At 65.3% G+C, this 82222-nt stretch carries 78 protein-coding genes and 2 tRNA genes; 47 read left to right on the top strand and 33 right to left on the bottom strand.

Features of this window, described 5'->3' with window-relative positions:
• Positions 1-296: 296 nt before the first annotated feature.
• From QRN25_RS24775 to tyrS, 5 genes are all read right to left on the bottom strand, one after another.
• Complete coding sequence (locus tag QRN25_RS24775) at positions 297-1007, bottom strand: dienelactone hydrolase family protein (RefSeq protein WP_285022060.1); 711 nt, start codon at positions 1005-1007, stop codon at positions 297-299.
• A gap of 8 nt (positions 1008-1015) precedes the next feature.
• The gene (gene cysK, locus QRN25_RS24770; protein ID WP_008832783.1) at positions 1016-1933 is read right to left on the bottom strand and encodes a cysteine synthase A; all 918 of its coding nucleotides are present in this window, start codon (positions 1931-1933) and stop codon (positions 1016-1018) included.
• Positions 1930-3216, bottom strand: a complete 1287-nt coding sequence (locus QRN25_RS24765) for an MFS transporter (protein ID WP_285022059.1) — start codon at positions 3214-3216, stop codon at positions 1930-1932. The genes cysK and QRN25_RS24765 overlap by 4 nt, the downstream gene beginning before the upstream one ends.
• Positions 3217-3348: 132 nt before the next feature.
• Positions 3349-3687 carry a PilZ domain-containing protein gene (locus QRN25_RS24760; RefSeq protein WP_285022058.1) on the bottom strand — a complete coding sequence of 113 codons (339 nt, stop codon included), beginning with the start codon at positions 3685-3687 and terminating at the stop codon, positions 3349-3351.
• A 130-nt stretch (positions 3688-3817) separates the two neighbouring features.
• The gene (gene tyrS / locus QRN25_RS24755) at positions 3818-5047 is read right to left on the bottom strand and encodes a tyrosine--tRNA ligase (protein WP_285022056.1); all 1230 of its coding nucleotides are present in this window, start codon (positions 5045-5047) and stop codon (positions 3818-3820) included.
• A gap of 196 nt (positions 5048-5243) precedes the next feature.
• Here tyrS and QRN25_RS24750 point away from each other — a divergent pair, with 196 nt between their 5' ends.
• From QRN25_RS24750 to QRN25_RS24740, 3 genes are all read left to right on the top strand, one after another.
• A complete protein-coding gene (locus QRN25_RS24750) occupies positions 5244-5780 on the top strand; it encodes a DOMON-like domain-containing protein (protein WP_285022055.1) in 537 nt (178 codons plus the stop codon).
• Positions 5777-6979, top strand: coding sequence for an exo-beta-N-acetylmuramidase NamZ family protein (locus QRN25_RS24745; protein WP_271183345.1), 1203 nt, complete (start codon positions 5777-5779; stop codon positions 6977-6979). The genes QRN25_RS24750 and QRN25_RS24745 overlap by 4 nt, the downstream gene beginning before the upstream one ends.
• Positions 6980-7054: 75 nt before the next feature.
• A complete protein-coding gene (locus tag QRN25_RS24740; RefSeq protein WP_271183344.1) occupies positions 7055-7927 on the top strand; it encodes a class I SAM-dependent methyltransferase in 873 nt (290 codons plus the stop codon).
• 4 nt (positions 7928-7931) lie between these two features.
• Here QRN25_RS24740 and QRN25_RS24735 read toward each other — a convergent pair whose 3' ends face one another.
• From QRN25_RS24735 to QRN25_RS24720, 4 genes are all read right to left on the bottom strand, one after another.
• Positions 7932-9113: a vWA domain-containing protein gene (locus tag QRN25_RS24735; protein WP_285022053.1), complete on the bottom strand. Its 1182-nt coding sequence runs from the start codon at positions 9111-9113 to the stop codon at positions 7932-7934.
• Between the two features lie 165 nt (positions 9114-9278).
• A complete protein-coding gene (locus tag QRN25_RS24730) occupies positions 9279-10163 on the bottom strand; it encodes a DUF817 domain-containing protein (protein ID WP_271183342.1) in 885 nt (294 codons plus the stop codon).
• 16 nt (positions 10164-10179) lie between these two features.
• Positions 10180-10614, bottom strand: a complete 435-nt coding sequence (locus QRN25_RS24725; RefSeq protein ID WP_271183341.1) for a GFA family protein — start codon at positions 10612-10614, stop codon at positions 10180-10182.
• Position 10615: 1 nt separating this feature from the next.
• Positions 10616-11461, bottom strand: coding sequence for an AAA family ATPase (locus QRN25_RS24720; protein WP_008833173.1), 846 nt, complete (start codon positions 11459-11461; stop codon positions 10616-10618).
• A gap of 126 nt (positions 11462-11587) precedes the next feature.
• Between QRN25_RS24720 and QRN25_RS24715 the strand changes: the two genes are divergently transcribed.
• A complete protein-coding gene (locus QRN25_RS24715) occupies positions 11588-12787 on the top strand; it encodes a glycosyltransferase family 87 protein (protein WP_285022050.1) in 1200 nt (399 codons plus the stop codon).
• Here QRN25_RS24715 and QRN25_RS24710 read toward each other — a convergent pair.
• The 3 genes from QRN25_RS24710 to QRN25_RS24700 all read right to left on the bottom strand — a co-directional run bounded on the left by QRN25_RS24710 (position 12756) and on the right by QRN25_RS24700 (position 17529).
• Complete coding sequence (locus QRN25_RS24710) at positions 12756-14042, bottom strand: serine hydrolase (RefSeq protein WP_285022048.1); 1287 nt, start codon at positions 14040-14042, stop codon at positions 12756-12758. The two genes, QRN25_RS24715 and QRN25_RS24710, sit on opposite strands and share 32 nt — an antisense overlap.
• An 82-nt stretch (positions 14043-14124) precedes the next feature.
• Positions 14125-16134 (bottom strand): DNA topoisomerase IV subunit B, encoded by a 2010-nt coding sequence (gene parE / locus QRN25_RS24705; protein WP_271183337.1) that lies wholly within the window; start codon positions 16132-16134, stop codon positions 14125-14127.
• A gap of 207 nt (positions 16135-16341) precedes the next feature.
• Entirely contained in the window at positions 16342-17529 is a 1188-nt protein-coding gene (locus QRN25_RS24700; RefSeq protein ID WP_285022046.1) for a penicillin-binding protein activator, read from the bottom strand.
• A gap of 41 nt (positions 17530-17570) precedes the next feature.
• On the opposite strand from QRN25_RS24700, the gene rsmI reads away from it, so the two are divergent.
• From rsmI to QRN25_RS24680, 4 genes are all read left to right on the top strand, one after another.
• Complete coding sequence (gene rsmI / locus QRN25_RS24695) at positions 17571-18398, top strand: 16S rRNA (cytidine(1402)-2'-O)-methyltransferase (RefSeq protein ID WP_285022043.1); 828 nt, start codon at positions 17571-17573, stop codon at positions 18396-18398.
• Between the two features lie 83 nt (positions 18399-18481).
• Positions 18482-18757, top strand: a complete 276-nt coding sequence (locus QRN25_RS24690) for a YraN family protein (protein WP_285022041.1) — start codon at positions 18482-18484, stop codon at positions 18755-18757.
• 100 nt (positions 18758-18857) lie between these two features.
• Entirely contained in the window at positions 18858-19829 is a 972-nt protein-coding gene (gshB, locus tag QRN25_RS24685) for a glutathione synthase (RefSeq protein ID WP_285022039.1), read from the top strand.
• Between the two features lie 150 nt (positions 19830-19979).
• Positions 19980-20582, top strand: coding sequence for a DedA family protein (locus QRN25_RS24680; protein WP_271183525.1), 603 nt, complete (start codon positions 19980-19982; stop codon positions 20580-20582).
• A gap of 1 nt (position 20583) precedes the next feature.
• On the opposite strand, the gene QRN25_RS24675 is transcribed toward QRN25_RS24680, so the two are convergent.
• The 4 genes from QRN25_RS24675 to rph are packed head-to-tail and all read right to left on the bottom strand — an operon-like array spanning position 20584 to position 24019.
• Positions 20584-21483, bottom strand: a complete 900-nt coding sequence (locus QRN25_RS24675; RefSeq protein WP_285022037.1) for a tyrosine recombinase XerC — start codon at positions 21481-21483, stop codon at positions 20584-20586.
• Positions 21483-22634: a radical SAM family heme chaperone HemW gene (gene hemW, locus QRN25_RS24670; RefSeq protein ID WP_285022035.1), complete on the bottom strand. Its 1152-nt coding sequence runs from the start codon at positions 22632-22634 to the stop codon at positions 21483-21485. The genes QRN25_RS24675 and hemW overlap by 1 nt, the downstream gene beginning before the upstream one ends.
• 12 nt (positions 22635-22646) lie before the next feature.
• Positions 22647-23303, bottom strand: a complete 657-nt coding sequence (gene rdgB / locus QRN25_RS24665; protein WP_285022033.1) for an RdgB/HAM1 family non-canonical purine NTP pyrophosphatase — start codon at positions 23301-23303, stop codon at positions 22647-22649.
• Positions 23303-24019, bottom strand: a complete 717-nt coding sequence (rph, locus tag QRN25_RS24660; protein WP_008832746.1) for a ribonuclease PH — start codon at positions 24017-24019, stop codon at positions 23303-23305. Before rph ends, rdgB begins: the two co-directional genes overlap by 1 nt.
• 89 nt (positions 24020-24108) lie before the next feature.
• Between rph and hrcA the strand changes: the two genes are divergently transcribed.
• The 3 genes from hrcA (at position 24109) to QRN25_RS24645 (ending at position 26137) form a co-directional block, all read left to right on the top strand.
• On the top strand, positions 24109-25152 hold the full coding sequence (gene hrcA / locus QRN25_RS24655; protein ID WP_285022065.1) for a heat-inducible transcriptional repressor HrcA: 1044 nt from the start codon (positions 24109-24111) through the stop codon (positions 25150-25152).
• Positions 25153-25169: 17 nt separating this feature from the next.
• Positions 25170-25736, top strand: coding sequence for a nucleotide exchange factor GrpE (locus QRN25_RS24650; protein WP_008832744.1), 567 nt, complete (start codon positions 25170-25172; stop codon positions 25734-25736).
• 140 nt (positions 25737-25876) lie between these two features.
• Positions 25877-26137, top strand: a complete 261-nt coding sequence (locus tag QRN25_RS24645; protein WP_008832743.1) for a YMGG-like glycine zipper-containing protein — start codon at positions 25877-25879, stop codon at positions 26135-26137.
• Positions 26138-26324: 187 nt separating this feature from the next.
• Here QRN25_RS24645 and QRN25_RS24640 read toward each other — a convergent pair whose 3' ends face one another.
• Entirely contained in the window at positions 26325-26810 is a 486-nt protein-coding gene (locus QRN25_RS24640; RefSeq protein ID WP_285022062.1) for a vgr related protein, read from the bottom strand.
• Entirely contained in the window at positions 26810-27370 is a 561-nt protein-coding gene (locus tag QRN25_RS24635) for a copper chaperone PCu(A)C (RefSeq protein WP_285022030.1), read from the bottom strand. The genes QRN25_RS24640 and QRN25_RS24635 overlap by 1 nt, the downstream gene beginning before the upstream one ends.
• Positions 27371-27558: 188 nt before the next feature.
• Here QRN25_RS24635 and dnaK point away from each other — a divergent pair, with 188 nt between their 5' ends.
• Positions 27559-29463 carry a molecular chaperone DnaK gene (gene dnaK, locus QRN25_RS24630; RefSeq protein WP_036523147.1) on the top strand — a complete coding sequence of 635 codons (1905 nt, stop codon included), beginning with the start codon at positions 27559-27561 and terminating at the stop codon, positions 29461-29463.
• Between the two features lie 81 nt (positions 29464-29544).
• The gene (gene dnaJ, locus QRN25_RS24625; protein ID WP_008832738.1) at positions 29545-30669 is read left to right on the top strand and encodes a molecular chaperone DnaJ; all 1125 of its coding nucleotides are present in this window, start codon (positions 29545-29547) and stop codon (positions 30667-30669) included.
• A gap of 137 nt (positions 30670-30806) precedes the next feature.
• Here dnaJ and QRN25_RS24620 read toward each other — a convergent pair whose 3' ends face one another.
• Positions 30807-33131: a patatin-like protein gene (locus tag QRN25_RS24620; RefSeq protein ID WP_285022029.1), complete on the bottom strand. Its 2325-nt coding sequence runs from the start codon at positions 33129-33131 to the stop codon at positions 30807-30809.
• 69 nt (positions 33132-33200) lie between these two features.
• On the opposite strand from QRN25_RS24620, the gene radA reads away from it, so the two are divergent.
• The 9 genes from radA to rnr all read left to right on the top strand — a co-directional run bounded on the left by radA (position 33201) and on the right by rnr (position 42636).
• A complete protein-coding gene (gene radA / locus QRN25_RS24615; protein WP_285022026.1) occupies positions 33201-34568 on the top strand; it encodes a DNA repair protein RadA in 1368 nt (455 codons plus the stop codon).
• Between the two features lie 12 nt (positions 34569-34580).
• Complete coding sequence (locus QRN25_RS24610) at positions 34581-35108, top strand: CvpA family protein (protein WP_285022025.1); 528 nt, start codon at positions 34581-34583, stop codon at positions 35106-35108.
• A gap of 7 nt (positions 35109-35115) precedes the next feature.
• Positions 35116-35535: an iron-sulfur cluster assembly scaffold protein gene (locus tag QRN25_RS24605; protein WP_037521507.1), complete on the top strand. Its 420-nt coding sequence runs from the start codon at positions 35116-35118 to the stop codon at positions 35533-35535.
• Positions 35536-35587: 52 nt separating this feature from the next.
• On the top strand, positions 35588-36637 hold the full coding sequence (alr, locus tag QRN25_RS24600) for an alanine racemase (RefSeq protein ID WP_285022023.1): 1050 nt from the start codon (positions 35588-35590) through the stop codon (positions 36635-36637).
• A 107-nt stretch (positions 36638-36744) separates the two neighbouring features.
• Positions 36745-37305 (top strand): polyhydroxyalkanoate synthesis repressor PhaR, encoded by a 561-nt coding sequence (gene phaR, locus QRN25_RS24595; protein ID WP_008832732.1) that lies wholly within the window; start codon positions 36745-36747, stop codon positions 37303-37305.
• A 35-nt stretch (positions 37306-37340) separates the two neighbouring features.
• The gene (locus QRN25_RS24590; RefSeq protein ID WP_285022021.1) at positions 37341-37778 is read left to right on the top strand and encodes an NUDIX hydrolase; all 438 of its coding nucleotides are present in this window, start codon (positions 37341-37343) and stop codon (positions 37776-37778) included.
• 155 nt (positions 37779-37933) lie between these two features.
• Positions 37934-39481, top strand: a complete 1548-nt coding sequence (proS, locus tag QRN25_RS24585; RefSeq protein ID WP_285022019.1) for a proline--tRNA ligase — start codon at positions 37934-37936, stop codon at positions 39479-39481.
• A 34-nt stretch (positions 39482-39515) separates the two neighbouring features.
• The gene (locus QRN25_RS24580; RefSeq protein ID WP_285022017.1) at positions 39516-40100 is read left to right on the top strand and encodes a DUF805 domain-containing protein; all 585 of its coding nucleotides are present in this window, start codon (positions 39516-39518) and stop codon (positions 40098-40100) included.
• A gap of 205 nt (positions 40101-40305) precedes the next feature.
• Positions 40306-42636: a ribonuclease R gene (gene rnr, locus QRN25_RS24575; protein ID WP_285022016.1), complete on the top strand. Its 2331-nt coding sequence runs from the start codon at positions 40306-40308 to the stop codon at positions 42634-42636.
• A gap of 169 nt (positions 42637-42805) precedes the next feature.
• Here the strand turns inward: rnr and QRN25_RS24570 are convergent, their stop codons facing one another.
• Positions 42806-43261 carry a universal stress protein gene (locus QRN25_RS24570; RefSeq protein WP_008832727.1) on the bottom strand — a complete coding sequence of 152 codons (456 nt, stop codon included), beginning with the start codon at positions 43259-43261 and terminating at the stop codon, positions 42806-42808.
• Between the two features lie 172 nt (positions 43262-43433).
• Here QRN25_RS24570 and QRN25_RS24565 point away from each other — a divergent pair, with 172 nt between their 5' ends.
• From QRN25_RS24565 to lpdA, 4 genes are read left to right on the top strand one after another with little or no spacing between them, the layout of a single operon-like run.
• On the top strand, positions 43434-44753 hold the full coding sequence (locus tag QRN25_RS24565; RefSeq protein ID WP_285022014.1) for a pyruvate dehydrogenase complex dihydrolipoamide acetyltransferase: 1320 nt from the start codon (positions 43434-43436) through the stop codon (positions 44751-44753).
• Between the two features lies 1 nt (position 44754).
• Complete coding sequence (locus tag QRN25_RS24560; protein WP_285022012.1) at positions 44755-45144, top strand: acyl-CoA thioesterase; 390 nt, start codon at positions 44755-44757, stop codon at positions 45142-45144.
• 1 nt (position 45145) lies between these two features.
• Positions 45146-45526 (top strand): acyl-CoA thioesterase, encoded by a 381-nt coding sequence (locus QRN25_RS24555; RefSeq protein ID WP_008832724.1) that lies wholly within the window; start codon positions 45146-45148, stop codon positions 45524-45526.
• A 2-nt stretch (positions 45527-45528) separates the two neighbouring features.
• On the top strand, positions 45529-46944 hold the full coding sequence (lpdA, locus tag QRN25_RS24550; protein WP_285022010.1) for a dihydrolipoyl dehydrogenase: 1416 nt from the start codon (positions 45529-45531) through the stop codon (positions 46942-46944).
• A gap of 60 nt (positions 46945-47004) precedes the next feature.
• Here the strand turns inward: lpdA and QRN25_RS24545 are convergent, their stop codons facing one another.
• Positions 47005-47322, bottom strand: coding sequence for a PilZ domain-containing protein (locus QRN25_RS24545; RefSeq protein ID WP_036523167.1), 318 nt, complete (start codon positions 47320-47322; stop codon positions 47005-47007).
• 85 nt (positions 47323-47407) lie between these two features.
• On the bottom strand, positions 47408-47911 hold the full coding sequence (locus QRN25_RS24540) for a GNAT family N-acetyltransferase (RefSeq protein WP_036523171.1): 504 nt from the start codon (positions 47909-47911) through the stop codon (positions 47408-47410).
• A 216-nt stretch (positions 47912-48127) separates the two neighbouring features.
• Here QRN25_RS24540 and acs point away from each other — a divergent pair, with 216 nt between their 5' ends.
• Entirely contained in the window at positions 48128-50077 is a 1950-nt protein-coding gene (acs, locus tag QRN25_RS24535) for an acetate--CoA ligase (protein ID WP_285022009.1), read from the top strand.
• Positions 50078-50429: 352 nt separating this feature from the next.
• On the opposite strand, the gene QRN25_RS24530 is transcribed toward acs, so the two are convergent.
• Positions 50430-50519 (bottom strand) — tRNA-Ser (locus QRN25_RS24530).
• A 161-nt stretch (positions 50520-50680) separates the two neighbouring features.
• On the opposite strand from QRN25_RS24530, the gene QRN25_RS24525 reads away from it, so the two are divergent.
• The 10 genes from QRN25_RS24525 to mazG all read left to right on the top strand — a co-directional run bounded on the left by QRN25_RS24525 (position 50681) and on the right by mazG (position 59699).
• Positions 50681-51688: a lytic murein transglycosylase gene (locus QRN25_RS24525; protein WP_285022061.1), complete on the top strand. Its 1008-nt coding sequence runs from the start codon at positions 50681-50683 to the stop codon at positions 51686-51688.
• Complete coding sequence (locus QRN25_RS24520) at positions 51672-52673, top strand: SPOR domain-containing protein (protein WP_285022008.1); 1002 nt, start codon at positions 51672-51674, stop codon at positions 52671-52673. Before QRN25_RS24525 ends, QRN25_RS24520 begins: the two co-directional genes overlap by 17 nt.
• A 59-nt stretch (positions 52674-52732) precedes the next feature.
• A complete protein-coding gene (locus QRN25_RS24515; RefSeq protein WP_285022006.1) occupies positions 52733-53890 on the top strand; it encodes a D-alanyl-D-alanine carboxypeptidase family protein in 1158 nt (385 codons plus the stop codon).
• Entirely contained in the window at positions 53887-54528 is a 642-nt protein-coding gene (gene tmk / locus QRN25_RS24510) for a dTMP kinase (protein ID WP_285022005.1), read from the top strand. The genes QRN25_RS24515 and tmk overlap by 4 nt, the downstream gene beginning before the upstream one ends.
• Entirely contained in the window at positions 54525-55499 is a 975-nt protein-coding gene (locus QRN25_RS24505; protein WP_285022003.1) for a DNA polymerase III delta subunit-related protein, read from the top strand. Before tmk ends, QRN25_RS24505 begins: the two co-directional genes overlap by 4 nt.
• 83 nt (positions 55500-55582) lie before the next feature.
• Positions 55583-57142, top strand: coding sequence for a methionine--tRNA ligase (metG, locus tag QRN25_RS24500; protein ID WP_285022002.1), 1560 nt, complete (start codon positions 55583-55585; stop codon positions 57140-57142).
• The gene (locus QRN25_RS24495; protein WP_285022000.1) at positions 57142-57921 is read left to right on the top strand and encodes a TatD family hydrolase; all 780 of its coding nucleotides are present in this window, start codon (positions 57142-57144) and stop codon (positions 57919-57921) included. Before metG ends, QRN25_RS24495 begins: the two co-directional genes overlap by 1 nt.
• The gene (locus QRN25_RS24490; RefSeq protein WP_271183309.1) at positions 57918-58700 is read left to right on the top strand and encodes an MBL fold metallo-hydrolase; all 783 of its coding nucleotides are present in this window, start codon (positions 57918-57920) and stop codon (positions 58698-58700) included. The genes QRN25_RS24495 and QRN25_RS24490 overlap by 4 nt, the downstream gene beginning before the upstream one ends.
• The gene (locus QRN25_RS24485; protein WP_285021998.1) at positions 58697-58882 is read left to right on the top strand and encodes a hypothetical protein; all 186 of its coding nucleotides are present in this window, start codon (positions 58697-58699) and stop codon (positions 58880-58882) included. Before QRN25_RS24490 ends, QRN25_RS24485 begins: the two co-directional genes overlap by 4 nt.
• A gap of 43 nt (positions 58883-58925) precedes the next feature.
• A complete protein-coding gene (gene mazG, locus QRN25_RS24480) occupies positions 58926-59699 on the top strand; it encodes a nucleoside triphosphate pyrophosphohydrolase (protein WP_285021997.1) in 774 nt (257 codons plus the stop codon).
• A 37-nt stretch (positions 59700-59736) separates the two neighbouring features.
• Here mazG and hflX read toward each other — a convergent pair whose 3' ends face one another.
• The 7 genes from hflX to dusB all read right to left on the bottom strand — a co-directional run bounded on the left by hflX (position 59737) and on the right by dusB (position 69200).
• Positions 59737-61131 carry a GTPase HflX gene (gene hflX, locus QRN25_RS24475; protein ID WP_285021996.1) on the bottom strand — a complete coding sequence of 465 codons (1395 nt, stop codon included), beginning with the start codon at positions 61129-61131 and terminating at the stop codon, positions 59737-59739.
• Between the two features lie 16 nt (positions 61132-61147).
• A complete protein-coding gene (hfq, locus tag QRN25_RS24470) occupies positions 61148-61747 on the bottom strand; it encodes an RNA chaperone Hfq (RefSeq protein ID WP_271183305.1) in 600 nt (199 codons plus the stop codon).
• Positions 61748-61894: 147 nt separating this feature from the next.
• Positions 61895-63292: a nitrogen assimilation response regulator NtrX gene (gene ntrX, locus QRN25_RS24465; protein WP_271183304.1), complete on the bottom strand. Its 1398-nt coding sequence runs from the start codon at positions 63290-63292 to the stop codon at positions 61895-61897.
• A gap of 30 nt (positions 63293-63322) precedes the next feature.
• The gene (locus QRN25_RS24460; protein ID WP_271183523.1) at positions 63323-65518 is read right to left on the bottom strand and encodes a sensor histidine kinase; all 2196 of its coding nucleotides are present in this window, start codon (positions 65516-65518) and stop codon (positions 63323-63325) included.
• A gap of 111 nt (positions 65519-65629) precedes the next feature.
• On the bottom strand, positions 65630-67057 hold the full coding sequence (locus QRN25_RS24455; RefSeq protein WP_271183303.1) for a sigma-54-dependent transcriptional regulator: 1428 nt from the start codon (positions 67055-67057) through the stop codon (positions 65630-65632).
• A complete protein-coding gene (locus QRN25_RS24450; RefSeq protein ID WP_008828550.1) occupies positions 67054-68172 on the bottom strand; it encodes a two-component system sensor histidine kinase NtrB in 1119 nt (372 codons plus the stop codon). The genes QRN25_RS24455 and QRN25_RS24450 overlap by 4 nt, the downstream gene beginning before the upstream one ends.
• On the bottom strand, positions 68169-69200 hold the full coding sequence (gene dusB / locus QRN25_RS24445; protein ID WP_271183301.1) for a tRNA dihydrouridine synthase DusB: 1032 nt from the start codon (positions 69198-69200) through the stop codon (positions 68169-68171). The genes QRN25_RS24450 and dusB overlap by 4 nt, the downstream gene beginning before the upstream one ends.
• A gap of 80 nt (positions 69201-69280) precedes the next feature.
• Between dusB and QRN25_RS24440 the strand changes: the two genes are divergently transcribed.
• From QRN25_RS24440 to QRN25_RS24430, 3 genes are read left to right on the top strand one after another with little or no spacing between them, the layout of a single operon-like run.
• A complete protein-coding gene (locus QRN25_RS24440) occupies positions 69281-70459 on the top strand; it encodes a bifunctional 2-C-methyl-D-erythritol 4-phosphate cytidylyltransferase/2-C-methyl-D-erythritol 2,4-cyclodiphosphate synthase (protein ID WP_285021992.1) in 1179 nt (392 codons plus the stop codon).
• A 27-nt stretch (positions 70460-70486) separates the two neighbouring features.
• The gene (locus QRN25_RS24435) at positions 70487-71032 is read left to right on the top strand and encodes a hypothetical protein (RefSeq protein ID WP_285021990.1); all 546 of its coding nucleotides are present in this window, start codon (positions 70487-70489) and stop codon (positions 71030-71032) included.
• Positions 71033-71034: 2 nt separating this feature from the next.
• Positions 71035-71535: a CinA family protein gene (locus QRN25_RS24430; protein WP_008828554.1), complete on the top strand. Its 501-nt coding sequence runs from the start codon at positions 71035-71037 to the stop codon at positions 71533-71535.
• Positions 71536-71644: 109 nt separating this feature from the next.
• On the opposite strand, the gene QRN25_RS24425 is transcribed toward QRN25_RS24430, so the two are convergent.
• Positions 71645-72112, bottom strand: a complete 468-nt coding sequence (locus QRN25_RS24425; RefSeq protein ID WP_285021988.1) for a type II toxin-antitoxin system RatA family toxin — start codon at positions 72110-72112, stop codon at positions 71645-71647.
• A 4-nt stretch (positions 72113-72116) separates the two neighbouring features.
• Positions 72117-73076, bottom strand: coding sequence for a lipoyl synthase (gene lipA, locus QRN25_RS24420; RefSeq protein WP_271183297.1), 960 nt, complete (start codon positions 73074-73076; stop codon positions 72117-72119).
• A 96-nt stretch (positions 73077-73172) separates the two neighbouring features.
• Here lipA and QRN25_RS24415 point away from each other — a divergent pair, with 96 nt between their 5' ends.
• On the top strand, positions 73173-73838 hold the full coding sequence (locus QRN25_RS24415) for a carbonic anhydrase (RefSeq protein ID WP_285021985.1): 666 nt from the start codon (positions 73173-73175) through the stop codon (positions 73836-73838).
• Between the two features lie 253 nt (positions 73839-74091).
• Here the strand turns inward: QRN25_RS24415 and mutL are convergent, their stop codons facing one another.
• Positions 74092-75900, bottom strand: coding sequence for a DNA mismatch repair endonuclease MutL (gene mutL / locus QRN25_RS24410; protein WP_285021983.1), 1809 nt, complete (start codon positions 75898-75900; stop codon positions 74092-74094).
• Between the two features lie 260 nt (positions 75901-76160).
• Here mutL and QRN25_RS24405 point away from each other — a divergent pair, with 260 nt between their 5' ends.
• The 6 genes from QRN25_RS24405 to QRN25_RS24380 all read left to right on the top strand — a co-directional run bounded on the left by QRN25_RS24405 (position 76161) and on the right by QRN25_RS24380 (position 82146).
• A complete protein-coding gene (locus tag QRN25_RS24405; RefSeq protein ID WP_008831879.1) occupies positions 76161-77207 on the top strand; it encodes a rod shape-determining protein in 1047 nt (348 codons plus the stop codon).
• 103 nt (positions 77208-77310) lie between these two features.
• Positions 77311-78195 carry a rod shape-determining protein MreC gene (locus QRN25_RS24400; RefSeq protein ID WP_008831880.1) on the top strand — a complete coding sequence of 295 codons (885 nt, stop codon included), beginning with the start codon at positions 77311-77313 and terminating at the stop codon, positions 78193-78195.
• Positions 78196-78197: 2 nt separating this feature from the next.
• Positions 78198-78746 carry a rod shape-determining protein MreD gene (gene mreD / locus QRN25_RS24395; RefSeq protein WP_231958158.1) on the top strand — a complete coding sequence of 183 codons (549 nt, stop codon included), beginning with the start codon at positions 78198-78200 and terminating at the stop codon, positions 78744-78746.
• A 10-nt stretch (positions 78747-78756) separates the two neighbouring features.
• Positions 78757-80859, top strand: coding sequence for a penicillin-binding protein 2 (gene mrdA, locus QRN25_RS24390; protein ID WP_285021982.1), 2103 nt, complete (start codon positions 78757-78759; stop codon positions 80857-80859).
• Complete coding sequence (gene rodA, locus QRN25_RS24385; protein ID WP_008831883.1) at positions 80856-81968, top strand: rod shape-determining protein RodA; 1113 nt, start codon at positions 80856-80858, stop codon at positions 81966-81968. The genes mrdA and rodA overlap by 4 nt, the downstream gene beginning before the upstream one ends.
• A gap of 102 nt (positions 81969-82070) precedes the next feature.
• Positions 82071-82146 (top strand) — tRNA-Lys (locus tag QRN25_RS24380).
• Positions 82147-82222: the final 76 nt, after the last annotated feature.

The raw sequence follows: 82222 nt of genomic DNA, 5'->3' as shown, positions 1-82222 counted from the left end.
GTGAGGACGCTCCCGACGCCGACCCGATGTTCTCGGTATTCGCGTTGATTTCCCCGGCGTCATGGCCCGCGCTCGCCAGCGGGCGTTTCCGCGTGCGCTGACTGCACGCACTCCCCCGTCATCCCAGCGAAGGCTGGGACCGCTGGCAGCGCAAAACCCTACCCTCGGCTAGGCGTCCTGACGATAGTTGGTCGTAACAGGCCAGCGGTCCCAGCCTTCGCTGGGATGACGATGTTGGGGATGACGGGCTTTGTTTGCAAATTCCTCCCCGAGCAAGCTCAGGGAGGAATGGGAGGTCAGCCCAGTATCTCGTTGAAGAACGACAGCATCGAGGCCCAGGACTGGCGATCGGCGCTGACGTTGTAGTCGAGGAAGGCCATGCCCTTGTCCGGGCTGTGCGGGTCGGTGAAGCCGTGCTTCACGTTGCCGTAGCTGTGGAAGTGCCAGTCAGCGCCGGCCGCGTCCATTTCCTCCCAGAAGGCGACGACATCCGTGCGGGGCACGAGCGGGTCGGCATCGCCGTGGCAGACGAGGATGCGGGGCTTGATGCCGCCGAGCTGGGCCGGAGCCGTGGTCGGCAGGGTGCCGTGGAAGCTGACCACGCCGGCCAGATCCTCACCCGCGCGGGCGGCTTCGAGGACGGCCTGACCACCCATGCAGTGGCCGATGGCGAAGAGCTTGAGGCCATCGGCGAGCCCCCGTAGCGCATCGATCCCGGCGATGATGCGGGCGCGGTAGTAGGCGTTGTCGGCGCGCAGCTTCTCGGCGACGGGGAACGAGGCCTCGAAGCTCTCGATCGGCTCGCCGTAGAAGTCGGTGATCATCACCAGATAGCCCTCTGCGGCGAGCTTGCGGGCGCGCTCCTCCATCAGCGGGATGACGTTGGCGATCGTCGGGAACAGGGCGACGGCCGCGCGGGCCGCGCCTTCGGGGCGGGCGAGCCAGCCGGTGAGGGCGACACCGGCGTGTTCGTAGGAAACGGGCTCAAGGGTGGGGGTAGTCGTCACGATGGATATCACTCCGGCAGGAAGTCGGGCACCGAGAGATAGCGCTCGCCGGTGTCATAGTTGAAGCCGAGGACGCGGCTGCCTGCGGGCAGGTCCTTCAGCTTCTGGGCGATGGCGGCAAGCGTCGCGCCCGAGCTGATGCCCACGAGCATGCCTTCCTCGGTTGCGCAGCGACGCGCCCAGTCCTTGGCGTCGGCGGGATCGACCTGAATGGCCCCGTCGATCGACTGGGTGTGAAGGTTGCCGGGGATGAAACCGGCGCCGATACCCTGGATCGGGTGCGGGCCGGGCTGGCCGCCGGAGATCACCGGCGAGAGCGTCGGCTCGACCGCATAGGCCTTCATCGAAGGCCAGCTGGCCTTCAGCGTCTCGGCGCATCCGGTGAGGTGGCCGCCGGTGCCGACGCCGGTTACGAGCACGTCGATGGGCTCATCGGCGAAGTCCTTGAGGATTTCCTGCGCGGTCGTCTTGACGTGGACGTCGACGTTGGCGGGGTTGTCGAACTGCTGGGGCATCCAGGCGCCCGGGGTCGCCTCGATCAGTTCCTTGGCGCGCTCGATCGCGCCCTTCATGCCCTTTTCGCGCGGAGTGAGGTCGAACTTGGCGCCGTAGGCCAGCATCAGGCGGCGACGCTCGACCGACATCGATTCGGGCATGACGAGGACAAGGGTGTAGCCCTTGACCGCTGCCGCCATGGCGAGGCCGATGCCGGTATTGCCCGAAGTCGGCTCGATGATGGTGCCGCCGGGCTTGAGGCTGCCGTCGGCCTCGGCCGCCTCGATCATGGCAAGGCCGATGCGGTCCTTGATCGAACCGCCGGGATTGGCGCGCTCGGCCTTGACCCAGACCTCATGGTCCGGAAACAGGCGGGAGAGGCGGATGTGCGGGGTATCGCCGATGGTGGCGAGGATGCTGTCGGCCTTCATGATTTCTGCTCCCAACGGGCTTCGAAGGTACGTGCCCGGCGCAGTTCCGGGAAGAACCAGGCCCAGGCAAGGGTGATGACTATGGCAGCGCTGCCGCCGAAGACAACTGCTCCGGTAGCGCCGAGAAGGGCTGCGGCGAAGCCCGACTGGAACTCGCCCAGCTCGTTCGAGGCCGAGACGGCGAGGCCCGAGATCGCGGAGACGCGCCCGCGCACGGCATCGGGCGTGCGCAGCTGGACCAGCGAACTGCGGATGAACACCGAGATCATGTCGGCGGCGCCAAGGCATGCTAGGAAGGCGAGCGACAACAGGAAGTGGCGCGAGAGGCCGAAGCCGATCGTCGCCGCGCCATAGGCGACGACGGCCGCCAGCATCTTGACGCCGACGTTCGAGGCCAGCGGTCGGAACGACAGCCACAGCGCCACGACGGCCGCTCCCGCCGCCGTCGCCGCACGCATCTGGCCCAGGCCCTCGGGGCCGACGTGGAGCAGGTCGCGCGCGAAGACCGGCATCAGCGCGGTCGCGCCGCCCAGCAGCACGGCGAAGAGGTCGAGCGTGATGCAGCCGAACAGGAAGCGCTCGCTCCAGACGAACCGGAAGCCCTCGACGATCTGGCGGATCGGGTGAGCCTTGGCCGGATCGCGCGGGATGGCGGGCAAGTGGCGGATCGCCTGGATGGCGATCGAGGCGCCCAGCGTGAACATCGCCGAGCACCAGTAGGGCAGGGCGTGGTGGGCCGCGAACATGAAACCGTAGGCGGCAGGGCCGATGATCGTGCCCGCCTGCATCGCGATCGAGTTGAAGCCGATCGCGCGCGGGATCAGCTTGGGCGGCACGATGTTGGGCGCGATCGCCGACATGGCCGGGCTGATGAATACGCGGACCATGCCGTGCATCACCGCGAAGGCATAGAGCACCGGCAGGCTGCGGATTTCCAGCGTGGTGACGATGCCGAGGCCCAGCGCGACGCACATGTCTAGCAGGGCGGCTGTTCCGGCGACCTTGCGGCGGTCGAAACGGTCGGCGACGACGCCCGCCACCGGGGTCAGCAGGAACACCGGCAGGAACTGTGCGAAACCGAGCAGGCCCAGCTGGAACGAGGCCTGCGTGATCGACATGGCGTAGTCGGTTCGGGCGACGTCGTAGAGCTGGTAGCCGATGATGACGACCGTACCCGTCGTCGCCAGCACCGCGAAGAAGCGGGCCAGCCAGAACTTGCGGTAGTCGGCGATCTGGAGCGGCGAAGTGGGGGCGCCGTCGGGAGAAGGATGGGGGAGACTCACGCGGGCTGCATGGCAGCGTGGCCTCCCCTTGCCAAGACATGCCTATATTGATTTTTCTTCTTTGATTTTCTCAATAGATGGACTTGGCGCAGGGCTCGGGCGGTTTCGTCGAACGGGGATATTGCGAATTGATTATCGGCGAGGGCGCAGGCGGGGATTAGGCTGCAGTGTATCGACCAGTTTCAGAAAGTCATCGACACGGATTATGCGCTCGAACTGGAAACCGGATCGGCCCTCGTGAGTCCAGATCATGTGGGCCTCTATCCGGCCCACTACGGGCAGCCGCATAACAAGGCGTTCACCGCGCTCCAGCGCCATTTCGCCTTGAAGCATGAAGCCTTGGGCGGAGATGTTGACGATGTGCAGATCGAGGTCGCCGAGTTGGCGGTGCTCGGCGATCACGGTGTAATCGACGGGATGACGCGCTGCGCGCCGTTTGTCGGTTACAGTGAGCTGCGCTCCTGCACTCATGGTTTCATGCCTTTTGATCTTTGCCGTCGAAGAACTCTAGGCTCAAATGGCAAACAAGCAGTTAATTCCGCCGACCCTGCCCGGAAGGACAGCCCGAAGGAGCCCGGGCAGGAGTCGGCGGACTGAGTTGTCAGATACCCTTGATGACGCCGTGCTTTTTCTTGCCGACACTGAGCTTGCGGCTTTCCCCGCTGGCCAACCTGATGAGCAGGGTGGGATCGTCCATCGCCACGTCGTCGAGACGCACGGCGCCTTCGGCGATCTTGCGCTTGGCCTCGCCATTGGAGGCGACGAAGCCGAGTTCCACGCAGGCCGCGCCGAGGCGGATGCCGTCGGCGCCGACTTCGATGGTCGGCAGGTCGCCGCCCATGCCGCCGCCCGCGAAGGTCGCCTGCGCGGTGGCTTCGGCGGACTTCGCGGCTTCTTCACCGCGGCACAGCTTCGTCGCTTCGTTGGCGAGAACGATCTTGGCGGCGTTGATTTCGTTGCCTTCAAGGGCTTCGAGGCGCTCGATCTCGTCCAGTGGCAGGTCGGTGAACAGGCGCAGGCGCTTGCCGACGTCGCGGTCGTCGGTGTTGCGCCAGAACTGCCAGTAGTCGAAGTGCGAAAGCTGGTCCTCGTTCAGCCACACCGCTCCGCCGACCGTCTTGCCCATCTTGGTGCCGTCGGCATTGGTGAGCAGCGGCGTCGTCAGGCCGTAGACCTGCGTGCCGTCGACGCGGCGCGAGAGTTCGACGCCGTTGACGATGTTGCCCCACTGGTCCGAGCCGCCCATCTGCAGGCGGCACCCCGCCTTGCGCGACAGTTCCAGGAAGTCATAGGCCTGCAGGATCATGTAGTTGAATTCGAGGAAGCTGAGAGACTGCTCGCGATCGAGCCGCAGCTTGACCGAGTCGAAGCTGAGCATCCGGTTGATCGAGAAGTGCTGCCCGATGTCGCGCAGGAACGGGATGTATTCCAGCTTGTCGAGCCAGTCGGCGTTGTCGACCATGATCGCGTCGCTGGGGCCGTCGCCGAAGGTCAGGAAGCGCTCGAAGACGCGGCGGATCGAGGCGACGTTCTCCTTGATGAGATCCTCGGTCAGCAGCTTGCGCGCTTCGTCCTTGAAGCTGGGGTCGCCGATCTTGCCGGTGCCGCCGCCCATCAGGACGATCGGCTTGTGACCGGCCCGCTGCAACTGGCGCAGCATCATGATCGAGACGAGGTGCCCGACGTGCAGCGAAGGCGCCGTCGGGTCGAAGCCGATATACCCCGGCACCACCTGCTTCGCGGCGTAGGCGTCAAGGCCCTCGGCATCGGTGAGCTGGTGGATGTAGCCTCGCTCGTCGAGGAGGCGCAGCAGGGTCGAATTGTAGGTCATCGGTTCCGCTTCGTTTTAAGGGAAGCGCGCGCCTAGCACGGGGAGGGGGGGAAATAAATGGATGGTCTGCCGCCGTCGTCCCCGACCTGATCCGGGATTGCCTGAAGACAGCCTCCGGTCCCGGCACACGTCCGGGACGCCGCATATCGCCGGAACCGCATTGCCACACGGCCCCGTCAGCGCATAGCGAGTGGTCATGACCGAACTCGTCTTCCACCCCGCACATCCTCCGCTCGCCGTCCGCAGTTTGGAGGCGCGGATCATCGGTCATGACGCCCAGTGGTTACGCGCGCGCTGGAAGATCATGGGTGCGGCACAACTGGTCGTCCCGCCGTTTGCAGGCAAGGGCAGGGCGGATGGCCTGTGGCAGACAACCTGCTTCGAACTGTTCCTCCAGCACGGAGACGGACCGGGCTACACCGAGATCAATCTTTCTCCCTCCGAGCGCTGGAACGTCTACGACTTCACGGCCCGGCGCGAGGGCATGGTCGAAAGGCCGATGCCACGCGAACCCGACTGCACGATCCGGCAAGGCACCGACATGGCGATCTTCGACGCCGCGATCCCCGCCGCCGGACTGCCCCCCGCTCCGTGGCGCTGCGGCTTCACGGCGGTGATCGAGGAGCACGGCGGCACCAAAAGCTACTGGTCGCTCGCCCACAGCAGCGATGCACCCGACTTCCACGATCCGGCTTGCTTCACGGCAACCATTGCGGCACCGAGCGCACCATGAAATTCGGTATAGACCGCCTGCTGGCGGACCCCGCACTGCGCGCTCCGCTCGAAGGCAAGCGCGTTTCGCTCGTCGCCCATCCGGCCTCGGTGACCGAGGGCCTTGTCCATTCGCTCGACGCGCTGATCGCGGCCGGGGTCAACGTGACCAGCGCCTTCGGCCCGCAGCATGGCCTCAAGGGCGACAAGCAGGACAACATGGTCGAGACGCTCGACGAGACCGATCCGGTTTACGGCATCCCGGTGTTCAGCCTCTACGGCGAAGTGCGTCGTCCGACGGGCCAGATGATGTCCACCGCCGACGTCTTCCTGTTCGACCTGCAGGACCTCGGGTGCCGCATCTATACTTTCGTCACCACGCTGCTCTACCTGCTGGAAGAGGCCGCCGCGCAGGGCAAGAGCGTGTGGGTGCTCGATCGGCCCAACCCCGCTGGTCGCCCGATCGAGGGCACCACGCTGCTGCCGGGGCAGGAGAGCTTCGTCGGCGCCGGGCCGATGCCGATGCGCCACGGCCTGACCCTGGGCGAGATGGGCCACTGGTTCATCCGCCGCTTCGGCCTGAACGTCGATTACCGCGTGATCGCGATGGAAGGCTGGGAGCCCGAGGCCGCGCCCGGCTTCGGCTGGCCGCAGGATCGCATCTGGATCAACCCCAGCCCGAATGCCGCCAATCTCAACATGGCCCGCGCCTATGCCGGGACAGTGATGATCGAGGGCGCCACGGTCTCCGAAGGACGCGGCACCACGCGCCCGCTCGAAGTCCTGTTCGGCGCACCGGACATCGACGCCAAGGCGGTGCTTGCCGAGATGCAGGCCTTCGCGCCCGAATGGCTGGCAGGCTGCGCCATCCGCGAATGCTGGTTCGAGCCGACCTTCCACAAGCATGCCAAAAGCCTGTGCAATGGCCTGATGATCCACGCCGAAGGTGCGTTCTACGATCACCATGCATTCCGTCCCTGGCGGTTGCAGGCGCTGGCCTTCAAGGCGATCCGCCGCCTCTATCCCGACTATCCGCTCTGGCGCGACTTCCCGTACGAGTACGAGTTCGAGCGCCTGGCCATCGACGTCATCAACGGCGGTCCGGCCCTGCGCGAATGGGTGGACGATCCGGCCTCCACGCCCGACGATCTCGAAGCCATCGCCGTCGCCGATGAAGCGGCATGGCGCGCGGAAATCGCGGGCCTGCTGCTCTATCCTTGAGGCTCAGGGCGAGGTTAACCCTCCGTCCACCAATCCGACCTAGGGAATTGCCCGTGGTTCGGATCGGAGGGCAGCATGACCGAATGCAACATGTGCGGCAGTGCGAGCGCGAAGCCATTGTTTCGCGCCAAGGGCTACGACCTCGTGCGCTGCGTTCAATGCGATCTCGCCTACGTTTCCAATCCGCCGGATGAGAATGCGCTGCGCAAGCTCTACTCGGCGGGGGAGAGCGATTACCACTCCGAACTGCATGATCCCGGCAGCACCGCCTCACGCCGGATGGCTACCATCGCGGCGCGGCACCTGAAGTTCACGCGGCGCTTCGTTGCATCAGGCCGACTGGTCGACGTCGGCTGTTCCTCCGGCGAATTCCTGCTGCTTGCCCACGAAGCCGGATTCGACTGCTCCGGCATCGAATTCTCGCGCGAATCCGCCGAGGAGGCACACCGCCGCACCGGCCTCGGGATCGAGCGGGGCACATTGCACGACACCACTCTGGCTCCCGGTTCGTGCGACGTACTCACGCTGTTCGACGTGATCGAGCATGTCCCCGATCCTTCCGCCGATTTGCGCGCTGCCTTTGACCTCCTCGCACCGGGCGGGTGGCTGGTGCTGTCGACGCCCAACATCGACGGGCTGTTTCCACGCCTGTCCTACCCGCTGGCGAACCGGCTGGACTACTGGCCCCATCCCGAGCCGCCGCATCACCTGTTCCAGTTCTCGGAGGCGACGCTGGCCAGGATGGTGGAGTCCGCGGGCTTCCGGGTGGCGGGCACCCGCCATTGCAACATCGACCTCGCCTATACCTTCGGCGCCCCGGCGACGCTGGCGCGCATGCCCAAGCGGCTCGCCTATGCGGCCCTGTTCGCACCCGCCGCCAAGCTCGGGCCGCTCGTGGGCATGGGTGACTGGCTCTATCTGGCCGCGCGCAAGCCGTCTGCGAACTGACTGCTCACCCCTTCTTGCGGGTCAACTCGCGCATGGCCGAGTCCAGCCCGTCGAGCGTCAGCGGGTACATCGCTCCGCCCATGATCTCGCGGATCATGCGAGTCGAACCGGAATAGCCCCACTGCCGTTCGGGGCTGGGGTTCAGCCACACCGTCGCCGGATAGGTCTGCACCACGCGGTTCAACCAGACCGTGCCTGCTTCCTCGTTCATGTGCTCCACCGAGCCGCCGGGATGGCTGATCTCGTAGGGGCTCATCGCGGCGTCGCCGACGAAGATCACCTTGTAGTCGTGACCGAACTTGTGGAGCACGTCCCAAGTCGGCGTGCGCTGCGACCAGCGGCGGCGGTTGTCCTTCCATACGCCTTCGTAGAGGCAGTTGTGGAAGTAGAAGAACTCCATGTTCTTGAACTCCGCCGTGGCGGCGCTGAACAGTTCCTCGATCAGCCTGACGAACGGGTCCATCGAGCCGCCGACGTCGAGGAACAGCAAGACCTTCACCGCATTGTGCCGCTCCGGCCGCATGACGACGTCGAGCCAGCCCTGCTTCGCCGTGCCCGAGATCGTGGCGTCGAGATCAAGCTCCTCCGCCGCGCCCTCGCGGGCGAAGCGGCGCAGGCGGCGAAGCGCCACCTTGATGTTGCGGGTGCCGAGTTCGCGGGTGTTGTCGAGGTTGGCGAACTCGCGCTTTTCCCAGACCTTGATCGCGCGGCCCTGCTTGCCTTCCCCGCCGATGCGCACGCCTTCGGGGTTGTAGCCCGAGTGCCCGAACGGCGAAGTGCCGTTGGTGCCGATCCACTTGTTGCCGCCCTGATGCCGCTTTTCCTGCTCCTCCAGTCGCTTCTTCAGCGTTTCCATGATCTCGTCCCAGGAACCGAGCGCCTTCACCGCCTCCATCTCCTCGGCCGAGAAGTAGCGTTCGGCGAGCTTCTTGAGCCAGTCCTCGGGAATCTCGACGGGTTGCTGGCCGTAGTCGCTGAAAATGCCCTCGAACACCTTGCGGAACACCTGGTCGAAGCGGTCCAGCAGGCCCTCGTCCTTCACGAAAGTCGCGCGGCTGAGGTAGTAGAACGCCTCGGGCGTCTGCTCGATCACGTCCTTGTCGAGCGCTTCCAGCAGCACGAGGTGCTCCTTGAGCGAGGCCGGAATGCCCGCGCTGCGCAGTTCGTCGATGAAGTTCAGGAACATGGCGCGCTGCCTCTGCGGGTTGACACGGAACGAGCGGTGAAAATGTGTAACCTTACTCCCGAAACCTCCGGTTTTCCGGGCCTTTTCAAAAGTGCCGTGTGACCTTTCGGTGCACCGTAAGGTGACAGGTTGGAGAGGGGCGGCAGGCAGTTCATGCGGCGCATGCTACCGGTCCTGCGCGGTGTAGGAAAATGCCTCGGCCGTCACGCGTGACTTGGGGCGATGCACGGCCGCGACCAGCACGAAGGAAATATACATCAACAGATACCACGCGCCCAGCTTGCCGAAGTGGACCATCGCCCAGCCGCTGCGCTGGCTCGGGTAGATCCACGCGTGCGAGAACGTCGCGAGGTTCTCCGCGAACCAGATGAACAGCGCGACGAGGAACCAGCCGAGCAGCAGCGGCATCCACCGATCCTCCCGCCAGACACGGAACCAGATGCGGGTGCGGGCGAAACACAGAGCCAGCATGGCGAACAGCGCGAGCCGCAAGTCGGGCAGCCAGTGATGCGCGAAGAAATTGACGTAGATCGCCAAAGCCAGCACCACTGAAAGCCCCTCGCGCGGGTAGCCGGTGAAGCGGAAGTCGAAGATACGCCAGACGCGGGCGATGTAGCTGCCGACGGCCGCATACATGAAGCCCGAGAACAGCGGCACTCCGCCCACCCGCAGCATCGCCGCCTCGGGATATTCCCACGATCCCACAGAGGTCTTGAACAGTTCCATCACGGTGCCGACGACGTGGAAAGCAAGGATGACCTTGGCTTCGTCCAACGTCTCCAGCCGCAGCGCGAGCATCGCCAACTGGATGGCGAGCGCACTGATGGTCAGGAAATCGTATCGGGCGAGCGGCGCATCGTCGGGATAGAACAGGTGCGTGCCAAGGAGCAGCGCGAGCAGCAGCCCGCCAAACAGGCAGGCCCAGCCCTGCTTGAAGCCGAACAGCAGGAACTCGTAGACCCACGCGCGCCAGCCCGGACGCGGCGTGAAGCCCTCGAGCCGCGCGCGGATCACGGCGAAACGCGTGTGCGTGGTCGGCCCTGCGGTCATGACCCGGTGCCGCCGATCAGTCCTGCGGCGTGGGAGCCGGGGCAGGGGGCTGCTGCGGCCAGCGTTCCAGCGCCGGATCGATCACCGCCCAGTCCGGTGCGTCGTCCGTCCAGATCGCCATCGCGGGCTTCACGCCGTGGTCGCCTTCGAGCAGACCGATGCGAATGGTGCGGAACTGCGGGCGCGCGCTCGATCGGCCGAGGACCGGACTGCCGCAGGCCACGCAGAACTCCTGCGTCAGCGTATTGCCGCTGGCCGCGACGTAGACGAACTCGCCGCGATCCCCGGTCAGCGTCACCGCGTCGGTCGGGAACATCGCGTTGTGAGTCGGGCCGCCACCGGCGGCCTTCTGGCACTGGCGGCACCAGCATTGGCGCGTGGCAACCGGCTCCGCGGTGATTTCGACGGTAACGGCACCGCAGTTGCAGCGCCCCGAATACGATGCGGTCATCTCAGCGGTTTCCCCGGGCCATGAAGGCCAGTCGTTCGAACATCATCACGTCCTGCTCGTTCTTGAGCAAGGCCCCGTGCAGCGGCGGGATGGCCTTGGCGGAGTCCCTGTTCTGCAGCACGTCGAGCGGCATGTCCTCGTTCATCAGCAGCTTGAGCCAGTCGAGCAGTTCGCTGGTCGAGGGCTTCTTCTTGAGGCCGGGCACTTCGCGCAGTTCGTAGAAGATCTCCATGGCCTTGCGCACCAGCACCTTCTGGATACCGGGGAAGTGAACGTCGACGATCGCCTCCATCGTCTCGCGGTCCGGGAAGCGGATGTAGTGGAAGAAACAGCGGCGCAGGAAGGCGTCGGGCAGGTCCTTCTCGTTGTTCGAGGTGATGACCACGATGGGGCGCTCGACGGCGGCGACATGCTCGCCGGTCTCGTAGACGTCGAAGGCCATGCGATCGAGTTCGGCGAGGAGATCGTTGGGAAACTCGATGTCGGCCTTGTCGATTTCGTCGATCAGCAGGACCGGCAGGCGCGGCGAGGTGAACGCCTCCCACAATTTGCCCTTGCGGATGTAATTGCCGATGTCGTGCACCCGCGCGTCGCCGAGCTGGCCATCGCGCAGGCGGGCGACCGCGTCGTATTCATACAGGCCCTGATGCGCCTTGGTGGTGGACTTGACGTTCCAGGTGATGAGCGGGGCATCGAGAGCCTCGGCGATCTGTTCGGCCAGCACGGTCTTGCCGGTGCCGGGCTCGCCCTTCACCAGCAGCGGGCGGCGCAGCAGCACGGCGGCATTGACGGCGACCTTGAGGTCCTCGGTGGCGACGTAGTTGCTGGTGCCTTCGAAACGCTGCATCGGCTCATCCTGTGACTTTAACCGTTTGATTAAGCCTTATGGGGTGCGATGCTGCAAGGCAATATCGATCCGGATACGACGGGCAGGCGATGGACTTCCCCGCGCGAGCGTTGCAGAGCAGAGCGCATGGGGCTCGATTTCCTGCGAAAGATGGACTGGCTGGGCGCGGCGCGTTGCGGCGCTTACTTGCGGATTCTCGCGCTGCTCAATGTCGCGATGCTCGCTTGGCTGGTGGCGAGTTCGCATGGCGGTGTCGATCGCAACGGCTTCCTGCTGGGGAGCGATTTCATCAGCTTCTGGACGGTCGGGCACATGCTTCGGGCAGGCGCGGACGTGTACGACGGCGCCGCGCATATCGCCGCGCAAAGGGCCTTCTTTGCATCCGAGGGCGGTTACACCGCCTTCTTCTATCCGCCCTCGTTCCTGCCATTCTGCTGGCCGCTCGGCGGGCTGGGCTATTTCCCGGCGCTCGCCGCGTGGCTGGTGACGACGGGGGCGGTCTATGTCGCGAGCGTGCGGGCGTGGTGGCACCGGTTTTTAGTGCCGGTGCCTTTGTGGCTGCTGCTCCTCGCGTTCCCGGCGGTACCGATCGTGATGACGCATGGCCAGACGGCGTTCCTCGTTGCGGGATTGCTCGGGGCTGGACTGTTGCTCGTGCCCACGCGGCCCGTGCTGGCGGGCGTGTTACTGGGGCTGGCGACGATCAAGCCGCAGTTCGGGCTGCTGCTGCCGATCGTGCTGCTGCTCACCGGTCAATGGCGAACGATCCTCGCAGCCGTCCTCACCGCCGGACTGCTTGCCGCCGCCTCGGCGCTGCTGTTCGGCGGCGAGGTCTGGTCAGGCTGGCTCTCCGCCAGTGCCCGCGCCGAGGAGGCCATGGCGGCAGGCGCGGTCGGCTACGCCAAGATGATGAGCCCCTTCGCGGCGCTCAAGCTGCTGGGCGCCGCGACATCGATTGCCTATACGGTGCAGGCGGTGGTGGCGCTGGTGATAGCGGGCTTGCTGGCGCGGGCAGCATGGCGAAGGGGCTGGTCCGATGGTCTGGCCGCGCTGGCCCTCGCCGGAGCGCCGCTGGTGACGCCCTTCGTGCTCGACTACGACATGGTGCTGCTGGCGTTCCCCCTACTCTGGCTGGTGGGGCAGGGGCTGCGCCACGGCTTCGCCGGGTGGGAGAAGCTGGCGATCCTCCTCGCCTTCGCCGCGCCAGCCTTCGCGCGGCCGCTGGCGATGAACCTTGCCCTGCCGGTGATGCCGCTGGTGCTGGGCCTGTTGTTTGCCGTGCTGTGGCGACGGGTCAGCCGGCCAGCTTCGCCAGTCGCAGCATGAGCACTTCGAAGCGTTTGTTGTCGATCGGCGCCTTCGGATCGTTCCAGCTTCCCGTCACCACCGACCACGCTCCCGACTTGCCCTGCAGCAGCCAGGTCATGCTCATCACGCCGTCTTCCGAGCCGCCCTTGTAGCCCACGTAGGCCCGCGTGCGGGCGGTGGCGCTATCCATCGCCGGGTTGATGGCGAGGATGTCGAACGCCTCGCGGCTGTCGAGGCGGCGCAAGTCGTCCATCACCCCTGCAAGGTCTGCAGGGGAGGAGAACCATTCGATCCGGTCGATCGCCACCGGGCCATGACCGAACACTTCTCCGGGATCGGCCTCGGCGACCCACGAGAGGTCCAGCGCATCGAGCTGGCGCTGGCGTTCCTGCGGCGAGGCGCTGGCATACCGCTCCGTGACCGCATCACCGCCACGCTTGAGGGCGAAGAGCTGCGCGGTCGTCATTATCGGCGCCATCGCCTCGGGCCTTGCGTGCCGGGCGAGGCGGACTTCGCGTGCCAATGCCTCCTGCCCGGCAAGGCGCACCAGCATGTCGGTCGCGGTATTGTCGCTGATGGAGATCATCAGGCTGGCGAGGGTATGCACCGTCACCGGCGCACCGTCGGGGAGGGTGTGCACGGTGCCGCTCGGGAAGGACTTGCCCGATACGGGCACGACGTCGCTCCAGCGCCGCTTGCCTTCCTTCACCTGCCGCGCAAGCGCCGCGAGGACGCAGAGCTTGAACGAGGAGCCCACTGCGAACGGTGTCGTCACCTCGCGGCCCTTCGCGAGCACCGGCGCGTCATCACCGAGGCGATAGACCGCGAACCCGGCCTTTCCCGGCAGGGCTGCGAAATCCGCATCCAGCTTGTCGAGGCTGTCGCCTGCAGGCGTCACCGCGAAGATACGAAAGCCCGCCACCAGGGGCTTGTCGCCCGGTCCCAGTTCGATCCGGGCGGGCGCGGTGGCATTGGCGAGTTTCAGGGTGAAGGTGGCCGAACGCTGCTGTTCGCGCTTGAAGTCCGCATATCCTTCCACCGTCCCGCCCTGCGCCGCGATCTGCGAGGTGAGGGCACGAAGGCGCTCGGCCGGAACTTCGTTCAGGAAGCGGGCGTCGAAAGTCTCTGCGGCATCGCGCTTGCCCTGCATGACCGCGACGACCTCCGCGACACGCTGCTTGAGCAAAGCCTCGGTATCGTCCTGCGCATGTGCCGTGCCGCTACCCAGAACGAGTGCCAGCACGAAACTGAGAAAACCCCGCCATCCGCTCATTGCCTGCCCCCGGCCTGACCATCGCGGGCAGGCTGACGGCAGGCAGGATGAAGGTCAACGGGTGTTCATCGGGCGGTATCCGTCAGGCGTCGATCAGTTCGCGGTCGAGGTCGCCGGCGCGGTTCTGGATGAAGTGGAAGCGATGTTCGGGATTGCGGCCCATCAGGCGGTCGACGAGATCCTTCACGGCGAATCGGCCCTCGCTCTCCTGCGGCAGGGTGATGCGGATCAGGGAGCGGGTGTCCGGGCTCATCGTCGTCTCGCGCAGCTGACCGGGGTTCATCTCGCCAAGGCCCTTGAAGCGGCCGACTTCGACCTTCTTGCCCTTGAACTTCGTCGCTTCCAGCTCCGCCCGGTGCGCATCGTCGCGGGCGTAGGCGGAGGTCGCACCGGAAGTCAGGCGGTAAAGGGGCGGCTGCGCGAGGTAGAGGTGCCCGCGCCGCACGATGTCCGGCATCTCCTGGAAGAAGAACGTCATCAGCAGCGTGGCGATATGCGCGCCGTCGACGTCCGCGTCGGTCATGATGACGATGCGGTCGTAGCGCAAGTTGTCGGCGTTGCAGTCCTTGCGCGTGCCGCAGCCGAGCGCGAGGCCGAGGTCGGCGATTTCCTGGTTGGCGCGGATCTTGTCCGCCGTGGCGCTCGCGACGTTGAGGATCTTGCCGCGGATCGGCAGGATCGCCTGCGTCTTGCGATCGCGCGCCTGCTTGGCAGAGCCGCCTGCCGAATCGCCCTCGACGATGAACAGTTCGGTTTCGCCGTGGCCTTCGCCCGAGCAGTCGGTCAGCTTGCCGGGGAGGCGCAGCTTGCGGGCGTTGGTAGCGGTCTTGCGCTTGACCTCGCGCTCCGCCTTGCGGCGCAGGCGTTCGTCCATGCGCTCCATCACCGAGCCGAGCAGCGCCTTGCCGCGATCGAGGTTGTCGGTGAGGAAGTGGTCGAAGTGGTCGCGCACCGCCGCCTCGACCATGCGTGCGGCCTCGGGCGAGGTCAGGCGGTCCTTGGTCTGGCTCTGGAACTGCGGGTCGCGGATGAAGACCGAGAGCATCACCTCGCTGCCGGTCACCACGTCGTCCGGCGTGATGTCCTTGGCCTTCTTGGCCTGACCGACGAGGTCGGCGAAAGCACGAATGCCCTTGGTCAGCGCGCCGCGCAGGCCCTGCTCATGCGTGCCGCCGTCGGGCGTGGGGATGGTGTTGCAGTACCACGAATACGAGCCGTCGGAGTAGAGCGGCCAGGCGATCGCCCACTCGACGCGGCCCTGTTCGGAGCCGTCCTCGCCCTTGGGAAAGTCCTGCGATCCGGAGAAGAACTGCGTGGTCACGCATTCGCGGGTGCCGATCTGCTCGGCCAGATGGTCGGCAAGGCCGCCGGGGAACTGGAAGGTCGCCTCCGCCGGAACCCCGTCCACCGCGAGTGCAGGCGCGCACTTCCAGCGGATTTCGACGCCTGCGAATAGGTACGCCTTGGAGCGCACCAGCTTGAACAGACGCGCGGGCTTGAACTTCTGGTCGCCGAAGATTTCGGTGTCGGGCGTGAAGGTGACGGCCGTGCCGCGCCGGTTCGGCGCTGCGCCGACACGCTGGATCGGGCCGAGCGTCACGCCGCGAGAGAATTCCTGCGCGTAGAGTTCCTTGTTGCGGGCCACTTCGACGCGGGTCTTCACCGAGAGCGCGTTGACCACCGAGATGCCGACGCCGTGCAGGCCGCCCGAGGTGGCGTAGGCCTTGCCGGAGAACTTGCCGCCCGAGTGCAGGGTGGAGAGAATGACCTCCAGCGCCGACTTGCCCGGGAATTTGGGATGCTCGTCCACCGGGATGCCGCGGCCGTTGTCGGTGATGGTGATGCGGCCGGCGGTGCCGGGCTCCTCTTCCAGCGTCACCTCGATGCGGTTGGCGTGACCGGCGACGGCCTCGTCCATCGCGTTGTCGAGGACTTCGGCCGCAAGGTGGTGCAGCGCGCGCTCATCCGTGCCGCCGATGTACATGCCCGGACGGCGGCGGACGGGTTCGAGCCCCTCCAGCACCTCGATCGCGGAACCGTCATAGGACTCGCCGGTGGCGGCGGGGAGCTTGTCGAAGAGGTCGTCGGACATGACGGCCACTATAGGGCGCGCGGAATCGTGGGGGCAAGCAGGGGTTTGCGCTTTATCCGCAGTGTCTGAGGCGTCGCGTCGGAACCGGCCCACCGCCAGCCCCTCCCGCAAGCGGGAGGGGAGTTCATGTCGTTTTTGCCCGCCCGCTTACGGGAGGGCCGGAAGGCTTGGCAGCTGGCTGCCTAGCCGGACGGGGTGGGCAGAGCCTTACTCCCCGAACTTCACCGGCGCCGGGCTGACGACCTTCATCGTCCCCGCGCCGACCTCGCGCACTTCGAGCGCACGCTCGATCAGCCCGCCCCTGGTGAAGCGGAACGCGCCGTCCACGCCGAGGAAGCCGCCAGGGAACGCCTTGGTGTCGCGCAGGGTATCGACCGGGAAGCGGGTGCCGGGCTTCCAGTCGCGCGCGACGCGAAGGGTCAGGAGCACTGCATCATAGCCGAGCGTGGCGATACGGAACGGTTGGGTGCCGAAGCGCGCGCGGTAGCTCTTGGAGAACTGTGCGAAGCGCTGGTCGGACACGGTCGAATACCAGGCGCCTGCCAGTGCTGCCGAGGCGTTGACGTCGCGCTCGCCGCTCCACAGTTCGGTGCCGAGGATTTTCACGCGGGGCGTTTTCGCGGCGCCCTTGAAGGCCGTGGCGGCACGAACCGAGAGCGATCCGCTGTCGGCGATCAGCAGGGCGTCGAAACCGCCCTTGGCCTTCACGCGCTGCGCGGCCGAGGCGATCGAGACGGCGCTGCGTTCGTAGGGTTCCAGCGCGATCACCGAACCGCCGCTGGCGCGCACCGCCTGCAGCAGCGCCGCGCTGGTGCGGTCGCCGTAGTCGCCGCGCGGGACGAGCGCGCCGAACGTGGAGATGCCCTGCGAACGGGCATACTGCACCGTGCGGGTCACCGACTGCCCGGGCAGGTTGCCCATGATGAGGACATCGCGGTTCGCCGCCTGCTCGTCATTGGAGAACGAGATGACGGGAACCTTGGCCGCCTTGGCGATGCCCGAGACGGCCGGGATGTCGTCGGCGAGCAGCGGGCCGAGGATCAGCTGGTTGCCGTCCGTCACCGCGCGGCGGGCAGCTTCGGCCGGATTGGCGCTGGTGTCGTAGGTCGTCACGCGCAGGTTCTTGGCGGCGGTGTCGAGCAAGGCCATGTTGGCGGCATTGGCGATCGCCTGACCGACGCCCGCATTGGCGCCGGTCATCGGCACCAGCAGCGCGATGCTGTGACGGTCCTTGTCCACCGGCAGTTCGCTCTGCGAGGGAGGAGGCGTGGGCGCGGGCGGCGGGCCGGGCTGCGGCGCCTTGGGCACCACGGTACAACCGGCGACCAGAGCCATGGCGGCCGCGGCGAGAAGACTGCGACGATTGAGGCGCCCGTTCCCTTTAAGGTCGAACATAGCTTGCCGCTCCCTCGGTATCTGGGCCATGAGTCTGGCCGATGGAAAACACACTCTTGCCGGGCCTTTACATAGTCGCAACCCCGATTGGCAACCTGGGGGACATTACCCTCAGGGCAATCGAGACCCTGCGCGGCGTCTCCGCAGTCGCCTGCGAGGACACCCGCGTGACGGGCAAGCTGTTGCATCACCTCGGTTTGAAGAAGAAGCTGGTACGCTACGACGACCATGCCGGAGAGGGCGATCGCGAACGGCTGTTGGCGATGATGGAAGCCGAGCCGGTCGCACTGGTCAGCGATGCGGGGACGCCGCTGATCTCGGACCCGGGCTATCGCCTCGTGCGTACCGCAAGGGAGCGGGGAATCGCGGTAACCAGCCTGCCGGGGCCGAATGCGGCGGTCGTGGCGATGACGCTTTCGGGGCTGCCGAACGACCGCTTCCTGTTCGCCGGTTTCCTGCCGAACAAGGCCAAGGCGCGCGAGGACATGCTTGCTGAACTGGGTAAGGTTCCCGCCACGCTGATCTTCTACGATACGGCGCCGCGCCTTGACGCGTCGCTGGCCGCGATCGCCTCGGTGCTGCCGGGGCGAGAGGTTGCCGTGGGACGGGAACTGACCAAGAAATTCGAGGAATGCCGCAGCGGTTCTCCACAGGAACTGTCGGAATACTACGCCGCGCACCCACCCAAGGGCGAGATCGTGCTGCTGATCGCACCGCCCGGAGAGGAGCCGTTGGGAGAAGTGGACGTCGATGCCCTGCTGCGCGAGGCGCTGGCCACGGCCAAGGCCTCGCAGGCGGCAGCGGCGGTGGCGAAGGCGACTGGGCTCGACCGCAAGACGCTCTATGCCCGGGCACTCGAACTTAAATGAGCGAGCGGCGCAAGCGGGCCGAGCGGCATGGACGGCGCGGGGAGTGGATCGCCGCGCTCTACCTCTGACTCACCGGCTGGCGCGTGGTCGGGCGGCGGGTGAAGACCCGCAAGGGCGAGGTGGATATCGTCGCGCGGCGCGGCTGCACGGTCTGTTTCGTCGAGGTGAAGTGGCGGGCGACGCAGGCGGAACTCGCCATGGCCATCGATGAGCGGCGGCTCAGGCGCGTGGCCGATGCCGCGCAATTGATAGCGAGCCGCTATGCCCGTCCCGGCGACGACCAGCGCATCGACGTGATCCTGATCGCGCCTTGGGTTTGGCCCCGCCGAATCGTCAATGCCTGGCAGCCAGGAGGCTGACGCGGACTTGAAACTCGCGATTGAGGTCGCACCTAGGCGCGAACGCGGCTAGACCGCCGCCGACCAAAGTACCCCCGACTCCGAAAGGCCCGAATCCGCCATGACTTTGCGCGTCGCCGTCCAGATGGACCCGCTCGAAACGATCAAGATCGCGGGCGATTCGAGCTTCGCCCTGATGCTCGCCGCGCAGGTGAGGGGGCACACCCTCTATCACTACGACGTGCGCACGCTCGCCTACGACACCGCGCACGGCGCTGGCGGCCGCCTGACCTGCTGGGGCGCGCCCGTCACCGTCCAGCGCGTCGAGGGCAATCACTTCACGCGCGGCGAGTATCGCCTGATCGACCTCGGCGAAGACATCGACGTGGTGCTGATGCGGCAGGACCCGCCGTTCGATCTTGGCTACATCACCGCGACGCACCTGCTGGAAAGGCTCGCAGGCAAGACGCTGGTGGTCAATGATCCCGCTTCTGTGCGCAATGCGCCGGAGAAGGTCTTCGTGCTCGACTACGCGCGGTTCATGCCGCCGACTTTCATCGCCCGGCGGATCGAGGACGTGAAGGCGTTCAACCTGCGCCATCCCGGCGACCTCGTGATCAAGCCGCTGCACGGCAACGGCGGCAAGGCGGTGTTCCGCGTGCCCGCCGATGGATCAAACCTCGGCGCGCTGATCGAGATGTTCGAGAACGCCTGGGTCGAGCCGTTCATGGTCCAGCCCTTCCTCCCCGACGTGTCGGAAGGCGACAAGCGCATCGTCCTTGTCGACGGCGAGTTCGCGGGCGCCATCAACCGCAAGCCGGGCGAGGGCGAGTTCCGCTCGAACCTCGCGGTGGGCGGCTCGGCCGAGGCCAGCACGCTCACTTCGGCGGAAGAGGAAATCTGCGCGGCGCTTGGGCCGGAACTCAAGGCGCGGGGGCTGGTTTTCGTCGGTATCGACGTGATTGGCGGAAAATGGCTGACGGAAATCAACGTGACTTCGCCCACCGGCATCGTGGCGATCGACCGGTTCAACGGCACAGATACGGCCGCGCGCATTTGGGATGCGATCGAAAGGCGGCATGCCGCGATGTGATCTTTTCTCCTGCCCCTTCAGGGGCGGGATACGCAGGCTTGGCCGCTCAGCGGCCCAGCCGAAGTTGGGTGGGGCTGGTGGTCAAGCTCCGCTTCCAAGCTGCGCTATCCTTCCCCCTGACAGGGCAAGGACAACCGGGTGTCGCTCATCGTGGGTGAATGGATCTACGAAATCATCCGGCAGGGCGGCTATCTCGGCATCATGTTCCTCATGGCGCTGGAGAATATCATCCCGCCGATCCCCTCCGAAGTCATCATGGGCCTCGGAGGGATCGCCGTCGCACGCGGGGACATGCATTTCTGGCCTCTGCTGTTCTGGGGAACTTTAGGCTCGACCCTCGGCAACTACGTGCTGTTCCTGATATCCGACCGCCTCGGCTACGAGCGACTGCGGCCGTTCATCGACCGCTGGGGCCGCTGGCTGACGCTGGAATGGCACGATGTCGAAGTGGCCGGACGCTTCCTGCGCAGGCACGGGCACTGGGTGGTCTTCGTGTTCCGCTTCATGCCGATGTTCCGTTCGGTAATCTCGATCCCGGCCGGGCTGGCCCACATGGGGCACGTGAAGTTCTTCGCCTTCACCTTTTTCGGCGCGGCGATCTGGAATGTCCTGCTGATCATCGGCGGCAAGTGGCTCGGCAACACGCTGGCACAGGCGGAGCAGTGGCTCGGCTGGGCGACGCTGGCGGTCGCGGTGGTGACCGTAGTGTTCTACGTCTGGCGGGTGCTGCGCTGGAAGCCCCGTTCAGAATAGATCAGTCCCGCTCGCGAGGGTGGGCATTGCGATAGACCTCGAGGAGCGTCGCCGAGTCGACCTTGGTATAGATCTGCGTCGATCCCAGCGAGGCATGGCCCAACAGTTCTTGCAGCGAGCGCAAGTCCGCCCCCGCACCGAGCAGGTGCGTGGCGAAGCTGTGCCGCAGCGCATGCGGGGTCGCGCTCGCCGGCAGGCCCAGCCATATCCGCGCGCGCGCCACTGCCTTCTGCACCATCCCCTGCGACAATGGCCCACCCTTGGCGCCCCGGAACAGCGCATGATCGCGTTCCACCGGCCACGGCGACTTGGCGAGATAGTCCATCACGGCATCGCGTACCTTCGGGAGCAAGGGCACGACCCGCTGTTTGCCGCCCTTGCCGGTGACCATCAGCGTCTCGCCCAGCGGCAGCGCCGCGCCGGTCAGCGAAAGTGCCTCGGCGATGCGCAGGCCCGCGCCGTAGAGCAGCAGCAGCACCGCCCGGTCCCGTGCACCGATCCATGGCTCAGAGGCGTCGTCCTGCACCCCTTCCGCAAGCCCCACCGCTTCGTCAGGGGTGACGGGCCGGGGTAGCCCCTTCTTGACGCGCGGCCCCTTCACGCGCGGGGCCGACGCCTGCACTACCCCGGCTTTCTCCCGCGCGAAGACGAGGAACGCCTTGAGCGCCGAAAGCTCGCGCGCGGCCGAGACATTGCCGATCCCGTCCTGCCGCCGCGACGCGAGATGCCCGCGCAGCGCCCCCGCATCGAGGGCGGCCAGCCGGTGCCAGTCGCTTTCTCCAAGACTTTCGAGCAGGCGCCCCGCCGTCGCCACGTAAGCGCGCACAGTGTGCGGGCTGCGCCGCCGTCCTTCGGCCAGATGCCCGCCCCAGGCTTCGAGCAGGTCGGCCTTGTTCGCCATCAGCCTGCGACCAGTTGTTCGGGCACCAGTTCGCTCAGCAGTCCGTCGAGCAGGACCATGCCCTCGCCATTGACGCCGACCCGCGCGCCGTCGCGCCAGACCAGACCCTGTCCTTCGTAGAACCGGGCCTTGGCGGGATCGCACAGTTGATCTCCGGTCAGGCCGAAGCGTACGGCCATTGCGCCGAGATCCACGCCTTCACGCAGGCGCAGCCCCATCAGCATCGCCTCGCTCGCCTGTTCTAGGATGCCAAGGGGGCGTTCCTCGACAATCCCATGCGCGGATTGTGCCATCGCGGCGAGCCAGTTCTCCGGCTTACGGTGGCGCACCGTCGCCACACCGCCGCGCCTGCCATGCGCACCCGGGCCGATGCCGCAATAGTCCTGATAGCGCCAGTAGGTCAGGTTGTGGCGGCTTTCCTCGCCGGGACGGGCGTGGTTGCTGATCTCGTAGGCGGGGAGCCCCGCAGCCACCGTCACTTCACGGGTGAGCGCGAACATATCGGCGCAGGCGTCCTCGTCCAGCGGAGCGAAGTCGCCCTTGCGCACCATCGTCTCGAATCGCGTGCCCGGCTCGATGGTCAACTGGTAAAGCGAGAGGTGTCCGGTGCCGTAGGCCAGCGCGCGGTCCAGTTCGGCGCGCCAGTCGTTCAGCGACTGGCCGGGACGCGCATATATGAGATCGAAACTGACGCGCTGGAAATGCCGCTGCGCCACTTCCAGCGCTTTCAGGCCTTCTGACGCATCGTGCAAGCGGCCGAGGAAGCGCAATGTCGCGTCATCCAGCGCCTGCAGACCCAGCGACACGCGGTTGACGCCGACTTGCGCCAGCGCCGCATAGTTGGCCGCCTCGACCGAGGAGGGATTGCCCTCCAGCGTGATCTCGATGCCGGGCGCGAAGCCCCAGAGCGCCTCGGCCTCCTGCAGCAGACGCGCGACCAGCGCGGGTGGCATCAGCGAGGGCGTGCCGCCGCCGAAGAAGATCGACTGCAGCGGCTCTCCGCCTGCAAGCGCGTGCTCATGGCGCATGTCGGCGAGCAGCCCGTCCTGCCAGCGCGCGTGATCGACACGCTCGCGGACATGGCTGTTGAAGTCGCAATACGGGCACTTGGCGAGGCAGAACGGCCAGTGAATGTAGAGGGCGCGGGCCATCGGCCTAACGTATCACGCCGTGGACTGATCGGGGAACTGGTCCGCGACGAGCTTCGCGAAAGCGTCGGCGCGGTGGCTGATCGTCTGCTTCTCGGCGACCGTGAGTTCGGCGAAGCTGACGTCGCGTCCTTCAGGCACGAAGACGGGGTCGTAACCGAAGCCCATCGTCCCGCGCGGCGGCCACGAGAAGGTGCCGGTCACCCGCCCCTCGTAGATTGCCTCGTCGCCCTCGGGCCATGCGATCGCTAAAATGCTGGTGAACCAGCATGAGCGGTCCACATCCGGTCCCTGCTGGCTGAGCAGCCCCTCGACCTTGCCCATCGCCATGTACCAGTCGCGGCCTTTGTAATCCTTGCCCGGCTCGCCTTCGAACCACTGCCGCTCAGCCCAGTCGGCGGTATAGACGCCCGGCCGTCCGCCGAGCGCCGTCACCGACAAGCCGCTGTCGTCGGCCAGAGCGGGCAGCCCTGCCGCCTTCGCAGCGGCATGGGCCTTGAGCAGCGCGTTCTCGACGAACGTGGTGCCGGTCTCCTCCGGTTCGGGCAGGCTGAGATCGCCCGCCGAGACGCAGTCCACGCCGAACGGGGCGAGCAGCGCGGAAATTTCGCGCAGCTTGCCTGCGTTGTGCGTGGCGATGACCAGCTTCGATCCGTCGAGCTTGCGCGTCATCAGCGGCCGACCGCCTTGGCCTGCGCCGCGAAGATGCCCTCGCAGCCGATGCGGGCGAGGCGCAGCAGGCGCAGCAGGCCTTCCTCGTCGTACGTCGCGCCTTCGGCGGTGGCCTGTGCCTCGGCGATCAGGCCGCCTTCGATCAGCACGAAGTTGGCGTCGGCATCGGCGCCGCTGTCCTCGATGTAGTCGAGGTCGAGCACCGGGGTGCCCTGGTGGATGCCGCAGGAGATCGCCGCGACCCGCGCAGTGATCGGGTCTTCCTTGATCTTGCCATCTGCCATCAGCTTGTCGACGGCGAGGCGCAGCGCCACCCAGGCGCCCGAGATCGAGGCGGTGCGGGTGCCGCCGTCGGCCTGCAGCACGTCGCAGTCGAGCACGATCTGGCGCTCGCCGAGCTTCTTCATGTCCACCACGGCACGAAGCGAGCGGCCGATCAGGCGCTGGATTTCCTGCGTGCGGCCCGACTGCTTGCCCTTGGCCGCTTCACGGCTGCCACGGGTATGCGTGGCGCGGGGGAGCATCGAATATTCGGCCGTTACCCAGCCTTCGCCCTTGCCGCGCAGGAACGGCGGCACCTTCTCCTCGACCGAGGCGGTGACCAGCACGCGGGTGTCGCCGAAGGAGATCAGGACAGAGCCCTCCGCGTGCTTGGTGAAGCCGGTCTGGATGTCGATGGCACGCATTTCGTCAGGTGCACGGCCGGAAGGGCGCATTCTTGGGAATCCTCGTCGTGAAAATACCCGCTCGCCCTAGGCGCATTGGGGTTGAGGGTTCAAGGGGATTGCCTAGATTGACACGCGATATGCCCACGCCCCCGATCACCGAACTGACCACGCGCGCGCGCGACATCTTCCGTCTCGTCGTGGAGGGGTATCTGGCGACCGGCGTGCCGGTGGGCTCGAAGACGCTCGCCGGGCCGGGCGGGGTGAGCCTGTCGTCTGCCTCGATCCGTTCGGTGCTGGCAGACCTCGAAGGGCTGGGGCTGCTCGCCGCACCGCATACCAGCGCGGGGCGCCTGCCGACCGAGGCGGGGCTTCGCCTGTTCGTGGACGGCATCATGCAGGTGGCCGAACCCACAGCCGAGGAACGACAGGCCATCGAGCGCCGCATCGCCGCGCCCGGGCCGATCGAAGCGGCGCTGGAGGCTACCAGCGCCCTGCTTTCGAACCTCTCGTCGGGTGCAGGCGTGGTCATGGTGCCGCGCCGGGAGCCGCGACTCATGCACCTGCAACTCGTGCCGCTGGCACCGGGCCGGGCGCTGGCGGTGCTGGTGGGCGAAGATGGCGGGATCGAGAACCGTGTGCTTGAACTGCCGATGGGCCTTCCCTCCGGCGCGCTGGAGGAAGCCTCCAACTACATCTCCGCGCATCTGGGCGGTCGCACGCTGGCGCAGGCTGCGCGGGCGATGCGCGCGGAAATCGCTTCGGGTAAGTCCGCCCTCGATGCCGCCAGCAGCGATCTCGTGGAGCGCGGTCTCGCCGTGTGGAGCCAGGATGCCACTGCAAGGCCGGTGCTGATCGTGCGGGGGCAGGCGAACCTGCTCGACGAGGCGGCGCTGACCGACCTCGAACGCGTCCGCTCGCTGCTCGACGACCTCGAGAATAAGCAGTCGGTCGCCGACCTGCTCGACACCGCGCGCGAAGCGCAGTCGACGCGCATATTCATCGGTTCGGAGAACCGGCTTTTCGCGCTTTCCGGGTCCTCGGTCATCGCTTCACCCTATCGCGACCGCGAGGGCAGGGTGGTCGGCGTGGTGGGGGTAATCGGCCCGACTCGGTTGAATTATGCGCGCGTCGTCCCCATGGTGGACTTCACTGCCCAGAGCCTGGGCAAGCTCATCGGATAGCTGGAACCAAAGAACAAATGACCGACGACAAGACACAGTCGCCCGCCATAGATCCCGCAGTGGCAGAGGAACTTCAGGGCGTGCCGGAGGACTTCGTGGACACCAAGGGCGAGAACGAGGAAATCGCGGCTCTTCGCGAGAAACTGGCTACGGCCGAACAGGACGTACTCTACGCCCGCGCCGAAACGCAGAACGTGCGCCGCCGTCTTGAAAAGGACATTGCCGACACCCGCGCTTATGCTGCGACCGGTTTCGCGCGCGATATTCTCTCGGTGTCCGACAACCTCGCCCGCGCGCTGACTGCGATCCCCGCGGAACTGCGCGAAGACGACAAGCTCAAGGGCCTCGTTGCAGGTATCGAGGCCACCGGTCGTGAGATCGACAAGGTCTTCGCCAGCCACGGCATCACCCGCATCGCCGCGATGGGCCTGCCGCTCGACCCCAACCAGCACCAGGCCATGATCGAGTTGCCCTCGGCCGACGCCGAGCCGGGTACGGTCCTGCAGGAAATGCAGGCCGGTTACATGATCAAGGACCGCCTCCTGCGTCCGGCCATGGTTGCCGTAGCCAAGAAGCCGGACTGATCGGGTTTCTCTATTAAGCTGAACATTCGGCCCGCCTCCGCAAATACCGGAGGTGGGCCGTATCGTATTGTTGCCGGGGAACCTCACGCGCGCGCTTCCGTTCACTTGTGCATAGGCTACAGAATTTTCGGAGAACATCGATGCGCAAGCTCATCCTTCCCATTCTGGCCGCCGGTGCGCTGAGCATCGGTGGCTGCGCGAGCAACTATGCGGGCGAGGGCGCCCTTGCAGGCGGCGCGCTCGGCGCGGGCGTCGGCGCGATCGCCGGCGGTGACGTCGGCACCGGCGCGGCGATCGGCGCTGCGGCTGGTGCCGTAGCCGGTTCGCAGGCCAAGAAGAACGATCGCGGCTGCTATCGTTACGATCGTCGCGGCGACCGTTACTGGGATCGCGATTGCTGATCAGGCAGTCAGGTTAATTCGAGCAGGGCGCGGGCGCATAAGTGCCTGCGCCCTGTTTCGTAGAGGCTTGTTCTACGATTTACATGCGCCTTTGCGAGTTACATCGTCATTGCGAGCGCAGCGAAGCAATCCAGAGCGGGGTGGAACTGCCCTGGATTGCTTCGCTGCGCTCGCAATGGCGTTATAGTTACGCCCCGAACGGCAGAATCCCGCGATAGGCTGCCAGTTCCGGCGCTCCGGGAAAGTGCAGCCCCTCACGCAGCAGAAAGACGTGCCGCACGATCTCCGCCTGCTGCTCGATGCCATAGCGATCGAGCGTCCAGCCCGGCCTCAGCACATAATCGTAACGACATAGCGGATGACGCATCAGAGGCAGATACCAGCGTCCCTTGCACTGGGTTTGCCACACATGGGTCATCTCGTGGATGAACAATCCCTGCAGTCCCGGCGCAGCGCGCGAGAAATCATCCAGATAGAGATCGCTGCGGGGATGGAAGTGCAGGTGACCGCAAGGCGCCATGACCGTGTTGACGGGCTGGAACGGGAACCATCGGCGGCGACGGACACGCACCGGCGCGCAGTCCACCGCATTCCCGAAGATCGAGCGGACGAGATCGACCTCGCCCGCCGTCAGCGCCCGCTCACCGCCCTGATCTACGGTCGGCCCGAGGATCAGTGGTGCATTCCTTCCATGGAGCCGTGATCCATACCCTCATGGCTCATGCCACCGCCCCCCGTATCGCTCCCCAGAGCCTCTACCTGCAGCGGCATCGACAGCTTGTCGCCGTCCGAAAACGTCAGCGTTAGCTCCGCCTTGCCGCCGGGCTTGAGATCGGGCGAGACGTCGAAGACCATCACGTGAAGGCCGCCCGGCGCGAAGACCATCGAGGCGCCCGGGTCGATCGGCAGGCTGTCAACCTTGGCCATGGTGCCGCCGTTGCTCTGGTGCATCTCCGCCTTGGCTGCGCCGGAGACATGGACACCTGCCAGCGTAACCGGCTCGGCGCCGTCATTGCGCACAGTAAAGTAGACTGCGCCTGGACGGCCCGCGACGATGGGCAGCACCAACTTGCCGTCGCTCGCCACCATGCCGGGCTTGGCGTTGGGGCCGGAGAGGGTGGCGTCGTTCGATTCGGTCGGGCTGTCGGGCGTCTTGCCGCAACCGGCGACCATGGACATCAGCGCGACGGAGCAGATCAGGGCGACTGGCAGGTTACGTTTGGTCACAGGCATTTCCCTTTGTTATGCCCCGTTTCTGAATCGTTGCGCCTAATGCCATTCACACAGGCTTGTTCCAAGCGAAACGTCACCTATATCCGGCCTCGACGACTTGGAACGTCACCGAGCCGTGCAAGCTGCCTTGCCTTGTGTAAGGGAGGCGATCCGCACGGTGTCACCCACTGACGTGAGGAATGGGGATAATGGCTAAAGTAATTGGTATCGACCTTGGCACCACCAACAGCTGCGTCGCCGTCATGGACGGCGGCAAGCCCAAGGTCATCGAGAATTCAGAAGGCGCGCGCACCACGCCCTCGATCGTCGCTTTCACCAAGGATGGTGAGCGCCTGATCGGGCAGCCTGCAAAGCGCCAGGCCGTAACCAACGGCAACAATACGATCTTCGCGGTGAAGCGCCTCATCGGCCGCCGCTTCGACGACCCGGTGACCAAGAAGGACACCGAGCTGGTTCCGTACCACATCGTCAAGGGCAAGAACGGCGATGCATGGGTCCAGGCCGGTGGCGAGGATTACTCGCCCTCGCAGATCAGCGCCTTCACGCTCCAGAAGATGAAGGAAACCGCCGAATCGTATCTGGGCGAGACGGTCACGCAGGCGGTCATCACCGTTCCTGCGTACTTCAACGACGCCCAGCGCCAGGCGACCAAGGACGCCGGCCAGATCGCCGGTCTCGAAGTCCTGCGCATCATCAACGAGCCGACCGCTGCGGCGCTGGCCTACGGCCTCGACAAGCAGGACGGCAAGACGATCGCGGTCTACGACCTCGGCGGCGGCACCTTCGACGTCTCGGTTCTGGAAATCGGCGACGGCGTGTTCGAGGTGAAGTCCACCAACGGCGATACCTTCCTCGGTGGTGAAGACTTCGACTCGAAGGTCGTCGAGTGGCTGGCGGACAAGTTCAAGGCCAAGGAAGGCCTCGACCTCAAGACCGACAAGCTGGCTCTGCAGCGCCTGAAGGAAGCGGCTGAAAAGGCGAAGATCGAACTGTCGTCCACCGCGACGACCGAAGTGAACCTTCCCTTCATCACCGCCCGCATGGAAGGCGGCGCCACCACCCCGCTGCACCTCGTCGAGACGATCACCCGTTCCGACCTGGAACGCATGGTCGCCGACCTGATCCAGCGCACGCTTGAGCCCTGCCGCAAGGCGATCGCCGATGCCGGTCTCTCGGCCAAGGACATCGACGAAGTCGTGCTCGTGGGCGGCATGACCCGCATGCCCAAGGTGCGTGAAGTCGTGAAGGACTTCTTCGGCAAGGAGCCGCACACCGGCGTGAACCCGGACGAAGTCGTCGCCATGGGCGCGGCGATCCAGGCCGGCGTTCTGCAGGGCGACGTCAAGGACGTGCTGCTTCTCGACGTGACCCCGCTGTCGCTGGGCATCGAGACGCTGGGCGGCATCATGACCAAGATGATCGACCGCAACACGACGATTCCGACCAAGAAGAGCCAGGTCTACTCGACCGCCGAGGACAACCAGCAGGCGGTGACGATCCGCGTGTTCCAGGGCGAGCGCGAGATGGCGCAGGACAACAAGCTGCTCGGCCAGTTCGACCTCGTCGGCATCCCGGCGGCGCGTCGCGGTGTCCCGCAGATCGAAGTGACCTTCGACATCGACGCCAACGGCCTCGTGAACGTGTCCGCCAAGGACAAGGGCACCGGCAAGGAACAGCAGATCCGCATCCAGGCCTCGGGCGGCCTTTCGGACAGCGACATCGACCAGATGGTCCGTGACGCCGAGAAGTTCGCCGAAGAGGACAAGAAGCGCCGCGAATCGGCCGAGGCCCGCAATCAGGCCGACAGCCTCGTCCACGCGACCGAGCAGCAGCTGACCGAGCACGCCGACAAGATCGACGCTTCGCTCAAGGCTGAAGTCGAGGCCGCGATCGCCGCGACCAAGACCGCTCTGGAAGGCAACGACGCGACCGAAATCAACGCCAAGGCTCAGGAGCTGACCCAGGTGGCGATGAAGGTCGGCCAGGCCATCTACGAGAAGGAGCAGGCTTCTGCCGCTTCGCCGGAAGCCGCCAAGGCCGACGACGACGTGGTCGACGCCGAGTTCTCGGAAGTCGACGAAAACAAGGGCTGACAAGTCCTGATGAAAACCCTGGCCGCCACCTGTGCAAACCGCGCCGGTGGCGGTTAAGGTATTCCGACGGGGAAATATCACGTGTCAGCGACTGAAATCGACTATTACGAACTGCTTGAGGTAGAGCGCACTGCGGACGACAAGGTCCTCAAGTCGGCCTACCGCAAGCTTGCCATGCGCTTCCACCCGGACAAGAACCCGGGCTGCGCCGATTCCGAGGCGCGCTTCAAGCAGATCAGCGAGGCTTACGACTGCCTCAAGGACCCGCAGAAGCGCGCGGCTTACGATCGCTACGGTCATGCCGCGTTCCAGCAGGGCGCAGGCGGCGGTCAGGGCGGCGGAGACTTCGGCGATATCGGCGACATCTTCGAATCCATCTTCGGCAGCGCCTTCGGTGGCGGTGCTCGTCAGCAGCAGCGGCGCGGCGCCGACTTGCGCTACGACATGGAAGTCAGCCTCGACGAAGCGTTCCGGGGCAAGAGCACCGAGATCACCATCGAAGTCTCGCAATCGTGCGAACCCTGCAACGGTTCGGGCGCACAGCCCGGCACCGGCAAGCGCGGCTGTTCGATGTGCGGCGGCCACGGCAAGGTCCGTGCGCAGCAGGGCTTCTTCGTGGTCGAGCGTACCTGCCCGACCTGCCACGGCCGGGGCGAGGTAATCGAGAAGCCGTGTCGCTCGTGTGGCGGCGAGGGACGGGTGGACAAGCCGCAGACGCTGCAAGTGGACATTCCGCCGGGCGTCGATTCGGGTACCCGCATCCGCCTCTCCGGCAAGGGTGAGGCCGGGCCGTTCGGCTCGCCCCCGGGCGACCTCTACATCTTCCTCCACGTCAAGCGCCACCGCGTGTTCGAGCGTGACGGGACGACGCTGGTGACCAAGGTGCCGATCACCTTCACCACGGCGGCGTTGGGCGGCTCGATCGAGATCCCCGGCATCGACGGCGAGGCGATCCAGCTCGACATTCCGGCAGGCATCCAGTCCGGCAAGCAGCTGCGCAAGCGCGGTGAAGGCATGCCGGTGCTGCAGGGCCGCGGCCGCGGCGATCTTGTGATCGAGATCGCGGTGGAAACCCCGACCAAGCTGTCGGCGCGCCAGAAGGAAATCCTGCGCGAGTTGCAGTCGACCGAGACCGGCGATGAATGCCCGCAGTCGAAGGGCTTCTTCGACCGCATCAAGGACGCCTGGACCGACCTGACGGAGTGACTAAGGCGGGTGGGGCGCGTGCTCCACCCGCTTTTCTCACCCCACCTCGTCATTGCGAGCGCAGCGAAGCAATCCAGGGCGGCTCAAGACTGCCCTGGATTGCTTCGCTGCGCTCGCAATGACGACCTTCAGGTGTCCTACTTCCCCGCCAGCACCTCACGCCTGATCCGGCGCAGCAGTTCCGGATCAGCTCGCAGGCGCTGCCTCTCCTCATCGAGGATCGCCAGAAACGCCCGCCGCTTGAACCCGAGCAGTTCCGGCTGCGGCATCGCATGTTCGACCGAGAGCGTGGAGGCGATGAGGTCCATCATCCGCTCCGCACCATGCAGGCGCCCCCACAGGTAGTCGTTTTCCCGGTAGCCACGGCTGAAGAACGCGCCGAAGTTGAAGAATTCCTTCCCGCGCAGCGTCTCCTCGCGCATGCCGTCGCGGATCGCGTGGCAGTCCTCGGGCGAGATGCGATCGACCCGCACCGGGTCGAACTCGGTCAGTCCTTCGCCGCGCAGCAGGGGCAGGGTGACGGTGTCGTAGAACGGGAAGCCGAGGTAGGCGAGCAGCACCCGGCGACGTAGCGCCTGCGGCATTGCGGCAAGAGCTTCTGCCAGCAACTCGTCCACCGCGTTGTCGGTCTCCAGCAGGTTTCGGGCTTCGGCGAAATGATCGACGACTACCTGCGGCTCCTCGAAAAAGCGCGCGGCCACGGCCGGAAAACCCTCGCCCAGCGCCGCCAGCGGCTCGCGGTCGATGTAGAGCGACAGCGCCTTGTAGATCGCGGTGCGCGCGGCATCGCGGTCCTGTTCGGTGACATCGGGTTCCGCTTCCCACTCCTGAGTCACGCGCCGAGCCAGCAGGCGCAGGCGGCGGATGCGGAAGGCAAGATCGTGGTTGCGGAAGAACTCTATCATCATCGGCGAACCGGCCTCGCGCAATGCCTGCGCCCGGTCGAGGCCTTGCGCCGCCAGGTGCGCGATCAGCCTTAGTCGCACCGCTTCCGGAGAAGACAGATCGAGTTCGGGCGCCGCTTCCAGCACCATGCGGGCCATCATCGCGGTGATACCGCTGAACTTGACCTGCGCGTAGCCGTGATAGGCGAACCCCGCCTGCTCGAAAGCCGCGCCCTGCGCCTTGGCGCGCCATGCCGCAAGACGCTTGGGGGTAGGGCGGTCGAGGAAGAAGGTGTGCCCGAACAGGCGGTCCACCGTCTCCTCAATCTCCGGCCGCAGGGCCAGCACGATCTCGCGCAGCGACGCCATCTCGCGCGAGCGGGCTTCCAGCGCCTCCAGATTGTCGCGGATGGGCTGCTCGCGGGGGATCGCGGAGAGCGAGCCGAAGATCACCGAGAAAAAACCCGGCAGGCTCGCATCGCGCCGCATTTCCGCGCCGAGATGATCGGGTGTCGGATCGACGTAGACGAAGCGGCGATCCACTTCGCGCGCGGCGGGTCGGTCCCGCAGGGCATGCATGGCATCGGCGAAAGGCGCATTGACCAGCACCGCCCCGTCGATCAGCGATACGCAGTCCAGGTCGCCGCGCCGTGCATGCTCGGGCATGATCCGCGCGAGGAAGGCATCGCGCGTCGGCCATGTCCCGCCCTGTTCGTCCACCAGCCGGTCGATCTCGCCGATCTGCAGCGGCGGGAAGGCGCCGGGGAAACTCGCCGACGCCCGGGCCGCCATCACCAGTTCCGGCAAGGGCGCCAGCGGCGCTCCCTCAGCGCCCGCCTTGACGTGAAAGCCGAAGGTCATCCGGTGTTCGCTTTCCAGCACTTGCTGCGGCGAATGGAGCCGCAGCGTTTCCAGATGCCCCTTGAAGTCGGTCGAGGTCAGGAACACGTCGAGCGGATGGTGCTCCGGCAGCAGCGGTGGTCCGGCCGGGGTTTCGGCCATGGCGGTCAGAGCGCGGTGCAGCAGCCTCGAAAAGCCGATGCCGCTGAACGGTGGCTCGAACCACCGTGAGCGGATCAGGCGCGAGAGCTTTTCGCGCACTTCCGTCCGCGTCTCCGGCGCCACACTTGCGCTGACGGCATTGCCGGGCCGATGGAGCAGGTAGGTCACCAGAGGGCTGGCCCAGAACTTGGCGGCACGCGAGCCGGGGCGGGCGTCAGGATCGAGCAGCACGTCGACGTCGGCCGTCTCCAGCCACAAGTCGGTCAGCGGCTCCAGCGACTGGCCCGAATGAATGGCCTGGGCGAGAAACAGCGAATTGATCCCGCCCGCGCTGGCCCCGGCGGCAATGTCGGTCAATATCCGTAGCTTGAGGTTGCCGCTGCTTTCAAGCCTGCGCAGCAAGTCGAGATAGACCGCCGCGCTGCCTTGCAGCCCAGCCTCGCCGGGCAGATCGGCCCAGGCGGCGCGGCTCGCCTGCAGGGCCTTCCACAACTCCTTGGTGACGCCGTGCATGTAGACGGCGAGGCTGACGCCTCCATAACAGACCAGAGCGATCCGCAGTTCTTTTTGCTGCATATCGGTATCTTACCGAGGGTTACAGGATTGGCAATTGCGTTCTCATTCCGTTCCGTTTACGCGGACGGCATGGCTAAACCCAAGCGTCGATATGTGTGCCAATCCTGCGGCGGCGTCTCCACCCGGTGGCAAGGCCAGTGCCCCGACTGCGGGGAGTGGAACACGCTGGCAGAGGATGCGCCGCAGACGATCTTCTCCGCCAAGCACGACCTCTCTTCGGGCGGCCGACCGATCCAGTTCACCCCGCTCGACGCGCCGGGTGAAGTGCCCAAGCGGCAGACGACTGGCATCTCGGAATTCGACCGGGCGCTGGGCGGCGGGCTCGTGCCCGGCTCGGCGATCCTGATGGGCGGTGATCCGGGCATCGGCAAGTCCACGCTGCTGCTGCAGGTTTCGGCCAATGTCGCGATGAAGGGGGGGCTTTCCGTCTACGTCAGCGGTGAGGAGGCTGCTGGGCAAGTGCGTCTGCGTGCCGAGCGTCTCGGTCTGTCCAAGGCGCCGATCCAGCTGGCCGCGGCGACCTCGGTACGCGACATTCTCACCACGCTGGGGATGATGGACAAGCCATCGTTGCTGGTGATCGATTCGATCCAGACGATGCATTCGGACCAGATCGAGGGCGCACCCGGCACCGTCAGCCAGGTGCGCGGGTGCGCGTTCGAACTGATTCGCTACGCCAAGGAGAACGACGTCACCCTCGTCCTCGTCGGCCACGTCACCAAGGACGGCAACATCGCCGGGCCGCGCGTGCTGGAGCACATGGTCGATGTGGTGATGAGCTTCGAAGGTGAGCGCAGCCACCAGTACCGCATCCTGCGCTCGATCAAGAACCGCTTCGGCCCGGTGGACGAGATCGGCGTATTCTCGATGGAGGGCTCGGGTCTGGCGGAAGTCGGTAACCCCTCGATGCTGTTCCTCTCGGGCCGCGAAGAACCGATGGCGGGAAGCGCGGTGTTTCCGGCGATGGAGGGAACACGGCCCGTACTCGTCGAAATCCAGGCGCTGATCGTGCGGTTGCAGAGTGGTGCCACGCCTCGCCGCGCGGTCGTGGGCTGGGATTCGGGCCGTATGGCAATGCTGCTGGCGGTGCTGGAAGCGCGCTGCGGGCTCAGTTTCTCGAACGCGGAAGTCTATCTCAACGTCGCGGGCGGCTACCGACTCGGCGACCCGGCCGCCGATCTCGCGGTGGCGGCGGCGCTGGTATCCGCGCTGGGCGACAAGCCGCTCTCCACCGATGCCGTGTGGTTCGGCGAAGTTTCGCTCGCCGGAGAGATCAGGCCGGTGGCTCATGCTTCGATCCGGCAGCGCGAATCCGCCAAGCTGGGGTTCTCGAAGGCGTTCGGTCCGTCGAACGGACCCGTGCCGGAAAAGGGCCTTTCATTTTCCGGGCTGACGATGCTGCCCAACCTCGTTGACCGCATCCTGTCCGATGCCTAATTCTGCCGGTCTATGACTGGCTTCGACATTGCCGTTCTCCTGTTCGTGGGACTCGGCGCCATTACCGGCTTCATTCGCGGCTTCGTGCAGGAAATCCTTGCACTGGCGGCGTGGATTTTTGCCATCTTCGCCATCCGCCTGTTCCACACGCCGCTGACGGCGGCGCTGGGCGATTACATCAGCTCGGATTCGGGGGCGGCGGTGCTGGCTTTCGCGCTGCTGCTCGGCATTCCGTTCCTGGCAGTGAAGCTGGTCGCCAAGTGGGCCGGCGCCAAGAGCCGCGCTTCGGTGCTCGGGCCGATCGACCGGGTGCTGGGTTTCGGGTTTGGTGCGGTGAAGGGCGTGATCGTGATCGTGCTCGGCTTCTCCGTGCTGGTCTTGGGCTACGATACGATCTGGGGCATCGGCGGCCGTCCCGAATGGATCACGCAGGCCCGCACCTACCCCTTCATCAACGCCAGCAGCGAAGCGCTGGTACAGCTCATCGCCGAACGCCGTGCGGAGGCCCGTGCGGCCGAAGCAGCGCACGAAGCGCAGTAAGACCGGCGTGTCCACGGCCGTACTTTATACGCCGGACGTTCTCGCACTCGCGATCGAACTGGCCCGTCATCCGCTGACCGACGACTTGCCCCTGCGCGGCGAAGCCCGTTCGCGCAGTTGCGGCAGCACGATAGCGCTGGGCCTCGCCTTCGACGATGCCGGTGCGATCGCGCGCGTCGGGCTGCGCAGCCACGCCTGCGCGATCGGGCAGGCCTCCGCCGCTATCTTCGCCCGCAATGCACCGGGCGCGTCCGTCAAGGACATCCTTGCGACGCGCGCCGCCGTGGTAGCGTGGCTGGCAGGCGAGGGCGCATTGCCGCAATGGCCCGGATTCGCCGCGATCTCCGCCGCGCGGGACTATCCTGCGCGGCACGGTGCGGTCCTGCTGCCATGGGATGCGGCGGTCGAGGCGATCTCCCACATCTGAGCGACTGCAGCCGAGTTGCCCCGGCACGACAGCTGGGTCTATGGGCCATCACGTGACTTCGTATTCCGACCTGCCCGCTCCGGCGCTCCGCCTGGATCTCGACCAAGACGCGCTGCAATCCAACTGGCGCGCGCTCGACCGCATGTCGGGCGGCGCGCGGGCAGGGGCAGCGGTCAAGGCGGATGCCTACGGCCTCGGCGTGCACAAGGTCGTGCCTTTGCTGCAAGCCGCTGGATGCGAAGATTTCTTCGTGGCGCACTGGTCGGAAGTCCGCGCGGTGCTTGAAGTGGCGAGCCCCGGCTCGCTGTCTGTTCTCCACGGACCGCTGACGTCGCAGGACGCCGCTTATGCGCAGGCGACAGGCGTGAAGCCGGTCATCAACTCGCTCGAACAGGCACGGCGCTGGATCGACGCTGGAGGCGGGCGCTGCGACCTGATGGTCGATACCGGGATGAACCGTCTGGGCGTGACGCTGGACCAACTGGCCGAGCCGGTGCTGGCACAGCTCGAGATCGACGTCCTGCTCTCGCATCTCGTGGCCGCCGAGGAAGATACGCCACTCAACGTCATCCAGTGCGAGCGCTGGAACGATGCCCGCACGCGGGTTCGCCACAAGCGGGCAAGCCTCGCCAACAGCGGCGGCATCGCGCTGGGCGAGGCCTATCACGGCGATCTGACCCGCCCCGGCATTGCCCTTTACGGCGGAGTGCCCCGGCCGGAGATGGCGCCCATGCTGCGCCAGGTCGTTCGCCCGCAGACCGCGATCCTGCAGGTCCGTCATGTCGAAGCGGGCGAGACCATCGGCTACAACGCGACGTTCACCGCGCCTGCCGCAATGCGGGTAGGGACGATCGCCCTCGGCTATGCCGACGGCTATTTGCGGTGCTGGTCCGGCAAGGGACGCTTTTGCGCTGCAGGAACGATTCTGCCGGTACTCGGCCGGGTGAGCATGGACCTCACCGTCGTCGACCTCACCCATGCTCCCGACGTGGCGGAGGGCGACTGGATCACGGCGGACTATGCGCTGCCTCAGGCTGCGGTAACCACGGGGCTGTCGCAATATGAGCTGCTGACGTTGCTCGGCAGGCGGTTCGGGCGCTGAAAATCGCGGAATTTCCGCCGATTTCCTCTTTTGCTGCGCAGCAATTTGTGTTGCAATGCGATATTCCGGAATGGTATCTTAGCCATCCGGCAAATGGGGACTGGATAATGACTGAAACGGCGTCTGGCGAAGACAACACCGTAATCATCAAGAAATATGCGAACCGGCGTCTCTACAACACGCGGTCCTCCAGCTACATCACGCTCGATCATCTGTCGAAGATGACGCGCGAAGGGGTGGACTACAAGGTTCTCGATGCCAAGACCGGCGCCGACATCACCCACACGATCCTCACCCAGATCATCATGGAAGAGGAATCGAACGGTGAGCAGATGCTTCCCGTCAACTTCCTTCGCGAACTCATCAGCATGTACGGCAACCAGATGCAGTCGCTGATCCCGCACTACCTCGAAGCCTCGATGGAGAACTTCCGCGCCAACCAGGCGAAGCTCGCCAAGGCGTTCGAGGACAGCCTGGGCAATAATCCGCTCGCCAAGCTGGCCGAGCAGAACATGGCGATGTTTCGCGCTGCGTCCTCCGCCTTCATGCCCGGCGCGGAAAAGCAGCCGGAAACCAAGGCGCCGCCCGCGGAGGATGCAGGCGATCTCTCCGCGCTGCGCGACCAGATGGCTGAAATCCAGAAGCGCCTCGACGCGCTGGGTAAATAATTGCGGGCAAGTAAGCAGGCCGAAGGGGCGAAGTGATGACCTCCCGCGTCGCTCGCCCTGCCGCGCGTATCATCCTGCTCGATCCGGCTGAGCGCGTGCTGCTGTTCCGGTTCGACCCGCCCGACCGTCCCCCGTTCTGGTGCACGCCGGGCGGGGCGGTCGATCCCGGCGAAAGCTACGAGGATGCGGCAAGGCGCGAACTGCTGGAGGAAACCGGCTTCGTTGCAGAGCCGGGACCGCAAGTGGCGCAGCGGATCGCTGATTTCATCACCATCGAAGGCGTGCCGGTGACGGCCGACGAGCGATATTTCCGCATACGCACTCCTGCGGGCACCGATCCCGAGGCGATCGATACCGGCGGCCACACCGAACTGGAACGCTCGGTGATGCGCAGCTGGCGCTGGTTCGACCGCGCGGCATTGGCCGCGCTTGAGGAACCGTATTTTCCGGAAGATCTGGCCGAGATGTTCTAAGGTCGCGCGGGCTTTCAGGGGCTTCGACAAGCTCAGCCTGAGCGGGTTTGGGAGGTTTGCACTATCCCCCGCTCACCCTGAGCTTGTCGAAGGGTCATGCCGAACGCGTCGCCATTCATTTGAACCTTGCGCCAAGTCCCGCTAACAGGCGCGCCATGAATCAGAAGACCGCGATCCGCCACGCCCTCTCCACCAAGCGCGAAGACGATTTCGCCCAGTGGTATCAGGAAGTCATCTCCGAAGCCGAAATGGCCGAGGAATCGGGCGTGCGCGGCTGCATGGTCATCAAGCCTTGGGGCTACGGCGTGTGGGAACGCATCCAGCGCCTGATGGACGACCGCATCAAGGCCGCGGGCGTGCAGAACTGCTACTTCCCGCTGTTCATCCCGCTTTCCTACTTCGCCAAGGAAGCCGAGCACGTCGAGGGCTTCGCGAAGGAGATGGCGGTCGTCACCCATCACCGCCTCGTCGGCGACGGCAAGGGCGGCCTTGTGCCCGATCCCGAGGCGAAGCTGGAAGAGCCGCTGATCGTGCGTCCCACCTCCGAAACCGTGATCGGCGCCGCCATGGCGCGCTGGGTACAGTCGTGGCGCGACCTGCCGCTGATGGTCAACCAGTGGGCCAACGTGGTGCGCTGGGAAATGCGCACCCGCATGTTCCTGCGCACCAGCGAATTCCTCTGGCAGGAAGGCCACACCGCTCACGCCGACCGGGACGATGCGATGGCCGAGACGCTGCGCGCGCTCGAAATGTACCGCGACTTCGCCGAGACCGAGCTGGCGATGCCCGTCATCGCCGGTGAAAAGCCCGAGAACGAGCGCTTCCCCGGCGCCGTCGCGACCTATTCGATCGAGGCGATGATGCAGGACGGCAAGGCGCTGCAGGCGGGCACTTCGCATTATCTCGGCACAGGTTTCGCGCATGCGGCGGGGATCACCTTCCAGGACCGCGAGGGCACGCAGCAGTATGCCCACACGACCAGTTGGGGCACCTCGACCCGCATGATCGGCGGCCTCATCATGACGCACGGCGACGACGACGGCCTGCGCGTGCCGCCCGCAGTGGCGCCGCACCAGATCGTCATCCTGCCGATGCTGCGTGACACGCCCGAGGACGACGCGCTGCTCGCCTACTGCGAGGAACTGCGCAAGGCCCTCGTCGGCCAGTCGGCCCTTGGCGAAAGCCTGCGCGTGCTGCTCGACAAGCGCCCCGGCAAGGCCACGCAGAAGCGCTGGGCCTGGGTCAAGAAGGGCGTGCCGCTGATCCTCGAGATCGGCGGGCGCGATGCGGCGGGCGGTCAGGTCTCGATGCTGCGCCGCGACAAGCTGTGGACCGAGGCGGGCAAGGCGAACTTCGTCGGCCTCGCCAAGGACGAGTTCGTGGCCCGCGCTTCGGCCGAGATCGAGGACATCCAGGCCTCGCTTCACGCCGAAGCCAAGGCCAGGCGCGACGCGAACATCTCGAAGGCGTCCAGCTTCGAGGAACTCGCGGCGTTCTTCGCCGAGGACAAGCGCTATCCGGGCTGGGTCGAAGTCGAATGGGCACGCCCGACCGGCGATGAACTCGAAGCGGTGGTCCAGAAGCTCAAGGGCCTTAAGCTCACCATGCGCAATACGCCGCTGGGCGCCGAACCCGCGACCGGTAACTGCATTTTCACGGGACGTGGCGCCGTGGAGAAGATATACGTCGCCCGATCCTACTGAATGGGGTCTTACTGATTTCACACGGGGGCTCCGGATGATCGCAGCGATTAAATACAACCTCGCGAACCTGACCAACTTCAAGGGACGCGAGGGTCGCTCGGCCTTCTGGTTCTATTTCCTGTTCCTGGCGATCATCCAGATCGTGATTTCCATCGTGATCTCGATGGTGATGACGGCACCGATGATGGCCGACGTGTTCGAGGCTGCGAAGCAGGGGCTGAGCGAAGCCGAGATGCAGAAGCGCATGTTCAGCCGCCTTTCGGGGATGATGCGCACTTCGGTCTGGGCTTCCGTCGCCAGCACACTCGTGCTGACCGGTCTGCTGGTCGCCTCGTTCACGCGGCGGCTGCACGATTCCGACAAGCCGGGCTGGATCGCCGGGCTGACGGCGCTGATCCAGTTCGCGGCGCTGGGCGTGGCGGTCGCTTCGGTTGACAAGGTCGCCGAGATGATGATCATCGCCCAGAGCGGCGACATGGTGAAGCTGCAGGAGGCGCAGGCCAGCGTGATGATGAACGGCATGCTCGGCTATGTGCCCCTGCTGCTCATCATCGTGTTCGGCGTCTGGCCCTCGAGCGACGGAGCCAACCGTTACGGTGCGGAGCCCGATCACATCTGAGGGCCACAGTTCGTCATTGCATCTCTCTATTTCGTCATTGCGAGCGCAGCGAAGCAATCCAGAGCCACGTAAACCGCCCTGGATTGCTTCGCTGCGCTCGCAATGACGAGACGGGTGGCGATGAGGCGGGGTGAACCCGGAGCTTCCGGGGGCAATTCGCGCCTGCGAGATTGCATTGCACGGCTGCAGGGGGCATCTGCGAGGAATGCCCGCAAACAACCGCCCCGCCAATAACCGAACCTCAGGCAATCGGCTCACCGCCAACCGTCCGGTCAAGGATCGTTCGGCCAAGGATCGCCCCACGCCGGGACTGCCCACCCGCAAGCAGATCCTCGACTTCATCCAGAACTCGAGCGAACCTGCGGGCAAGCGCGAAATCTCGCGCCACTTCGGCCTCAAGGGCAATGAAAAGATCCAGCTCAAGGCGCTGCTCAAGGACATGGCCGAAGAGGGCCTGATCGACGGCAAGCGCACTGCATTCCACAAGATGGGCGGGCTGCCCAAGGTCACCGTCCTGCGCGTGATCGACATCGACGAGGGAGAGGCGATCGCCGTCCCCGATACCTGGCAGCCCGACGACGCCACCCCGCCGCCACGCATTCGCCTGATCGAGAAGGGGCGCGGTTCGGCGCTGCGCAAGGGCGACCGCGTGCTGTCGCGCACCGAGGAAAGCGCTACCGGCTGGCGCGCCTTCCCGATGAAGAAGCTGGAACTGCGCGCCGACCAGATCCTCGGCGTCGTCGAGATCGACGGCGGCGGCAAGCCCTGGCTGGCCCCGGTCGACAAGCGCATCCGCAATTCCTCGCCAATCTCCGATCTTGGCGAGGCGAAGGCGGGCGAGCTGGTGCTGGGCGTGCCGATCGGCCGTTCGGCACGGCCTTCGGTCAAGGTGACCGAAGTGCTCGGCGAACCGCTGGCGCCCAAGTCGTTCAGCCTGATCGCCATCCACAAGCACGGCATTCCCAACCACTTCATCGAGGAAGTGCTGGAAGAGGCGCAGGTTTCGGCGAAGCTGCCGCTCAGCCCCGAGCACCGCGAAGACTTGCGGCACCTGCCGATCGTCGCCATCGATCCCTCCGACGCGCGCGACCATGACGATGCGATCTGGGCGGCGCCGGACGGGGAGGGCGGCTTCGACGCGCTCGTCGCCATCGCCGACGTCTCGTTCTACGTCCGCCCCGGCGGCCAGATCGACCGCGAGGCGCGGCGGCGCGGCAACTCGGTCTATTTCCCCGACCGCGTCGTGCCGATGCTGCCCGAAGTGCTCAGCGCCGACGTCTGTTCGCTGCGCTCGGGCGAGGACCGCGCGGCGATGGCCTGCCACATGAAGATCGACGCCGAGGGCAAGATCACCGACTGGCGCTTCACCCGCGCGATCGTGCGCATCGACGAAGTGATCGCCTATGAAGAAGCGCAGGCGCGCATCGACGAGGGCCGCGCGGCTGAGCACCTGACAAACCTGTGGGCCGCGTGGAAGGCGCTGGCCACCGCGCGCAGCAATCGCGATCCGCTGGAACTCGAACTGCCCGAACGCCGCGTCAAGCTGGACGAGAAGGGCCGCATCACCGAGATCGCGATCCGAGAGCGGCTCGATGCCCACCGCGTGGTCGAGGACTTCATGATCGCCGCCAACGTCGCCGCCGCCAAGGCGCTGGAGGCCAAGACCGCGCCCGTCGTCTACCGCATCCACGAAACGCCGAGCCGCGAGAAGCTGATGGCGCTCAAGGACTACCTCGCGACGTTCGGCAAGAAGCTGGCGATGGGGCAGGTCATCACGCCCAGCCTGTTCAACCGCATGCTCAAGGACGTGACCGACGAGACCGAGAAGGCGCTCATCATGGAAGCGGTCCTGCGCAGCCAGACGCAGGCCTATTACGGCCCCGCCAATGCCGGGCACTTCGGGCTGGCGCTGGCGTCCTACGCGCACTTCACCTCGCCGATCCGGCGTTATGCGGACCTTCTGGTGCACCGCGCATTGGTCGATGCCTATGGGCTGGAGCAGCCGAAGCCAAAAGCCGACATTCCGGCGCTGTCAGGCCTGTCGGAGCGTGACCGCGAAGACCTCGGCCGCGTCAGCGACGCGATCAGCCAGGCCGAGCGCCGCGCCATGGAAGCCGAGCGCGAAACGATCGACCGCTACGTCGCCGCCTGGCTGGCGAGCCGCGTGGGCGAAGTGTTCGACACGCGCATCACCGGCGTCCAGAAGTTCGGCTTCTTCGCCACCATCGTCGGCCTCGGCGGCGACGGCTTGGTCCCGGTCTCGACGCTGGGGGACGAGCGATTCACGTTCGACGAGAAGGCCAAGGTGCTGGTCGGCGACGAGACGGGCACCGCCTTCTCGATCGGCCAGATCCTCAAGCTGCGACTGGCGGAGGCCAATGCGCTGACTGGCGCGCTCAAGTATGAGCTGCCCGACGGCGGCGGCCGGATCGAGCCGCGCGGGAATGCTCCGGCGCTCAAGCACAAGGGCAAGCACTTCGTCGGCCAGCGCGGGCGGCCGAAGAACATCCGGCATCAGGGGCGGGGCAAGCGGTAACGCCCCGCACTCGATCCAGCCCCTCATCGTCATTGCGAGCGTAGCGAAGCAATCCAGGGAAGAGCAAACCGCACTGGATTGCTTCGCTACGCTCGCAATGACGAAGTTATGTGGGGCAATGGACCGTTTGTGGCACCCCTGAGTGCCGTTAGGTGCCGCCCAGTGCCGCTCAGCTCAACCGTTCGATCGCCTCGGCATCGAGCCCGCCGGGGACCACAAACACCGGACAGGTCATATGCGCCATGCCCGGCCCGGTGAAGTGCGCGACCAGAGCGCCCGGTCCGCCTTCCTTCGCCGCGCCCAGCACCAGCGCCGAAACCTCGGGGTGCTCCTCCAGATATTTGCGCACGATCTTGATGTCTTCTCCCATGTGAACGGAGATGACCGGCATCTTTGCGCCTTGCGACAAAAGGTTTCCGGCGGCCGCCGTCACCAGCGTCTCGGCGCGGGCGCGGGCCTCTTCCTCGATGGTCGCCTGGACCCCAGCGAAGGCGTTGAAGGGCTGCGGCGGGACGAGCGCCAGAAGGTGCAGCGCACCATCGGTCTTGGCCGCGCGGCGGGCCGCGAACTGAAGGGCGACGAGCGCTTCCTCGCTCTCGTCGACGATCACCAGGTAGATGCGCATGGGTGGTTCCCTCTCCAACCGGCTTATCGATACGCGAAGCCTGCAAGACAAGCCACCACTGTTGCGAAAAAAGAAACTGCAAGGTTCTTGAACGCAACGCTCAAGCCGTCCAAGGAGGGGGCCAGCGCCCGAAAGCGGCCTCCCTACGGACAATAAGGAACGTACAGTTTCCATGCCCATCGAGATCAAGATGCCCGCCCTGTCCCCCACCATGGAAGAGGGCAAACTGGCCAAATGGCTGGTAAAGGAAGGCGACACCGTCTCCTCCGGCGACATCATGGCCGAGATCGAGACCGACAAGGCGACCATGGAATTCGAAGCCGTCGATGAAGGCGTGATCGGCAAGATCAGCGTCGCCGAGGGCACCGAAGGCGTCAAGGTCGGCACCGTCATCGCCGTGCTGGTCGAAGAGGGCGAGGATGCCTCGGCGATCGAAGCACCCAAGGCTGACGCCCCGAAGGCCGCCGCCAAGGAAGAGGCTCCGAAGGCCGAAGCCCCCAAGGCTGACACCAAGCCCGCTCCCGCAGCTGCCCCGAAGGCCGCCGCTTCGGGTGACCGTGTCGTCGCCACCCCGCTCGCCAAGCGTATCGCCGATGCCAAGGGCGTGGACCTCTCGGGCGTCGCCGGTTCCGGCCCGAACGGCCGCATCGTCAAGGCCGACGTCGAGGCCGCGCAGGGCGGGACCGCCAAGAAGGCCGCTCCGGTGCCCGCAGCGTCGGCTCCGGCCGCTGCTCCCGCCGCTGCCGCGACCTCTTCGGTCGAGATGGCCGACGAGACCCGCGCGCTGCTCGATGCCCGCGTGCCGCACTCGGTCGAGAAGCTTTCGGGCATGCGCAAGACCATCGCCCGCCGCCTCGCCCAGTCGAAGCAGGAAGCGCCGCACATCTACCTCAGCGTCGACGTTCAGCTCGACAAGCTGCTGGAACTGCGCTCGCAGATCAACGCCACGCTGGAGAAGCAGGGCGTGAAGGTCTCGGTCAACGACATGCTGGTCAAGGCGCTCGGCATGGCGCTGGTCGCGGTGCCCGAGTGCAACGTGACGTTCGCGGGCAACGAACTCATCAAGTACGAGCGCGCCGACATTTCGGTCGCCGTGTCGATCCCGGGCGGTCTCATCACCCCGATCGTCACCGCCGCCAACGAAAAGTCGTTCTCGGCCATCGCCAAGGCGACCAAGGATCTTGCGAGCCGCGCCAAGGAAGGCAAGCTCAAGCCTGACGAGTACCAGGGCGGCACCGCCTCGATCTCGAACATGGGCATGATGGGCATCAAGTCTTTCTCGGCCGTCATCAACCCGCCGCAGTCGACCATCCTCGCCATTGGGGCAGGCGACAAGCGCCCCTGGGTCATGCCAGACGGGTCGCTGGGAGTGGCGACTGTGATGAGTGCGACTGGCAGCTTCGATCATCGTGCCGTGGACGGCGCCGACGGCGCGCGCCTGATGGCCGCGTTCCGCGAGTTCGTCGAGAACCCGCTGAGCATGATCGCCTGATATGGAGCACGAGGCCGGAGAGCTGGTCATCCGCGTCACCGCGATGCCCACCGACCTCAACCCCTATGGCGGCGTTTTCGGGGGCTGGTTGATGAGCCAGCTTGCCCTGGGCGCCGCCTCGCTGGTCACCCGCCGCACCGGCCACAAGGCCGTGGTGGTGGGGGCGACCGACTTCACCTTTCCCGGCGTCATGCTCGTGGGCGACGAACTCAACGTCTATGCGAGCGTGCAGCGGACGGGGCGCACTTCGATGACGATCGCCACGCGCGGCTTTGGCCGGGCGCGGGCGAGCGAGCATCAGGTCGAAGTCGCCACCGGGCTGTTCACATTCGTGACGCTGGATGAAAACGACCGCCCCAGGCCCATCGCCGCGACTTCGGAGATCGTCTGAAATGGCGGAAGAATACCGCGAACCCGTCATCCGCATCACCGCGATGCCCGCCGATGCCAATGCTTATGGCGACATCTTCGGTGGCTGGCTGATGAGCCTGATGGACATGGGCGCCGGCCTGATCGCCGCGCGCCACTCGCATGGCCGCGCCGTCACCATCGCGATGGACGGCATGCAGTTCCACAAGCCGGTCAAGGTGGGCGACGAAGTCAGCGTCTACGGTGAACTCAGGAAAGTGGGCCGCTCCTCGATGACCATCGGCATCGAGGCCTGGCGGCGCCACCGGCATGAAGAAGAACAGGTGAAGGTGACCGAAGCGGTCTTCACCTTCGTCGCAATCGACGACGCGGGCCGCCCCCGCGCGATCGAACAGGAGAGTTAAGAGTGGCTGATTCTTACGACGTCATCGTTCTCGGTTCCGGCCCCGGCGGCTATGTCGCGGCGATCCGCAGCGCGCAGCTTGGCCTCAAGACCGCCATCGTCGAGCGCGAACTGCTCGGCGGCATCTGCCTCAACTGGGGCTGCATCCCGACCAAGGCGCTGCTGCGCTCGGCCGAGATCCTGCACCACATGAAGCACGCCAAGGACTATGGCCTCGCGGCGGAGAACATCACCGCCGACCTCGACGCGATCGTCAAGCGCTCGCGCGGCGTGGCCAAGCAGCTCAATCAGGGCGTCACGCACCTGATGAAGAAGAACAAGATCACCGTCCACATGGGCACCGGCAAGCTGGTCGCTCCGGGCAAGCTGGAAGTGACCGGGGACAAGGGTTCGGAAACCCTCTCGGCCAAGCACATCATCATCGCCACCGGCGCCCGTGCGCGCGAACTGCCCGGCGCCAAGTCGGACGGCAACCGCATCTGGACCTACCGCCATGCGATGACGCCCAAGGAAATGCCGACGAAGCTGCTGGTCCTCGGCTCGGGCGCGATCGGCATCGAGTTCGCCAGCTTCTACAACGACATGGGCGTCGACGTGACGGTCGTGGAGATGATGGACCGCATCGTACCGGTCGAGGACAAGGACGTCTCGGCCTTCCTCGAAAAGGCGCTGACCAAGCAGGGGATGAAGATCCTCACCGGCGCCAAGGCGAGCGACGTCAAGGCTTCGGACAAGGGCGTCTCTGTCAAGATCACGCCCAAGGGCGGCAAGGAAGAGACGCAGGAATTCAGCCACGTCATCGTCGCGATCGGTATCGTTCCGAACGTCGAGAACATCGGCTTGGAAGAACTCAAGATCGAACCGGACGAGAAGTTCTTCGTCAAGGTGGACGACTATGGCCGCACCAACGTCCCCGGCGTCTGGGCGATCGGCGACTGCGTGAAGGGCCCGTGGCTTGCCCACAAGGCCAGCCATGAAGGCGTCACCACCGCCGAATCGATCGCCAAGGAACTGGGCAACACGGAAGTGCACCCGCACGCTCTGGACCGCCGCAACATCCCGGGCTGCACCTACTGCCACCCGCAGATCGCCTCGGTCGGCCTGACGGAAGCCAAGGCCAAGGAAGAGGGTTACGAGGTCAAGGCCGGCACCTTCCCGTTCATCGGCAACGGCAAGGCGATCGCGCTGGGCGAGCCGGAAGGCTTCGTGAAGACCGTGTTCGATGCCAAGACCGGCGAGCTGCTCGGTGCCCACATGATCGGCGCGGAAGTGACCGAGATGATCCAGGGCTACGTCGTCGGCAAGACGCTGGAGACCACCGAGGCGGAACTGATGAACACCGTGTTCCCGCACCCGACGATCTCGGAGACGATGCACGAGGCGACCCTCGCCGCCTACGGCCGCGCGATCCACATCTGATCGCGCCGCAAGGTCTGGAAAAACGAAGAGGGCGGGCCGCAAGGTCCGCCCTTTTTCGTATCAGCCGGCGGCGCGCACGATATGCTCGAACACGGCCACGTGCAGGGGCTCGGCGAATTCGCAACCGACGGCGCCTTCGCGCACCCAGCAGATGCGTGCGCTTAGCAACTGCAGTCCGGGGATGCGGATACGCAGCGGCACTTCCATCCGGGCATCGGGCAACAGGCCGATGCGGAAGCCTCCGGGCGACAAGTCCTCCAGTCGCGCCGGTTTCCACGGACGGGTTCCCTGACGCACCTCGCACAGGATCGACACGCCGACGCGTGCGGAACGAGGGGTCCGACTGTCGGCCGGGCCGGGCTTGAGGGAATCGCGCATGGGGTCTCCTTGGGGGGAGAACCCCATGCCGTAAAACAGGTTACCAGCGCGTTAGCATTCGGGCGCGCGTACGCTGCCACCCTATTCAGCGGAAGGTCTTTTCCAGTACGACCAGCCCGGGATCGCCGTCGAACGGCTCAGGCCTGAAGCCCCTTTCGCGTTCGAGGTCGATGGCGGCGCGATTGTCACGGCTCTCGATGGAAATGGCGCGGCGACAGCCACGGACCTTGGCCTGGGCCGAGAGGTAATCGAGCATGGCCCAGCCGATCCCTTTGCCGCGGTGATTGCCGCAGACCGAAATGGCGATCTCGCCGGTATCCAGCGGTCCGTCACAAGCCAACAGCCCCGACGCGACGATCTGCCCGCTGGCCTGGTTGATCCCGACCCACGATTCGGTCCGGAAGTGGTCGGCGTGGACCAGCGGCTCCAGCAATACCGGCCCGACGTGCTCGGTCGCCGACAGGAAACGGAAGCGGCGATCCTCGTCCGTCACGCGGGTGAAGAAATCGGTCAGCGCGGGTGCATCCGCCTCGGTCGCCGGGCGCACGTCGAGGTCAATGCCCGAACGGGTGGGGAGGGTGACGATCATGACGGCGTTACCTTTCGATTGAATGCCGAATCTCTAGACCGCGATCATGCGATGCACCTTGATCGAGATCAGATCGCCCGCCATCTTCGTCGAAACGGCACGAGATTCCGCCCGGCCCGTTCTACCATTGTCCAATGGGAACGGCCCGGGTCCATTGTGCTATGCAACATGCAAGGCCGGGAGAGCCCGACCCTACGATATGAGAGGAGAATCCGCATGGCCGAGGCCGTCTATCCCGTTCCCGCCGAGTGGAGCCGGAACGCCCTGATCGACGATGCCCGCTATCAGGAGATGTACGAAAGGTCGGTTTCCGAGCCCGAAGCGTTCTGGCGCGAGGAAGCGCGGCGGATAGACTGGATCAAGCCCTTCAGCGTGGTCAAGCAGACCAGTTTCCACGAAGAGGACTTCGGCATTTCGTGGTTCACCGACGGCACCCTGAACCTCTCGGCCAACTGTCTCGATCGCCATCTCGCGGAGCGGGGCGACCAGATCGCGATCCTGTGGGAGCCGGACAGTCCTACCGCTCCCGAGCGCCGGATCACTTACCGCCAGTTGCACGAGCAGGTCTGCCGCCTGGCCAATCTCCTCAAGGCACGCGGCGTCCGGAAGGGTGAGCGCGTCACTCTCTACCTGCCGATGGTGCCGGAAGCGGCCGTTGCCATGCTGGCCTGCGCGCGGATCGGCGCAATCCACTCGATCGTCTTCGCCGGGTTCTCGCCGGACGCGCTGGCGGGCCGCATCCAGGATTGCGACAGCCGCGTCGTCCTCACTGCCGACGAGGGCCTGCGCGGGGGTAAGAAAGTCCCGCTCAAGGCCAATGTCGATGAGGCGCTCAAGGCCTGTCCCGGCGTCGACAGCGTGATCGTCCTCGCGCACACCAAGTCCGGCGTACCGATGGCCGAGGGTCGCGACATCGACTGGGCCTCGGCCGTCGCCGATCAGGCCGCCGAATGCGAGCCGGTCGAAATGAGCGCGGAGGACCCGCTGTTCATCCTCTACACTTCGGGCTCCACTGGAAAGCCCAAGGGCGTGTTGCACACCACCGGCGGCTATTCGGTATGGGCCTCAATGACCCACGAGTACGTCTTCGACTACCGCCCCGGCCAGATCTACTGGTGCGCGGCCGACATCGGGTGGGTCACCGGCCACAGCTACGTCGTCTACGGCCCGCTGATGAACGGTGCGACCACCGTGATGTTCGAAGGCGTCCCCAACTTCCCCGATCCCAGCCGTTTCTGGCAGGTCGTCGACAAGTTCGGCGTCGAGATTTTCTACGGTGCCCCCACCGCTCTGCGTGCGCTCATGCGCGAAGGCGACGACTGGGTGAAGAAGACCAGCCGCCAGTCGCTGCGCCTCCTCGGCTCGGTAGGCGAGCCGATCAACCCGGAGGCATGGTCCTGGTATCACGAGGTCGTGGGCGAGGGGCGTTGCCCGATCGTCGATACTTGGTGGCAGACCGAGACCGGCGGCGTGATGATCTCACCGCTTCCCGGCGCGACCCCGCTCAAGCCCGGCTCCGCCACCCGCCCGATGTTCGGCGTGCAGCCGAAACTGCTCGACAACGACGGCAAGGATATCGAGGGGCCGGGCGATGGCTGCCTCGTCATCACAGACAGCTGGCCCGGCCAGATGCGCACCGTCTGGGGCGATCACGAGCGCTTCTTCCAGACCTATTTCAGCACCTTCAAGGGCACGTACTTCACCGGTGACGGCTGCCGCCGGGACGAGGACGGCTACTACTGGATCACCGGCCGCATCGACGATGTCATCAACGTCTCCGGGCATCGCATGGGCACCGCGGAGATCGAAAGCGCACTCGTCGCTCACCCCAAGGTGGCGGAAGCGGCGGTTGTAGGCATGCCGCACGAGATCAAGGGGCAGGGCATCTACGCTTTCGTCACCTGCAACGCCGAAGTTGAGCCCGACGACGCCTTGCGCAAGGAACTCATCGCGTGGGTGCGCCACGAGATCGGCCCGATCGCCACGCCAGACGTAATCCAGTTCGCACCGGGCCTGCCCAAGACCCGCTCGGGGAAGATCATGCGCCGCATCCTGCGCAAGATCGGCGAGAACGACGTCTCCAACTTGGGGGATACCTCGACGCTGGCTGATCCGTCGGTGGTCGACAACCTGCTGGCAAACCGGCCCCAACCCGTCAGCGCCTGAACTGAGACGCAACGATGAGAGCCCGCGCCGAATGGCGCAGGCTCTCACTATTCGCGGCGCCTTGCTCTTCCGCAAATGCACGGAGAAATGCGACGGATTTGTTTCGTTGAGCCTAAAGGGGGCGGCGAATTATCTGGTCTCAATTTTCTGCATGTATGGGGGCTAAGCGTGGCTTTCGGGCGCTTTTTCTGTTTGTTCAATCGCCATCGCCCTCGCCGTTCGGTTGAATGGGATGGCTCGCACTATCGCAGCGATTGCCGCCGCTGCTCCCGACCGATCACGCGGCTTGCTCGTCACAAGTGGCGCATCGAGAGACAGAGCAAAGGCGGCGATAGCGGATGACGAAAGCAAGTGGCGGACAGGGTGGGATTCGAACCCACGGTGAGCTTGCACCCACGGCGGTTTTCAAGACCGCTGCCTTAAACCACTCGGCCACCTGTCCGCTCTATTCCTGCGCATAGCCCAAAGTGGCGCGGGCGCAAGGGGTTGATGCTCGGTGAAGGGCATCGGGCTTGCGGCGACTGTCCACGACGAGGCGCAGCGGGCCATTTGCAACCGGACTGCTTTGTGCGAAGTTTCCTCGCGATGACCTTTGCAACCTTCATGCGATCCCTGCGTCTTCCCGTCTTCGCCATCGTGCTTGCGCTTCCTGCCGCGCAGGCCTGTGCACAGGCGGAGTCGTTCCCCGATTATCTGCGAATCGTCGCCTCCCACGCTCGCACCCAAGGGGTTAGCGAGGGCGCGATCACGAGCGTGCTGAGCGGTCTCACGCCTAACGACCGGGTCATCGCGCTCGACTCCTCGCAGCCCGGCAGCCGGGGAGCGCCGCCGCCGCTGGCGCCCTACATCGCGCAGCACGTCGGCAGTTCGATCGTGGCGCGCGGGAAGACGCGTTATGCCTCGCTCGCCTCGATCCTTCCTCAGATAGAGCGGCGTTATGGCGTGCCCGCGCCGATTCTCTTCGCGATCTGGGGCCATGAAACCAATTACGGGAGCTATACCGGCGATTTCGACCTTGCCCGTTCGCTTGCGACGCTGGCGTGGGAGGGACGCCGCCGTGAACTCTTCGAAGGCGAATTGATTGCGCTGATGAAGATGGTCGATCGCGGCGTACCACGCTCGCAACTCAGAGGCAGCTGGGCAGGGGCCTTCGGTTATCCGCAGTTCCTGCCTAGCGTCTACCTTCGCCTTGCCGTGGACGGAGACGGGGACGGGCGTGCAGACATCTTTTCCAGTTCTGCCGACACTCTCGCCTCGATCGCAAACTACTTTCGTGACGCGGGGTGGCGACCGGGCCAGCCCTGGGGCGTGCAGGCCAGTCTGCCTTCGGGCTTCAACGTGAACGTTTATGCGACGAAGCTGTCTTCGCCTTCCTGCGCCGCCGTCCACGCGCGCCATTCGCAGTGGAAGCCGGTGTCGCAATGGCGCGCGCTGGGTGTGTTGCCGCAGGGGACGATCGGCAATGAGGTGCTCGCTTCGGTGTTCCAGCCAGACGGCCCGGGCACGCCAGCTTATCTGTTAACCGGTAATTATCGGGTGATCCTCCAGTACAACTGCTCGAACTACTACGCGATGTCCGTGGGGTTGCTTGCAGATGAGATTGCCCGTTAACCATGCCCTGCCGCTTGCGGCGCTGATCCTGCTCGGTTCGGGAGGGGCCTTGGCCGCTTCCCGCACTCCGCAGGTCGCTGCTCCTGCTACGGGGCCTGCCGCCGATTATCCGGTCGTCGTCGGCGAACCTTTCACCATAGGCAGCACCGTCTGGACGCCGACCGACCAGCTGAACTACGACGCGGTCGGCGGTGTCATCACCGGCGAAGGCATCGGCGTGACCGCCGCGCACAAGACTTTGCCTTTGCCCAGCTATGCAGAAGTGACCGCGCTCGACACCGGCCGCACCATCCTCGTGCGGATCGAGAGGCGCGGCCCGATGGTAAACGATGCGCTCATCGAACTGTCGGCCGATGCTTCGGCGCAGCTCGGTCTCGCTCCTGGCGCCAGGGCGCAAGTGCGGGTACGCCGCGTCAATCCGCCGGAGCAGGAGCGCGCGCTCCTTCGGGCCGGCGGCCGGGCGCCGGAGCGCATGGAAACGCCCGAAGGACTGCTCAAGGTCCTGCGCCGCAAGCTGGCGGATCAGTCGCCGCTGGTCCCGCCGCCTTCCACGCCGCCGGCAATGCCTGCGGGAGAACCGCCTGCGATAGTCAAGGCTCCGGCCGCGAAGCCGGCAGCGGCACCGAAGGTGGCCAGGCCCGCATCCGTCGCCCCGGCCGTATCGCCCGCCGCCCGCCCGTCGCAAACGGTGCCCCCTTCGCCGCCCAAGGCCCCCGCTCCGAAGCCCGCTGCTCCGGCGGCGAAGCCCAAACCGGAAGCGCTCAAACCCGCCGATAAGGGCTCGACTTACGTACAGGTAGCCGCGTTTTCCTCCGAATCCTCGGCTCGCAAGGTCGCCGCGCAACTCGGTGGCAGCGTGTCCCCGGCAGGCAAGTTCTGGCGCGTGCGGCTCGGTCCTTACGCGAACCGTGCAAAAGCCGCGCCGGCGCTGGAGAAGGCGAAAGGCGCGGGCTATAGGGATGCCCGAATCCTCGGCGCGGACTGAACCTGAAACGTCTCCCGCGCGCAGCCAGACGCCGACAGGCGCGCGGGAGAAGTCGGGTCTTGAAGTCGTTTTCTAATATCGTGAAGCTGGCACTGGCCGTGACCATACCGGCGAGTGCCTCGGCCGCCTCCATCCCGGCCCCGCCGCCGCAGGTTGCGCCGATCCCGGTAAGTCTGCTGGTCGATCTCGGCTCCGGCCAGGTGTTGGCGCAGAAACATCCCGATACGCCCTTCCTGCCCGCCTCGGTGACCAAGGTGATGACCGCTTACGTCGCCTTCGAAGAAATCGGCGCGGGCCGTCTCCGCATGGACCGCCAGTTCCAGGAGCGACCCGAGACCGAGAAGGAATGGTTCGCCAAGGGCACCAACATGTACATCACGACCAAGGACAGGCCGACCACGCGCGACCTGCTCCATGGCATCATGACCGCTTCGGCGAACGATGCCGCCGTCGTGCTGGGCGAGGGCTATGCGGGCAGCGTGCAGGGCTGGGCGGCGAAGATGAACGACGCCGCGCGGCGCCTCGGCATGACGCGCAGTCACTACAACACGCCCAACGGCTGGATGGACGAGGGCAACACCTACGTCACCGCCAGCGATCTGGTGCGCCTCGCCGATGCGATGATCACGCGCTATCCTGATCTTTACCGCGAGTTTTCCGGTCATAAGCACTGGATCTGGCGTGACGTCCACATGCGCAGCCACGACCCGACGGTGGGCGTCGTGCCCGGCGCGGACGGCATCAAGACCGGATATACCCGCGAGGCTGGCTACAACTTTCTCGGCACGGCCGAGCGTGGGGGGCGCCGCCTCGTCATGGTGCTGGCGGGATCGCCGCTGCCCAAGGTGCGCGACGATGCGGCAAAGGCGCTGCTCGAATGGGGCTTCGCCGCATGGGACACGCGCCACCTCTTCGACCAGGGCCAGACGATCGCGCAGGCCAGGGTGCAGGGCGGCGACGCCCGCTCGCTGCCGCTCGTCGCCAACCGTGAGGTTCACGCCACCATCCCGCGCGGCACTCAGCCGGGCATCACGCTTGCCGTCCACTACAGCGGACCGATCAAGGCGCCGATCCGCAAAGGCGAGCAGGTCGGCGAACTGGAGATCCGCGTCGCCGGGCTCGCACCGGGCCGCGTGCCGCTCTACGCGGGGCGTGACGTGGGCACTGCCGGATGGCTGGACAGGCTGCTGAACGGGCTTATCAACCTGTTTACATGACACAGGGTCGATTCATCGCGCTCGAGGGCGGGGAGGGGGCAGGCAAGTCCACCCAGGCCCGCCTGCTGGCCAAAGCCCTGCGTGGGCTTGGCCTGGAGGTGGTCACCACCCGCGAGCCGGGCGGCACTCCGGGGGCAGAGGCGATCCGTGCCCTGCTTCTCGATGGCGTCGAGGGGGACGGCGGCGAAAGCTGGAACCCGCGCGCCGAGGCGCTTTTGTTCGCCGCCGCACGATCAGACCATGTCCACCGCCTGATCCGCCCGGCGCTTGCGCGCGGCGCATGGGTCATCTGCGATCGCTATCTCGATTCGAGCCGCGCCTATCAGGGTGGTGGCGGCGGATTGTCTGACAGCGACATCGCCGCCCTTCACGCCATTGGTAGCGACGGCCTGCTGCCCGATCTGACGCTGCTGATCGAGGTAACCCCGGCGGTGGCCGTGCAAAGGCTCGCCCTGCGCGACACCGACGGCAGCGACCGTATCGGCGGCCGGGATGCCGCCTACCATGCCCGTGTGGCCAGCGCGTTTTCTGCCTTCGCCGACGCAGAGCCCGCCCGCTTCGCCCGGGTCGACGGGGATGGAAACCCTTACGACACGCAAGCGCAGGTCCTCGCTGCACTGGCGCCGTTGCTGGGGTGAACATGGACAAGCCCTTTATCGGCCAGGATGCCGCGTGGCAGGAATGGCTCGCCGCCATCGCGTCCGAGCGTATGCACCACGCCTGGCTGCTGAGTGGCGGCAAGGGCCTCGGAAAGCGCGCGTTCGCTCGCGCCGCCGCTGCCGAACTGGTCCGTCAGCCCGGCGCCCCGGTGCTCGATGTCGAGAGCCATCCCGACATCCACATCCTAGACCACCTTCCCGCCAACGACGACGAGGCAAAGAAGAAGGCCGAAGGCAAGCCCTACCAGACCAAGCGCAACATCACCGTGGACCAGGTACGCGGCATGATCCGCCGCCTCGCGACCAAGCCGACGCTGGGCGATCGCCGCGCGATCATCATCGACCCTGCCGACGACATGGAAAAGGGGGCGGTCAACGCGCTTCTGAAGGCCCTAGAGGAACCGCCGGCGGGAACCTATTTCCTGCTCGTCACGCACCAGCCTGGGCGCCTGCTGCCGACCATCCGTTCCCGGTGCCGGGTTCTGCGCTTCGCAGCGCTGGACCGGGAGGAGCTCGAAGCTGTCATCCGCCGCGACGCACCGCAAGCCGATGCCGCCGCGCGCTCCGCCGCGATCGCAGCTGCCCAAGGGTCGCCCGGCGTAGCGCTCGATATCGTCGAGCATGACCTCGGTGCCGTTCACGAACTGATGATGCGCATCCTCCAGCGCGGCGACCCGGATTTCCTCCTTCGCGGCGCCCTTGCTGATGAGATGGGCGGGCGACCGGCACGCGACCGCCAACTGGCGGCGCTGGAACTGGCCCGAGCGGTCCTCGTCCACCAATTGCGCGACGCGCCACGCCGTCGCCAACTCGGCATTATCGAGGCTTATGGCGCGCTTACGAAGCTGGCGACGCAGGCTCCGACCTACAATTTCGATGCCGGGCTCCTCATAATGGAAATTGGCGGGTTGCTGGCCTCGGCCGCGATGCCTAGAGAAGCGGCACGCTAGCGCGTTCGCCGGACTCCTGCGGGAAGTTCGGAACGTGTTTGAATATTGACCTGTAAACACCAGCCAGGAAAGCGCGACGCCGTATGGGCGAGCCCTATTACATTACTACCGCCATCAGCTACCCCAATGGACGCCCACACATCGGCCATGCCTACGAGGCCATCGCCGCGGACGTGATCGCCCGTTTCAAGAAGGCGGAAGGTTTCGACGTCCGGTTCCAGACCGGCACGGACGAGCATGGGCTGAAGATGGCCCAGAAGGCGCGCGAACTCGATACCACGCCGGCTGCTCTGGCAGATGAAATGTCGTCGTATTTCAAGGAAATGTGCAACACTCTGAATATCGGTTATGACGTGTTCATCCGCACGACTGAGCCGCGCCACCACGCCGCCACTCAGGAACTGTGGCGCCGCATGGAAGCGAACGGCGACCTCTATCTCGATCGCTACGAAGGCTGGTATTCGGTCCGCGACGAAGCCTATTACGACGAAAGCGAACTGCAGGCTGGCGAAGGTGGCGCGAAGCTGTCGCCTCAGGGCACTCCGGTGGAATGGACCGTTGAGGAATCGTGGTTCTTTCGCTTATCCAGGTATCAGGACAAATTGCTGGAACTCTACGCTTCAGGTGACTTCATCCGTCCCGAGAGCCGCCGCAACGAGATCCAGCGCTTCGTCGAAGGTGGCCTTCGCGACTTGTCGGTTTCGCGCACCAGCTTCGACTGGGGGATCAAGGTTCCCGGGAGCGATAATCACGTCATGTACGTGTGGGTCGATGCGCTGACCAACTACATCACCGGTCTCGGCTTCCCCGAGGAGCAGGGCGACTTCGCCAAGTTCTGGCCTGCCGACGTTCACCTGATCGGCAAGGACATCGTTCGCTTCCACACCGTGTACTGGCCCGCCTTCCTGATGAGCGCAGGCCTGGACCTGCCCAAGCAGGTCTTCGGACACGGCTTCCTGCTCAATCGTGGGCAGAAGGAATCGAAGTCACTGGGCAACGTCACCGATCCGATCGGGCTGGCCGCAACCTTTGGCGTCGATACGCTGCGCTATTTCTTCCTGCGCGAAGTCGCGTTCGGTCAAGATGGTTCGTGGTCGGCCGAAGCCATCGTCACCCGCACCAATGCCGAGCTCGCGAATAGCTTCGGCAATCTAGCGCAGCGCAGCCTATCCATGATTTTCAAGAACATGGATGGGGATTTGAAGTCTGGGCTTGAATATAGTGAGGCGGACACCGCACTGTTCGCCGCCGTAGCCGAGGGCATCTCAGGTCTGCGTACGGCCTTTGACGCCCTCGATTTCAGCACTGGTCTGGAAGCCTGGATGCGCGGCGTCTTCGCCTGCAACCAGTATGTCGACGAACAGGCCCCCTGGGCACTGCGCAAGAGCGATCCCGCACGCATGGAGACGGTGCTGATGACCCTCTTCCGCGTCGTGCGCGATCTTGCCCTTGCCGTAAGGCCCGTGGTGCCCACCGCAATCGACGCGTTACTCGACCAGATGGGACAGGGCGCGGATGCCCGGAATTATGCGGCGCTAGCGGAGGCCGGGTGGTTTGACGAACTCGTCGCTTCCGGGTTCAAGGTCGACAAGCCGCAGGGCGTGTTCCCCCGCCTTCAATTGCCCGAGGAAGCGGCAGCCTGATGCTGATCGATTCCCACTGCCATCTCGAGTATGAGGGCCTGGTCGAGGATCAGCAGGCCGTTCTCGCTCGCGCGCGCGCGGCGGGGATCAAGGGGTTCCTCAATATCTCGACCCGGCAACGGGAATGGGACCGCGTCGTCGATACCGCCGCGCGCGAACCGGACGTATGGGCTTCGATCGGCATCCATCCGCATGAGGCGGACCAGCATGCCGATCTCGGCGAGAGCGCCTTGCGCGAAGCCGCGGCCCATCCCCGCGTGATCGGCATAGGCGAAACCGGGCTCGACTATTATTACGACAAGTCCGACCGCGACGTGCAGCAGGCATTGTTCCGCACGCATATCGCCGTCGCGCGTGAGACCGGCCTCCCGATCATCATTCACACGCGCAACGCCGAGGGTGATACCGCGCGTATTCTTGAGGAGGAAATGGGGAAGGGCGCTTTCCCTGCGCTGATCCACTGCTTCACCGCCAGCGCGGACTTCGGCCGCAAGGTCCTCGATCTGGGCCTCACGATCAGTATTTCCGGCATCGTGACGTTCAAGAACGCCAAGGACTTGCAGGACTTCGTAAAAACAGTTCCTGAAGATCGGCTTCTTGTGGAGACCGATTCGCCGTTTCTTGCACCGGTCCCACATCGCGGCCGCAAGTGCGAGCCGGCATTCACGGCCGATACCGCCGCTTTCGTTGCGACCTTGCGCGGGATCAGCGTGGAGCATCTTGGCGAGGTGACGACGCGCAATTTCTTCGCTCTGTTTACCAAGGCGCATTACGCGTGAAGGTGACGATCCTTGGTAGCGGCACATCCACCGGAGTACCGCGGCTCGGCGGCGAGAATAACGGGGCAGACTGGGGCCTGTGCGATCCCAAGGAGCCCCGAAACCGGCGCACGCGCGTCGCGATCCTGCTCGAAAGCGATGCCGGAGCCCGTATTCTGGTCGATACGCCGACCGATCTGCGCGCGCAGCTCCTTGCGAATGACATCCATCGCATAGACGCAGTATTCTGGACGCACGATCACGCCGATCACTGCCACGGCATCGATGATCTTCGCCCGCTGCGCTACGGCCGCGCCGGACCGATTCCGGGTTATGCAGATTCCGAAACGGTTCGTCGGCTGCGGCAGCGCTTTGGATACGTCTTTGCCGGCCAGCATGGCTATCCAACGTTGATTTCGCTGGAGAATCTCGACACGCTACGCCTTTGCGAAGGTTTTCGCGTCGGCCATACCCAGATGCCACATGGGGGTATGGATTCGACCGGATTCTTGTTCGATGCCGACGGTAAATCAATCGGTTATGCGACAGACTTCAATCAGATTACACGCGGAATGATAGACCTGTTCTATGGTTGCGACGTCTTGATAGTAGATTGCCTGCGCCGCGAACCGCATCCGACCCATTCACATCTGGCCATGTCGCTGGAACTCGTTGAAGTGTGCCGCGTCAGCACGGCCGTGCTGACGCATCTCGACAAGAGCATGGACTATGCCACACTGAGCGCCTCAGTGCCTGCAAACGTGCAGGTCGCTTATGATGGACTGGTGATCGCGCCATGACCTTGACTGCCATGATCGTATCGATGATCTCCATCGTCGGCTGTTTGGTCCTGGCATCGCGCAACCCGCAAATTCGCGGGCTCGGCGGCGGGCAGGCATTGCGCCTCGCAGCCATATGGGCAGCCGTCATCATTAGCCTCGTGCTGGTGATTCAATGGTCCGGTCTGAGGATCACCTCATGATCGCCACCCTCTATTTTACATAATCATCATTATCATTTCAGGTATGACACAGAACCGACACCAGCAGATCGATCGCCTTCTGACCATAATGGCCCGCCTGCGCGATCCGCAGGACGGCTGCGAATGGGACAAGGAGCAGACTTTCGCGACGATCGCACCATATACGATCGAGGAAGCCTACGAAGTCGCCGAAGCCATCGCGCATGACGATCTTTCGTCCCTGCGCGAAGAACTTGGCGACCTGCTGCTACAGGTCGTGTTTCATGCGCGCATGGCAGAAGAACTCGGGCATTTCGCTTTTGGCGATGTCGCCGCCGCAATCTCGGACAAGTTGGAGGCCCGCCACCCGCACATCTTCGGTGACGACGTTTCCGACGATGCGCAGATTGATCGCTGGGAAAAGCTCAAAGCCAGCGAGCGCGTCGCCAAGGGAGCGACCAGCGCGATCGACGGCGTCGCACTCTCGCTTCCGGCTCTGATGCGGGCCGAAAAGCTCCAGAAGCGTGCGGCGCGGGTTGGTTTCGACTGGCCCGATCCGAGCGGAGCCGCGGACAAGGTGCACGAGGAAATGCAGGAACTCGCTGAAGCCGGGGCTGCGGAACGGCTGGAGGAAGCCGGCGATCTGCTGTTCGCAGCGGTTAATCTCGTGCGTTTGAACGGAATCGCGCCCGAGGATGCGCTGCGCGCCGCGAACGCCAAGTTCGAGCGCCGGTTCCGCGCGATGGAGACCCTCTCGGCCCAGGAAAACCGCGATTTCGCCGCACTTTCCCTGGAAGAACAGGAAGGTTACTGGCAGGCCGTGAAGCGCGCCGAATAAACGCGCATCACGGCACATGACGCTACCATAGCGGCACTCAAAGCGCCATGAAGCGCCCGAATTCCCGCTCCGACAAGCGTACTTCAAGCCTCATCTGAGGCCCCTGCTCACCTTCGCCAGCATCTTCTTCGGACACCACTTCGCCGCGCGCGTGAAGGAATGCGAAGCGTTGGCCGTCAGCGACTGGCAAGACAAAGCTGTAGAGCTTCGAATCGCGCGTCAGGTTGCGGCTCGCGATCTCAAGCAGTGCCTCACAACCCTCTCCGGTCAGCGCCGAGACGGGGATGATGACCTCCCCTTCCCTGTGCACGGCGACGTCGCGAAGTTCGTGCGCCTGGTCAGGGCCGAGCAAGTCCCACTTGTTCCAGACCTCAATGATCGGCACTTGCGGTTCCGGCTCGTCTTCGGGTTCGTCGTCCGACCAGTCGAGGGCGGGAGCCTGACGCTGCTTGCGATCGTCGAGCGGCGGCTGGATCACGCCGAGGTCGGCCAGTACATCGAGCACCTGGCGCTTCTGCGCCTCCGTGTCAGGATTGGCGATGTCGCGCACATGCAGAATAACGTCCGCGGCGGTCACTTCCTCCAGCGTCGCACGGAAAGCGGCGATCAACTCCGTCGGAAGGTCGGAGATGAAACCCACGGTATCTGACAGGATCGCCTTTTCGAGACCCGGCATGCGGATCGCCCGCATGGTCGGATCGAGCGTGGCGAACAGAAGGTTCTCGGCCATGACGCCTGCACCGGTCAGCCGGTTGAACAGCGTCGATTTACCTGCATTGGTATAGCCGACGAGCGCGATTACCGGCCACGGCGCCTTCTCACGCCGATCCCGGTGGAGCCCGCGCGTGCGGCGCACCTGCTCCAGTTCGCGGCGGATCTTGGCCATGCGGTCGCGAATCATACGACGGTCGGCCTCGATCTGCGTTTCGCCGGGACCGCCGAGGAAGCCGAAGCCGCCGCGCTGGCGCTCGAGGTGAGTCCAACTGCGAACGAGGCGGCCCGCCTGGTAGTCGAGGTGTGCAAGCTCCACTTGCAGGCGGCCCTCAGCGGTTGCCGCACGCTCACCGAAGATCTCGAGGATCAGCCCCGTGCGGTCGATAACCTTGCGCTTGAGCTTTTCTTCGAGGTTGCGCTGCTGGATTGCAGACAGCGAACCATCGACGATTATCAGCTCCGCTTCCTCGAGGGTACATGCGGTCGCAATGTTCTGGATCTGGCCTTCGCCGAACAGCGTACCTGGGCGCGCCTCGCGTATGACAATGGCCATCGCCTCGACCACCTCGAGACCGATAGCGAGGGCCAAGCCCTTCGCTTCTTCAAGGCGGGCTGCCGGGTCAAGGTCGCTCCGATCGCCTCTAGAACCCTTCATCTGCGGATAGACGACGAGGGCACGCGCACCGCGCGTGACCTCGCCCTTCAGTTCATCGTTCAAGTTGATTCAGCTTCTCTCAGTCGTCTGCTTCTTCATGCGCCTGAAGATCGACAGGAGTCACGGGCTGAATCGTTGAAACCGCATGCTTGTAGGCCAGTTGCACGTAGCCTTCGCGCTCGAGCAGCATGCAGAAAAGGTCGTAAGCGGCAACACGGCCCTGCAGCATGACGCCGTTGATGAGGAACATCGTCACCTGCACGCCGGCGTTGCGGATGCTGGAAAGGAAGACGTCCTGCAGCACACGCTGCTTCTTGGCATTTTCCGGACCATTGCCGAACTGGCGTGCATCGACCGGTGTCGACGGCATGATCGTCGAGATCGCGTGCTTGTAGACAAGCTGCGACTGCCCATCACGGCGCAGCAGGATCGAAAAGTTATCGAACCAGGTGACGATACCCTGCAGTTTCACGCCCTTGACGAGAAACATGGTGACCGGGGTCTTGTTCTTACGAAGCAGGTTCAGGAACTGGTCCTGCAGATTCTGACCACCCTTCCCCGTCGACGCGCCAGTGGAAGCCGGGACGGATGCAGGCGCGGTGGTAGCGGGCGGCGAAGCCTCTTCAGCCTCAGGTTCCGGCGTAGCTTTAGGACGCGCGGAAAGGGTACGACCAGCCATGTTGTATTCTCCTTCTTTTTGGCGGCCGCCCATGCATGCGGTCCGCGATCTGGTCCCGCCATTGGCGCGGGCCGTTCTCGAATCGGAAACTACCCATTTGCTGCAATGCAGTAAACGGGGTTTTTGTAGCAAAAATGTTACAGCAAATCAGATAGTCTCGTCGAGGTCTGTCTCGTCCTCGCGACGCTCGGACATGCCCAGCAGCTTCAGCTTGCGGTGGAGGGCGGAACGCTCCATCCCGATGAATGCGGCGGTCTTGGAGATATTGCCGGAAAAGCGCCGAATCTGGACACGCAGATACTCCCGCTCGAAGCTCTCTCGCGCTTCGCGCAAGGGTGCACTCATCATCACGGTCACGCCTGCATCAGCCCCGCCCCGACTGTTGAAGATTTCCGGCGGCAGCATGTCCGCTTCGATCTTCGCGAGTTTCTCACGCGGGGCCATGATCACGGTGCGTTCGACCACGTTGCGAAGCTGCCGCACGTTGCCGGGCCACTCGTAAGCCTGAAGCGCGGTCATCGCCTCGCCGCTCACCTGTGGAGGCGACACGCCCTGTTCGTTGGCATAGCGAGCGAAGAAATGGTCGATCAATGCGGGAATGTCATCACGACGTTCACGCAGCGCCGGGATGGAGATCGGCACGACGTTGAGGCGGTAGAACAGATCCTCACGGAATCGGCGTTCAGCGATTTCCTTTTCCAGATCGCGCGAAGTCGAGGAAACCACGCGCACATCGACGCGAATCTGGCGGGTACCACCAACGCGCACGAACGCCTGGTCGGTCAGAACCCGCAGGATACGCGCCTGTGTCGAAGCCGGCATATCGGCCACTTCATCGAAATAGAGCGTACCGCCATCGGCGCTTTCGAGCAGGCCCGAACGAATCAGCGTACCGTCCGCTTCCTCGCCAAACAGTTCCTGTTCGAAGCGCTCGGGCGTGATGCGGGCAGAGTTGACGCTGACGAAAGCGTTGCCCGCGCGCGGGCTCCAGGCGTGGAGCAGACGCGCCGCGACTTCCTTGCCCGATCCGGCGGGACCAGTAATGAGCAGGCGGCTACCGGTATTGGCAACGCGCTTGAGCGTCGCGCGAACCTGGTTGATGACGCCGCTGGAACCGGTGAACTCCTCGCCCATGGACACGCCCTGACGCAGCTGCGCGTTCTCTCGGCGCAAGCGCTCGGTCTCGGTAGCGCGGCCAACGAGGTGAAGGAGCTTCTCCGCCTCGAAAGGCTTTTCGATGAAGTCCACCGCACCGCGGCTGATCGCCGCGACGGCGGTGTCGATGTTGCCATGGCCCGAGAAGATGATGACCGGCAACTCCGGCTCGCGCGCCTTGATCGCATCCAGGATTTCAAGGCCGTCCATCGGGCTGCCGTGGAGCCACACGTCGAGCAGCACCAGTGACGGCCGCCGGGCATCGACCGCTGCCAACGCTGCGTCGCTGTCGCCTGCCGTGCGGCATTCGTAACCTTCGTCGCTCAGCACGCCGGCGACCAGTTCGCGGATGTCGCGCTCGTCGTCGACGATCAGAATATCAAGTGCCATGGGCCATCTTCTTCGTGCTGGAAAAACGGATCATTGCGCGGCTTCCGGTTTGCGGACCGATGCCGAACTGGTTGCTTCCTGGGCCAGCGGGTCATGCGCGAAGCGCATGGTGACCGTGGTGCCCCCCCCTTGCGCGGCGGTGAAGGTCATTTCACCGCCGTGTTCTTCGATGATCTTGTTAACGATCGCCAAGCCGAGCCCGGTGCCCTTCTCCCGTGTAGTCACGTAAGGTTCGATCAGTCGCTCCTTGTCTTGCGAAAGGCCGATGCCATTGTCGGTGACCCGTACGAGAATCGACTCGTGTTGCTCGACGACCTCGACTGCGATTGCACCGCGATACTTTTCGTCTGCCTCTTTGGCTTTTGCTTCAGTGGCTTCTATCGCATTCTTGAGAACATTTGTCATTGCCTGCCCGAATTGATGCCGGTCGCAGTCGATGACCCGAATGTCGCGCTCTGAGGCGAAACGGAAGTCGATGTCCGGGCGCGCTACTTCCTGGAGGAACAGGGCTTGGCGCGTAAGCGCGACAGGATCCTCGGTCCGGAATACCGGCTTTGGGAGGCGAGCGAACGATGAAAACTCGTCGACCATCTTGCGAAGGTCCCCGACCTGCCGGATGATCGTTCTGGTCAGGTCCTCGAACAGCTCGGGATTGTCAGTAATCTGCTTGCGATAGCGACGACTGAGGCGCTCTGTCGCCAGCTGTATCGGGGTGAGCGGGTTCTTGATCTCGTGGGCGATGCGCCGTGCCACGTCCGACCATGCGGCAGTGCGCTGGTCGAGAAGTTGGCGGGTAATATCTTCGAAGGTGATGACGTGACCGGTGGCATCGCGGCTCGTCTTGACGGTAAGGGTCAGGAGGTCGCCGCCGCGATTGTACTGGACGATGCCGCCCGTCATGCCCTGCTCCACCAGGGCGGCAATCGAGGGTGCTAGTTCCGCTATGGGCATGCCTTCGGGCACATCTTCCGGTCGATTGGTCAATAGCTTCTGGGCCGTCGAATTCAGCAGCAGTATCCGTCCCTCACCGTCGAGCGAGATGATACCAGAGGTGACCGACTCCAGTACGGCCTCGATGAAGACGCTGCGCTCGTGCAACTGCCGGTTCGCGCCGAGCAAGGCCTGCGTCTGCTTGTCGATCTGCGCAGTCATGCGATTGAAGGCGCGGTTGAGCAGGCCGATCTCGTCGGCACCGGTCCGTCCTTCGATCCGCAGGGCATAGTTACCCGCCCCCACTCGACGAGCGGCATCCACGAGCTGGTACAACGGCTCGACCTGCCTATCAGCGAAACGCAGGGCAAACCAAACGGACAAGCCGACGAGCGCCAGCGACGCCACGAACAGCGCGACGTTGAAACGCAACTGCAGCACCCGCGCGCGATTGGTGAGGACTTCGTATGCCTGGACGATGTTCTCGGCCCGCTCGCCCTGGCTCAATGAAAGGAGGTCAGAACTGCGCACGACGAGAAGATAGACCCCCGATGATCGCTCGATCGGGGCAGCGGCTACGATGCGGTTGTCTTTCGCGCTGACGACATAAGGCTCGCCCTTGTCGAGCCTTTCGAGACCGTCCTTGCTGATACGGTTGTTCTCCGCAACACCGTCCGGATCGACGATGATCGGCGTACGTTGCTCTCCGCTAGCGTCGATCTGGATGATCGCGGCGCCGCTCAGGTTCCGGCGAATGACGTGAAAAGAGAGAAATGCCTGGAACTCGCGGCTTGCGACGGGACTGCGGCTCAGTTCTTCGCGCGAGTCGGTTGCCATCGCCACCGACTCGTAGCCCACGTCACGCAGCGTCTGTTCATAGTAACCCCGCGCCAGCTTGTTGGCATTTTCCAGCAGGCCCCGCGAACTGTCGGAAAACCAGAACTCGACGCCTGACTGGAACAGCCAGGATGCGAAGACCACTACCAGCAAGGTCGGGATTGCAGCGATCAGGGAGAAGATGAACACGAGGCGCACGTGCATCTGTCCGGTGCCACCGGTCGCGTGCTCGGCCGCCCGGCGCAGCGCCATGCGTCGCCCGAGCAGCACGAGGATCGCCATCGCGGGCACCAACGTCCCAACCAGCAGGCTCGCGGTCAGGTTCGAGGGCAGGAGTTCGCGACGGTCTCCACTACCGTTGAGCGCGAACCATGTGGTCGCCGTCATTGCCAGGAAAGCGACGACCGACAGCACTTCCATGACCGCAAAGAAATTCGCCCGGCGCGCAGCAACCTGCATTCGCCGCCACCATCGGGGCCAGGCACGCTTCTGGACGGAAACTTCACTCATCGTTGCGCTGTTACAACAGGAGTGTGACCCGGCTGCAAGAGCAAATCCACGAAGGCCCTTCTAGGGACGACGAGCGAATTCCTCGGGATCGAGCGCAAGTTCGGCGAGACGCTTGCGCAAGGTGTTGCGATTAATCCCCAGCGCTTGCGCCGCACGCAATTGGTTTCCAGCCGTCTCGCGGAGCACCTCGGCAAAAAGCGGTCGCTCGAAAGCAGCCATGGCGCTGTCGTAGATCGTACCGCTGGCCGGGCGACTGGCGATCAGCCATTGAGCCACGGCGCTGGCGATGTCGAAAACCCCGGACGCGCCATCATCCTCGACCGGCGTGGAAGCTTCCTGCGCAAGCAGCGGCAAGACCGCGTCGGCATCGATCACGTCCTCGCGCGCCAGCAGGGCGAGGCGGTAGATGAAGTTCTTCAACTCGCGCACATTGCCGCGCCAGGGCTGGCGGCTCAGCACATCTGCGGCTTCCTTCGTCAACTGGCGACGCGGGAGGCCTTCGTTGGCGGCGTGCTGCAGGAAATGGCGGGCCAGCACGTCGATGTCGTCGCGGCGGTCGCGCAGCGGCGGCATGTGGATCGGCACCACGTTGAGCCGGTAATACAAGTCCTCGCGGAAGCGCCCGGCGGCGATTTCGGGCTCGAGGTCCTTGTTTGTCGCGGCGACGATGCGGGTGTCAAGGCGGATTTCCTCGCGGCCGCCGACCCGCCGCACGGTGCCCGACTGAAGGGCGCGCAGCAGGCGGGTCTGCGCCTGCATCGGCATGTCGCCGATTTCGTCGAGGAAGAGGGTGCCGCCCGCTGCCTGCTCGAACTTGCCGACATGGCGGGCGACGGCGCCGGTGAAGGCGCCCTTCTCATGCCCGAACAGTTCGCTCTCGATCAGTTCGGCGGGGATCGCGGCGGTGTTGACGGCGATGAACGGGCCTTCGCGGCGATTGCCGAGTTGATGGATCGCTTCGGCCACAAGTTCCTTGCCGGTGCCGGATTCGCCCAGGATCAGCACCGTCAGGTCGTTACGCAGGACGCGGGTGATCATGCGGAACACCGACTGCATCGCGGCGCTGCGGCCGACCAGAGGCAGACCGTCCGCGACCGGCTCCTCGCCGTCCGCGGCAAGGCCCTGCGCCGTGCCGGCTGCCTGGCGCACGGTACGCGCCAGTTCGTCGATGTCGAACGGCTTGGGGAAATACTCGAAGGCGCCGGTATCGGTGGCGCGCACGGCGGTATCGAGCGTGTTCTGGGCCGAGAGAATCACAATCGGCATGTGCGGATGCAGCGCGCGGACCCGCTCGATCGTCTCGATCCCGTCACCGTCCGGAAGCATCACGTCGGTGACGAGCGCCGCGAACCCGCGATCCGCCAGCATCCGGTCACGCTCGGCGATGGTGACGCAGTGCGAAACGCCGAACCCTTCCGCTTCGAGCGCGGCGGTGATGACGATGGCGATGGACATGTCGTCCTCGACCAGCAGCACGTTCTGCGTCATGCCGTCTTTCTCCGGGGGCGATTGCGCGTCTCGCGGGCGAGCGGCAGGTGAATGCGGAAGTGCGTCAGCCCATTCTCGTCGTCGCGGTCGTGGGTGATGCGACCGTTCATGTCGCGCACCAGCTTGCGGACCAGCGGCAGGCCGAGGCCCTGCCCCGACTTCTTGGTGGTGACGAACGGTTCGAAGATATGATCGCGCATGGCCGGATCGATGCCGGGGCCGTTGTCGCTGACGCGCACCTCGATCGGCAGGCGCAGCGGGGCACCGTCATCGCCGGTGTGAAGCTGCAGGCCGCTGGCGAAGCGGGTGCGGATGATCACGCGCGGCTCGGCGACGTGCTTGCAGGCATCGGCGGCGTTGGAGAGCAGGTTCATCATCACCTGCACCAGCCCGTCGGGACTGCCGAGCACCGATGGCAGCGAGGGATCGAACTCCTCGACCAGACGGAACGCCGGCTTCTCCGCCTTGGCCGCGTTGAGCACGTCGATGGCGCGGCGGGCTGCCTCGTGGAGATTGCACGGTTCCACCGGCGGCGTCGTGCGGCCGCTCAGCTTCTGCATCCGCTCGATAAGCCCCGCGACGCGGTCGACCTCGCCGGTAATGAGGTCCGTCAGCGCCTTGTCGCGTTCGTCGACCTTGCGCGCGAGAAGCTGCGCTGCGCCGCGAATGCCGGCGAGCGGGTTCTTGATCTCGTGCGCCATGATCTCGGGGCCGCGCAGGACCGCGTTGTCAGGGCCACCGGAGTCGTCGCCAAGCGCTTCGGACGCGGAATTGTCGTGAAGCGACACGACCTGCCAGCCGGGACTGTCAGCCACCGGACCGACGTTGATGTCGATCCGCCGCGCGCCCTTGCCCTTGATCTGCACCACGATTTCGCGTGCGGAGACCGGCGCCTCGGAATCCGATAGCCGATCCAGCAGGCGGCGGTCGGAGATCGACATGATGTCGCGCAGCCGCGTCCCGACGAGGCGCCGAGCGGACTGGCCGAAGAACTGCTCTGCCGCCGGGTTGAGCCAGGCGATCGTCCGTCCGTTCTCCAGCAGCAGCACGGCATGCGGCAGGCTCGCCAGCAACCGCTGGGCGTCAGGCAGATCGGTCCGGGTGTCCAGGCTCATGCGGCGCGGAGCTGACTGTCGTCGGTACCGCGGTAGGGAGCATAGAACTCATCGATTTCGCGAAGGACTTCAGCAGGATCGGCTATGAAGTTCAGCTTGTTCCTGAACTCGGCCGAGCCGCGCACGCCCTTGATGTACCAGCCAAGGTGCTTGCGAGCCATCCGGACGCCGGTGTCCGCGCCGTAGTGGTCGAGCATGTCCTCGTAGTGGCGACGGATGATGTCGTACTGCCCGGCAATGTCGGGATCGGCCGAGACCGCCTCCCCGCGCCACCACTGCATGACTTGCGAGAGAAACCACGGACGTCCGTAAGAGCCGCGCCCGATCATCAGACCGTCCGCGCCAGACTGTTCCAGCGCCTGCGCGGCGTCGTGCACGGTGCAGATGTCGCCGTTGACGATGACCGGGATCGACACCGCGTCCTTGACCTTGCGGACGAAGGCCCAGTCGGCCTCGCCCTTGTACATCTGGTTGCGGGTGCGGCCGTGGACGGTGATCATCTTCGCGCCCAGATCTTCGGCGATCCGCGCGAGTTCGGGGGCGTTGAGGCTGTCGTGACACCAGCCCATGCGCATCTTGACGGTGACCGGGACCTTCACCGCCTTGACGGTCGCCTCGATCAGCCTGGTCGCCAGCGGCACCTGCCGCATCAGCGCCGAGCCCGCGTCGCCGTTGACGACCTTGCGCACCGGGCAGCCCATGTTGATGTCGATGATCGCGGCGCCGCGATCCTCGACCAGCTTGGCGGCCTCGCCCATCTGTTCAGGGTCGCAGCCGACCAGCTGCATTGAGACCGGGTCCTCGACCTTGTCCCACATCGCCTTCTGCAGCGACACGCGCGTCTCGCGGATCGCGGCGGGGCTGGCGATCATCTCGGTGACGTTGAGGCCCGACCCGAAGGCGCGCACCATCCGGCGGAACGGCAGGTCCGAAACACCCGTCATCGGCGCGAGCACGACCGGGCAGTCGATCGTCACCGGACCGACCTGGATTGGCTTGAGTGCCGGAGGATTGGGCAATTGAGTCATGATGCGTGCAGTGCTGCCTAAAAAACAGGCAGCGCATAGTGGATTGCCCTCAATGCGGCAAGCGATTACCGGCATCGGCAATGTCGCAAATCGTCTCAGAGCCGCAGAATTCGCCCCGTGATCGCACTGGCATTCGTACTGCCGCGCTAGTCGTGGCCGCAGGCAAGGGCCTGCGCGCCGGTCAACCGGTGCCCAAGCAGTTTGCGCGCTGGCGCGGCAAGCCGGTCGTGCGACACTCGGTCGAGGCGCTGGCGGCAGCCGGATGCGCGCCGATTCTGGTGGTCATTCCCGATGGCGCGGAAGCCGTCGCCCGTGAAGTACTGGCCGGAATTGCGGGCGTGCAGTTCACCACCGGCGGCACGACGCGGCAGGAATCGGTGCGCCTCGGGCTGGAAGTTTTGGCTGGCGCCGAACCCGACCGCGTCCTGATCCACGACGCTGCCCGCCCGCTGCTGCCCGCCGGAGTCATCGAACGCCTGCAGACCGCGCTGGACAAGCACAAGGGTGCGATTCCGGTCCTGCCCGTGGCCGACAGCCTGACGCATGCGGCGGGCGATCTCATGGGCGCCCCTGCCCGGCGCGAGGACTTGCGTCGGGTCCAGACGCCCCAGGCCTTCCACTTCGCCGAAGTGCTCGCCGCACACCGGGACTGGGACGGCCCCACCAATGCCGGAGACGATGCGCAAGTCGCGCAGGCATGGGGCATGGAAGTGGCACTCGTCGAAGGGGACGAAACCTTGCACAAACTCACCTACGCCGCCGATTTCGGCGCTTCGAAGCCACTGGTGCGCGTCGGCAGTGGTTACGACGTCCATCGCCTTGAGGAAGGCGAGGAACTGTGGCTCTGCGGCGTACGGATCGAGCACACGCATGGGCTCTCCGGCCATAGCGACGCCGATGTGGCGATCCACGCGCTCGTCGATGCGATGCTCGGCGCGATCGGCGCCGGGGACATCGGCCAGCACTTTCCGCCCAGCGACCCTCAGTGGAAAGGCGCCGCTTCGGACCGCTTCCTCGCCCACGCGGGCAAACTGGTGGCCGAGGCGGGCTACGCCCTCGCCAATGCCGACGTGACGATCATCTGCGAGACGCCCAAGATCGGCCCGCATCGCGAGGCCATGCGCGAACGGCTTGCGGACATACTCGGCGTTGACATCGCCGCGATCAGCGTGAAGGCAACGACGACCGAGAAGCTCGGCTTCACCGGGCGGCGCGAGGGGATCGCGGCGCAGGCGGTGGTCAGTCTGGGTCTGGTATAACTGTTGGGGCGCAAAGGAACTTCCTGCATGCTTGGACTGTCTTCAATCCTTGGCCCGCGAACCCTTGCGCTGGCGCTTGCCATGACGCCCTGCGCCGCGATGGCGGCCGAGCCAATGTGCATCAGCAAGGCCGAGGCGACCTCGCTGATCGCCTATTCCCTGCCGCAGGCGATCAACGGCACCGCGAAGCGCTGCGCCCCTTCACTGCCCGCCGATGCGTTTCTGCGCACCAAGGGACCGGGCCTTGCCGCCCGCTACGCCGCGCAGAAGGACCGCTACTGGCCCAAGGCCAAGCCCGCGTTGTTGAAGGCCCTCAATACGCAGGGCGGCGGCGGGTCCGCGAACATGATGACCGGCCTTCCCGACGACACGCTGCGCCAGATGGCCGACGTTTTCGTGGAGGGCTTCGTCTCGCAGCGGATCGCGCCCAAGTCCTGCAAGCAGCTCGACCTCGCGATCGACCTGCTCTCGCCCCTCCCGCCCGAGAACACCGCCGGACTGATCGCGCTGAGCATGGATGTGGCCGGCAGCGCCGATCCCAAGCTCGGCAAAGTGACGCTTTGCAAGGACTGACGATGGCCGCGAATCCCTTCTTCCCGGAAGACCTCTATGCGCTCGCCCAAAGGGTGATCGAGGAGAACAAGGCACTCGGCCGCATGGTTTCGGTGGCCGAAAGCTGCACCGGCGGCCTCGTCTGCGCGGCGCTGACCGAGATCCCGGGCTCCTCGGCGGTGCTTGATCGCGGTTTCGTTACCTATTCGAACGAGGCCAAGATGGAGATGCTGGGGGTCCACTCCGACATCATCGATTCGTTCGGCGCGGTCTCTCCCGCGACGGCCTGGGCCATGGCTCAGGGCGCAATCGGCAAGAGCCGGGCGGACGTCGCGGTCGCGATCAGCGGCATCGCCGGACCGGACGGCGGCAGCGAGATGAAGCCGGTCGGAACGGTCGTCTTCGCCTGCGCCCGGCGCGGCGAGGAGGAGGTCAACGCCGAGCAGAAGCTGCTGGACGGTACGACCCGCGCGGAAATCCGCCACCAGGCAGCGATCGTGGCGTTGGAACTGCTGCTGCCGTAAGTCATCCGTCGTCCCGGACTCGATCCGGGACCGCTGGCCGTGAACGACCCCGCTATCGCTGAAGCGCCCTGACGCGAGTTCCAGCCTGAAGACCGCCAGCGGTCCCGGATCAAGTCCGGGACGACGACGGTTCACCCACCTTTGCGACCCCGTAAAGCTCTGCCGCACGGGTTTCGAAGGCGGCGACCATCTTGCGGAACGCCTTGTCGAAATACTGCCCCGCCAGTTTCTCGAACAGCGGGTTGCGGAAGGTGAACTTCACGTCGAACTCAAGGTCGCACGAAGTCTCGTCGACCGGATGGAAGGTCCAGACGTTGTCGAGATCGCGCATCGGACCATCGACGTAGTGGACCTTGATGACGCGCGGGCGCTCCTTCTCGACGCGCGAGGTGAACTTTTCGCGCAGAGCCTTGAAGCCGACCAGCATGTCCGCGATCATCTCGCGGCCGTCGTCGGACTTCACCCGCGTCGCGACGACCCAGGGCAGGAATTCCTGATAGCGGCCGACGTCGGCGACGAGGTCGTACATCTGCTCCGCGCTGTAAGGCAGGCGCTTGGTCTCATGAATGCCGGGCATGAGTTCAGGCCCCGGAGGTCGCCGTCACGGGCTGCATCTTGGCCAGCTTGGCGTCGCGCGCGGCCTTCATCTGGGCGAAGTCATCGCCGGCATGATAGCTCGAACGCGTCAGCGGCGAGGACGCCACCTGCAGGAAGCCCTTGGCCCGCGCGATCGCACCGTAGGCGTTGAACGCCTGCGGGGTGACGAATTCCTTGACCTCGGCATGCTTGGGCGTCGGGCGCAGGTACTGGCCCATGGTCAGGAAGTCGATGTCGGCGCAGCGCATGTCGTCCATCACCTGATGGACTTCCAGACGCTCTTCGCCCAGGCCGAGCATGATGCCGGACTTGGTGAAGATCGACGGATCGTGGCGCTTCACCTCTTCCAGCAGCCGCAGCGAGGCGTAGTAGCGCGCGCCGGGGCGAATGGTCGGGTAGAGGCGGGGCACCGTCTCGAGGTTGTGGTTGTAGACGTCCGGGCGCGCCTGGACGATCGACTCGACCGCGCGCTGCATCTTGTTGCGGAAGTCGGGCGTCAGGATTTCGATCGTGGTTGCGGGCGAGGCCGCGCGCACCGCCTGGATCACCTTGACGAACTGGCTGGCGCCGCCGTCCGGAAGATCGTCGCGGTCTACCGAGGTGACGACGATGTGCTCGAGGCCCGTCTTCAGCACCATCTCGGCGACGTTGTCCGGCTCCGCCGCATCGACGCGGCCGGGCATGCCGGTCTTGACGTTGCAGAACGCGCAGGCGCGGGTGCAGGTGTCGCCGAGAATCATCACCGTTGCGTGCTTCTTCGTCCAGCACTCGCCGATGTTCGGGCAGGCCGCTTCCTCGCACACGGTGTTGAGCTTGAGGTCGCGCATCAGCTGGCGCGTCTCGCCGTAGCCCTTGCTGGTCGGCGCCTTGACGCGAATCCAGTCGGGCTTGCGCTGACGGGCGGGGGCTTCTTCCGGAACCGGTACGGAGGAGAGATCGTTCATGCCGTCCAGATAGTCATATGCACGCAACCTTGCCAGCCCGAATATCCGGCGTATGGCGAACCATCAGTTCGAAAAACAGCAACGGAGCCCACCTCCATGACTAATCAGAGCCCCGAATCCAACGACCGCGTGCTGAACCATCTGATCGAGGGTTATCGCCGTTTCCGCGGCACCGGCTGGAGCGCCAACCGCGCGCGCTGGGACGAACTGGGCCAGGGGCAGTCGCCCGAGGTCATGGTCATCGCCTGCTCCGACAGCCGCGTCGATCCCAGCCAGATCTTCGACGTCGATCCCGGCACGATCTTCGTGGTACGCAACGTCGCCGCGCTGGTGCCGCCGTTCGAGACGACGCCGGGCCACCACGGCGTCTCCGCCGCGCTGGAATTCGCGGTGCAGGTACTCAAGGTCAAGGAAGTGGTCGTGATGGGCCACGGCCTGTGCGGCGGCTGCAAGGCGGCGCTGACGCAGGACCTCAAGGACGCGGAGATCGGACACGGTGGCTTCGTGGCCGACTGGATCTCGATGCTGGACGAGGCCCGCGTGCCGGTCGCGCACGAGCACGGCACCACAGGGCGCACCGCCGAGCGCGCGATGGAGCAGGCGGCGGTCAAGGTCAGCCTCGACAACCTGATGACTTTCCCTTGCGTGCAGAGCAAGGTCGCCCGGGGCGATCTCAAGCTGCGTGGCGCATTCTTCGCAATTTCCGATGGCGTCCTGCATCTTTTGGACGAAACTAGCGGCGAGTTTGCGCCGGTGACGTGACTGCAGCGGACGGTCAGGAACGGCTCCTGCACCGACCTACCCCTCATCGAGACGCTGACCTTCGGCATCTTTCGGCCGATGCATGCCAAGCCGAAGGTCAGCGCAGTTAAAACACGCCTTGGGTAACAGAGACGAGATAACACCCTAACAACCATGATCTAATAATCGAAGGGGGGCGTTCTCGCATCGCCAACAGAAAATCCATATGGCGGGAGCGAGCGCAATGAGGCTAAAGCAGCCATTGCTTGCGGCCTCACTTCCGGCCGAACAGCTTTTCTATATCGCCGTGCAATAATTTCACCCAAGTAGGGCGGCCATGATTACATTGGCCGGAGCGCGGTGTGCGCTCCATTTCGCGCAACAACGCATTCATTTCCGCGACCGACAATGAGCGCCCGGCCCGCACCGAACCGTGGCAGGCCATTGTCGCAAGCACGAGATCGAGCTTCTCCCCCAGCAGCAGAGCATCACCATTGCGCGCCAGGTCGTCCGCTACGTCCTGCACCAAAGCACCGACGTCGCTTTTAGACAGCACTGATGGCACCGCACGCACCAGCATCGCCGCCGGTCCGAAGCGTTCGAGGACGAGGCCATGCCGGGCAAGGTCTGCGAGCTTGTCTTCCAGCGCATCGCAGGCGGCTTCCTCCAGTTCGACGACTTCGGGCAGCAGCAATGCCTGCGAGCGGTTCATCGCCTCCTCGGCGCCCGCCGCCTTGAGCTTTTCCAGCACGAGCCGTTCGTGCGCCGCATGCTGGTCGACGATAACAAGGCCGTCTTCCGCTTCGGCGACGATGTAGGTCCCCGCCACCTGCCCGCGTGCGACGCCAAGCGGATAGCGCAGCGCTTCCTCGCTCGCGTCTTCGGCCGCTTCGGCGCGCGCGGCGGGCTGGGCCATGACCTCGGCCTCGTAGGAGCGCCACGCCGTGCCCGTCTCCGAAACGCGCGAGGGTTGGTAGTCACTGCGCGGCGCGGAATATTCGCGCGCGAACAGCGAGCCGATCGAGGGCGCGGGCGCAACCGGCTCGACCTGCCACATGTTCATCGCGGCGGCCTGAGGCGGCTGCGCGCTCTTCTGCCCTGCCGCCTCCAGCGCGTGACGCAGCGCCCCGACGAGGAACCCGCGCACGAAGGCGGGATCGCGAAAGCGCACCTCGGTCTTGGCCGGATGGACATTTACGTCCACTTCCTCAGGTGGAATCTCAAGAAACAGGGCCAACACCGCATGGCGATCGCGCGCCAGCATATCGGAGTAGGCACCGCGCACCGCGCCGACAAGCAGCTTGTCGCGCACCGGACGGCCATTGACGAACAAGTACTGGTGATCCGCCACCCCGCGATTGTAGGTCGGCAGGCCGGCGACCCCGGTAAGCCGCGCCGTTCCGCGCTCGGCCTCGATGACCACGCCGTCTTCGGCAAGCTCACGCGCGACGAGGCGGGCGACGCGGGCCGCCAGTTCCTCGCGCGGCTGCACGGAGATGGTGCGGCGCCCGTCATGCTCCAGCACGAAACCGACGTCGGGCCGCGCCATGGCGAGACGGCGCACAACATCGAGGCAGACCGCGTATTCCGAGCGCGGCGAGCGCAGGAACTTGCGCCGCGCAGGCACTTTGCCGAAGAGATCCTCGACCCGGATGCGCGTTCCCGGCGGCAATGCGGCGGGCGTGTCCACCGCGACGGTGCCGTGATCGACCACGCGCATCCAACCCTCGGCAGCATCGTGCGGACGGCTTTCGATCGTCAACCGCGCGACAGAACCGATCGATGGCAAAGCTTCGCCCCGGAAGCCCAGCGTCGCCACCAGTTCGATCGCCTCGTCGGGCAGCTTGGAGGTCGCGTGGCGCTCCAGAGCAAGCGCGATCTCGTCAGGGCGCATGCCGCAGCCGTCGTCGGTCACCTCGATCATGTCGAGACCGCCCGAGGCGATCCTCACGGTGATCTGCGTGGAGCCCGCATCGATGGCGTTCTCGACCAGTTCCTTGAGCGCGGACGCCGGCCGTTCGACCACTTCGCCGGCGGCGATGCGGTTGACGAGGTGTTCGGGCAAGCGGCGGATCGTGGGCATCAGGGTCTCGACAAAGATTGGGGGCTTCTCGACAAAATGCGAACGTTGAAGGCGTCATGGACGCATCGTGCGGCAGCAGGTCAAACTAGCGACGAAACGGCGCTAATTCGAGACGGGCGATGAGCGTTTCCCCCCGGAATCGGGAACAAAATTTTGGCCTTTCGCGAATCGATGGGCTAAGGGGAGCCCTCCTACCCGCAACCCCCGGTCGTCGATGTCGAGAGTGATTCGGCAAACGATTGGTAAGAAACGGATTTTAGATGGCCGGCCCCTTCTCGCGATTCTTCAAACTCGGCTCCCAGAACATGGCGATCGACCTCGGCACAGCTAATACGCTGGTCTACGTACAAGATCGCGGAATCGTGCTGAACGAACCTTCCGTCGTTGCCATCGAAACCCTGAACGGCGTGAAGAAGGTCAAGGCCGTCGGTGACGATGCCAAGATGATGATGGGCAAGACCCCTGACAACATCGAGGCCATCCGCCCGCTGCGCGACGGCGTCATCGCCGACATCGAAATCGCGGAAGAGATGATCAAGCACTTCATCCGCAAGGTGCACGGCAAGAAGAACCTGTTCCGCTACCCCGAGATCGTGATCTGCGTTCCCTCGGGATCGACCTCGGTGGAGCGCCGCGCCATTCGCGACGCCGCCAGCAACGCGGGTGCCAGCCAAGTCTACCTGATCCTCGAGCCGATGGCCGCGGCGATCGGCGCCGACATGCCCGTCACCGAACCGGTCGGCTCGATGGTCGTCGACATCGGCGGCGGCACCACCGAAGTCGCGGTGCTCTCGCTGCGCGGCCTCGCCTACACCACTTCGGTGCGCGTGGGCGGTGACAAGATGGACGAGTCGATCGTCTCCTACGTCCGCCGTCACCACAACCTGCTGATCGGCGACGCAACGGCAGAGCGCATCAAGAAGGACTACGGCATTGCCATCATGCCGGCCGACGGCATCGGCGAGACGATCCACATCAAGGGCCGCGATCTCGTCAACGGTGTGCCCAAGGAAATCACCATCAGCCAGGCGAACATCGCCGAGGCTCTGGCCGAGCCGATCGGACAGATCATCGAAGGCGTGCGCATCGCGCTCGAGAACACTGCGCCGGAACTCGCCGCCGACATCGTCGACCAGGGCATCGTCCTGACCGGCGGCGGCGCCCTGATCCAGGGTCTCGACGATTATCTGCGCGAGGAAACCGGCCTGCCCGTCAGCGTCGCCGAAGATCCGCTGTCCTGCGTCGCGCTCGGCACCGGCCGCGCGATGGAAGACCCGATCTATCGCGGCGTCCTGATGTCCGCCTGATCGAATAGGGAGCACCGCGCCGTGCGAGGTGCGGGCTCCTTGAAAAGCGCGGCGGATATCCTGCACCGGACCGCCGCGCGGGAATGACAGGAGTGCATGGCGCATGGCACCGCCAGCCAATCGGCGCTCCGGCTTTTCGCGCAGGGCGCAATATTCGACGTTCTTCCAGTACACCGCCGGCGTGCTCGGCGCGGTGGTGGGATTGGGTCTGCTCGTCGTCTCCATGGTCAATCCGAATGCGTTTTCGGCGCTGCGCGGTGCCGCTTCGGACCTGACGGAGTCGCCTGCGCAGGCGACCGCTGGCGGCCGGCGCGCTGGCAAGGACTTCATGGCGGAGATCGGCGGCTTCTTCCTCTCGGGGCGCGAGCATGCCCGGCTGGAACGCGAACTGGCCGAAGCCAAGGTCCGCATCGCGCGGGCGCAGGCCACCGAAACCGAGAACCGCCGCCTCAAGCAGTTGCTCGACTTGCGCGAGGACGATGGGCGACCGGTCGCCTATGCGCGGCTGGTCAGTTCCACCGGCGCCAGCACCCGCCGCTTCGCGACGCTGGGCGCGGGCACCGACAAGGGCGTGGTAAAGGGCATGCCCGTCCGTTCACCGATGGGCCTCGTCGGGCGCGTCCTCGAAGTCGGCATGTCGAGCGCGCGCGTGCTACTCATCACCGATACCGAAAGCATCGTCCCGGTGCGCCGCGCGCGCGACGGCGTGCCCGCCTTTGCGCAAGGGCACGGCGACGGCACGATCCGCATCCGACTCGTCAACCTCGGCCTCAATCCGCTGCGCAAGGGTGACGTGATGGTCACTTCCGGCTCGGGGGGGCTCTATCGGCCCGGCACGCCGCTTGCGGTCATCACCGAACTGCTGCGCGACGGTGCGATGGCGCGGGTCCTGAGCAACCCGTCCGACACCGACTACGTCGTCGTCGAGCGCGCCTGGGCACCGCCGCCCCCGCCGCCTCCCGCCGAACCCGCGCCCGGGAGCGAGTGATCGTGCCGCTGCTGTCCGGCAACGACACGGTCGTAAAGCAGAGGATCAACCGCAAGCCCTCGCGCACGATCGCGGGCGGGGTTCCGTGGCTGACGGTAATGCTGGGATCGCTGGCGCCGGGCTGGGTGCTGATCGCGTCGGCGCCCGTCCTGCCCCCGCTGGGCTTCCTGATGTTCATCGCCTGGCGGCAGTTGCGCCCCGGCCTGATGCCGATGTGGGCCGGACTCCCGCTCGGCCTCTTCGACGACCTGTTCTCGGGATCGCCGTTCGGCACCGCCGTGCTGCTGTGGTCCTTGTCGACGATCGTTCTGGACCATGTCGAGACACGCCTGCCCTGGCGCAACTTCCTGACCGAGTGGCTGGTGGCGATCGGGCTCATCGTGGCGTATATCGTACTTTGCCTCGGCGTATCGAACATCGCCGGTGCTTCCGCCCCCCTCAATGTGATCGTGCCCCAGATCGTGATTTCCGTGATTATCTACCCGCTCGTCGGCCGCTTCGTGGCCTTGATGGATCGCCTTCGCCTGACCCCCTTCGTGGTCATGCGATGAAGTCCAGCTCATGAAGTTCAATTTCAGGCGTCTGATCCGCGCCCCGCACGTCACCAACGGCACCCTGCGCAACAGCTTCGACCGGCGCACCATCGTCGTCGGCGGCATCCAGGGCGGCATCGGCTGCCTGCTCGCCGCGCGCATGACGTACCTCTCGGTCTTCGAGAACGAGAAGTACAAGCTCAAGGCGGAGAGCAACCGCGTCAACCTGTCGCTGATCCCGCCGCGGCGCGGCTGGATTCTCGACCGCCACGGCCAGCCCCTCGCCTCCAACCGCGCCGACTTCCGGGTCGACGTGATCCCCGAGCGGATGAGCGATCCCGAGCGCACCATCGCCGAACTCGGAAAGCTGCTGTCGCTCACGCCGATCGCGATGCAGGACCTGCAGGACAAGCTGGACCGGTCGCACGGGTTCGCCCCGGTCGAGGTCGCATCCCGCCTGGATTGGGAGCGTTTTGCCTCGGTCAGCGTGCGCCTGCCGGACCTTCCCGGCGTGGTCACCCAGCGCGGCTACTCGCGCTTCTACCCTACTGGCCCCTCTGTAGGCCACCTCATCGGCTACGTCGGCGCCGCCTCGGCCGAGGAGTACGAGAAGGACCACGACCCCGTCCTGCTCACCCCCGGCTACAAGCTGGGCAAGGACGCGCTCGAGAAATTTTACGAGAAGGATCTGCGCGGCACTCCCGGTGCGCGGCGCGTCGAGGTGACCGCCTCGGGCCGCATCGTGCGCGACCTCGACACGCGCGAGGATGTTCCGGGCAAGACCATCAAGACGACCATCGACGCCGCGATCCAGGACTACGCGGCCCGGCGCATCGGCCCCGAATCGGCCGCCGTCGTCGTGATGGACTGCCAGACCGGCGACGTGCTTGCGATGGCGTCGATGCCCAGTTTCGATCCCAACAGCTTTTCCGACGGCATCGGCCGTCTCGAATGGAAGATGCTGTCGGACGACGATCACGTGCCGCTGCGCAACAAGGTGCTGCGCGGGCTCTATCCGCCGGGCTCCACGGTCAAGCCGATGGTGGCGCTGTCGTTCATGGAAGCCGGCCTTGATCCGAACGAAAGCGTCTTCTGCGGCGGCGGCCTGCGGGTAGGCAACCGTGTGTTCCACTGCTGGCAGCGGCGCGGCCACGGCCAGGTCAACATGGCCAAGGGCATCTACCAGAGCTGCGACGTCTACTTCTACCACTTCGCCCAGCGCATCGGCATGGATCCGATTGCAGCGATGGCCAAGCGCCTCGGCCTTGGTCAGGAGTTTCCGCTGCCGGTCGCGGGCCAGTCCTACGGCACGGTTCCGAGCCCCGCCTGGAAGCTAAAGAAGTACGACAAGCAATGGCAGACCTTCGATACGGTCAACGCCACGATCGGTCAGGGCTATTTCCTCGTGAACCCGCTGCAGCAGGCCATCCAGGCATCGCGCATCGCCAGCGGCCGGATCATCATGCCCAAGATGATCCATGGCCATGAACATGAAAAGCAGGCATCCCTCGGCGTGCCCGAGGAGCATCTCGCCTATATCCGGCAGGCCATGTCCGACGTCGCCAACGGCCCCGGATCGGCCCCTCACGCACGCCTGCCGTTCCCCGACATCAAGCTGGCGGGAAAGACCGGTACGGCGCAGGTCGTCGGCCTCAACGTCGGCAACGGCAAAGGCGGCTTGTGGAAGCACCGCGACCACGGGCACTTCATCTGCTTCGCCCCTGCCGATAACCCGCGCTATGCCTGCTCCGTGGTCGTCGAGCACGGCGGCGGTTCCGGCGCGGCCTATCCGATCGCGCGCGACGTGCTGACCTACATCTTCGACAAGGAGAAGGGCATGGAAGTCCTCACCGAACTCGAGACGAAGTGGGGCGGCACCGCCAAGGAGCGCCTCGACGCCCGCTTCCGCGCCTATTCCGCGCAGTACGGGGTCGGCGCTCCCAAGGTTTCGCCGGAAGAGGAGCGCCGCAAGCTGCAGGGCGCCGACCAGCCCGACGACCCACGCCAGCCCATCAGCGAGGCGCAGTCGCCCGCACCCGAGCCTGCCGACGAGGCCGATCGACCGGCACCGGCGCCCTCGCCCACCGCTACGCCCGCGACTTCGCCCGGGGCCGGAGGATCGCCGCAATGAGCCGCTCCATCGTTCCCGAGGCGATCTCGCGCCAGCCCTGGCAGATGATCATCCCGCTCTGCGGGCTCGTCGGACTCGGCGCGGCGGTGCTCTACTCGGCAGCCGGCGGCAGCCTGCAGCCTTATGCGCTCAGCCATGTGGTACGCTTCTGCGTGTTCCTAGTCATGGCCATGGTCATCGCCCGGATGAGCCGCAACCTGTTCCGGATGGCGGCCTATCCCATCTACGGTGCGATCCTGATCCTGCTGGTTCTCGTCGAACTGATCGGCGCGGTCGGCGGCGGCAGCCAGCGCTGGTTGAACCTCGGCTTCATGTCGCTGCAACCATCGGAACTGATGAAACCGGCGATCGTCTTGGTGCTGGCGCGCTTCTACGAGACATTGCCCCACGCCATGACCGCCAGTTGGCGCGGCCTCGTCCCGGCGGGCGTACTGATCGGCGTTCCGGCGCTGTTCGTGCTGATCCAGCCCGACCTCGGCACCGCCACCGCCGTGTGCTTCGGCGGCGTGGTGACGATGTTCCTCGCGGGGCTTCCCTTGTGGTGGTTCCTCGGCGCGGGCGGTGCCATGATGGTCATCGCTCCGATCGCGTTCTTCACGCTGCTTCACGATTACCAGCGCAACCGCGTGCTGGTGTTCATGGATCCGGAGGGCGACCCGCTCGGCACCGGCTATCACATCACCCAGTCCAAGATCGCGATCGGCTCGGGGGGGATCTTCGGCAAGGGCTTCGGCAACGGCACGCAGAGCCACCTGCAGTATCTGCCGGAACCGCACACCGACTTTGTCTTCGCAACCATGTCGGAGGAGTGGGGTCTGATGGGCGGGCTGTTCGTCCTCTTCGTGTTCACCGTGGTGATCGGCTGGGGCATGGGGGTCGCACGTCGTGCGCCGGACCGCTTCTCCAGCCTGCTGGCGGCGGGCATGACCGCCACGATGTTCTTCTACGTGATGATCAACCTGATGATGGTCATGGGCCTTGCCCCGGTGGTCGGAATTCCCCTGCCCTTCATGAGCCACGGCGGCACTTCGATGCTCACCAACATGATCTGCCTGGGCACGATCATGGCGGTAAACCGTTGGAATCAAGGCAGAGGGTCACTCGGCTGAAACTTTTTCAAGTTTTCGCTTCCAATCCAAAAATCTGCCGTTATAGGGACCTCTCCGCCGCCGACCGGCGGGGCCGCAAGGCCCTTCGAGGACAGGTAGCGTGGACGCATAGCTCAGTTGGTAGAGCAGCTGACTCTTAATCAGCGGGTCCTTGGTTCGAGCCCAAGTGCGTCCACCATCCTATTTCCACGAAGACCATGTGGGGACGCATAGCTCAGTTGGTAGAGCAGCTGACTCTTAATCAGCGGGTCCTT

This window comes from Novosphingobium sp. fls2-241-R2A-195, assembly GCF_030209485.1.
Taxonomy (GTDB): domain Bacteria; phylum Pseudomonadota; class Alphaproteobacteria; order Sphingomonadales; family Sphingomonadaceae; genus Novosphingobium; species Novosphingobium resinovorum.
This window is presented reverse-complemented; position numbering and strand designations above follow the sequence as displayed.

Bases quoted from the DNA above. Each gene is read 5' to 3' on its own strand.
- QRN25_RS24415 (WP_285021985.1), top strand. From the start codon at position 73,173: ATGACTAATCAGAGCCCCGAATCCAACGACCGCGTGCTGAACCATCTG.
- QRN25_RS24580 (WP_285022017.1), top strand. From the start codon at position 39,516: ATGATCGCAGCGATTAAATACAACCTCGCGAACCTGACCAACTTCAAG.
- QRN25_RS24425 (WP_285021988.1), bottom strand. From the start codon at position 72,112: ATGCCCGGCATTCATGAGACCAAGCGCCTGCCTTACAGCGCGGAGCAG.
- QRN25_RS24430 (WP_008828554.1), top strand. From the start codon at position 71,035: ATGGCCGCGAATCCCTTCTTCCCGGAAGACCTCTATGCGCTCGCCCAA.
- dusB (WP_271183301.1), bottom strand. From the start codon at position 69,200: ATGACTCAATTGCCCAATCCTCCGGCACTCAAGCCAATCCAGGTCGGT.
- QRN25_RS24645 (WP_008832743.1), top strand. From the start codon at position 25,877: ATGCGCAAGCTCATCCTTCCCATTCTGGCCGCCGGTGCGCTGAGCATC.
- tmk (WP_285022005.1), top strand. From the start codon at position 53,887: ATGACACAGGGTCGATTCATCGCGCTCGAGGGCGGGGAGGGGGCAGGC.
- QRN25_RS24525 (WP_285022061.1), top strand. From the start codon at position 50,681: ATGCGATCCCTGCGTCTTCCCGTCTTCGCCATCGTGCTTGCGCTTCCT.
- QRN25_RS24745 (WP_271183345.1), top strand. From the start codon at position 5,777: ATGAAATTCGGTATAGACCGCCTGCTGGCGGACCCCGCACTGCGCGCT.
- phaR (WP_008832732.1), top strand. From the start codon at position 36,745: ATGACTGAAACGGCGTCTGGCGAAGACAACACCGTAATCATCAAGAAA.
- cysK (WP_008832783.1), bottom strand. From the start codon at position 1,933: ATGAAGGCCGACAGCATCCTCGCCACCATCGGCGATACCCCGCACATC.
- QRN25_RS24675 (WP_285022037.1), bottom strand. From the start codon at position 21,483: ATGGCGAACAAGGCCGACCTGCTCGAAGCCTGGGGCGGGCATCTGGCC.
- QRN25_RS24565 (WP_285022014.1), top strand. From the start codon at position 43,434: ATGCCCATCGAGATCAAGATGCCCGCCCTGTCCCCCACCATGGAAGAG.
- QRN25_RS24760 (WP_285022058.1), bottom strand. From the start codon at position 3,687: ATGAGTGCAGGAGCGCAGCTCACTGTAACCGACAAACGGCGCGCAGCG.
- QRN25_RS24610 (WP_285022025.1), top strand. From the start codon at position 34,581: ATGACTGGCTTCGACATTGCCGTTCTCCTGTTCGTGGGACTCGGCGCC.
- QRN25_RS24460 (WP_271183523.1), bottom strand. From the start codon at position 65,518: ATGCAGGTTGCTGCGCGCCGGGCGAATTTCTTTGCGGTCATGGAAGTG.
- QRN25_RS24620 (WP_285022029.1), bottom strand. From the start codon at position 33,131: ATGCAGCAAAAAGAACTGCGGATCGCTCTGGTCTGTTATGGAGGCGTC.
- hrcA (WP_285022065.1), top strand. From the start codon at position 24,109: ATGCCCACGCCCCCGATCACCGAACTGACCACGCGCGCGCGCGACATC.
- tyrS (WP_285022056.1), bottom strand. From the start codon at position 5,047: ATGACCTACAATTCGACCCTGCTGCGCCTCCTCGACGAGCGAGGCTAC.
- hemW (WP_285022035.1), bottom strand. From the start codon at position 22,634: ATGGCCCGCGCCCTCTACATTCACTGGCCGTTCTGCCTCGCCAAGTGC.
- mrdA (WP_285021982.1), top strand. From the start codon at position 78,757: ATGAAGTTCAATTTCAGGCGTCTGATCCGCGCCCCGCACGTCACCAAC.
- QRN25_RS24715 (WP_285022050.1), top strand. From the start codon at position 11,588: ATGGGGCTCGATTTCCTGCGAAAGATGGACTGGCTGGGCGCGGCGCGT.
- QRN25_RS24495 (WP_285022000.1), top strand. From the start codon at position 57,142: ATGCTGATCGATTCCCACTGCCATCTCGAGTATGAGGGCCTGGTCGAG.
- QRN25_RS24405 (WP_008831879.1), top strand. From the start codon at position 76,161: ATGGCCGGCCCCTTCTCGCGATTCTTCAAACTCGGCTCCCAGAACATG.
- QRN25_RS24545 (WP_036523167.1), bottom strand. From the start codon at position 47,322: ATGCGCGATTCCCTCAAGCCCGGCCCGGCCGACAGTCGGACCCCTCGT.
- QRN25_RS24400 (WP_008831880.1), top strand. From the start codon at position 77,311: ATGGCACCGCCAGCCAATCGGCGCTCCGGCTTTTCGCGCAGGGCGCAA.
- QRN25_RS24750 (WP_285022055.1), top strand. From the start codon at position 5,244: ATGACCGAACTCGTCTTCCACCCCGCACATCCTCCGCTCGCCGTCCGC.
- QRN25_RS24700 (WP_285022046.1), bottom strand. From the start codon at position 17,529: ATGTTCGACCTTAAAGGGAACGGGCGCCTCAATCGTCGCAGTCTTCTC.
- QRN25_RS24730 (WP_271183342.1), bottom strand. From the start codon at position 10,163: ATGACCGCAGGGCCGACCACGCACACGCGTTTCGCCGTGATCCGCGCG.
- QRN25_RS24560 (WP_285022012.1), top strand. From the start codon at position 44,755: ATGGAGCACGAGGCCGGAGAGCTGGTCATCCGCGTCACCGCGATGCCC.
- QRN25_RS24450 (WP_008828550.1), bottom strand. From the start codon at position 68,172: ATGAGCCTGGACACCCGGACCGATCTGCCTGACGCCCAGCGGTTGCTG.
- mutL (WP_285021983.1), bottom strand. From the start codon at position 75,900: ATGCCCACGATCCGCCGCTTGCCCGAACACCTCGTCAACCGCATCGCC.
- acs (WP_285022009.1), top strand. From the start codon at position 48,128: ATGGCCGAGGCCGTCTATCCCGTTCCCGCCGAGTGGAGCCGGAACGCC.
- ntrX (WP_271183304.1), bottom strand. From the start codon at position 63,292: ATGGCACTTGATATTCTGATCGTCGACGACGAGCGCGACATCCGCGAA.
- QRN25_RS24740 (WP_271183344.1), top strand. From the start codon at position 7,055: ATGACCGAATGCAACATGTGCGGCAGTGCGAGCGCGAAGCCATTGTTT.
- rodA (WP_008831883.1), top strand. From the start codon at position 80,856: ATGAGCCGCTCCATCGTTCCCGAGGCGATCTCGCGCCAGCCCTGGCAG.
- metG (WP_285022002.1), top strand. From the start codon at position 55,583: ATGGGCGAGCCCTATTACATTACTACCGCCATCAGCTACCCCAATGGA.
- QRN25_RS24485 (WP_285021998.1), top strand. From the start codon at position 58,697: ATGACCTTGACTGCCATGATCGTATCGATGATCTCCATCGTCGGCTGT.
- mazG (WP_285021997.1), top strand. From the start codon at position 58,926: ATGACACAGAACCGACACCAGCAGATCGATCGCCTTCTGACCATAATG.
- QRN25_RS24590 (WP_285022021.1), top strand. From the start codon at position 37,341: ATGACCTCCCGCGTCGCTCGCCCTGCCGCGCGTATCATCCTGCTCGAT.
- QRN25_RS24520 (WP_285022008.1), top strand. From the start codon at position 51,672: ATGAGATTGCCCGTTAACCATGCCCTGCCGCTTGCGGCGCTGATCCTG.
- lipA (WP_271183297.1), bottom strand. From the start codon at position 73,076: ATGAACGATCTCTCCTCCGTACCGGTTCCGGAAGAAGCCCCCGCCCGT.
- QRN25_RS24555 (WP_008832724.1), top strand. From the start codon at position 45,146: ATGGCGGAAGAATACCGCGAACCCGTCATCCGCATCACCGCGATGCCC.
- QRN25_RS24735 (WP_285022053.1), bottom strand. From the start codon at position 9,113: ATGTTCCTGAACTTCATCGACGAACTGCGCAGCGCGGGCATTCCGGCC.
- QRN25_RS24435 (WP_285021990.1), top strand. From the start codon at position 70,487: ATGCTTGGACTGTCTTCAATCCTTGGCCCGCGAACCCTTGCGCTGGCG.
- gshB (WP_285022039.1), top strand. From the start codon at position 18,858: ATGACTTTGCGCGTCGCCGTCCAGATGGACCCGCTCGAAACGATCAAG.
- rdgB (WP_285022033.1), bottom strand. From the start codon at position 23,303: ATGACGCGCAAGCTCGACGGATCGAAGCTGGTCATCGCCACGCACAAC.
- rph (WP_008832746.1), bottom strand. From the start codon at position 24,019: ATGCGCCCTTCCGGCCGTGCACCTGACGAAATGCGTGCCATCGACATC.
- hfq (WP_271183305.1), bottom strand. From the start codon at position 61,747: ATGGCTGGTCGTACCCTTTCCGCGCGTCCTAAAGCTACGCCGGAACCT.
- QRN25_RS24440 (WP_285021992.1), top strand. From the start codon at position 69,281: ATGTCGCAAATCGTCTCAGAGCCGCAGAATTCGCCCCGTGATCGCACT.
- QRN25_RS24725 (WP_271183341.1), bottom strand. From the start codon at position 10,614: ATGACCGCATCGTATTCGGGGCGCTGCAACTGCGGTGCCGTTACCGTC.
- QRN25_RS24650 (WP_008832744.1), top strand. From the start codon at position 25,170: ATGACCGACGACAAGACACAGTCGCCCGCCATAGATCCCGCAGTGGCA.
- parE (WP_271183337.1), bottom strand. From the start codon at position 16,134: ATGTCCGACGACCTCTTCGACAAGCTCCCCGCCGCCACCGGCGAGTCC.
- QRN25_RS24710 (WP_285022048.1), bottom strand. From the start codon at position 14,042: ATGAGCGGATGGCGGGGTTTTCTCAGTTTCGTGCTGGCACTCGTTCTG.
- QRN25_RS24455 (WP_271183303.1), bottom strand. From the start codon at position 67,057: ATGACGCAGAACGTGCTGCTGGTCGAGGACGACATGTCCATCGCCATC.
- QRN25_RS24570 (WP_008832727.1), bottom strand. From the start codon at position 43,261: ATGCGCATCTACCTGGTGATCGTCGACGAGAGCGAGGAAGCGCTCGTC.
- rnr (WP_285022016.1), top strand. From the start codon at position 40,306: ATGCCCGCAAACAACCGCCCCGCCAATAACCGAACCTCAGGCAATCGG.
- QRN25_RS24720 (WP_008833173.1), bottom strand. From the start codon at position 11,461: ATGCAGCGTTTCGAAGGCACCAGCAACTACGTCGCCACCGAGGACCTC.
- QRN25_RS24635 (WP_285022030.1), bottom strand. From the start codon at position 27,370: ATGCCTGTGACCAAACGTAACCTGCCAGTCGCCCTGATCTGCTCCGTC.
- QRN25_RS24540 (WP_036523171.1), bottom strand. From the start codon at position 47,911: ATGATCGTCACCCTCCCCACCCGTTCGGGCATTGACCTCGACGTGCGC.
- proS (WP_285022019.1), top strand. From the start codon at position 37,934: ATGAATCAGAAGACCGCGATCCGCCACGCCCTCTCCACCAAGCGCGAA.
- dnaK (WP_036523147.1), top strand. From the start codon at position 27,559: ATGGCTAAAGTAATTGGTATCGACCTTGGCACCACCAACAGCTGCGTC.
- radA (WP_285022026.1), top strand. From the start codon at position 33,201: ATGGCTAAACCCAAGCGTCGATATGTGTGCCAATCCTGCGGCGGCGTC.
- rsmI (WP_285022043.1), top strand. From the start codon at position 17,571: ATGGAAAACACACTCTTGCCGGGCCTTTACATAGTCGCAACCCCGATT.